General features: G+C 71.2%; 96 protein-coding genes and 1 riboswitch (1 of these 97 running past the window's edge). Of the genes, 51 read left to right on the top strand and 45 right to left on the bottom strand.

Annotated features, from left to right (window positions below):
• A protein-coding gene (locus tag ACZ5C2_RS04630; protein ID WP_468786484.1) for a bifunctional [glutamine synthetase] adenylyltransferase/[glutamine synthetase]-adenylyl-L-tyrosine phosphorylase crosses the window boundary here: on the top strand, window positions 1-2,671 show its 3' portion. The gene continues 329 nt to the left of window position 1, outside the view; 2,671 of the gene's 3,000 nt are visible here — the last part of the coding sequence; its start codon lies off the left edge, out of view; its stop codon occupies window positions 2,669-2,671.
• 61 nt (window positions 2,672-2,732) lie between these two features.
• Here the strand turns inward: ACZ5C2_RS04630 and ACZ5C2_RS04635 are convergent, their stop codons facing one another.
• Window positions 2,733-3,605 carry a phosphatase PAP2 family protein gene (locus ACZ5C2_RS04635; RefSeq protein ID WP_468786486.1) on the bottom strand — a complete coding sequence of 291 codons (873 nt, stop codon included), beginning with the start codon at window positions 3,603-3,605 and terminating at the stop codon, window positions 2,733-2,735.
• Between the two features lie 133 nt (window positions 3,606-3,738).
• On the bottom strand, window positions 3,739-4,773 hold the full coding sequence (locus tag ACZ5C2_RS04640) for a LacI family DNA-binding transcriptional regulator (protein WP_468786488.1): 1,035 nt from the start codon (window positions 4,771-4,773) through the stop codon (window positions 3,739-3,741).
• 421 nt (window positions 4,774-5,194) lie between these two features.
• On the opposite strand from ACZ5C2_RS04640, the gene ACZ5C2_RS04645 reads away from it, so the two are divergent.
• From ACZ5C2_RS04645 to ACZ5C2_RS04675, 7 genes are all read left to right on the top strand, one after another.
• Complete coding sequence (locus ACZ5C2_RS04645) at window positions 5,195-6,466, top strand: extracellular solute-binding protein (protein ID WP_468786490.1); 1,272 nt, start codon at window positions 5,195-5,197, stop codon at window positions 6,464-6,466.
• Window positions 6,467-6,563: 97 nt separating this feature from the next.
• Window positions 6,564-7,568 carry a carbohydrate ABC transporter permease gene (locus ACZ5C2_RS04650; protein WP_468786492.1) on the top strand — a complete coding sequence of 335 codons (1,005 nt, stop codon included), beginning with the start codon at window positions 6,564-6,566 and terminating at the stop codon, window positions 7,566-7,568.
• A gap of 13 nt (window positions 7,569-7,581) precedes the next feature.
• Entirely contained in the window at window positions 7,582-8,493 is a 912-nt protein-coding gene (locus ACZ5C2_RS04655; RefSeq protein ID WP_468786494.1) for a sugar ABC transporter permease, read from the top strand.
• A 144-nt stretch (window positions 8,494-8,637) separates the two neighbouring features.
• A complete protein-coding gene (locus ACZ5C2_RS04660) occupies window positions 8,638-10,332 on the top strand; it encodes a glycoside hydrolase family 13 protein (RefSeq protein ID WP_468786496.1) in 1,695 nt (564 codons plus the stop codon).
• 168 nt (window positions 10,333-10,500) lie between these two features.
• Entirely contained in the window at window positions 10,501-11,874 is a 1,374-nt protein-coding gene (locus ACZ5C2_RS04665) for an alpha-amylase (protein WP_468786498.1), read from the top strand.
• A 208-nt stretch (window positions 11,875-12,082) separates the two neighbouring features.
• Entirely contained in the window at window positions 12,083-17,494 is a 5,412-nt protein-coding gene (gene pulA / locus ACZ5C2_RS04670) for a pullulanase-type alpha-1,6-glucosidase (protein ID WP_468786500.1), read from the top strand.
• 56 nt (window positions 17,495-17,550) lie between these two features.
• The gene (locus ACZ5C2_RS04675) at window positions 17,551-17,910 is read left to right on the top strand and encodes a 5-carboxymethyl-2-hydroxymuconate Delta-isomerase (protein WP_468786502.1); all 360 of its coding nucleotides are present in this window, start codon (window positions 17,551-17,553) and stop codon (window positions 17,908-17,910) included.
• 24 nt (window positions 17,911-17,934) lie between these two features.
• Here ACZ5C2_RS04675 and ACZ5C2_RS04680 read toward each other — a convergent pair whose 3' ends face one another.
• The 4 genes from ACZ5C2_RS04680 to ACZ5C2_RS04695 all read right to left on the bottom strand — a co-directional run bounded on the left by ACZ5C2_RS04680 (window position 17,935) and on the right by ACZ5C2_RS04695 (window position 21,637).
• A complete protein-coding gene (locus ACZ5C2_RS04680; RefSeq protein ID WP_468786504.1) occupies window positions 17,935-18,390 on the bottom strand; it encodes a hypothetical protein in 456 nt (151 codons plus the stop codon).
• On the bottom strand, window positions 18,387-19,082 hold the full coding sequence (locus tag ACZ5C2_RS04685; RefSeq protein ID WP_468786506.1) for a TetR/AcrR family transcriptional regulator: 696 nt from the start codon (window positions 19,080-19,082) through the stop codon (window positions 18,387-18,389). The genes ACZ5C2_RS04680 and ACZ5C2_RS04685 overlap by 4 nt, the downstream gene beginning before the upstream one ends.
• Before the next feature lie 64 nt (window positions 19,083-19,146).
• Complete coding sequence (locus ACZ5C2_RS04690) at window positions 19,147-21,069, bottom strand: hypothetical protein (protein ID WP_468786508.1); 1,923 nt, start codon at window positions 21,067-21,069, stop codon at window positions 19,147-19,149.
• A 55-nt stretch (window positions 21,070-21,124) separates the two neighbouring features.
• The gene (locus ACZ5C2_RS04695; RefSeq protein ID WP_468786510.1) at window positions 21,125-21,637 is read right to left on the bottom strand and encodes a tetratricopeptide repeat protein; all 513 of its coding nucleotides are present in this window, start codon (window positions 21,635-21,637) and stop codon (window positions 21,125-21,127) included.
• Between the two features lie 150 nt (window positions 21,638-21,787).
• On the opposite strand from ACZ5C2_RS04695, the gene ACZ5C2_RS04700 reads away from it, so the two are divergent.
• Window positions 21,788-22,219 carry a hypothetical protein gene (locus ACZ5C2_RS04700; RefSeq protein WP_468786512.1) on the top strand — a complete coding sequence of 144 codons (432 nt, stop codon included), beginning with the start codon at window positions 21,788-21,790 and terminating at the stop codon, window positions 22,217-22,219.
• Between the two features lie 83 nt (window positions 22,220-22,302).
• On the opposite strand, the gene ACZ5C2_RS04705 is transcribed toward ACZ5C2_RS04700, so the two are convergent.
• The 8 genes from ACZ5C2_RS04705 to ACZ5C2_RS04740 all read right to left on the bottom strand — a co-directional run bounded on the left by ACZ5C2_RS04705 (window position 22,303) and on the right by ACZ5C2_RS04740 (window position 30,453).
• Window positions 22,303-23,829 (bottom strand): DUF1996 domain-containing protein, encoded by a 1,527-nt coding sequence (locus ACZ5C2_RS04705; protein ID WP_468786514.1) that lies wholly within the window; start codon window positions 23,827-23,829, stop codon window positions 22,303-22,305.
• Between the two features lie 217 nt (window positions 23,830-24,046).
• On the bottom strand, window positions 24,047-24,700 hold the full coding sequence (locus ACZ5C2_RS04710) for a response regulator transcription factor (protein ID WP_468786516.1): 654 nt from the start codon (window positions 24,698-24,700) through the stop codon (window positions 24,047-24,049).
• The gene (locus tag ACZ5C2_RS04715; protein WP_468786518.1) at window positions 24,685-25,950 is read right to left on the bottom strand and encodes a sensor histidine kinase; all 1,266 of its coding nucleotides are present in this window, start codon (window positions 25,948-25,950) and stop codon (window positions 24,685-24,687) included. Before ACZ5C2_RS04715 ends, ACZ5C2_RS04710 begins: the two co-directional genes overlap by 16 nt.
• A 69-nt stretch (window positions 25,951-26,019) precedes the next feature.
• The gene (locus ACZ5C2_RS04720; protein ID WP_468786520.1) at window positions 26,020-27,030 is read right to left on the bottom strand and encodes an SDR family oxidoreductase; all 1,011 of its coding nucleotides are present in this window, start codon (window positions 27,028-27,030) and stop codon (window positions 26,020-26,022) included.
• 72 nt (window positions 27,031-27,102) lie between these two features.
• Window positions 27,103-27,663 (bottom strand): winged helix-turn-helix domain-containing protein, encoded by a 561-nt coding sequence (locus ACZ5C2_RS04725; RefSeq protein WP_468786522.1) that lies wholly within the window; start codon window positions 27,661-27,663, stop codon window positions 27,103-27,105.
• 282 nt (window positions 27,664-27,945) lie between these two features.
• Window positions 27,946-28,974, bottom strand: a complete 1,029-nt coding sequence (gene glnII / locus ACZ5C2_RS04730) for a glutamine synthetase (RefSeq protein WP_468786524.1) — start codon at window positions 28,972-28,974, stop codon at window positions 27,946-27,948.
• A gap of 343 nt (window positions 28,975-29,317) precedes the next feature.
• Window positions 29,318-29,983: an RlpA-like double-psi beta-barrel domain-containing protein gene (locus tag ACZ5C2_RS04735; protein WP_468786526.1), complete on the bottom strand. Its 666-nt coding sequence runs from the start codon at window positions 29,981-29,983 to the stop codon at window positions 29,318-29,320.
• A 110-nt stretch (window positions 29,984-30,093) separates the two neighbouring features.
• Entirely contained in the window at window positions 30,094-30,453 is a 360-nt protein-coding gene (locus tag ACZ5C2_RS04740) for an ArsC/Spx/MgsR family protein (RefSeq protein ID WP_468786528.1), read from the bottom strand.
• Between the two features lie 231 nt (window positions 30,454-30,684).
• Here ACZ5C2_RS04740 and ACZ5C2_RS04745 point away from each other — a divergent pair, with 231 nt between their 5' ends.
• The 6 genes from ACZ5C2_RS04745 to ACZ5C2_RS04770 all read left to right on the top strand — a co-directional run bounded on the left by ACZ5C2_RS04745 (window position 30,685) and on the right by ACZ5C2_RS04770 (window position 37,037).
• Window positions 30,685-30,999, top strand: a complete 315-nt coding sequence (locus ACZ5C2_RS04745; RefSeq protein ID WP_468786530.1) for a hypothetical protein — start codon at window positions 30,685-30,687, stop codon at window positions 30,997-30,999.
• A 153-nt stretch (window positions 31,000-31,152) separates the two neighbouring features.
• Complete coding sequence (locus tag ACZ5C2_RS04750; protein WP_468786532.1) at window positions 31,153-32,400, top strand: sensor histidine kinase; 1,248 nt, start codon at window positions 31,153-31,155, stop codon at window positions 32,398-32,400.
• Window positions 32,400-33,074: a response regulator gene (locus tag ACZ5C2_RS04755; protein ID WP_468786534.1), complete on the top strand. Its 675-nt coding sequence runs from the start codon at window positions 32,400-32,402 to the stop codon at window positions 33,072-33,074. Before ACZ5C2_RS04750 ends, ACZ5C2_RS04755 begins: the two co-directional genes overlap by 1 nt.
• Before the next feature lie 170 nt (window positions 33,075-33,244).
• Window positions 33,245-33,682, top strand: coding sequence for a hypothetical protein (locus tag ACZ5C2_RS04760; RefSeq protein WP_468786536.1), 438 nt, complete (start codon window positions 33,245-33,247; stop codon window positions 33,680-33,682).
• A 23-nt stretch (window positions 33,683-33,705) separates the two neighbouring features.
• Complete coding sequence (locus tag ACZ5C2_RS04765) at window positions 33,706-34,476, top strand: ABC transporter ATP-binding protein (protein ID WP_468786538.1); 771 nt, start codon at window positions 33,706-33,708, stop codon at window positions 34,474-34,476.
• Complete coding sequence (locus tag ACZ5C2_RS04770; protein WP_468786540.1) at window positions 34,473-37,037, top strand: FtsX-like permease family protein; 2,565 nt, start codon at window positions 34,473-34,475, stop codon at window positions 37,035-37,037. The genes ACZ5C2_RS04765 and ACZ5C2_RS04770 overlap by 4 nt, the downstream gene beginning before the upstream one ends.
• A gap of 33 nt (window positions 37,038-37,070) precedes the next feature.
• On the opposite strand, the gene ACZ5C2_RS04775 is transcribed toward ACZ5C2_RS04770, so the two are convergent.
• A complete protein-coding gene (locus ACZ5C2_RS04775) occupies window positions 37,071-37,328 on the bottom strand; it encodes an SCO2583/SCO2584 N-terminal domain-containing protein (protein WP_468786542.1) in 258 nt (85 codons plus the stop codon).
• Window positions 37,329-37,453: 125 nt separating this feature from the next.
• Here ACZ5C2_RS04775 and ACZ5C2_RS04780 point away from each other — a divergent pair, with 125 nt between their 5' ends.
• Window positions 37,454-37,888, top strand: coding sequence for a VOC family protein (locus ACZ5C2_RS04780; protein ID WP_468786544.1), 435 nt, complete (start codon window positions 37,454-37,456; stop codon window positions 37,886-37,888).
• A gap of 104 nt (window positions 37,889-37,992) precedes the next feature.
• On the opposite strand, the gene glnA is transcribed toward ACZ5C2_RS04780, so the two are convergent.
• Entirely contained in the window at window positions 37,993-39,402 is a 1,410-nt protein-coding gene (gene glnA / locus ACZ5C2_RS04785; protein ID WP_468786546.1) for a type I glutamate--ammonia ligase, read from the bottom strand.
• A 210-nt stretch (window positions 39,403-39,612) separates the two neighbouring features.
• Between glnA and ACZ5C2_RS04790 the strand changes: the two genes are divergently transcribed.
• Window positions 39,613-40,083, top strand: a complete 471-nt coding sequence (locus ACZ5C2_RS04790) for an RDD family protein (RefSeq protein ID WP_468786548.1) — start codon at window positions 39,613-39,615, stop codon at window positions 40,081-40,083.
• A 130-nt stretch (window positions 40,084-40,213) separates the two neighbouring features.
• Here ACZ5C2_RS04790 and ACZ5C2_RS04795 read toward each other — a convergent pair whose 3' ends face one another.
• From ACZ5C2_RS04795 to lipB, 4 genes are all read right to left on the bottom strand, one after another.
• Complete coding sequence (locus ACZ5C2_RS04795) at window positions 40,214-40,918, bottom strand: DUF4191 domain-containing protein (RefSeq protein WP_468786550.1); 705 nt, start codon at window positions 40,916-40,918, stop codon at window positions 40,214-40,216.
• Window positions 40,919-40,988: 70 nt separating this feature from the next.
• Window positions 40,989-41,189: an SCO2195 family GlnR-regulated protein gene (locus ACZ5C2_RS04800; RefSeq protein ID WP_468786710.1), complete on the bottom strand. Its 201-nt coding sequence runs from the start codon at window positions 41,187-41,189 to the stop codon at window positions 40,989-40,991.
• 279 nt (window positions 41,190-41,468) lie between these two features.
• Entirely contained in the window at window positions 41,469-42,434 is a 966-nt protein-coding gene (gene lipA, locus ACZ5C2_RS04805; RefSeq protein ID WP_468786552.1) for a lipoyl synthase, read from the bottom strand.
• Window positions 42,435-42,587: 153 nt separating this feature from the next.
• Window positions 42,588-43,385: a lipoyl(octanoyl) transferase LipB gene (lipB, locus tag ACZ5C2_RS04810; protein ID WP_468786554.1), complete on the bottom strand. Its 798-nt coding sequence runs from the start codon at window positions 43,383-43,385 to the stop codon at window positions 42,588-42,590.
• A gap of 310 nt (window positions 43,386-43,695) precedes the next feature.
• Here lipB and ACZ5C2_RS04815 point away from each other — a divergent pair, with 310 nt between their 5' ends.
• Window positions 43,696-45,162: a regulator gene (locus tag ACZ5C2_RS04815; RefSeq protein ID WP_468786556.1), complete on the top strand. Its 1,467-nt coding sequence runs from the start codon at window positions 43,696-43,698 to the stop codon at window positions 45,160-45,162.
• Window positions 45,163-45,483: 321 nt separating this feature from the next.
• Here the strand turns inward: ACZ5C2_RS04815 and ACZ5C2_RS04820 are convergent, their stop codons facing one another.
• From ACZ5C2_RS04820 to ACZ5C2_RS04830, 3 genes are all read right to left on the bottom strand, one after another.
• Window positions 45,484-46,887 carry an NAD(P)/FAD-dependent oxidoreductase gene (locus ACZ5C2_RS04820; protein WP_468786558.1) on the bottom strand — a complete coding sequence of 468 codons (1,404 nt, stop codon included), beginning with the start codon at window positions 46,885-46,887 and terminating at the stop codon, window positions 45,484-45,486.
• A gap of 225 nt (window positions 46,888-47,112) precedes the next feature.
• Window positions 47,113-48,015 (bottom strand): TIGR01777 family oxidoreductase, encoded by a 903-nt coding sequence (locus ACZ5C2_RS04825; protein ID WP_468786560.1) that lies wholly within the window; start codon window positions 48,013-48,015, stop codon window positions 47,113-47,115.
• 63 nt (window positions 48,016-48,078) lie between these two features.
• Entirely contained in the window at window positions 48,079-49,263 is a 1,185-nt protein-coding gene (locus ACZ5C2_RS04830; RefSeq protein ID WP_468786562.1) for a MarP family serine protease, read from the bottom strand.
• 199 nt (window positions 49,264-49,462) lie between these two features.
• On the opposite strand from ACZ5C2_RS04830, the gene ACZ5C2_RS04835 reads away from it, so the two are divergent.
• Window positions 49,463-50,353: a peptidoglycan recognition protein family protein gene (locus tag ACZ5C2_RS04835; RefSeq protein ID WP_468786564.1), complete on the top strand. Its 891-nt coding sequence runs from the start codon at window positions 49,463-49,465 to the stop codon at window positions 50,351-50,353.
• Window positions 50,354-50,386: 33 nt separating this feature from the next.
• Window positions 50,387-50,581: a hypothetical protein gene (locus tag ACZ5C2_RS04840; RefSeq protein ID WP_468786566.1), complete on the top strand. Its 195-nt coding sequence runs from the start codon at window positions 50,387-50,389 to the stop codon at window positions 50,579-50,581.
• 324 nt (window positions 50,582-50,905) lie between these two features.
• Here the strand turns inward: ACZ5C2_RS04840 and ACZ5C2_RS04845 are convergent, their stop codons facing one another.
• From ACZ5C2_RS04845 to ACZ5C2_RS04875, 7 genes are all read right to left on the bottom strand, one after another.
• Window positions 50,906-51,427, bottom strand: a complete 522-nt coding sequence (locus tag ACZ5C2_RS04845) for a DUF4240 domain-containing protein (protein WP_468786712.1) — start codon at window positions 51,425-51,427, stop codon at window positions 50,906-50,908.
• Window positions 51,428-51,819: 392 nt separating this feature from the next.
• Complete coding sequence (locus ACZ5C2_RS04850; RefSeq protein ID WP_468786568.1) at window positions 51,820-52,806, bottom strand: helix-turn-helix transcriptional regulator; 987 nt, start codon at window positions 52,804-52,806, stop codon at window positions 51,820-51,822.
• Window positions 52,807-52,874: 68 nt separating this feature from the next.
• A complete protein-coding gene (gene aceE, locus ACZ5C2_RS04855; RefSeq protein WP_468786570.1) occupies window positions 52,875-55,580 on the bottom strand; it encodes a pyruvate dehydrogenase (acetyl-transferring), homodimeric type in 2,706 nt (901 codons plus the stop codon).
• Between the two features lie 439 nt (window positions 55,581-56,019).
• Complete coding sequence (locus ACZ5C2_RS04860; RefSeq protein ID WP_468786572.1) at window positions 56,020-56,643, bottom strand: GntR family transcriptional regulator; 624 nt, start codon at window positions 56,641-56,643, stop codon at window positions 56,020-56,022.
• 214 nt (window positions 56,644-56,857) lie between these two features.
• Window positions 56,858-58,723 (bottom strand): 2-oxoglutarate dehydrogenase, E2 component, dihydrolipoamide succinyltransferase, encoded by a 1,866-nt coding sequence (gene sucB / locus ACZ5C2_RS04865; protein WP_468786574.1) that lies wholly within the window; start codon window positions 58,721-58,723, stop codon window positions 56,858-56,860.
• A gap of 62 nt (window positions 58,724-58,785) precedes the next feature.
• Window positions 58,786-60,174: a dihydrolipoyl dehydrogenase gene (gene lpdA / locus ACZ5C2_RS04870; protein WP_468786576.1), complete on the bottom strand. Its 1,389-nt coding sequence runs from the start codon at window positions 60,172-60,174 to the stop codon at window positions 58,786-58,788.
• 227 nt (window positions 60,175-60,401) lie between these two features.
• Window positions 60,402-61,943 carry a leucyl aminopeptidase gene (locus ACZ5C2_RS04875; protein WP_468786578.1) on the bottom strand — a complete coding sequence of 514 codons (1,542 nt, stop codon included), beginning with the start codon at window positions 61,941-61,943 and terminating at the stop codon, window positions 60,402-60,404.
• Window positions 61,944-62,276: 333 nt separating this feature from the next.
• Here ACZ5C2_RS04875 and ACZ5C2_RS04880 point away from each other — a divergent pair, with 333 nt between their 5' ends.
• Window positions 62,277-63,044 carry an endo alpha-1,4 polygalactosaminidase gene (locus ACZ5C2_RS04880; protein ID WP_468786714.1) on the top strand — a complete coding sequence of 256 codons (768 nt, stop codon included), beginning with the start codon at window positions 62,277-62,279 and terminating at the stop codon, window positions 63,042-63,044.
• Here the strand turns inward: ACZ5C2_RS04880 and ACZ5C2_RS04885 are convergent.
• Entirely contained in the window at window positions 63,004-63,609 is a 606-nt protein-coding gene (locus ACZ5C2_RS04885) for an RDD family protein (protein ID WP_468786580.1), read from the bottom strand. The genes ACZ5C2_RS04880 and ACZ5C2_RS04885 overlap by 41 nt on opposite strands.
• A gap of 277 nt (window positions 63,610-63,886) precedes the next feature.
• Between ACZ5C2_RS04885 and ctaD (ACZ5C2_RS04890) the strand changes: the two genes are divergently transcribed.
• On the top strand, window positions 63,887-65,614 hold the full coding sequence (gene ctaD, locus ACZ5C2_RS04890; RefSeq protein ID WP_468786582.1) for an aa3-type cytochrome oxidase subunit I: 1,728 nt from the start codon (window positions 63,887-63,889) through the stop codon (window positions 65,612-65,614).
• On the top strand, window positions 65,611-65,985 hold the full coding sequence (locus ACZ5C2_RS04895) for a hypothetical protein (RefSeq protein ID WP_468786584.1): 375 nt from the start codon (window positions 65,611-65,613) through the stop codon (window positions 65,983-65,985). The genes ctaD (ACZ5C2_RS04890) and ACZ5C2_RS04895 overlap by 4 nt, the downstream gene beginning before the upstream one ends.
• Before the next feature lie 21 nt (window positions 65,986-66,006).
• Here ACZ5C2_RS04895 and ACZ5C2_RS04900 read toward each other — a convergent pair whose 3' ends face one another.
• Window positions 66,007-66,822 carry an adenosylcobinamide-GDP ribazoletransferase gene (locus ACZ5C2_RS04900; protein WP_468786586.1) on the bottom strand — a complete coding sequence of 272 codons (816 nt, stop codon included), beginning with the start codon at window positions 66,820-66,822 and terminating at the stop codon, window positions 66,007-66,009.
• A gap of 68 nt (window positions 66,823-66,890) precedes the next feature.
• On the opposite strand from ACZ5C2_RS04900, the gene ACZ5C2_RS04905 reads away from it, so the two are divergent.
• Window positions 66,891-67,649, top strand: a complete 759-nt coding sequence (locus ACZ5C2_RS04905; protein WP_468786588.1) for a hypothetical protein — start codon at window positions 66,891-66,893, stop codon at window positions 67,647-67,649.
• 217 nt (window positions 67,650-67,866) lie between these two features.
• Here the strand turns inward: ACZ5C2_RS04905 and cobT are convergent, their stop codons facing one another.
• Window positions 67,867-68,964, bottom strand: coding sequence for a nicotinate-nucleotide--dimethylbenzimidazole phosphoribosyltransferase (gene cobT / locus ACZ5C2_RS04910; protein ID WP_468786590.1), 1,098 nt, complete (start codon window positions 68,962-68,964; stop codon window positions 67,867-67,869).
• 221 nt (window positions 68,965-69,185) lie between these two features.
• Between cobT and ACZ5C2_RS04915 the strand changes: the two genes are divergently transcribed.
• Window positions 69,186-70,235: a class I SAM-dependent methyltransferase gene (locus ACZ5C2_RS04915; RefSeq protein WP_468786592.1), complete on the top strand. Its 1,050-nt coding sequence runs from the start codon at window positions 69,186-69,188 to the stop codon at window positions 70,233-70,235.
• Window positions 70,236-70,314: 79 nt separating this feature from the next.
• Here the strand turns inward: ACZ5C2_RS04915 and ACZ5C2_RS04920 are convergent, their stop codons facing one another.
• The gene (locus tag ACZ5C2_RS04920) at window positions 70,315-71,514 is read right to left on the bottom strand and encodes a bifunctional adenosylcobinamide kinase/adenosylcobinamide-phosphate guanylyltransferase (protein ID WP_468786594.1); all 1,200 of its coding nucleotides are present in this window, start codon (window positions 71,512-71,514) and stop codon (window positions 70,315-70,317) included.
• Window positions 71,515-71,629: 115 nt separating this feature from the next.
• On the opposite strand from ACZ5C2_RS04920, the gene ACZ5C2_RS04925 reads away from it, so the two are divergent.
• Window positions 71,630-71,872, top strand: a complete 243-nt coding sequence (locus tag ACZ5C2_RS04925) for a hypothetical protein (RefSeq protein WP_468786596.1) — start codon at window positions 71,630-71,632, stop codon at window positions 71,870-71,872.
• 178 nt (window positions 71,873-72,050) lie between these two features.
• Here ACZ5C2_RS04925 and ACZ5C2_RS04930 read toward each other — a convergent pair whose 3' ends face one another.
• Together ACZ5C2_RS04930 and ACZ5C2_RS04935 are read right to left on the bottom strand one after the other, a co-directional pair.
• Window positions 72,051-72,719, bottom strand: a complete 669-nt coding sequence (locus ACZ5C2_RS04930; RefSeq protein ID WP_468786598.1) for a methyltransferase domain-containing protein — start codon at window positions 72,717-72,719, stop codon at window positions 72,051-72,053.
• A gap of 83 nt (window positions 72,720-72,802) precedes the next feature.
• The gene (locus ACZ5C2_RS04935; protein ID WP_468786600.1) at window positions 72,803-73,480 is read right to left on the bottom strand and encodes a DUF3043 domain-containing protein; all 678 of its coding nucleotides are present in this window, start codon (window positions 73,478-73,480) and stop codon (window positions 72,803-72,805) included.
• Between the two features lie 229 nt (window positions 73,481-73,709).
• Here ACZ5C2_RS04935 and ACZ5C2_RS04940 point away from each other — a divergent pair, with 229 nt between their 5' ends.
• The 5 genes from ACZ5C2_RS04940 (at window position 73,710) to ACZ5C2_RS04960 (ending at window position 80,183) form a co-directional block, all read left to right on the top strand.
• Complete coding sequence (locus tag ACZ5C2_RS04940; RefSeq protein ID WP_468786602.1) at window positions 73,710-74,501, top strand: PspA/IM30 family protein; 792 nt, start codon at window positions 73,710-73,712, stop codon at window positions 74,499-74,501.
• Between the two features lie 20 nt (window positions 74,502-74,521).
• The gene (gene pspAA, locus ACZ5C2_RS04945) at window positions 74,522-74,803 is read left to right on the top strand and encodes a PspA-associated protein PspAA (RefSeq protein WP_468786604.1); all 282 of its coding nucleotides are present in this window, start codon (window positions 74,522-74,524) and stop codon (window positions 74,801-74,803) included.
• Between the two features lie 118 nt (window positions 74,804-74,921).
• Window positions 74,922-76,145, top strand: a complete 1,224-nt coding sequence (locus ACZ5C2_RS04950; RefSeq protein ID WP_468786606.1) for a sensor histidine kinase — start codon at window positions 74,922-74,924, stop codon at window positions 76,143-76,145.
• 42 nt (window positions 76,146-76,187) lie between these two features.
• Window positions 76,188-76,871 (top strand): response regulator, encoded by a 684-nt coding sequence (locus ACZ5C2_RS04955; RefSeq protein WP_468786608.1) that lies wholly within the window; start codon window positions 76,188-76,190, stop codon window positions 76,869-76,871.
• A 192-nt stretch (window positions 76,872-77,063) separates the two neighbouring features.
• The gene (locus ACZ5C2_RS04960; RefSeq protein ID WP_468786716.1) at window positions 77,064-80,183 is read left to right on the top strand and encodes an efflux RND transporter permease subunit; all 3,120 of its coding nucleotides are present in this window, start codon (window positions 77,064-77,066) and stop codon (window positions 80,181-80,183) included.
• 77 nt (window positions 80,184-80,260) lie between these two features.
• Here the strand turns inward: ACZ5C2_RS04960 and nadA are convergent, their stop codons facing one another.
• A complete protein-coding gene (gene nadA, locus ACZ5C2_RS04965) occupies window positions 80,261-81,445 on the bottom strand; it encodes a quinolinate synthase NadA (RefSeq protein WP_468786610.1) in 1,185 nt (394 codons plus the stop codon).
• Between the two features lie 284 nt (window positions 81,446-81,729).
• On the opposite strand from nadA, the gene erpA reads away from it, so the two are divergent.
• Window positions 81,730-82,086, top strand: a complete 357-nt coding sequence (erpA, locus tag ACZ5C2_RS04970) for an iron-sulfur cluster insertion protein ErpA (RefSeq protein ID WP_399985864.1) — start codon at window positions 81,730-81,732, stop codon at window positions 82,084-82,086.
• Window positions 82,087-82,174: 88 nt separating this feature from the next.
• Here the strand turns inward: erpA and ACZ5C2_RS04975 are convergent, their stop codons facing one another.
• Window positions 82,175-84,028 (bottom strand): hypothetical protein, encoded by a 1,854-nt coding sequence (locus tag ACZ5C2_RS04975; RefSeq protein ID WP_468786612.1) that lies wholly within the window; start codon window positions 84,026-84,028, stop codon window positions 82,175-82,177.
• Between the two features lie 143 nt (window positions 84,029-84,171).
• Entirely contained in the window at window positions 84,172-84,381 is a 210-nt protein-coding gene (locus tag ACZ5C2_RS04980) for a hypothetical protein (RefSeq protein WP_468786614.1), read from the bottom strand.
• 129 nt (window positions 84,382-84,510) lie between these two features.
• On the opposite strand from ACZ5C2_RS04980, the gene ACZ5C2_RS04985 reads away from it, so the two are divergent.
• Window positions 84,511-85,485: a carbohydrate kinase family protein gene (locus ACZ5C2_RS04985; protein WP_468786616.1), complete on the top strand. Its 975-nt coding sequence runs from the start codon at window positions 84,511-84,513 to the stop codon at window positions 85,483-85,485.
• Between the two features lie 215 nt (window positions 85,486-85,700).
• Here the strand turns inward: ACZ5C2_RS04985 and ACZ5C2_RS04990 are convergent, their stop codons facing one another.
• Window positions 85,701-87,089 carry an aminotransferase class V-fold PLP-dependent enzyme gene (locus ACZ5C2_RS04990; RefSeq protein WP_468786618.1) on the bottom strand — a complete coding sequence of 463 codons (1,389 nt, stop codon included), beginning with the start codon at window positions 87,087-87,089 and terminating at the stop codon, window positions 85,701-85,703.
• A 272-nt stretch (window positions 87,090-87,361) separates the two neighbouring features.
• Here ACZ5C2_RS04990 and ctaC point away from each other — a divergent pair, with 272 nt between their 5' ends.
• The 4 genes from ctaC to ACZ5C2_RS05010 all read left to right on the top strand — a co-directional run bounded on the left by ctaC (window position 87,362) and on the right by ACZ5C2_RS05010 (window position 91,847).
• Window positions 87,362-88,321 (top strand): aa3-type cytochrome oxidase subunit II, encoded by a 960-nt coding sequence (gene ctaC / locus ACZ5C2_RS04995; RefSeq protein ID WP_468786620.1) that lies wholly within the window; start codon window positions 87,362-87,364, stop codon window positions 88,319-88,321.
• Window positions 88,318-90,054, top strand: coding sequence for an aa3-type cytochrome oxidase subunit I (gene ctaD / locus ACZ5C2_RS05000; protein WP_468786622.1), 1,737 nt, complete (start codon window positions 88,318-88,320; stop codon window positions 90,052-90,054). The genes ctaC and ctaD (ACZ5C2_RS05000) overlap by 4 nt, the downstream gene beginning before the upstream one ends.
• Window positions 90,051-90,449: a cytochrome c oxidase subunit 4 gene (locus ACZ5C2_RS05005; RefSeq protein WP_468786624.1), complete on the top strand. Its 399-nt coding sequence runs from the start codon at window positions 90,051-90,053 to the stop codon at window positions 90,447-90,449. The genes ctaD (ACZ5C2_RS05000) and ACZ5C2_RS05005 overlap by 4 nt, the downstream gene beginning before the upstream one ends.
• A 129-nt stretch (window positions 90,450-90,578) precedes the next feature.
• Window positions 90,579-91,847 carry a L,D-transpeptidase gene (locus tag ACZ5C2_RS05010; protein ID WP_468786626.1) on the top strand — a complete coding sequence of 423 codons (1,269 nt, stop codon included), beginning with the start codon at window positions 90,579-90,581 and terminating at the stop codon, window positions 91,845-91,847.
• Window positions 91,848-91,944: 97 nt separating this feature from the next.
• Here the strand turns inward: ACZ5C2_RS05010 and ACZ5C2_RS05015 are convergent, their stop codons facing one another.
• The gene (locus ACZ5C2_RS05015; RefSeq protein WP_468786628.1) at window positions 91,945-92,346 is read right to left on the bottom strand and encodes a response regulator; all 402 of its coding nucleotides are present in this window, start codon (window positions 92,344-92,346) and stop codon (window positions 91,945-91,947) included.
• Between the two features lie 215 nt (window positions 92,347-92,561).
• Here ACZ5C2_RS05015 and ctaE point away from each other — a divergent pair, with 215 nt between their 5' ends.
• From ctaE to ACZ5C2_RS05045, 6 genes are all read left to right on the top strand, one after another.
• Window positions 92,562-93,173, top strand: a complete 612-nt coding sequence (gene ctaE, locus ACZ5C2_RS05020) for an aa3-type cytochrome oxidase subunit III (RefSeq protein WP_468786630.1) — start codon at window positions 92,562-92,564, stop codon at window positions 93,171-93,173.
• Between the two features lie 82 nt (window positions 93,174-93,255).
• Complete coding sequence (gene qcrC / locus ACZ5C2_RS05025; RefSeq protein ID WP_468786632.1) at window positions 93,256-94,068, top strand: cytochrome bc1 complex diheme cytochrome c subunit; 813 nt, start codon at window positions 93,256-93,258, stop codon at window positions 94,066-94,068.
• Complete coding sequence (gene qcrA / locus ACZ5C2_RS05030) at window positions 94,065-95,123, top strand: cytochrome bc1 complex Rieske iron-sulfur subunit (protein WP_468786634.1); 1,059 nt, start codon at window positions 94,065-94,067, stop codon at window positions 95,121-95,123. Before qcrC ends, qcrA begins: the two co-directional genes overlap by 4 nt.
• The gene (qcrB, locus tag ACZ5C2_RS05035) at window positions 95,120-96,757 is read left to right on the top strand and encodes a cytochrome bc1 complex cytochrome b subunit (protein ID WP_468786636.1); all 1,638 of its coding nucleotides are present in this window, start codon (window positions 95,120-95,122) and stop codon (window positions 96,755-96,757) included. The genes qcrA and qcrB overlap by 4 nt, the downstream gene beginning before the upstream one ends.
• 155 nt (window positions 96,758-96,912) lie before the next feature.
• A complete protein-coding gene (gene trpD / locus ACZ5C2_RS05040; protein ID WP_468786638.1) occupies window positions 96,913-97,977 on the top strand; it encodes an anthranilate phosphoribosyltransferase in 1,065 nt (354 codons plus the stop codon).
• Window positions 97,978-98,051: 74 nt separating this feature from the next.
• A riboswitch (SAM riboswitch) is annotated at window positions 98,052-98,168 on the top strand.
• A 162-nt stretch (window positions 98,169-98,330) separates the two neighbouring features.
• Complete coding sequence (locus ACZ5C2_RS05045) at window positions 98,331-99,698, top strand: aminotransferase class V-fold PLP-dependent enzyme (protein ID WP_468786640.1); 1,368 nt, start codon at window positions 98,331-98,333, stop codon at window positions 99,696-99,698.
• Between the two features lie 113 nt (window positions 99,699-99,811).
• Here ACZ5C2_RS05045 and ACZ5C2_RS05050 read toward each other — a convergent pair whose 3' ends face one another.
• Both ACZ5C2_RS05050 and ACZ5C2_RS05055 read right to left on the bottom strand, forming a co-directional pair.
• The gene (locus tag ACZ5C2_RS05050) at window positions 99,812-100,093 is read right to left on the bottom strand and encodes an Lrp/AsnC family transcriptional regulator (protein WP_468786642.1); all 282 of its coding nucleotides are present in this window, start codon (window positions 100,091-100,093) and stop codon (window positions 99,812-99,814) included.
• Window positions 100,090-100,824 (bottom strand): rhomboid family intramembrane serine protease, encoded by a 735-nt coding sequence (locus ACZ5C2_RS05055; protein WP_468786644.1) that lies wholly within the window; start codon window positions 100,822-100,824, stop codon window positions 100,090-100,092. Before ACZ5C2_RS05055 ends, ACZ5C2_RS05050 begins: the two co-directional genes overlap by 4 nt.
• Window positions 100,825-100,981: 157 nt before the next feature.
• On the opposite strand from ACZ5C2_RS05055, the gene ACZ5C2_RS05060 reads away from it, so the two are divergent.
• The 5 genes from ACZ5C2_RS05060 to ACZ5C2_RS05080 all read left to right on the top strand — a co-directional run bounded on the left by ACZ5C2_RS05060 (window position 100,982) and on the right by ACZ5C2_RS05080 (window position 106,338).
• Window positions 100,982-101,221 carry a hypothetical protein gene (locus ACZ5C2_RS05060; RefSeq protein ID WP_042165845.1) on the top strand — a complete coding sequence of 80 codons (240 nt, stop codon included), beginning with the start codon at window positions 100,982-100,984 and terminating at the stop codon, window positions 101,219-101,221.
• A gap of 67 nt (window positions 101,222-101,288) precedes the next feature.
• Window positions 101,289-102,632 (top strand): NYN domain-containing protein, encoded by a 1,344-nt coding sequence (locus ACZ5C2_RS05065; protein WP_468786647.1) that lies wholly within the window; start codon window positions 101,289-101,291, stop codon window positions 102,630-102,632.
• Between the two features lie 232 nt (window positions 102,633-102,864).
• Window positions 102,865-103,905 (top strand): C40 family peptidase, encoded by a 1,041-nt coding sequence (locus ACZ5C2_RS05070; RefSeq protein ID WP_468786649.1) that lies wholly within the window; start codon window positions 102,865-102,867, stop codon window positions 103,903-103,905.
• A 195-nt stretch (window positions 103,906-104,100) separates the two neighbouring features.
• Entirely contained in the window at window positions 104,101-105,114 is a 1,014-nt protein-coding gene (locus ACZ5C2_RS05075; protein WP_468786651.1) for a C40 family peptidase, read from the top strand.
• Window positions 105,115-105,147: 33 nt separating this feature from the next.
• Window positions 105,148-106,338 carry a hypothetical protein gene (locus ACZ5C2_RS05080; protein ID WP_468786653.1) on the top strand — a complete coding sequence of 397 codons (1,191 nt, stop codon included), beginning with the start codon at window positions 105,148-105,150 and terminating at the stop codon, window positions 106,336-106,338.
• Window positions 106,339-106,536: 198 nt separating this feature from the next.
• Here the strand turns inward: ACZ5C2_RS05080 and ACZ5C2_RS05085 are convergent, their stop codons facing one another.
• Window positions 106,537-107,772, bottom strand: a complete 1,236-nt coding sequence (locus tag ACZ5C2_RS05085) for a glycosyltransferase 87 family protein (RefSeq protein ID WP_468786655.1) — start codon at window positions 107,770-107,772, stop codon at window positions 106,537-106,539.
• A 121-nt stretch (window positions 107,773-107,893) separates the two neighbouring features.
• Here ACZ5C2_RS05085 and ACZ5C2_RS05090 point away from each other — a divergent pair, with 121 nt between their 5' ends.
• A complete protein-coding gene (locus ACZ5C2_RS05090; protein WP_468786657.1) occupies window positions 107,894-109,036 on the top strand; it encodes a glycosyltransferase family 4 protein in 1,143 nt (380 codons plus the stop codon).
• A 185-nt stretch (window positions 109,037-109,221) separates the two neighbouring features.
• Here ACZ5C2_RS05090 and ACZ5C2_RS05095 read toward each other — a convergent pair whose 3' ends face one another.
• Entirely contained in the window at window positions 109,222-111,018 is a 1,797-nt protein-coding gene (locus ACZ5C2_RS05095; RefSeq protein WP_468786659.1) for an AMP-dependent synthetase/ligase, read from the bottom strand.
• 295 nt (window positions 111,019-111,313) lie between these two features.
• Here ACZ5C2_RS05095 and ACZ5C2_RS05100 point away from each other — a divergent pair, with 295 nt between their 5' ends.
• Entirely contained in the window at window positions 111,314-112,111 is a 798-nt protein-coding gene (locus ACZ5C2_RS05100; RefSeq protein ID WP_468786661.1) for a metallophosphoesterase family protein, read from the top strand.
• A gap of 140 nt (window positions 112,112-112,251) precedes the next feature.
• Window positions 112,252-112,695 carry an SRPBCC family protein gene (locus tag ACZ5C2_RS05105; protein WP_468786663.1) on the top strand — a complete coding sequence of 148 codons (444 nt, stop codon included), beginning with the start codon at window positions 112,252-112,254 and terminating at the stop codon, window positions 112,693-112,695.
• The last annotated feature ends 383 nt before the right edge of the window (window positions 112,696-113,078 follow it).

Genomic DNA, 113,078 nt, shown 5'->3' on the forward strand with positions numbered 1-113,078 from the left:
CGACTGGCAGGCCCTGGTCACCTACGAGCCGCGTGATCTCCACCCCGGCGTCCAGGAGTTCGAGCGGGGTCTCGCCGGCGCCGGTGACCCGGTCTCACTCCGCGTCGCCTACCGGCGCTGCCTGCTGTCCATCGCCGCCCGTGACGTCTGCGGCACCATCGAGGTCGCCCAGACCGCCGCCGAGCTCGCCGACCTCGCCACCGCCACCCTGCGCGCCGCCCTCGCCCTCGCGCAGGCCGACGCGCCCCAGGACGCCGCGCTGTGCCGGCTCGCGGTGATCGCGATGGGCAAGTGCGGGGGACACGAGCTCAACTACGTCTCCGATGTCGACGTGATCTTCGTGGGCGAGGCGGTGGGCGGCGCCGACGAGGACAAGGCGCTGCGTGCCGCCACCCGGCTCGCCTCGCACATGATGCGGATCTGTTCCGAGACCACCGTCGAGGGCTCCATCTGGCCCGTCGACGCCAATCTGCGCCCGGAGGGCCGCAACGGGCCGCTGGTCCGCACCCTCGCCTCCCACCTGGCCTACTACCAGCGCTGGGCCAAGACCTGGGAGTTCCAGGCACTGCTCAAGGCCCGCCCGATCGCCGGTGACCTCGCGCTCGGCGAGGAGTACGTCGCCGCGCTCCAGCCGCTGGTGTGGGGGGCCGCCGAGCGGGAGAACTTCGTCGCCGACGTGCAGAAGATGCGCCGCCGGGTGGTGGAGAACATCCCCGCCGCCGAGATCGACCGCCAGCTCAAGCTGGGGCCGGGAGGCCTGCGGGACGTCGAGTTCGCCGTGCAGCTGCTCCAGCTGGTGCACGGCCGTGCCGACGCCTCCCTGCGCAGCGGCACCACCCTCGACGCGCTGAAGGCCCTCGCCGCCGGCGGCTACGTCGGCCGCACGGACGCCGCCCAGCTCGACGACGCCTACCGCTTCCTGCGCTCCATGGAGCACCGCATCCAGCTCCACCGGCTGCGCCGCACCCACCTCGTCCCGGAGGACGAGCGCGATCTGCGCCGTCTGGCCCGCTCCCTCGGCCTGCGCACCGACCCGGTCGCCGCCCTGAACCGTGAGTGGCGGCGGCACGCCTCCGTCGTCCGGCGGCTGCACGAGAAGCTGTTCTACCGGCCGCTGCTCGACGCCGTCGCCGCGCTGGCCCCCGGCGAGGCCCGGCTCAGCGCGGAGGCGGCACGGGAGCGCATGGTGGCCCTCGGGTACGCCGACCCGGCCGCCGCGCTGCGCCACCTGGAGGCGCTGGCGTCCGGCGTCACCCGCAAGGCGGCCATCCAGCGCACCCTGCTGCCCGTGCTGCTCGGCTGGTTCGCCGACTCCGCCGACCCGGACGCCGGTCTGCTGACCTTCCGCAAGGTCTCCGACGCGCTGGGCAAGACCCCCTGGTATCTGCGGCTGCTGCGCGACGAGGGCGCCGCCGCCGAGAACCTCGCCCGCGTGCTCTCCGCCGGACGACTCGCCCCCGACCTGCTGATGCGCGCCCCCGAGGCGGTGGCGCTGCTCGGCGACGGGGACGGCGGCGGACTCACCCCCCGCTCCCGAGCCGCCCTGGAACAGGAGATCCTCGCAGCCGTCCGCCGCGCCGACAACGCCGTCCAGGGCGTCACCGCCGCCCGCGGGGTGCGCCGCCGCGAGCTGTTCCGTACGTCCGCCGCCGACATCGTCGGCTCCTACGGCACCGAGTCCCAGCCCGCCGAGGCCGATCAGGGCGCCCTGGTGGACCTGGTGGGGGGCGCGGTGTCCGACCTGACGGCCGCCACCCTCGCCGGTACGCTCCGCGCGGTGGTCCGGGAGGGCTGGGGCGACATGCTTCCCACCCGCTTCGCGATCATCGGCATGGGCCGCTTCGGCGGACACGAGCTGGGCTACGGCTCCGACGCGGACGTGCTGTTCGTGCACGAACCGCGCGACGGCGTGGACGAGCGGGAGGCGGCCGAGGCCGCGAACAAGGTCGTCTCCGAGATGCGCCGGCTGCTCCAGATCTCCAGCGCCGACCCGCCGCTGCTGATCGACGCCGACCTGCGCCCGGAGGGCAAGTCGGGCCCGCTGGTACGGACCCTGAAGTCGTACGAGGCGTACTACCGGCGCTGGGCGCTGGGGTGGGAGCGGCACGCGCTGCTGCGCGCCGAGCCCGTCGCGGGCGACGAGGAGCTGGGACGGCGCTTCACCGAACTGATCGACCCGCTGCGCTATCCGGCTGCTGGGCTCGAGGAGGAGGCCGTCCGGGAGATCCGGCGGCTGAAGGCCCGTATGGAGTCCGAGCGGCTGCCGCGCGGCGCCGATCCCAAGCTGCACGCCAAGCTCGGCCCGGGCGGGCTGTCCGACGTGGAGTGGACCGTGCAGCTGCTCCAGCTGCTGCACGGCGCGGGGGAGCCGGGCCTGCGCACGACGCGCACGCGCGAGGCGCTGGCCGCGGCCCGCGCGGCCGGGATGATCTCCGAGGAGGACGCGGTCATCCTCGACGAGGCCTGGGTACTGGCCACCCGGGTGCGCAACGCGGTGATGCTGGTCCGGGGCCGCGCGGGGGACACCTTCCCGACGGCGCCCCGGGAACTGGGCGCCGTCGGCCGCTACCTGGGCTACGGTCCCGGCCACGCGGGCGACATGCTCGACGCCTACCGGCGTACGGCGCGGCGGGCGCGGGGCGTGGTGGAGGAGCTGTTCTACGGATCATGAGACGCCGTGGGCCCGGGGACTTCGCGGTGCCCGGGCCCCGTGGGGCCGTGCGACCCCGTGGTCACCCCTGCTTCGGCAGCGGGATCCGGTCCGGCTCCCGTTTCTTCCGTTCGGACACCTGCCTCGGCAGGGCGTACGGCTGACGGCCGTACCAGAGCAGCGCGATCCCGTAGCCGACGGACAGGCAGATCAGGCCGCCCACCGCGTCCAGCCAGAAGTGGTTGGCGGTGGCGACGATCACCACCAGGGTGGCCACCGGGTACACCAGGCCCAGCACCCGCACCCACGGGACGGTGGCCAGCGCGAAGATCGTCAGACCGGCCCAGACCGACCAGCCGATGTGCATCGAGGGCATCGCCGCGTACTGGTTGGACATGTTCTTCAGGTCCCCGGAAGCCATCGACCCCCAGGTCTGGTGGACCAGCACGGTGTCCACGAAGTCCTGGCCGTTCATCAGCCGGGGCGGGGCCAGCGGGTACAGGTAGTAGCCGACCAGGGCGAAGCCCGTCGTGGTGAACAGGACCAGCCGGGTCGCCGCGTACCGGCCGGGATGACTACGGTAGAGCCACACCAGGACACCCAGCGTGACCACGAAGTGCAGGGTGGCGTAGTAGTAGTTCATCCCGACGATGAGCCAAGTCACCGAGTTCACGGTGTGGTTCACGGACTCCTCGAAGGCCGCCCCGAGTTGCTGCTCCATCCGCCAGATCCAGTCGGCGTTGCGCAGCGCCTCGGCCCGCTGTTCGGGCACGGCGTTGCGCACGAGGGAGTACGTCCAGTAACTCACCGCGATCAGCAGGATCTCGAACCACAGCCGGGGCCGGCGGGGCGTGCGCGGGCGCGGCAGCAACCGCCGCCCCGTCGTCTCGTCCGCGACGGGGTGCGCTGCGGCCTCTTCCCGGCCTTCCAGCGTGGTCACGGTCAGGTCACCCATGGGCACAGAGTCTGCCAGAAAAGACGTCCCCCTCGGATCATCCCTCGGTCGGGCCGGACCCGCAATGTTCTCCCCCGCGGACGGACGGGCATCCTCCTACCCCGGTAGTGCGCGAAAGCCCGCGTTCTCCGACCTAGGGACGATGCCGGTCCCCGGGGGCCGAAGCGGTCGAACCGCGCACCACCAGTTCCGGCATGAACACGAACTCGCTGTGGGGTGCGGGCGTTCCGCCGATCTCCTCGAGGAGCGTGCGCACCGCGGCCTGGCCCATCGCCGGGACCGGCTTGCGGACCGTGGTCAGCGGCGGATCGGTGAAGGCGATCAGCGGCGAATCGTCGAAGCCGACCACCGAGATGTCCTTCGGCACGTCCAGACCGCGCTGCCGGGCCGCCCGTATCGCGCCCAGCGCCATCATGTCGCTCGCGCACACCACCGCCGTGCAGCCGCGGTCCATGAGCGCGGTGGCGGCGGCCTGGCCGCCCTCCAGCGTGTACAGCGAGTGCTGGACCAGCTCCGTCTCGACCGTCTCGGCACTCAGACCCAGTTGCTCCTGCACGGCGCGGACGAAGCCCTCGATCTTGCGCTGCACCGGCACGAACCGCTTCGGCCCGAGTGCCAGCCCGATCCGGGTGTGGCCGAGGGAGGCGAGGTGGGTCACGGCGAGCGCCATCGCGGCCCGGTCGTCGGGGGAGATGAACGGCGCCTGCACCTTGGGCGAGAAACCGTCCACCAGCACGAACGGCACGCCCTGCGCCCGCAGCCGCTCATAGCGCTGCGTGTCGGCGGTGGTGTCCGCGTGCAGCCCGGAGACGTAGATGATGCCGGCCACCCCGCGGTCCACGAGCATCTCGGTGAGCTCGTCCTCCGTCGACCCGCCCGGGGTCTGGGTGGCGAGCACCGGGGTGTAACCCTGGCGGGTCAGCGCCTGCCCGATCACCTGGGCCAGCGCCGGGAAGATCGGGTTCTCCAGTTCGGGGGTGATCAGACCGACCAGGCCCGCGCTGCGCTGCCGCAGCCGCACCGGACGCTCGTAGCCCAGCACGTCGAGGGCGGCGAGCACGGACTGACGGGTGGTGGCGGCGACGCCCGGCTTGCCGTTCAGGACCCGGCTGACGGTCGCCTCGCTCACCCCCGCCTGAGCAGCGATATCAGCAAGCCGAGTGGTCACAGGACCGGACTGTATCTGCCGGTTCTCACCTTGCACACCGATCGGACGCCTGGTGCGCGCCGTCGGACGGCCCGCTGCGGGCTGCTGGGTCATCGCGATCCCTCACGTCGTGGTCGGCGTCCGGTCCGCAACGGATGATTCCCCCGGCGGCAACGGATGGCAAGTGCTTGCAGAGTCTTGCACAACTGCCCGAACCCCTGTCGTACGGGCGGAAACCCGGGTTGCGCGAGGGTCGAGAACAGGTCACGACGCCATAACTGCCGACCTGGCTTGCAAAACTTTTCTGCAAAGTCTTTCGAAACGGTTCCATCGCTGTTACGTTCACGTCGCCCGGCCGCCGCATCGGCGCAGTCGGCACCTCGCAGGACGGCGGACGGGGCCGACCCTGCACCACACGGGCTTAACCCTCAAGGAGAACCTCATGCGGCGTGGCATAGCGGCCACCGCGCTGGTGGCGTCCCTCGCCCTCGCGGCGACGGCCTGCGGCGGAGACAGCGACAGCGGCGACAAGGCCGACGGACCGGTCACCATCACCTGGTGGGACACCTCCAACGCGACCAACGAGGCGCCGACCTACCAGGCCCTGGTCAAGGAGTTCGAGGCCGCGAACAAGGACATCAAGGTCAAGTTCGTCAACGTCCCCTTCGACCAGGCGCAGAACAAGTTCGACACCGCCGCCGGTTCCAAGGGCGCGCCCGACGTGCTGCGCTCCGAGGTCGGCTGGACCCCCGCCTTCGCCAAGAAGGGCTTCTTCCTGCCGCTGGACGGCACCGAGGCCCTCGCCGAGCAGGACAAGTTCAAGTCCAACCTGCTCGAGCAGGCCAAGTACGAGGGCAAGACGTACGGCGTCCCGCTGGTCACCGACACCCTCGCCCTTGTGTACAACAAGGAACTGTTCGAGAAGGCCGGCGTCGAGGCCCCCAAGACCTGGGACGACCTGAAGAAGGCCGCCGCCACCATCAAGGACAAGACCGGCGTCGACGGCTACTGGGGCTCCACCCAGGCCTACTACGCCCAGTCCTTCCTCTACGGCGAGGGCACCGACACCGTCGACGCCGATGCCCAGAAGATCACCGTGAAGTCGCCCGAGGCCAAGAAGGCCTACGGCACCTGGCTGGACCTCTTCGACGGCAAGGGCCTGCACAAGGCCGACACCACCGCCGACGCCTACGCCCACATCCAGGACGCGTTCGTCAACGGCAAGGTCGCCTCGATCATCCAGGGCCCGTGGGAGATCACCAACTTCTACAAGGGCTCCGCGTTCAAGGACAAGAACAACCTCGGCATCGCCACCGTCCCGGCCGGCTCCACCGGCAAGGCGGGCGCCCCGACCGGTGGCCACAACCTCTCGGTCTACGCCGGCTCCACCAAGGACAAGCAGGAGGCCGCGCTGAAGTTCGTGAACTTCATGACCTCGGCCAAGGCGCAGGAGACCATCGCGCTGAAGAACTCCACGCTGCCCACGCGTGACGACGCCTACACCGACCAGGTCAAGGCCGACCCGGGCATCGCCGGCTACCAGACGGTCCTCTCCGCCGCGCAGCCGCGCCCGGCCCTGCCCGAGTACAGCTCGCTGTGGGGTCCGCTGGACGACGAACTGCCGCAGATCGCGGGCGGCAAGGAGTCCCTGGACAAGGGCCTCGGCGACGCGGAGACCGCGATCGCCAAGCTGGTGCCGGACTTCAGCAAGTAATGCCCGTGTGGCCGCCGGATCCGCTTCCAGGAGGGGAGGATCCGGCGGCCACCGGCCTGTGTGCCGTCCCCCTTGACCATCCAGAAGGTGCCGAACCATGACAGTCGCCATCGACCGCGCGACCGGCAAGCGCCGCGGTGACCGCGCGCCCCGCCCCGGGCCGGTCAGCCGCCTGAAGCGCGGATACCAGAAGTACTGGTACGCCTACGCCATGATCGCGCCGGTGGCGCTCGTGCTCGGCGTCATCGTGCTGTATCCCCTGGGATACGGCTTCTACCTCACGCTCACCGACGCCGACAGCCTCAACTCGGCCCGCACCATCGGTGTCAACGAGATCGAGGCCACCTACAAGTTCATCGGCATCGACAACTACGCCGACATCCTGTGGGGCGAGACGGCCTACGACCGCTTCTGGTCCAAGTTCATCTGGACGATCGTGTGGACGGCGGTCTGTGTCGCCCTGCACTACGGCATCGGCCTGGGCCTGGCCCTGCTGCTCAACCAGAAGCTGCGCGGCCGCACCTTCTACCGGCTGGTCCTGATCCTGCCGTGGGCCGTGCCGACGTTCGTCACCGTCTTCGGCTGGCGTTTCATGCTCGCCGACGCCGGCATCATCAACTCCGGCCTGGAATTCCTCGGCCTGCCGACACCGGCGTGGCTGGAGGACACCTTCTGGCAGCGGTTCGCCGCCATCATGGTCAACACCTGGTGCGGTGTGCCGTTCATGATGATCTCCCTGCTCGGCGGACTCCAGTCCATCGACGCCACGCTGTACGAGGCGGCCGAGATGGACGGCGCGAGCGCCTGGCAGCGCTTCCGCCACGTCACCCTGCCGGGCCTGCGCTCGGTCAGCTCCACCGTGGTCCTGCTCGGCGTCATCTGGACCTTCAACCAGTTCGCGGTGATCTTCCTGTTGTTCGGCAACACCGCCCCGGAGGCGCAGATCCTCGTGACCTGGGCCTACCAGCTCGGCTTCGGACAGCAGCCGCGCGAGTTCGCCGAGTCCGCGGCCTACGGCATGCTGCTGCTGGCCATCCTGGTCGTCTTCACCTCCTTCTACCGACGCTGGCTGAACCGCAATGACCAGCAGCTCGCGATCTGAGGCAGGAGTCCCCATGAGTACATCCACCGTCACCACCACCGCTCCGGCGGACCGGCCTGCCGACGACAGGACCCCGGCCCGGCCGTCCCGCCGGCGCGGTGAGAGCGGCCCCCTGGCGCGCCTCACCTCGCACGGCGTCCTGACCGTGGCCGGTCTGATCGCGCTGTTCCCGGTCGCCTGGCTGGTCTTCCTGTCCCTCGGCCCCGACAAGGACGACTATCTGCGTCCCGGCGGCATCTGGGGCAAGATGACGCTGGACAACTACGCGTACGTCCTGCAGAACACGAACTTCTTCGACTGGCTGAAGAGCTCGCTGATCGTTTCGCTCGGTACGACGCTCATCGGTGTCTTCGTCGCCGCCACCACCGGCTACGCGGTGTCCCGGATGCGCTTCCCGGGCTACAAGAAGTTCATGTGGGTGCTGCTGCTCACGCAGATGTTCCCGGTGGCCGTCCTGATGGTCCCGATGTACCAGATCCTCTCGGACCTGCGGCTCATCGACACCTACCTCGGCCTGATCCTCGTCTACTGCTCCACGGCGGTGCCGTACTGCGCCTGGCTGATGAAGGGCTACTTCGACACCATCCCCTTCGAGATCGACGAGGCGGGCCGTGTCGACGGGCTGAGCCCCATCGGCACGTTCGTGCGGCTGATCCTGCCGCTCGCCAGGCCAGGTCTCGCGGTCGCCGCGTTCTACAGTTTCATCACCGCGTTCGGCGAGGTCGCCTTCGCCACGACGTTCATGCTCGACGACGAGAAGTACACCCTCGCCGTCGGTCTGCAGAGCTTCGTCAGCGAGCACGACGCGCAGCGCAACCTGATGGCCGCCACCGCGGTCCTGATCGCGATACCGGTCTCCGCGTTCTTCTACCTCGTGCAGAAGAACCTGGTCACCGGCCTCACCGCCGGCGGCACGAAGGGCTGATCCCCTTCACGGCACGACTCCCGCGCGCCTGACTCGCGCGGGTAGGCGGCCGCGGTGCCCATCCGACCCCGCTGTCACCGCGGCCGCCTTGTTCAGCCGGCCACCCCACTCGCTTTCCCCGACCGCACTCGTATCAAGGACGACATGAGCCAGCAGCACTCCGCCGCCCCGGCCCCGACCCCCACGACCGACGCGGCCGTCGCCACCGTCTCCCGGCGCCGCGACTGGTGGCGGGACGCGGTGATCTACCAGGTGTATCCGCGCAGCTTCGCCGACAGCAACGGCGACGGCATGGGCGACCTGGAAGGCATCCGCTCCCGCCTGCCGTACCTGCGCGACCTCGGGGTGGACGCCGTATGGCTCAGCCCCTTCTACGCCTCGCCGCAGGCCGACGCCGGCTACGACGTCGCCGACTACCGCGCCGTCGACCCCATGTTCGGCACCCTGCTCGACGCGGACGCGCTGATCCGCGACGCCCACGGACTGGGCCTCAGGATCATCGTCGACCTCGTGCCCAACCACTCCTCCGACCAGCACGAGTGGTTCAAGCGCGCGCTCGCCGAGGGCCCCGGATCGCCCTCGCGCGACCGCTACCACTTCCGCCCCGGCAAGGGCGCGAACGGCGAACTGCCGCCCAACGACTGGGAGTCGATCTTCGGCGGCCCGGCCTGGACCCGCGTCACCGAGCCCGACGGCACCCCGGGCGAGTGGTACCTGCACCTCTTCGCGCCCGAGCAGCCCGACTTCAACTGGGAGCACCCGGCGGTCGGCGACGAGTTCCGCTCCATTCTCCGCTTCTGGCTCGACATGGGCGTGGACGGCTTCCGTATCGACGTCGCGCACGGCATGGTGAAGGCCGAAGGACTGCCCGACCTCGGAAACCACGAGCAGCTGAAGCTGCTGGGCAACGATGTCATGCCGTTCTTCGACCAGGACGGTGTGCACGACATCTACCGGCAGTGGCGGCTGATCCTCGACGAGTACTCGGGCGAGCGGATCTTCGTCGCGGAAGCCTGGACCCCGACCGTGGAGCGCACCGCGAACTACGTGCGCCCCGACGAGCTGCACCAGGCGTTCAACTTCCAGTACCTGGGCACCCACTGGGACGCCGAGGAGCTGCGTACGGTCATCGACCGCACCCTGGACGCCATGCGCCCGGTCGGCGCCCCCGCCACCTGGGTGCTGTCCAACCACGACGTCACCCGGCACGCCACCCGCTTCGCCAACCCGGCCGGCCTCGGCACCCAGATCCGCCTGGCCGGCGACCGTGGACTGGGCCTGCGCCGGGCGCGCGCCGCCACCCTGCTGATGCTGGCGCTGCCCGGTTCGGCCTATGTCTACCAGGGTGAGGAACTGGGCCTTCCCGACGTCGTGGACCTCCCCGACGAGGTGCGCCAGGACCCGGCGTACTTCCGGGGCGCGGGCCAGGACGGCTACCGCGACGGCTGCCGGGTGCCGATCCCGTGGACGCGCGCGGGCTCGTCGTACGGCTTCGGCGACGGCGGAAGCTGGCTGCCGCAGCCGGACGTCTGGGGTGAGCTGAGCATCGAGGCGCAGACCGGTGACCCCGGCTCCACCCTGGAGCTGTACCGGTCCGCGCTCGCCGTGCGCCGCGACCAGGCCGACCTGGGCGCGGGCGACGCGGTGGAGTGGCTGCGGGCGCCGGAGGGTGTGCTCGCCTTCCGCCGCGGTGACTTCGTGTGTGTCGCGAACACCACGGGGGAGTCGGTGACCGTGCCGTCGTACGGCCGGGTGCTGATGTCCAACGGTGAGGTCGCCGAATCCGGCGGCGAGGCGAAGGTGCCGGCGGACACGACCGTGTGGTGGACCAGGGGCTGACGTTCGTCCGTCCCGCAACTTTTTCATTCACGTTGGTACGGCCCGCTGCCCTTTCGGGTGGCGGGCCTCTACCATCTGCGTTGCCGCAAGGTTGCTGAACCTTTCTGCAAGAAGCTTCAGCCGACTCCGGCGGTTTCCCCACACCCTTCGACGAAGAAGGAACCCCACATGGCACGCAGAACCCTCGCCGTGGCCACCGCGCTCGCGGCCGCCACGGTTGTCATGACCCCGACCGGGGCGCAGGCCTCCCCGCCGGGCAGCAAGGACGTCACCGCCGTCCTCTTCGAATGGAACTTCAACTCGATCGCCCGCGAGTGCACCCGCACCCTCGGCCCCGCGGGATACGGATACGTCCAGGTGTCCCCGCCCGCCGAGCACATACAGGGCGCGCAGTGGTGGACGTCGTACCAGCCGGTGAGCTACAAGATCGCCGGCCGGCTCGGTGACCGTACGGCCTTCCGGAACATGGTGAACACCTGTCACGCGGCCGGCGTGAAGGTCGTCGCCGACACGGTCATCAACCACATGTCCGCCGGTAACGGCACCGGCACCGGCGGCTCGTCGTACACGAAGTACGGCTATCCCGGCCTGTACTCCTCGTACGACTTCGACAACTGCACCTCGCAGATCAACAACTACGGCGACCGCTGGAACGTCCAGAACTGCGAACTGGTCGGCCTCGCCGACCTCGACACCGGCGAGGAATACGTCCGCAAGACCATCGCCGGGTACATGAACGACCTGCTGTCGCTGGGTGTGGACGGCTTCCGCATCGACGCCGCCAAGCACATGCCGGCCGCCGACCTGGCCAACATCAAGTCCCGGCTGAGCAACCCGAACGCGTACTGGAAGCAGGAGGTCATCCACGGTGCGGGCGAGGCCGTCCAGCCCGCCGAGTACACGGGCAACGGCGACGTGCAGGAGTTCCGGTACGCCTACGACCTCAAGCGGGTCTTCAACAGCGAGAACCTCGCCTACCTGAAGAACTACGGCGAGGGCTGGGGCTACCTGAACAGCTCCGTCTCCGGCGTCTTCGTCGACAACCACGACACCGAGCGCAACGGCAGCACCCTGTCCTACAAGGACAACGCCACCTACACGCTGGCCAACGTCTTCATGCTGGCCTGGCCCTACGGCGCCCCGGACATCAACTCGGGCTACGAGTTCTCCGACCACGACGCCGGGCCGCCGAACGGCGGACAGGTGAACGCCTGCTGGCAGAACGGCTGGAAGTGCCAGCACGCCTGGCCGGAGATCAAGTCCATGGTCGCCTTCCGCAACGCGACCCGGGGCCAGTCGGTGACCAACTGGTGGGACAACGGCGGTGACGCGATCGCCTTCGGGCGGGGCAGCAAGGGCTTCGTGGCCCTCAACCACGAGTCCGGCTCCCTGACCCGCACCTACCAGACCTCACTCCCGGCGGGCACGTACTGCAACGTCCAGAACAACACCGCGGTGACGGTGAACGGTTCGGGACAGCTGACCGCCACGCTGGGCGGCAACACGGCCCTCGCGGTGTACGCGGGCAAGTCGAGCTGCTGAAACCCCGCCGGCCGCGCCGCGGTTCACGGGCGGCGGCGCGGCCGGCGTCGGCGATGCAATTCCTTACCGTTACTTTCAGGACCCTTGCTGTAAAGCTTGCAACGGCGATAGCGTCACGCCCGGCGCCCGGTGACGTGGCCGAAACAGGCCGTGCCGCGGCGTACGGGGTCGGACCCGAATCGAGCCGTAAGCGCAAGGAGTTCACGCCTTGATATCCAGATGGCCCGCGCCCCCGGGGCGCCGCACCGCGCGGGGCCGACGCGTCGCCGCCGTCGCCGTGGCCGCGCTCGCCGCCGCCCTGGTGCAGCCGCTCGCCGCCCGTGCCGACACCCCACCCGCGCCTCCCTCGGACGCGAAGCTCGCCACGTCGCCCGCGCGACACGACCTGACCCGCGAGCAGTTCTACTTCGTCCTGCCGGACCGTTTCGCGAACGGCGACACCAAGAACGACCGCGGTGGACTGACCGGTTCACGTCTCACCACCGGGTACGACCCCACCGACAAGGGCTTCTACCAGGGCGGTGACCTCAAGGGGCTGACGAAGAAGCTCGACTACATCAAGGGGCTCGGCACCACCGCCATCTGGATGGCGCCCCTCTTCAAGAACCAGCCCGTGCAGGGCACCGGCAAGGACGCCTCCGCCGGCTACCACGGGTACTGGATCACCGACTTCACCCAGGTCGATCCGCACTTCGGCACCAACGACGACCTCGAGAAGCTCATCGACAAGGCCCACGCCAAGGGCATGAAGGTCTTCTTCGACGTCATCACCAACCACACCGCCGATGTCGTCGACTACGAGGAGAAGTCCTACGGCTACCTCTCCAAGGGCGCCTTTCCGTACCTGACGAAGGACGGCCGGCCCTTCGACGACGCCGACTACGCCGACGGCTCCCGCCGGTTCCCGCGCGCGGACGGCGGGTCCTTCCCGCGCACCCCGGTCGTGTCCGACGCGAAGAAGCGCCTCAAGGTCCCGTCCTGGCTCAACGACCCGGACATGTACCACAACCGGGGCGACTCCACCTTCGCCGGTGAGTCCGCCGAGTACGGCGACTTCTCCGGCCTCGACGACCTGTGGACCGAGCGTCCCGAGGTCGTCGACGGCATGGAGAAGATCTACCAGCGGTGGGTCAGGGACTTCGACATCGACGGCTTCCGGATCGACACCGTGAAGCACGTCAACATGGAGTTCTGGACCCAGTGGGCCACCGCCCTGGACGCCTACGCGGCCAAGAAGGGCCGGGACGACTTCTTCATGTTCGGCGAGGTCTACTCCGCCGACACGGACGTCACCGCCCCGTACGTCACCGAGGGCCGCCTCGACGCCACCCTCGACTTCCCGTTCCAGGAGGCGGCCCGCCAGTACGCCTCCCAGGGCGGCAGCGCGCGGAAGCTGGCCTCCGTCTTCGGCGACGACCACAAGTACGCCACCGACAGGGCCAACGCCTACGAGCAGGTCACCTTCCTCGGCAACCACGACATGGGCCGCATCGGGACGTTCCTCAAGCAGGACAACCCGGAGGCGTCCGACGCGGAGCTGCTGAAAAAGGACATGCTCGCCAACGAGCTGATGTTCCTCAGCCGCGGCAACCCGGTCGTCTACTACGGCGACGAGCAGGGCTTCACCGGCGCCGGCGGCGACAAGGACGCCCGCCAGACCCTGTTCGCCTCCCGTACCGCCGACTACCTCGACGACGACCTGATCGGCTCCGACCGCACCCACGCCGAGGACACCTACGACACGAGAGCACCGCTCTACCAGCAGATCAGTGCTCTCGCCAAGCTCCGCAAGGCCCACCCGGCCCTGACCGACGGCATCCAGCAGGAGCGGTACGCCGCCGAGGGCGCGGGCGTCTACGCCTTCTCCCGCACCGCCACGGGCAAGGACACCACCGAGTACGTCGTCGCCTTCAACAACGCCGCCGAGGCGAAGAAGGCCACCTTCGCGACCGGCTCCGCGCGGATGACGTTCCAGGGCCTCCACGGCACCGACGCCACCGTCACCAGCGACGCCGACAGAAAGATCACCGTCACCGTCCCGGCGGGCTCCGCGATCGTCCTGAAGGCGTCCGGCCCGCTCGCCGAGCCCGCCGCCAAGCCCACGATCACGCTCAAGGCCCCTGACGCCGGCGCCACCGGTACCGTCGAACTCACCGCCGAGGCCGAGGGCGGACAGCTCAACCGGGTGGTCTTCGCCGCCCAGACCGGCAACGGGACGTGGCAGACCCTCGGCTCCGCCGACCACGCCCCCCACAAGGTCACCCACACCATCGGCGAGGACGTCCCCGCCGGCACCGCCCTGCGCTACAAGGCCGTCGTGATCGACTCGGCAGGCCGCACCGCGAGCGCCCTGGCCGCCTCCACCACCGGCACCCCACCCGTGGAGGAGCAGCCGTCCGCCGCCTCCCGCGACTACGCGATCGTCCACTACCAGCGCCCCGACGGTGACTACGACGACTGGGGCCTGTACGCCTGGGGCGACCTCGCGGACGGCGAGGCCACCGAATGGCCGGACAGCCACCCCTTCACCGGCCGGGACGCCTACGGTGCCTTCGCCCACGTCAAGCTCAAGCCCGGCGCGTCCGACCTAGGCTTGCTCGTCATCGACAAGGAAGGCGACAAGGACGTCTCCACCGACCGCACGATCGACCTCACCAGGACCGGAGCGGTCTGGATCGAACAGGGCAAGGAACCCGTCGCCACCGAACGGCCCGAGTACCCGGCCCAGGACACCACCAAGGCGGTCCTGCACTACCACCGCGCGGACGGGAACTACGACGGCTGGGGTCTGCACACCTGGACCGGTGCCGCGGACCCCACCGACTGGTCGAACCCCCTGAAGCCGGTGAAGACTGATACGTATGGCGCTGTCTTCGAGGTGCCGCTCACCGAGGGTGCGACCAGCCTCGGCTACATCATCCACAAGGGTGACGAGAAGGACCTCCCCTCCGACCAGTCGCTCGACCTCAGGGCCAACGGGCACGAGGTGTGGCTGTTGAACGGCCAGGAGAAGTACCTCCTGCCGCAGCCCTCCGGCTCCGCGGCCGCCCTCGACCTGACCACCTCCAAGGCCGTCTGGGCCGACCGGGACACCCTCGTCTGGGACGGCTCCGAGGCCGCCGCCTCCACCCAGCTCCTCGCCTCCCGCACCGGCTCCGTCACGGTGCAGGACGGAACGCTGAAGAGCGGTGACGCACGCTGGCTGCGCCTGACGAAGGCGACCCTCACCGACGCCCAGAAGGCGAGGTTCCCGCACCTGAGGAACGGCACCGCCTGGTCCGTCGACCCGCGCGACCGGGACCGGGTGCGTGAGGCCCTGCGCGGCCAGGTCGTCGCCACCCAGCGCGCCGCGAACGGCGCCGTGCTCGCCGCCACCGGTGTGCAGACCGCGGGCGTCCTCGACGACCTCTACGCCTCCGGTGCCACGAAGGCCGCCCTCGGCCCGGTCTTCCGCCACGGCCGGCCCACGCTCTCCTTGTGGGCGCCGACCGCGCAGAACGTGTCCCTCGAGATCGGCGACCGCACCGTGCGCATGCGCCGCGACGACGACACGGGCGTCTGGTCCGTCACCGGCCCGCGCTCCTGGGAGGGCAAGGAGTACCGGTACAAGGTCAGGGTGTGGGCGCCCAGCACTCAGCGGATCGCCACTAACACGGTCACCGACCCCTACTCGGTCGCGCTGACCACCGACTCCGAGCGCAGCCTCCTCGTCGACCTCGGCGACCGGCGCCTCGCCCCCAGGGGCTGGACGTCCCTCGCCAAGCCGAAGGCCGTGCCGCTCAAGGACGCCCAGATCCAGGAACTGCACATCCGCGACTTCTCCGTCGAGGACCGCACGGCGAAGGACCCGGGCACCTACCTGGCCTTCACCGACAAGGACAGCGACGGCAGCAGGCACCTGCGCGAGCTGGCGAAGTCCGGCACCTCGTACGTGCACCTGCTGCCCGCGTTCGACATCGCCACCATCCCCGAGAAGAAGTCCGACCAGGCGCGAGTCGACTGCGACCTCGCCTCCTACCCGGCCGACTCCGACAAGCAGCAGGAGTGCGTGGCGAAGGCCGCCGCCAAGGACGCCTACAACTGGGGCTACGACCCGTACCACTACACGGTCCCCGAGGGCTCCTACGCCACCGACCCGGACGGCACCGCCCGTACGGTCGAGTTCCGCGAGATGGTCAAGGCGCTCAACGAGGACGGCCTCAGGGTCGTGATGGACGTGGTCTACAACCACACGGCCGCGAGCGGCCAGGCCAGGACCTCCGTCCTGGACCGGATCGTGCCCGGCTACTACCAGCGGCTTCTGGCCGACGGCTCGGTCGCCAACAGCACCTGCTGTGCCAACACGGCCACCGAGAACGCCATGATGGGCAAACTCGTCGTCGACTCGGTCGTCACATGGGCCAAGGAATACAAGGTCGACGGCTTCCGCTTCGACCTCATGGGCCACCACCCGAAGGCCAACATCCTCGCCGTGCGCGAGGCCCTGGACGAACTGACCCTGCAGCGGGACGGCGTCGACGGCAAGAAGATCATCCTGTACGGCGAGGGCTGGAACTTCGGCGAGATCGCCGACGACGCCCGCTTCGAGCAGGCCACGCAGAAGAACATGGCCGGCACCGGCATCGCCACCTTCTCCGACCGGGCCCGTGACGCCGTGCGCGGCGGCGGCCCCTTCGACGAGGACCCGGGCGTGCAGGGCTTCGCCTCCGGCCTGTACACCGACCCCAACTCCTCCGAGAACAACGGCACCGAGGCCGAGCAGAAGGCCCGCCTCCTGCACTACCAGGACCTGATCAAGGTGGGGCTGAGCGGCAACCTCGCCGACTACACGTTCACCGACACCAGCGGCAAGGAGGTCAAGGGCTCCCAGGTCGACTACAACGGCGCCCCCGCCGGCTACGCCGACGCCCCCGGCGACGCCCTCGCCTACGCCGACGCGCACGACAACGAGTCGCTGTTCGACGCGCTCGCCTTCAAGCTGCCGAAGGACACGCCGGCGGACGACCGGGCCCGTATGCAGGTCCTCGCCATGGCGACGGCCACCCTCTCGCAGGGCCCGGCCCTCTCCCAGGCGGGCACCGACCTGCTGCGCTCGAAGTCCCTGGACCGCAACTCCTACGACAGCGGCGACTGGTTCAACGCCATCCACTGGAACTGCGCGGCCGGCAACGGCTTCGGGCGGGGTCTGCCACCGGCCGCCGACAACGCGGACAAGTGGCCCTACGCGGCGCCCCTGCTGGGCGCGGTACAGGTCGGCTGCCCCCAGATCCAGGGCACCTCGGCCGCGTACCAGGACCTGCTGCGGATCCGTACGACGGAGCGGGTCTTCTCCCTCGACACCGCGGATCAGGTGCAGTCCCGGCTCTCCTTCCCGCTGTCCGGGAAGGACGAGACGCCGGGTGTCATCACCATGCGGCTCGGCGACCTGGTCGTGGTCTTCAACGCCACGCCCGAGCGGCAGGAACAGCGTGTCGGCGCGCTCGCCGGGACGGCCCACCGGCTGCACCCGGTACAGGCGGCGGGCGGGGACGCGGTCGTGAAGACCTCGTCCTACGCCGGCGGCACCGGCACGTTCACCGTCCCGGCGCGCACGGTCGCCGTGTTCACCACGGCCGGCTGATCCCCGTACGGCACTGCGGCTAGTGTGAGCCCTCCTGACCTGGAACAGGAGGGCTCATGCCGCAGATCACCGTCGACTACTCGGAACACCTGGCGGACGGCTTCGACCGGCCCGCGTTCGCGCGGGACCTGCACACCGCCGTCGTGGAGATCGCGGCCGCCAAGCCACCGGCGTGCAAGACGCGGTTCCGGCGGACCGAGGACGTCGTGGTCGGCCCCGACCTCGACGGGCACGCCCTGGTGCATGTCCACATCGCTCTGCTGGCCGGCCGCAGTGACGAGACCAAGGCCCGGCTCACCGAGGCCGTGCTGGAACTGCTGCGGCAGTACGCGAAGCCGGCCGAGGGAGCGACGCTGCACGCGTCGGCCGAAGTGCGGGACCTGGACGCGTCGTACCGGAAGTTCGAGGGCGAGTAGGGCCACACCGGCCGGTGGAAGGGTTCACCGCAGGTCGCGGCGGCCCAGCCAGCCCGGCCGCACCGGAACTCCGTCCTCGTCCAGCCCGTCCGGACCAGTGGCCGGTTCGGCCCGTTCGGCCGGAGGCCCGTCCGGGCCGGCGGCCGGGGCGGGTGGCGGAGCGGGTTCCCCGGCCACCGGTGCCGGGACGGGGGGTGCGTCGGAGTCCGCCAGCAGTTCTCCCACGGTGAACCGGCTGGCGAACGTCTGCCACGACCCCTCGACGACGAGCAGGAACCCGTCAGCGGTCCGCAGCAGCCGGCGGCGTCGAGGGCTCGCCGGGTGCTCCGGTACGTAGCCGCGCGCCTGCCGTTCCAGCTCCGCGAGCGCCGCCTCCCGGGCCCCGCCGACATGCGCCAGCACCTGGGCCACCGTGTGCTTGCGCTGCCCGATCCCCTGGGTCGTCTCGACGACCAGGGCCCACGTCGTCGTGGCGCTCACGGACTCGCCAGCGCGATCAGCCGGGTGGCCAGGTCGGTGAACGGCCCGTCGCCCGGCTCGTTCCCGAGCAGTCCGCGCAGCAGCGCGGCCAGCTCCTCGTCGCGGGAGGCGGCGACGGCGGCGAGCGCGGCGAAGTCCTGCACCAGCTGCACCTCCAGCTCCTCGCGCGGCACCCGCCGCCCGTCCAGCCAGATCAGCGCCGTCGACTCGACAAGCGAGATCCAGGACCGTACGACGAGTTCCAGCCGGGCCGGTGCCGTGCCCTCCACGCCCATGTGCGACAGCATCTGGTCATACGCGGCCTGCCGTACGGAATCGATCAGCGCGTTCGTGGCCGACGAGCCGACCGCCGGGCCGCCGCGCATCAGGGCGGCGAATCCGGGCCCGTGCTCGTCGACGAAGTCGAAGAAACGGGCCATCACCCGCCGCAGACGCGACCCCAGAGGGCCCTCGTGCGGTTCGGCGAACCGGGACGCCAGGTCCTCCGAGGCGCGCCTCAACGCCGCCTCGTACAGGCTGAGTTTGCCGGGGAAGTAGTGATAGACCAGCGGACGCGAGATGCCCGCCCGCGACGCTATCTCGTCGATGGAGACCTCGTCGGGGGAACGCCGGCTGAACAGTTCGAGGGCCACGCCGATCAACTGCTGCCGCCGCTCCTCGACTCCCATTCTGCGCCGCAACCCGGTAGTCATGCGAACACCTTACCGATCGATTCCGGCCTCGAACGGTCCGGGCCAGCCGGAGGTGTTCGGTCGGTCATCGCAACCCGCTGACCGACCGCCCGTTCCTCAGTCTGCCCTCCAGGTCCGCACGGGCACCCTTCTCGGCGCGGACGGTCAGCAGGTTGCCCCGCGCCGTCCCCTCGACCCCGCCCGTCGCCCTGACCGACGCGGTGTCGCGGCTGCCGGCGGCCAGCAGGTACCAGCTGCCCGCCCCGGACTTCCACAACACCCCGGCGAGTACCCGCGGCTCCCGCTCCCCGCACGCCGGCACGTCCTCGGCCCTCGCCGCCACGGCCCCGGACCGCGCGCCGGGCGTGTGGAACTGCGCCAGCACCCTCGCCCCGCCGCCCCGCCAGGTCTCGGCCCGCGTGCACACCCACTGCGCGGCACCGTTCGCCCCCGGCAGCGGCTGCGCGGCGAACGCCCAGGCGTTCACGCTCCGGACGCCCGCCGAGCGCACCGCGCTCAGCGAGCAGGCGTACGGCGCCCACGTGCGCAGCGCCTTCGCTCCGGAAACGTCCTTCGGCGACCCGGGGGGCCCGGCGGTCAGCCGGGCCGGGACCAGCTCGCCCAGGTCGGTGAGCAGCCGGGTGCCGGTGCCGTCGGTCAGCCGCAGTACGTTCCAGGAGGTGCACGGGCCCTCCTTCGACGCGGGACTCGCCAGGGGCGAGGTCACCCCGTCGACGAGGGCCAGGGACATCGCGCCGGAGCCGGGTTCGCGCAGATCCCGCTCGCCGGCCTCGCGCACCCAGGGGGCGGTCAGATAGCGCACGTTGCCGTCGGCCCGGCTCAGCACCACCGCACCCGACCCGGCCCGGCCCGCACCGTCGACCCGGGCGAAGTCCAGGGCGGCGCCCCCGGTGCCCTCCTCCGGCTCGGCGTACCGGACGACGCGCAGACCGTCGTAGAGGATCACCACCCGGGAGGTGTCGACCTCCCCCGCGTACAGCAGCTGGGGCGGTCCCGCGGGGCCGCCGGAAGGGGTGCCCGGGGTCGCGGACACCAGCACGCTCCTCCCGGGCCGCGCCCAGACGGCGAGCGCACGCCGCAGCAGCGCCCGGTCGCGGGTGCGGTCACCGCGCGCCGGCCACACGGAGAAGTCGGTACGCGCGGAGGTCTTCCACGCGGCGGGGGAGACCCGGGTCAGCTGCCCCGGGTCCAGCGCGGCCTGAGCGGCCGGGTTGCGCGCATACGGCGGAGCGGCGGCGCCGTCCGCGCCCCAGCCGTCGCCCGGCAGCCCGAGCAGCGTCCCGCACACCACCAGCGCGGCCCCGCCGACCAGCGCGGCCTTCAGATGCCGGCGGCGGCGCAGCAGATCGGTCGGCCGGGCCGTGAGTGAGCAGGGGTCGAACTCGGGGGAGCCGAGCAGCCGGTACGGGTCGGGCATCCGGTCGGCCTCCGTCAGCGCGCTCTCCACGTCGGTGACTCCCGCGGCCGTCAGCACCCTGCGTACGTCCCCGTCCGGGAGCCGCTCCAGGCCGCGCAGCGCGTGGGCGGCGCGGGCCGGGCCGGACAGGGCGGACAGCCGCTGGTCCAGCGCGAGTTCGTCCGCTCCGCCCGGGCGCGGGAACAGCTTCAGACCCCACACCTGCGGCAGCGGCGGCGGCAGCTGCGCCCGCTTCGGCCAGGCCCCGCGCCGCGGCGGCCGGCCCGCCTCCAGCGCCGCACGCACCACCCGGAGCCGGACCAGCGCGTACCCCGGATCGCCGTCACGGCCGGCCGACTGGGCGGGGATCAGCGGCGCGGGGGTGCGGCCGCGGGGCAGTGCCCGCTGGACCAGACCGTGCGCGGTGAGCACCCGCCTGCCCCGGCCCTTCCGGGAGGGCAGCACCAGGTACGCGAGCCGGACGAGCCGTGGATAGTGCTCGACGAGCGCGGCCTCGGCCTGCTCGACGGCGACGACCGGACCGGCCGGGGAGGAGGGCGCGGCGGGCTGGGCGGCATCCTGTGACTGCACGTTCAGCAGAACGAGCGAACCGGTGGATGGTCACCTGACCCGCCCGGCCGGGGCGTCACCCGTCGTCGGGCTCCACGAGCAGACGCGCGTAGTTCGCCATCGAACGCTGGTACCGGGGCAGATGTGCGGCGAGCGCGCCGAGCACCAGCGACAGCCCTTCGCGGTCCCGCCCGAGGCTCGACAGACACAGGGCGAGACAGGCCCGTACGGCGTCGTCCAGCTCGTCGGTCGCGGCCACGAGTTCGGGTGCCAGCAGGCGCACGCCCTCCTCCGCCCGGCCGGTGTTCCGCAGCGAACTGGCCAGCTGGATCTTCGCCCGCCGCGCCTTGTAGCCGCTGAGGGCCGTGAGCCCGCCGTCCAGTGCCTGCCGGTAGAGCGGCACCGCCCGGTCCGGATGCCCTGTCGAGTCCCAGGCGCAGGCCTGCTCGAAGGCGCCCAGCGGGCTGCCCTCGGGCAGCTCGGCGACGAGCGCGTCGATCACGGCCCGGAAGGCCGGCGCGTCCTCCTCGGCGTAGTCGTCGAAGCCGGCCCAGGCGGCGGTCACGCGGTCTTCCCAGTCGGTGTTCACCGCGCCACCGTCGCACGCGCGTCCCCGCGATCGCACCGGAGTTTTGAGCGCTGCGGGTGTCACAGCCGTATCGAAGGCGGAGAGCCCCCCGCCGGGGCTCCGTGCGGCGTGTCGCCGTCACGATGTCGCCGTCAAGGACCGGAGGAACACATGAGGGTGACCCGACCGATGCTCGCGCTGACCGGCGCGGTGGCGGCCCTGGCGTTGGCGGGCTGCGGATCCGGCGGTGACGGCGAGGACCAGGTGCCGCCGACCGCGACCGGCAGTCTGGAGCATCTGGCCGCCGAGGCGAAGTGCGAGCCGAACATGCAGACCGATGCCGACACCATCCGGCAGGCCCTGTGCGAGAAGGGCGACGAGAAGTACGTCCTCGCCACCTTCGCCACCGACCGCGGCCAGCGCGAGTGGCTCAACACGGCGAAGGACTACGGCGGTTACTACCTCGTGGGCCGCAAGTGGGTGGCCGTCGGCGAGGAGGGGACCGTGACGGCCCTGCGGAGCACCCTCGGCGGGACCATGGAGGAGGGCTCCGAGCACATGAACCCCGGTGGCAGTCACAACCAGGGCGGCCACCACGGCTGACCCGCCGCGGCCCGAGGGCCGAAACGGACGGACGAAGGGGCCGGCGGTGGGAGATCCCACCGCCGGCCCCTTCCGCTACCGGACTACTGGCAGTCCTGGCCGCTGTTGATGCAGTTGACCATCTCGTTCATCAGGTCCTCGTCGAAGAAGTTGATGAAGTCGTTGTGGTCCGTGATCGGCTTGTGCAACTGCTCCGGGAAGGAGTCCAGCGCGAACGGGTTCACGACCTGCCCGTTGTCGATCTGCGGGGCCGGGATGTTGTCGTACACCAGGCGGACCTGGAGCTGGGGGATGGCCTGGAAGCCGTTCGAGCAGGTGCCGTCCGCCTCGACGAAGTCCATGTGCGTGCGGTGGTTGGCACTGTCGGTGTTCTGGCCGTCCCAGCAGCTCTGGAAGGCGGTCGTCCGGACCACGCCGCTGCCCTCGGGGCAGATCGGGTACTTGTCCGTCACCTGCCGGTCCTCGAAGCCGGTGCAGCTCCAGGAGGTGTTGGCGTTGTTCAGCCCGTTGGTGAAGGACTTGGCGTCACCGGTGATGATGCGCAGGGCCCTCGGCATCGCGACGACGTCGCTCGTCCGGTTGCCGACGAACTTCAGCTCCGCCTCGGTGGGTGCGACGATCTTGCCGACGTTGCCGTCCTGACCACCACCCGGCTGGTCCTGGTCGATGTCCGGCGTACCGTCCTGGATCCGCAGGACCGGCCAGAAGTACGTCGACCTGTCGCCCTGGTTCTGACAGGTGGTCTCACCGTTGGCCAGGTCCTCGTCGCTGGCGAAGGCGGTGTTGGCCTGGTTGCCGACGTAGTCGTGCTGGTGCTGCGCGCCGTTGCTGACGCCGGGAGCGGCGATCACGTTGTCCGAGTTGCGCAGCGCGTTCTCGTTGGTGCCGCAGTCGGTGGTGAAGGTGCCCGTCGAACCGCCGTCGCCGTTCGCGGCCAGACCGTTGGGCAGGTTGCGGGAGTTCGGCTGGACGTCCTCGATGTTGATGAAGTCGTCCGCCACGGGACCGTTCTCGGCCTGGCCGCCGTTGCCCTGGTCCTGACCGTTGTCCTGACCGCCGTTGTCCTGACCGCCGTCACCCTGGTCCTGGCCGCCGTCGCCCTGGTCCTGACCGTTGCCGCCGTCGTTCCCCGGCTGTTCGACGGGAACACCCTGGCACGGGGCGAACCGGCCGAAGTCGCGCGGTGCCTTGCCGCCCGCCCTGTTGATGTCGGTACCGATGCGGTCCAGGGTGGCCGTCCGCTTGGACTTCAGCGGTCCGAGGATGGCGTTGTCGACGTAGCCCTCGTCGCCGGCCTGGGCCTGCCGGGTCTCCGCGAGACGCGTGTAGGCCTCCGTGATCTGCCGGTCGAGCCGCGCCAGCTCCCTCGCGACACCCCTGCGGGCGCTGCGCGGCACGTTCGTCAGCTTCTGGCCGACGTCCGGGCAGTTGATCGTCGCGACCTGCGCGTTCCTCGACTTCGTCCGGTTGTGGTGACCTCCGTCGTCCTCGTGCGCCGAGGCGTAGAAGTTGGCCCAGACCAGCCCGCCCCCACCGAGCGCCAGGGTCGCCGCCCCGGCTATCACCTTGGTGGCCAGTGGCGTGCGGCGTTTCCTTGTGTTGCGTCCCATGGAACTCCTCTTGACCTTCCTTGCGGGGGCACCGTTGCGGGGCATTGAGCGGCCCGACAGGAGTGAAGCGGCTCCCTTGAGTACGGGAGGCGCCCCACGGGTGTTCACCCGCCTCGGAAATCGATGAGAAGTCAGTACGGACGCACGGGTTTCAACAGCACCTGCAATACCGGCAGTTGCTGATCGCCACCCGGAGTGAAGGAGCGGGTGGACGGTTTCACCGGCCGTGGTCGAGATACGCGAGGACCGCCAGCACACGCCGGTTGTCGTCGTCCGAGACCTCGAGTCCCAGTTTGGCGAAGATGTTCGCGGTGTGCTTCGCGATCGCCCGTTCCGTCACCACCAGCCTGGCCGCGATCGCCGCGTTGGTCCGCCCCTGCGCCATCAGCTCCATGACCTCCAGCTCCCGGGGCGTCAGCCGTGCCAGCGGCCGGTCGCCGCCCGACTGCCGCGCCAGCAACTGCTGGATCACCTGCGGATCCATCGCCGTACCGCCGGCCGCCACCCGCCGGACGGCGTCCACGAACTGCTCCGCGTCGAACACCCGGTCCTTCAGCAGGTAGCCCACCCCGCCACTGCCGTCCGCCAGCAACTCCCGCGCGTACAGCTGCTCCACATGCTGGGAGAGCACCAGCACCGGCAGCCCCGGCCGCCTGCGTCGCGCCTCCAGCGCGCACTGCAGTCCCTCGTCGGTGTGCGTCGGCGGCAGACGTACGTCGACCACGGCGACGTCGGGCTCCCGCTCGGCCAGCGCCCGGGACAGCTCGGGCCCGGACTCCACTGCCGCCACGATCTCGAAGTCGTGTGCTTCGAGCAGCCGGACGAGTCCGTCGCGCAGCAGGAACAGGTCTTCGGCTAGGACAACGCGCAAGGGATCTCCATGGTGACCATGGTGGGGCCGCCCGCGGGGCTGCCGACGGCGAGGACGCCGTCGAATGTACCCAGCCGCCGCTCGACTCCGGGCAGGCCCGAACCGGCGCCGATGACCGCGCCGCCCCGGCCGTTGTCGGTGACCGTCACCCGCAGGTGGCCCTCGGCATGGTGCACGTCGACCCAGATCCGGTCCGCGCCGGAGTGCTTCACGGCGTTGGTGAGCACCTCGCTCACCGCGAAGTACGCGGCCGACTCCACGGGCGCCTCCGCCCGCCCGGGCAGCTCCACGTTCACCTCCGTGGTCACCGGCAGCCGCAGCGCCAGTGCCCGCACCGCGTCACCGAGTCCGCGCTCGGCCAGCACCGGAGGATGGATGCCGCGCACCAGCTCCCGCAGCTCGGTCAGCGCCTCGGCCGAGGACTGCCGGGCGTGCGCCAGCAGCTCACGCGCCTTCGCCGGGTCCTTCTCGATCAGCGCCTCGATCGTCCCCAGGTCCAGGCCCATGGCGACCAGCCGCGCCTGCGCCCCGTCGTGCAGGTCCCGCTCGATGCGGCGCAGTTCGGCGGCGGAGGTGTCCACGGCGTCCCTGCGGGTCTCGGTCAGCACCCGCACCCGCTCGGCCAGTTCCGTCCGGTGGGACCCGAGGACGGCCCGGGTGAGCAGGAAGTGGACCCGTAGCAGGCGCACGGCGAAGAAGTGCGCGAAGAACAGCAGTACGAGGGCGAGGACGCCGGCGCCGAGCGCGGACGCCTGGCCGGAGACCGGCACGAAGCCGTACCAGTACCCGTCGGGCATGGCCCGCCACAGCCCCATCGCCAGCGCGAACCCCTCCAGCGGGTAGACCAGCAGCACGAACGGCAGCAGCGCGGTGACGAAACCCGCAGTCATGTCGACCGGCAGCCACCGCAGGTCCCGCCAGGTCGCCGGGTCGCCCAGCATCCCGAACGTCCGCCCCCACGGATTCTCCTCCTTCGGCAGGGGCCTGTACGACGCCGGGATCCACACCCCACCCCACTCACCCGCCAGTACTCGCCGCCAGTTCGCGAACATCCGTACGCCCTTGAGCACGTACGGGGTGGTGACGATGCCGATTCCGGCCGGGACCAACGCGAGGGACACGATGGACAGGACGAAGCACAGCACCGCTCCCGGCAACGACACCAGCGACAGCACCAGCCCCCGTACCGCGGTGAGCGCCAGGCCCTGCACCCCGTTCCACCCGTTCCCGCTCTTCGTGTTGATGGCCATGGGCCTCAGTCTGGCCGAGCCGGACGGCCGGGACACTGGGCCGGACCCCCTGTCCGGCGGTGGTGCTGCCTACACCCCTCCGGCGATCCCCAGCACTTTCGCCTCCACCTCCGGATCGAGCCCCTTGGCGGTCCGGTCCGGGCGCTGGGGCGCGGTGCCGCCGATGTCCCGCAGCCAGGCCCAGGTGTCGGCCACGGTCTCGGCGACGGGACGGCAGCTCAGCCCGGCCGCGACCGCCCGCGAGACGTCCGCCGAGTGCAGCGCGTCGTGCAGATCGCTGCCGGGCGGCACCCACACCGGCAGGTGCGTCCACGGCTCGACGCCCGCTTCGAGGATCACCTCCGGCGCGGTCCACCGCAGTTCGGCCGTGCTCCCGGTCACGGCCGCACACGCCTCCAACAGCTCACCCGTCGTGGTGTGCCCCTGCGGGGACACGAGGTTGTACGGCCCGCTCAGCCCCTGCTCGGCCGCACCGAGGATCCACTGTGCGAGGTCGCGCACATCGACGTACTGCAGCGGCAGCTCACGCGGACCCGGTGCGAGGACCGGACCGCCGCGTGCCATCCGGTCCAGCCACCAGGGCAGCCGCCCCACGTTCTCGTACGGCCCGAGGATCAGCCCGGACCGCACCAGCACCGACCGGCCCGGACCGAAGGCGTCCACGGCGGCCAGTTCGCCGCCCCGCTTGTCCCGCGCGTAGTCCGCGTGGTCCGCGTCGGCGGAGGCGCCCTCCACCACGGGAGCCGCCTCGGTGTACCCGGCGGGCGGGGCCCACTCGTACACCGAGCAGCTCGACACATACACGTACCGCCCGGCGCGGCCCCGCAGCAGCCGCGCCGAGTCCCGCACCGCGCGCGGCCCGGCCGACCACGTGTCGACGACGACGTCCCACTGGCCGGGGTCCCCGTCGAGCGTTGCCAGACCGTCGAGCGCGGTGCGGTCGCCCAGCAGCGTCCGTACCCCCGGGGGTGCCTCGTGCCGTCCGCGGTGGAAGACGGTCACCTCCCAGCCCCGTCCCACGGCCGCCTCGGCGACGGCCCGGCCCACGAACTCCGTACCACCCAGCAACAGAAGTCTCATACGGGCGACTCTGCCCGGCCGGGCGGCGTGAGGGAACGGGAATCTGCTGTCGGCAGACCGGGCCGTGGGCGCTCAGCGTCCGGCGGGCGGAACGTACGTGTAGCCGACCCGGCGCACCGTGCGGATCGTGTCCCGGTGCCCGGGGCCCAGCTTGCGGCGCAGCCGGGCGATGTGGACGTCGACGGTGCGGCCGTCGCCGACATGGCCGTGGCCCCACACCGTGCCGACCAGCCGGTCCCGGGTGTGCACCCGGTGCGGGTGGGCCACGAGATGGGCCAGCAGTTCGAACTCGAGGTAGGTCAGGGCGAGCGGGCGCCCGTCCACCTCGGCGGTGCGCCGGACGGGATCGACCCGTATCAGCGGGTCGTCGTCGGGGGTCCCGGCCGGCCGCGGTACCGCCACCGGGATCGGCGGCTGCCGGTCGGCGGGGACCAGCACCAGGTAGCCGATCATCGGGGGCTGCCCGGGCAGTACGGGCACGGCGTTCGGCGGCGCGGGCAGCCAGGTGGCACCGGGCGGCAGCAGATCCGCAACCGTCACCGTCTCGTCCCGGTCGACGGCACGCAGGCGGGGAGGGGCGGAAGCGGCAGGGGTGGCAGGAGCGGTGGAGGGCAGGGAACGGGTGGTCGCCATGAGACGTCAGCTCTTTCGCGCGAGGGGTTCGTCGAGGACGTACGCGGTGCGCGGCGGCCGAAGGCCGGGAAGGGTTCCGGGCGTTACAGGGCCGGCGCGTTCGTCGCGCGACAACAGACCCGGTCGAAATCGTGGTGCTGACGGGAAGGCCAGAACGGCTCGAGGTCACCGCGACCCGTCGCGTCGCACTTCCGGTAGCCGACCATGCCCCCATTGAAGCAGACGACGCAAGGGACGCCCACCTTCCTTGGCGGGCGCCCCTCGCGTCGTGTGCGGTGCGGATCAGATCTGGCCGGCCTTCTCCAGCGCGGTGCAGCACGTGTCGACCATCAGCCGGGTCACCACGTACGGGTCCACGTTGGCGTTCGGGCGGCGGTCCTCGATGTAGCCCTTGCCGTCCTTCTCGACCTGCCACGGGATGCGCACCGAGGCGCCGCGGTCGGAGACGCCGTAGGAGTACTCGTTCCACGGGGCGGTCTCGTGCAGACCGGTGAGGCGGTCGTCGATGCCGGCGCCGTAGTTCTTGACGTGGTCGAGCGGCTTGGAGCCCTCACCGAGCGACTCGCACGCGGTGATGATCGCGGCATAGTCCTCGCGCATCGCCCTGGTGGAGAAGTTGGTGTGCGCGCCGGCGCCGTTCCAGTCCCCCTTGACCGGCTTCGGGTCCAGGGTCGCGGAGACCTCGAAGTCCTCGGCGGTGCGGTAGAGCAGCCAGCGGGCCACCCACAGCTGGTCGGAGACCGCCAGGGGGGCCAGCGGACCGACCTGGAACTCCCACTGGCCCGGCATGACCTCGGCGTTGATGCCGGAGATGCCGAGACCCGCCTTCAGGCAGTTCTCGAGGTGCTTCTCGACGATGTCCCGGCCGAAGATCTCGTCCGAGCCGACACCGCAGTAGTAGCCGCCCTGCGCGGCCGGGAAGCCGCCCTCGGGGAATCCGAGCGGGCGGGCGCCCTTGAAGAAGGTGTACTCCTGCTCGATGCCGAAGACGGGCTCCTGGGCGGCGAACTTCTCGGCGACCTCGGACAGCGCGGCACGGGTGTTGGACTCGTGCGGCGTCATGTCCGTGTTCAGGACCTCGCACAGCACCAGCACGTCGTCACCGCCGCGGATGGGGTCCGGGCAGACGAAGACCGGGCTGAGCACGCAGTCGGAGGCGTGGCCCTTGGCCTGGTTGGTGGAGGACCCGTCGAAGCCCCAGATCGGCAGGTCCGCGCCCTTGGCGTCGTCGTCCAGGATCTTCGTCTTGGAACGCAGCTTGGCGGTCGGTTCGGTGCCGTCGATCCAGATGTACTCGGCCTTGAAGCTCACGGTCCACATCCTTCGGGGGTGGGTCTGGCGCTTGTGCGGGTGCTGCGGCGCTGCGGCACTGGGGCGCCGCCGTCGATGTCACGCAGCCTGTCAACAGGCGATTTCCCGGCCATTGCCCGCATGTGAACCCCGTGTTACCGGACACCGGTGTGCCCCTGCCCGCTCTGTGAGCCTGCGCGGGAAGGGCACGGTGAGGTGAGGGGACGCGAAGAAGACCCACCGTATGCGAGTGGACGTGACGAGGCCCGCCGCTCCTTGGGCTCTGACGGTCCTCGCGACACCCGCGATCCGTGGGAGTTGCGAGGACCGTGAGCAGCGGGCCCCTCCGGAGGGAATCCGGACCTCACCCCACCTTCTCGATCACCGCGCGGCGGATCAGGAATTTGCCGGCCTCACGGACCTGCTCGAAGGCCGCGTTGTTGAGCAGCACACAGCTGCCGGACACCGAGGTGACCTCCACCGTCGTGGACTTGTTGTTGTCCAGGTTGGTGACCTTCAGCTTCGTCCCGGCCGGGAACCGGTCGCTGGACGCCGCCGGGGCGCCGTCCTCACCGGAGAGGGTGACGGTCGACCCGTTGCACACCTGCTCACCGGAGGCCGCCGCGCCCTCGCCGGCGGCCTGTTCGCCCTGGTCGTTCCGGGCGGGCTGCGAGGGGGCGGGCTGCTCCGGCTGCGCGGTCCGGGAGTCCTGAGCCGACTCCCCAACCGTGCACCCGGACGCCTCCTGCTGGCGCTGGATCTGGGCGATGACCGCCTCGCGGTTGGCGATCCGCGCCTCCGACTGCGCGTCGGGCGCCGCCCGCTGGCCCTCGATGAACTTCTCGTTGTTGCCGAGCGCGGTGGCCAGCCCCTGACAGACGGTCGAGTCCGCCGCCGACTTGGTGGTGGCCGAGGGCGGGCTGGCATTCGACGTGGTCGCCATGACGAAGGCGCCGCCTCCCGCCACCGTGGCGGCGCTCAGCAGCAGCGCGAGCTTCTTCTTCGGACCGAGGGTTCTCCTGCGCGACATGCGCGCCTCCTGAAGCGGTAGGGGGGCGTACGCCGCTATGTACGAGATACCGAACGGAGTTGCTCAGCCGCCCGGCCAAGTCGCCGAAGTGGCCTGCGTCACAGGATTGTTCAGCGGGAGAGGGCGTCCCGAACGGCGTCCTCGGTGCGTGCCACGACCGCCGTTCCGTCGTCGGCCGTGATGATCGGCCGCTGGATCAGCCGGGGACGGGCGGCGAGCGCCGCGATCCAGCGGTCCCGCGCGCCGGCGTCCCGCGCCCACTCCCCGAGCCCCAGTTCCTTCGCCTCGGCCTCCTGGGTCCGCGTGATGTCCCACGGCTCCAGCCCGAGCCGCTCCAGCACCGCACGGATCTCGTCCTCGCTCGGCACCTCCTCCAGATACCGGCGGACGGTGTACTCGGCCCCCTCGGCATCCAGCAGGCTGATGGCGCTACGGCACTTGGAACAGGCCGGGTTGATCCAGATCTCCATGCCGGACACCGTACGCCGTCACCTCGATGTTCGAATTAAACGCATGTCGCGCGAGTCGTGCGGGAGTGCTGTGACGCAACGACAAAACCCTTGCCCACCAGCGCATTTATTGGCCTGGGAAGGTCTGCTGAATGTCAGTGGCGGGCAGTAGACTGGAAGCAGTGTTCGAGGGAATCGCCGGGGTCGTCGTGGACCTCGGCGGGCCGCCCCGACCGCGACAGGAGGATGCCCGTGCCCGCTGCCGCACTGAAGTCGAAGCCCCTGCCCACCCAGTCCACCGCGAAGCGTCCCGTACGACTCGAAACGCCGTGCGCCCCGATGGAGAAGCGCCCGCTGCCCCCGGGCCGCCCGCGGGACTGGTACGTCACGCACAACCGCCGGCTCAAGGCGATGCGGCTCGCCATCGCCCTGCTCGACTCCGGCGTCTACCTGCCGGGCCAGGCCCGCAACGAGAAGATCCGCACCACGGCGGCGCTGATCGGCGTCCACCCGCCGTCGGACACCACGTGCCACATGGTGCGCGCCTTCATGCGCTACAACCGCTGAGAGCGGGACCGGTGCCGCACGCCTGCCGCGCGCTGAGGCACTATGGGCGGGTGCGGGCACACCACCCCCACCCCCGAAGTCGCCGTGCGCCGCCCCTACTTGTACTGGTGGGCCGCGCGGCCGCGCCCCTGCCGGAGACGAAAGGCACGACGGTTGGCTGAGCAGAGGACGGTCCAGTTCCCGTCGTCCTGGATGACGTTGTCCGGCCGGTACGGACGCGCCGTCGCCCGGACCTGCGACATCGGTATCGCCCTGGTGGTCCTGGCGGCGGCGGAGTACTACAGCGCCGACTACGACCTGCTCCTGGGCGGACTGATGGCACTGAGCCTGCTGGCCCGCAGGCGGTTCCCCGGCACGGTGATGGCGGTCGTGCTGGCGCTGAGCGCCGTCCAGTTCGCCCTGTCCGATCTGCCCGACTTCGAGCTGGCCTCGGCGCCCGCCTCGTACAACGTGGCCGTGCTGTTCGCCATGATGTCGGTCGTCCACCACTCCCGGACCACCTGGATGCCGTATCTCGCGGGCGCCGCGGTGCTGCTGGCCACGGCGGCCGGGACGGTGGGGATGCCCGCTCTGGGCATCGAGCCGTTCGTCGATCCCGACATGCTCCTGATCTTCTGGGGACTGACGCTGACGGTCTGGCTGACGGCCTTCGCCCTGCACACACGGCGCCTCTACGCCGAGAGCCAGGCGGCCCGTGCCTGGCACGCCGAGCGGGAACAGGAACAGCGGGTCCGGCTGGCCGCGACCCGGGAGCGGGCCGAGATCGCCCGTGAACTGCACGACGTGGTGGCGCACAGCCTGGCCGTGATGATCCTGCAGGCCGACGGCGCCGGGTCCGTGCTGCGCAAGTCGCCGGACATGGCGGAGTCCGCGCTGAAGACGATCGCCGCCACGGGGCGGGACGCCATCGACGACATGCACCGCATCGTCCGGGTGCTGCGCGAGGGAAACCCGGACTCCGGCACCCCGGATTCCACTGACGGCGGCCCGCCACGGCGCCTGGTCACCCTCGACGAGGTCGAGGTCGTCGCCGACCGCGCACGGGCCGCCGGACTGACGGTGGACGTGTCGGTCGAGGTCGGTGAGGGACGGCTGTCGCCGGCGGAGGAGATGACGGCCTTCCGCATCGTCCAGGAGTGCCTCACCAACGTGCTCCGCCACGCCGGAGCCGGGGCCGGGGTCGACATCCGGCTCCACGAGGAGCAGGGCACACTGCTGATCGACGTGACCGACGACGGAGCGGGCACCCTCGCGGGCAGCGGCGTCGGCGGTCGCTCCGGAGGGAACGGACTCGTGGGGATGCGGGAGCGGGCGGAGCTCGCCGGCGGCACCTTCGAGGCCGGCCCCCGGCTCGGCAGCGGATGGCACGTACGTGCCTCGATTCCGACAAGGACGAAGTGATGACACAGGCAGGCGGACCGATCCGGGTGGTCGTGGTGGACGACCAGCCCCTGATCCGGGCCGGTTTCTCCATGGTGCTGGCCGGTCAGGACGACATCGACGTCGTCGGTGAGGCGGAGAACGGGGCGGACGCCCTCGACCTGCTGCGCAAGGTCGAGGCGGACGTCGTCATCATGGACATCCGCATGCCCGTCATGGACGGCATCCAGGCCACGGAGCAGCTGATGCGGTGGGATGATCCGCCCGGCGTGCTGGTGCTGACCACCTTCGACAACGACGACGACGCCTTCGCCGCCCTGCGCGCCGGAGCCGGCGGCTTCCTGCTGAAGAACGCCCCGGCCACGGAGGTCGTGAACGCCATCCGGGTCCTGGCCGCGGGGGAGTCGGTGGTGGCGCCGCGCATCACCCGGCTGCTCCTCGACCGGGTCTCGGACCGGCTGGCGCCGGCGAACGGACAGGCCGAACGGCTGGACGTCCTCACCGCGCGCGAGCGGGACGTGCTCGCCCTGGTCGCCCGGGGGCTGTCCAATGCCGAGATCGCGGCGGACCTGTACGTCGCGGAGGCCACGGTGAAGACACACCTGGGCAACCTCATGGCCAAACTGCACCTGCGGGACCGTGCCCAGGCCGTCGTGTTCGCCTATGAGTCCGGGCTGGTCCGTCCCTCCCCCTGAGGGGGCACAAGCGCCCCCGGGTTCTGCCCCCGGGAGTGCAGGAACCACCCCGTCCGGTGTGCCAGATCAGCCGCGGCCGATCTCGGATCCGTGGCCGATGTCCGGCGGGCCGCCGGAATCCAGACTTCTCACTGTCGCCGAACGCGGCCGAGAAGACACTGGAGGACCCGATGAACACCACCCCCACCACCACCGCGCCGAACCGTAAGCGGAACCGTCTCGTCGTCGGCGCGGCCACGGCCGTGATCGCCGGGGCCCTGGTCGCCGGGGCGGGCTACTGGTGGCTGGACCGCGACGAGCTCAGCCAGGCGTCCGCCGACGACTGCCGGCTGGCGCAGCGCATCATCACCGAGGCCGAGGAGATCTCCACCGGCCCCGCGCCGGACGCGGAGAAGTGGTGGAAGAAGACCGGCGACGAGCGCCGCGCGCAGATGAAGGACGGTTACCTCGGAGCGAAGATCTCCCAGTACGAGGGCTGGGCGCTCGCGACGGCTCAGAAGTCCCCCGAAGCGCCGTCCCCGAAGGACGTGAAGAACCTCCAGGAAGAGGCGCGGGGACACTGCTCGGACTCCGGCGTCACCCTGTCCATGCCGCCGCTCGGCGCCTGACCCGGATCGGGAGAACCGCCCCCATGGCCGTCCACACCGCCGCCCGCGGCCACACACCGGACGACGACGTCATCACCGCCACCGCCCTGGTGAAGACCTACCGTCAGGGCACCGCCGAGGTGCGGGCCCTCGACGGGGTGTCCGTCGGCGTCCGGCGCGCCCGCTTCACCGCCGTCGTCGGCCCCTCCGGGTCGGGCAAGTCGACCCTGATGCACTGCGTCGCCGGACTCGACACCGTCACCTCCGGCAGCATCGTCCTGGACGGAACGGAGATCACCGGGCTGTCCGACCGGCAGTTGACCCGGGTGCGCCGGAAGCGGATCGGGTTCGTCTTCCAATCCTTCAACCTGCTGCCGCAGCTGACGGCCTACGAGAACATCGTGCTGCCCGTCACCATGTCCGGCGGCCGCCCGGACCGCGACCTGGTGGACCACCTCTGCGAGGTCCTCGGCATCGCCCACCGGATGTCGCACCGCCCCGCGGAGCTGTCCGGGGGCCAGCAGCAACGGGTCGCCGTGGCCCGGGCACTGGTGGCCCGGCCGGCCGTGGTCTTCGCCGACGAACCCACCGGCAACCTCGACTCCCGGGCCGGCACGGAAGTCCTCACCATGCTGCGCCGGTCCGTCGACGAGCTCGGCCAGACGGTCGTGATGGTCACCCACGACCCCGCGGCCGCGCGCTACGCGGACCGGGTGCTGACCCTCGCGGACGGACGCGTCGTCCAGGACGAGGACACCGCCCCCTTCGGGCGGGCCGCCGCACTCGTCACCGGCATCGGGGCGAGGCGGCGATGAGGAACCCCTGGCGCGCGACCGTCCTGGGCTCCCAGGTGGCGGAACTCCTGCGGCGTCCCGGACGGTTCGCGGCGACCGGACTGTCGCTGCTGATCGCCGCGTTCGTCGTCTTCGGGACCGTCATGGCCCAGCAGATCATCACCGCGACCGTCGTCGAGAAGTTCCGCGGAACACCCGAAGCGGTGTCGCTGGTGGTCGAGCCCGGTGGCGGGGAGGACATCGGCGAGGACCGCCTCCGCGAGATCCGCGGGACGCCCGGAGTCACCGAGGCCGTCGGCCGGCTCGACGGAGGCACCCCGCTGGACGGCAGCGCCGTCGAACGCTACCTCGCCCTGTCCGCGGACCCCGGCACCGGGCCCCTGACGGAAGTCCGCCTGATCAAAGGCACGTACCCCTCCGGGCCGGGCCGGCTCGCCGTCAACACGCGGGCCGCGCGCGAATACGATCTCGCCCCGGGCTCGTCGCTCATCCTGCTGCAGCCCGAACCGGACGGCGACACCACCCGACGCGTCACGGTCGAGGTCAGCGGCATCGTCCGCAGCACCGCCACGAATGACGCGGAGCCCACGGGGTACGCCCCCGGCCCCCGCATCGGGGACCTGCTCGGCGCGTCGGGCTACTCCCGCGTCGACATCCGCACCGACACCGCGTCCTCCGCGTCGGTGGACCCGGCGCAGCCGGCGGAGCGGATCCGGCAGGCGGTGCCCGGAGCACAGGTGCGGTCCGGGGACGAGGTGCGGGAGGAGGAGGCGCGCCAGGCGGTGACGGAGGCGAAGGACACCCTTGAACTGGTCACCGTGTTCCTCGCCGTCGCCGTCGGTGCGGCCGTGCTCGTCGCGACCTCCACCTTCCGCATCGTCTTCGCACGGCGCGTACGCCAGCTGGCGCTGCTGCGCGCCATCGGGGCGACCCCGCGCCGGCTCGCCGCCGCGCTCGTCGCCGAAGGAGCGGTGGTCGGACTGCTGGCCGGCGCGACCGGGGTGCTGGCGGCCTGGGGCTGCGGGCTGCTCGTCCCCGCGGTCGCCGGACGGTTCGGGCACGACCTGTCCGTCCCGTCCCACCTCCCGCCGGCGGAGGCCGTGCTCACCGTGCTCGGCACCGGCCTCCTGGCGGTCCTCGCGGTCCTGGCCCCGTCCCTGACCGCCTCCCGGGTCTCCCCGCTGCAGGCCCTGCGCAGCGCGGCGTCCGGGGAGGGCACGGCGCACGGCATCGGCCGGACCCTGCTGGGCCTGCTGTGTGCGGCGGGAGCCGCGCTCCTCGCCCGGCAGCAGTACGCCGGACTGCCCCAGCCGGGCGACACGGAGTACGACCGGTTCGCGGCGCTGACCGTCGTGGTGCTCTCGGGCGGGCTGGCGTTCCTGGCCCTGATCGCCCTCGGCCCCCTTCTGGTCCGGCCGGTGCTGTCGGCCGTCGCCGTGCCCCTGCGCCGCACAGGTGCGGCCGGCCGCCTCGCGGTCGCGGGAGTCGGGGGTGCGCCGGGCCGGGCGGCGTCAGTCTCGGTCGTCGTCGCCCTCGGTGTCTGCCTGGTCGGCTCGACCCTGACCTGCCTCGCCTCCCTGAACGCCTACGAGCGGTACCGGCAGGCGGTGGAGGCCCCCGCCGACTTCCGCCTGTACGCGAGAGACAGCGGGACCCTGGACCGGTCGCTGGCCGCCGATCTGACCTCCCACCCCGAACTCGCCGGCGTGACCGCGTTCCGCACGGCGGAGGTCGTCGAGAGCACCCACAGCGCGACGGTCTCCGACCTCGACCTCGGCACCGTCCGCTCCGGCGTGAGCCTGACCGCCCGCACCGGCTCCCTCGACCACCTCGCACCCGCCCACGTCGTCGTGGACGCCGACCACGCCCACCGGCTGGGCGTCCGGGCCGGCGACCGTGTGACGCTGACGTTCGAAGGACGCCCCGTCCAGCTCACCGTGGCGGCGACACTGCCCGGAGCCGGTCCCTACGGCGGCGACTTCTTCGTCCCCGCCGCGGACCTCACCCGTATGGGAGCGGACGCCGCGCCCACCGCGGTCACCGCCAACGCCTCCGGGGACGGCGCCCAGGGGCGGATACGCGCGCAGCGGGCCATCACCGACACGCTGACCGGTCCGCGGCGCGGCGACGGCCGGATCGTCGCCGAGGACTCGGCGGGACAGGCCGGTGAGTCGGACGACCTGCGGACGATGGCCACGACAGTGATCATGGTGCTGGGGCTGACGGTCCTGGTGGCGGTCGCCGGAGTCGCGACCACGGCGAGCCTCACCGTCGTCGAACGCAAGCGCGAGTTCGGGCTGCTGCGGGCCCTGGGCCTCGGTGGAGCGGCCGTGCACCGCATGGTCACGGTGGAGTGCGCGCTCTACGGCGTACTGGGCGGAGTTCTCGGTCTGGCCCTCGCCCTGCCGTACTCCTGGCTGGTGGTCCGTGTCGCCGAGACGAGCGCCCCGTTCAGCGTGCCGGCCGGGGAACTCGCGGCGGTCTTCACCGCTCTCGTCCTGGTGACCGCCGCCGCGGGCATGGTGCCCGCCCTCCGGGCCTCCCGGACCTCGCCGACGGTCGCCGTCGCCCGGGCCGAGTAGCCGGAGAGGGGCCCGGGGCCGGCGCCGCGTGCGTCAGTACGGGCGGAAGTTGACGTAGCCGAGCAGCACGATCACCGCGGCGACGCAGCCGAGGACCACGGCCGTCGACACCCACGACGACCGGCCGGACGATCCCCGGTGCTCCGGGTCGGCGCGGAAGGGGACCGGTCCGGGCGGGTTGTCCTTCCAGCGGGCAGCGAGCATCCGGGCCCGCGCCGACGGCTCCTTGTGCACGGCGCCGTCCGCCCACTTGATGTCGAACTCCCGCTCCTCTTCGTGTCTTTCGGACATCCCCGTGACCTTCTCTCGAACAGCAGTGTCGGATCAAGGATCCCTCCCCGCCCGAGCGGAGGGAAGTTTTCCGGACAGCCGAAAAGCATCGGAGCCTTCCGGGGTCCCGCTGTTATGGTGCGCCGATGTCATCGATCAGGGAGTTCCAGGTCACCTTCGACTGTGCGGAACCCGAGCGCCTCGCCCGCTTCTGGTGCGAGGTGCTCGGGTACGTCGTGCCGCCGCCGCCGCAGGGTTTCGCCACGTGGGACGAGTACGACCGGTCGCTGCTGCCCGAGCACCAGGGGCAGGGCTTCGCCTGCGTCGATCCGTCGGGAGCGGGTCCGCGGCTGTTCTTCCAGCGTGTGCCGGAGGGGAAGGCCGTCAAGAACCGGGTGCACCTCGATGTGCGGGTCGGTACCGGACTCGAGGGGGAGGAGCGGCTTGCCGCGCTCCGGGCCGAGTGCGCACGGCTGGTCGGGCTCGGCGCGGTGTGCGAGCGGGTGATGGTCGCCGACGCCGACTACGAGTCGTGCATCGTGATGCGGGACATCGAGGGCAACGAGTTCTGTCTCGACTGAGGATCGTCCCGGGGGAGAAGTCGGCGGCCGGCTCCTCCCGGGGGAGAAGCCGGCCGCCGACAACGGACCGGGAGAGCGCTCACCCGCTCCGACCCGGGGCGGGATCACACGTCGAAGTACATCTCGAACTCGTGCGGGTGCGGGCGGAGCTGGAGCGGGGCGATCTCGTTCTGGCGCTTGAAGTCGATCCACGTCTCGATCAGGTCCGGCGTGAAGACGTCGCCCTGGAGGAGGAACTCGTGGTCGGCCTCGAGGCGGTCGAGGACGGCGCCGAGGGAGGTCGGGACCTGGGCCACGTTCGCGTGCTCCTCGGGAGCCAGCTCGTAGAGGTCCTTGTCGATCGGCTCAGCCGGCTCGATCTTGTTCTTGATGCCGTCCAGGCCCGCGAGGAGCAGGGCCGAGAAGGCCAGGTAGGGGTTGCCGGAGGCGTCCGGGGCGCGGAACTCGACGCGCTTGGCCTTCGGGTTGGAGCCGGTGATCGGGATACGCATCGCGGCGGAGCGGTTGCGCTGCGAGTACACCAGGTTCACCGGGGCCTCGAAGCCCGGCACCAGACGGTGGTAGGAGTTCACCGTCGGGTTGGTGAAGGCCAGCAGCGACGGGGCGTGCTTGAGGATGCCGCCGATGTAGTAGCGGGCCATGTCCGACAGGCCGGCGTAGCCCTGCTCGTCGTAGAAGAGCGGCTCGCCGCCCGCCCACAGCGACTGGTGGACGTGCATGCCCGAACCGTTGTCACCGAAGATCGGCTTCGGCATGAAGGTCGCGGTCTTGCCGTTGCGCCAGGCGACGTTCTTCACGATGTACTTGAAGAGCTGCAGGTCGTCCGCGGCGGCGAGGAGGGTGTTGAACTTGTAGTTGATCTCCGCCTGGCCGGCGGTGCCCACCTCGTGGTGCTGGCGCTCGACCTTCAGGCCGGACCGGGCCAGCTCCAGGGAGATCTCGGCACGCAGGTCGGCGAAGTGGTCGACCGGCGGGACCGGGAAGTAGCCGCCCTTGTAGCGGACCTTGTAGCCGCGGTTGTCCTCCAGCGCACCGGTGTTCCAGGCGCCCGCCTCGGAGTCGATGTGGTAGAAGGACTCGTTCTCGGACGTCTTGAAGCGCACGCTGTCGAAGACGTAGAACTCGGCCTCCGGGCCGAAGTACGCGGTGTCGGCGATACCGGTGGAGGCCAGGTAGGCCTCGGCCTTCTTGGCCACGTTGCGCGGGTCGCGGGAGTACTGCTCGCCCGTGATCGGGTCGTGGATGAAGAAGTTGATGTTCAGCGTCTTGTCGCGGCGGAACGGGTCCACCCGGGCGGTCGACAGGTCCGCGCGCAGCGACATGTCGGACTCGTGGATGGCCTGGAAACCACGGATCGACGAGCCGTCGAACGCCAGCTCCTCGTCCGGGTCGAACGCCTCCGCCGGCACGGTGACGTGCTGCATCACACCCGGGAGGTCGCAGAACCGGACGTCGATGAACTTGACGTCCTCGTCCCCGATGAACTTCTTGGCCTCGTCGGCGTTCTGGAACATCCAGCTCCTCCTACTCCCGACCGTCCCGCCGGGGTGGTAGATCGTTCGTGCGGCCAGTGCGGGTGGCACACGCTGCACTCGACCCTAGGGACGGGTCATTTCTCGTGCGTGACCCATTTGTTTCGCACAAGTTAACCGGCCCCTCTCCCACGGTAGCCCTGACGCACCCCGCCGTCCTGTGGTCATATCCGTGCGCAGTACCGTGGACGGGTGGACAACAGGCAAGTAATCGGATCATGGCTCTCCGGGCCGCGCGCGGCCATGGAGGACGCCGGGGCCGACTTCGGGTACCGGGGCGAGCAACTGGGGCTGCCGGAGGACGGACCGGGCTCGATCGCACGTCCCGGCCGCAGGCTCGGCGCCCTCGCCGTGGACTGGGGTCTGTGCATGCTGATCGCATACGGTCTGATCACCGACGGCTACGACGCGCGGACGACCGGCAACTGGGCGTTGCTGGTGTTCCTCGTGCTGGGCGTCCTCACCGTCGGCACGGTGGGCTTCACCCCGGGAAAGCGTCTGTTCGGGCTGCGGGTCGTCGGCCTCGACTCCGGCCGGGTCCAGCCGCTGCGCGGGCTGGTGCGCTCGGCCCTGCTGTGCCTCGCCGTGCCCGCCCTCATCTGGGACCGCGACGGGCGCGGTCTGCACGACCGGCTGGCCCGCACGGTCGAGGTGCGGATCTGAGCCGGTCGGTCGGGGTGCGGTCCGGCCCGCACGGCCCGGCTGACATCCGCTGCTGACGGGATACGACGACGGGGGCGCCGGAAGTGATTCCGGCGCCCCCGTCGTCGTATCCGCGAAGAGGTGGGAGTGTTCAGCGGCCGCGCGGGCCGCTGCCCTTGGGGAGCTTCATGCCCTTGGGCATCGGGCCCTTGGGGAGCGGCATGTTGCTCATCAGGTCACCCAGGGCGCGCAGCCGGTCGTTGGTCGCGGTGACCTGCGGTCCGGAGAGCACGCGGGGGAGCTTGAGCATGGTCGTGCGCAGCTTCTTCAGCTCGACCTGGCCCTCGCCCCTGCCCACGATCAGATCGTGCACCGGGACGTCCGCGACGATGCGGTTCATCTTCTTCTTCTCGGCGGCCAGCAGGCTCTTCACCCGGTTCGGGTTGCCCTCGGCGATCAGCACGATGCCGGCCTTGCCGACCGCGCGGTGCACCACGTCCTGGCTGCGGTTCATCGCCACCGCGGGGGTCGTCGTCCAGCCCCGGCCGATGTTGTCGAGCACGGCCGCGGCGGCGCCCGGCTGGCCCTCCATCTGCCCGAAGGCGGCTCGCTCGGCCCGGCGCCCGAACACGATCGCCGTCGCGAGGAAGGCGAGCAGGAAGCCCAGGATGCCGAGATAGATGGGGTGCCCGATCAAGAAACCGATCGCGAGGAAGACACCGAAGGTGACGATTCCGACAGCCGCGAGTACAAGACCGATCTTCTTGTCGGCCCTGCGGGTCATCTTGTAGGTCAGGGCGATCTGCTTCAGTCGCCCGGGGTTCGCAGCGTCCGCTGCGGTTTCCTTCCTCGCCATGCCATGAAGTCTACGTGCCCCCCGGAGCGCCTTCGACGGCAGTGCCGGGGTGGACGGGTCCGGACGGGGTTCAGGGGCGGGTGGTCACGGTCCGGTCGAGGACGAGTTGGGTCTCGACCCGGTCCTTGGCGCGACGGCGGTCCTCCAGGACGGAGGTCCAGGCGTTGCGGCGGGCGGTGCGCTGACCACCGCTCATCAGCAGCGACTCCACGGCGCGCAGTGCGGTGGAGAAGGACGGGATGGCGGTGGCGCGGACGGGCGCGGCCTGCATGGTGGAGGTCTCCCTCAGTGCGGGCGGGTAGGGGTGTACGTGCTGTGATTCCAGGCTCACTGACTGGTGTTACCAGGACGTGACCGGCCGGTCAAACAGGCGTGAAGCCCGGAGGCCCGCCCTGGAAAGCCGACGCGGTCCCGACCTGTGCCCTCATCTGCGAGGACGGTCGGGACCGCGTTCTCTGAGCCATTACTGACTGGTAGGGCCTTGTGCGTGAATTCACACGTTGTCGGCGCCGCTCCGGACGATGCCCTGCCGGGCCGCTTGGGGTCCGCCTCAGACGGCCTGGGAGGCCACGTAGGCGCCACGCTTCTCGATGGCCATCCGGTAAAGCCGGCCGGCCCGGTACGAGGAGCGGACCAGCGGCCCGGACATCACACCGGAGAAGCCGATCTGCTCGGCCTCCTCCTTCAGCTCCACGAACTCGTGCGGCTTCACCCAGCGCTCCACGGGGTGGTGGCGCACGGAGGGCCGCAGGTACTGGGTGATGGTGACCAGTTCGCACCCGGCGTCGTGCAGTTGCTTCAGCGCCTCGCCGACCTCCTCGCGGGTCTCGCCCATGCCGAGGATCAGGTTGGACTTGGTGATCAGGCCGTGGTCGCGGGCCTCGGTGATGACCTTCAGGGAGCGGTCGTAGCGGAAGCCGGGGCGGATCCGCTTGAAGATCCGGGGGACCGTCTCGACGTTGTGCGCGAAGACCTCGGGCCGGGAGGAGAAGACCTCCGCCAGCTGCTCCGGTACCGCGTTGAAGTCGGGGGCGAGCAGCTCGACCTTGGTGCGGCCGTCCGCGCGGTCCGCCGTCTGCGCGTGGATCTGGCGCACGGTCTCGGCGTACAGCCAGGCGCCGCCGTCCTCCAGGTCGTCGCGGGCGACGCCGGTGATGGTGGCGTAGTTCAGGTCCATGGTGACCACGGACTCACCCACACGGCGCGGCTCGTCACGGTCGAGCGCCTCGGGCCTGCCGGTGTCGATCTGGCAGAAGTCGCAGCGCCGGGTGCACTGGTCGCCACCGATGAGGAAGGTGGCCTCGCGGTCCTCCCAGCACTCGTAGATGTTGGGACAGCCGGCTTCCTGGCAGACCGTGTGCAGTCCCTCGCTCTTGACCAGGTTCTGCATCTTGGAGTACTCGGGGCCCATTTTCGCCCGGGTCTTGATCCACTCGGGCTTGCGCTCGATGGGGGTCTGGCTGTTGCGGACCTCCAGGCGCAGCATCTTGCGTCCGTCGGGTGCGACTGCGGACACGACCGGCTCCCTAGCGATTGATTCTTCGGCGTCCTCAAGCGTACGCCCGTGGTTTTGAATGCCCGGCGAGGGTGTCGGCCTTCCGACGGCGGCCGCCTCCGGTCCTCGCCACGGCCTGCCCGCCCGTGACGTCCAACGCCCGGCAGGTGGCCTTTATGCCGGCGTTCTCTCGATCTCCCGCGGTTTGAGATCGGCGTTCTGGAGGATGTCCCGGAGGTGGCGCTCCACGACCGGCAGCACCTCGTCGATCGTCACGTCGCGGCCCAGCTCGTTCGCCAGGGAAGCGACGCCCGCGTCGCGGATCCCGCACGGGATGATCTTGTCGAACCACTTGTTGTCGGGGTTCACGTTGAGCGCGAAGCCGTGCATCGTGACGCCCTTGGCCACGCGGATGCCGATCGCGGCGATCTTGCGGTCCTCACGGCGCTGGCCGGCGTTGGAGGGCGCGTACTCCGGGCCGTTGAGGCGGGGGTCGAACTCCTCGTCGTGCAGCCGGGGGTCGAAGTCCAGGGAGAGCCCGCCGAGCGCCGGGCGCCGCTCCACCGGGTCGCCCAGCACCCACACCCCGCTGCGGCCCTCGATCCGGGTGGTCTCCAGGCCGAATTCCGCGCAGGTGCGGATCAGGGCCTCCTCCAGGCGCCGGACGTGGGCGACCACGTCCACCGGGCGGGGCAGCTTCTGGATGGGGTAGCCGACCAGCTGGCCGGGGCCGTGCCAGGTGATCTTGCCGCCGCGGTCCACGTCGACGACCGGGGTGCCGTCGAGGGGGCGCTCACTCGCCTCGGTGCGGCGGCCGGCCGTGTAGACCGGAGGGTGCTCCAGGAGGAGGACGGTGTCGGGCACCTCGTCGGCGAACCGGGCCGCGTGCACCCGGCGCTGCTCGTCCCAGGCCTGCTGATAGTCGACGGCCCCGGCCCCGAAGCCCATCCGGACGAACCGCAACTCACTCACGGCGAAGCGCCTCCCTAGAAGGTCGTCAGGCGCGAAACGCGCCCACGCCACTGTACGACCGTTCGGCGGACCCTCGACCGGCAGTCGGTCCGGCAGTCGGTCTGGCAGTCGGTCCGGTCGGTGAAGCAGCTGTCGCGTGGCGCTTGCGTCAGCTTCCGGGTCAATCCTCACACGATCGGATGAATGCCGGTCGAAGTCCGCTATCGGGTGCTCACTCTCCGCTACATTCACGCCGTTCATGAGGCCATAAGGGCAGCTCACAGGCAATCCGGGCACATCCGTAGCCGGAAGGCAGGAGACCGCACCGCAGATGACGGAACGACCCGCGCAGCGCACCCCCAACCGACAGCTCGCCGCGCTCATCGCAGAAGCGGGGTTCTCCAACGCGGGACTCGCCCGTCGCGTGGACCAGCTCGGTCTCGAACACGGGCTCGACCTGAGATACGACAAGACCTCCGTCACGCGCTGGCTGCGCGGGCAGCAGCCGCGCGGTACGACGCCGGCGCTGATCGCCGAGGTCTTCACCCGGCGCCTGGGGCGTCGCCTGAGCGCCCAGGACCTGGGCCTGGACGCCTGTGCGCCCGTCTACGCGGGGCTGGAGTTCGCCGCCACCCCCGAGGAAGCGGTCGACATCGTCAGCGGGCTGTGGCGCAAGGACTCCGGCAGCCATGCCGAGCTGCGCAAGATCGCCTTCACCTCGGCGGGTCTGGTGGTGCCCAGCCGGGACTGGCTCATCGGGCGGGCCGACGACAAGGTGGCACGGGCGGAGCCGCCGGTGCGGGTGCCCGCCCAGAACCGCCTCCCGGCCCGGGCCGTGACGCCGGCCGAACTCCTCGCCCGCAGGCGCGGCGGTACGGCAGAACGCGGGCCCGGGCAGCGGGTGACCGGCGGCGACATCGCCGCGCTGCGGTCGGTCGGCGAGCTGTTCCGGACCCTGGACGACGCGTACGGGGGCGGGCACGCCCGCCAGGCGCTCGTGCGCTACCTGGAGCACGAGTGCGAGCCGATGCTGCGCGGCACCTACGGTGAGCAGACCGGGCGCCGGCTGTTCGCGGCCGCTGCGGATCTGACCCGGCTGGCCGGGTGGACGTCGTACGACATCGCCGCGCACGGGCTCGCCCAGCGCTACTTCGTGCAGGCGCTGCGGCTCGCGCAGGCGGCGGGGGACCGGCCGTACGGCGCTTACGTCCTGGTCACCATGAGCCGGCAGGCCGTCTACCTCGGCCACGGGCGGGAGGCGGTGCAGCTCGCACGGGTGGCCCAGCAGGGCGCGGGGGGCTCCGCGCCGCCCGCCGTGCAGTCGCTGCTGCACGCGGCAGAGGCGCGCGGGCACGGGGTGCTGGGGGAGGTGCGGGCCTGCACGGCCGCGCTGGTGCGCGCCGAGCGCGCGCTGGAGGGCGTCCGGCCCGGTGACGAGGTGCCGCACTGGGCGCGCCTCTTCGACGAGGCCCAGCTCGCAGACGAGTTCGGGCACTGTCACCGGGACCTTCAGCAGTTCCGCGCGGCCGCCCAGCACGCGGAGCGCTCGCTGCACCTGCGGGCGCCGGGGTACGCCCGAAGCCGGCTGTTCTGCCGGATGGTCCTGGCCACGGCGCGTCTGGGCCTCGGCGAACTCGACCAGGCGTGTCAGCTGGCCGCGGAGGCCGCCGGGCAGGCAGCCGAGATGCGCTCGGTCCGCGCGCTGGAGTACGTCCGCGACTTTGAACGCAAACTGGAGCCCTACCGCGACGCGGCACCCGTACGCACCTACCGCAACAGGGTCGCGGCCCACGGCTGACACCTGCCGGTGGGGTGGGGCGCGGGTTTGAGGCCTGCGACGCGGCTGCGGGCGGGACGAGGGCCTGGGTGCGCCCCATGCCGGTGGGTGGGGCCGGGGCCGCGTCGGGGGTGACCGTCCTCGGACCGGCGCGATGGTGTCGCCCGGAGGGGCCAAGGGCGCGGACGCGCCAGCCGCTGCGGGCGGCCACAGCCGCCCCGTCCCCTCCCCGCCGCACGCGGGGCACCCCATGCGGTGCCGGGGGTGCGTGACCCGTCTCCAATCAGCAACGCACCCCCGAGCGCGGGGGCCGAGCAAGGCCACCACCGCCACCCGGCAGGGTCATGCCGCGTGAGCCGTCGGCACCGGATCCGCCGTATGCAGCGAACGGTTCATGCCCAGGTCCGCGACCAGCGCGGCCGCGGCCCGGCGCGCCGAGTGCAGCGCCCCCTGTACCGACCCGGTGTCCCGGTGGTCACCGCAGACGTACAGACCCGCCAGCAACCGCACCGGCCGCCGCAGGTCGTGCGGCGGCCGCATCGCCGGCACCGCGTCCGCGGTATGGCGCACCGCCAGCGTCTCCCACCGTGCCGTGGACACCCCGTACAGCCGCGCCAGGTGCATGCGTACGGCGGTGTCGACCCCCGGCGTCGCCGGCCCCAGGACCGTCGAGGTCACCAGGGTGCGGCCGGCCGGCGCACGGGAGGGGTCGACCCGGCTGACGACCGCCGTGTGGGCGACCGGCCCGCCCCGGTCCGCGTCCAGCAGCAGCGAGGCGCCGGTGGCAGGCGGCTCGTCGGTCGTGTGGTGCACCACCGTCACCGGGTGGAAGCCCGGCACCCGCAACCCCGGCAGCAGCTCGGCGGCGGCCCGCGCGCCGGTCGCGACCAGCACCGCGCCGCAACGGAACTCGCCGTGCTCCGCGGTGGTCACCGAGGTCGTCGACACGGACGTGACCCGCACGCCCGTGCGCACCGTGCCCGGCGGCAGCGTCCGCGCCAACTGCTGAGGCAGCGCCTCCGCGCCGCCCTCCGGCAGACACAGCCGCCCGCTCGCGAACGCGTGCAGCGCGAGGTCCGCGCACCGGCTGGAGGTGGTCAGGTCCGGGTCGCACAACAGGGCGGCGAGCAGGGGACGCAGGAATCCGTCGATGGTGCGGGCGGGCAGGCCCCGGGCCACCAGCGCCTCGGCGGCGGGCAGTTCGGGCCGGGCCAGCAGCCGTTCGACGGGCGTGCCCGCGAGCCTGGTCAGCGCGGCCCCCAGCCGGGCCTGGTCCACCGCCGTGCCCAGCGGAGCGCCGCTGCGGCTGCGGGGCACGGACACCTGCCGTCCGGGCACGGCCACCGGCCTTCTGGGGCCCGACCCCGGCCGGGGGGCGCTCGCGAGGACACGGACCGCATGGAGCGCGCCCCGTGCGCCGCGCGCCCCCCGTGCGCCGGGCTGTACGCCCGCGCGATGGTGCCGTCCGTCGCTGTGCAGCAGGACGCCGGGGTCGAAGGACCGCAGGGCCAGCCCGTCGAGACCCGGCGTCAGCCGTAGTTCGGGATACGCCGTGGACAGCAACCGTCCGATCCTGTCGAGCCGGAAGCCGTCGACCTTCTCCGTCGCCATGCGACCGCCCACCTCATGGGCTGCCTCCAGGACGACGGTGCTGACTCCTGCGCTGGTCAGTCGTCGCGCCGCGGAGAGCCCGGCGATCCCGGCTCCCACGACGACGACGTCCGCCTGGTACGTGGGCTCAAGCACGTGCCCCTCCTCGAGGTTGCGCGGGCGCTGGAGACGTCATGCCCCCAACAGGCGCCAGGAATACCCGAGTTCTGGACGAGGTTAGGGCGGCGATCGGTCACCGGGTCAGTCGCGCACGGGCAGTGCACGGGCGCACGGCGGTCGCATACGTACGTCGTACGGGCACAATGTGGTCGTAGGGAGGTCAGTGCCGGAACGGTTCGGTCTGGATGCGGTCGCGTACGTTCACAGCGCCGCCCTCACCGCCCCCTCGATCCGGGGGAACGCGAACCGGAAGCCCGACTCCAGCAGTCGCGCCGGCACCACCCGGGCGCTGCCCAGCACATCCCCGGCCATCTCGCCCAGTACCTTCCGCAGCACCGGCGCCGGAACCGCGAACACCGCCGGCCGGTGCAGCACATGGGCCATCGCCTCGGTGATCTCACGGTTGGTCACCGGATGGGGAGCGGTCAGATTGAACGGGCCGGACAGCCCGTCGGTGTCCAGGAGATGGCGCAGCGCCGACACCTCGTCGTGCAGCGCGATGAACGACCAGTACTGGCGCCCGTCGCCCATCCGTCCGCCCAGACCGGCCCGGAAGAGAGGGAACAGCCTGCCCCATGCCCCGCCCCCGCGCGCCACCACCAGACCGGTGCGTGCGAACACCGTCCGCACGCCCGCGTCCCGCGCGGGCGCCGCCGACGCCTCCCATTCCACGCACAGGCGCGGCAGGAAGCCCTCGCCCGGGGGCGCGCTCTCGTCCACCGTCCGGTCACCGGTCTCGCCGTAGTAGCCGATCGCGCTGCCGTTCAGGAACACCCGGGGCCGTACGTCCTCGGGCAGCCCGGCGACGGCCTCGGCGAGCGCGGTCGTGCCCCGCACCCGGCTGGCCCGGATCCGCGCCTTGTAGGCGTCCGTCCAGCGCCGGCTGCCGACCCCCGCCCCCGCCAGATTCACCACCGCGTCGCACCCGGCGAGCCCGGCCGCGTCCACGGTCCCCCGCTCCGCGTCCCACCCGACCTCGTCCGCCGCCCGGGGCGCACCCCGTACCATCCGGACCACCGTGTGCCCGTCCGCCGTCAGGGACCGCACCAGGGCACTACCGATCAGTCCGGACGCCCCGGCCACCGCGATGCGTGAACGCTCCATGGCGTCCATCCTGCCCTCCCGGCACCGACATCACGGCTGGGCCGCGTCCGATCCGGTGGTGTCCTACGAGGTCACCGGATCACCCGTGTCCACCGGTGCCGTCGCGTCCGCCGCGCGCTCGGCGTCGTCCGCGACTTCGCCCGCCGTCAGGACGTAGCCGGTCTCCGCGTCCGTGGTGGAGCGCGCGAACACCACGCCGAACACCCGCCCGTCGGTGGTCAGCAGCGGGCCGCCGGAGTTGCCGGGACGGACGGTGGAGCGGACCGAGTAGATCTCGCGGGTGACCGTCGCGTCGTTGTAGATGTTCTGGCCCCTGGCCTGGAGCCGGCCCGCCACCGTCGCCGCCTGCAGGTTCAGGGCGCCGTCCTGCGGATATCCGGCGACGACCGCCGAATCGCCGCGCCCGGCGTCGTCGTCGAACCGCAGCACCGGCGCCCGAAGATCCGGCACGTACAGGACGGCCACGTCCGTCTGCGGGTCGAAGAGCACCACGCGTGCCTCGTACGTCCGTCCGACCCCGCCCACGCGCACGGTCGGCTCGTCGATGCCCGCCACCACATGGGCGTTGGTCATCACATGCTCCCGCGCGTACACGAACCCGCTGCCCTCGCGGCCCTGCGTGCCCGTGACGCCCTCGACCTTCACCGTGCTGCGCTGCGCGGCGCGGGTCGCGGCCGCGGTGACGCTGTCGCCGGAGGGCTCGGCGACCTCGGCGGTCGACTCGTTCTCGAACGGGTTGAACACCTGCGGGAAACCCGCCTCGGTCAGCGCGGAGGTGGCTCCGGAGAACCAGCCCGGCGTGGTGTCCGGCATGACGTCCTGCACCGTGCCCAGCAGCCGGGAATCCCGGATCGCCGACGTCACCAGCGGGGAGGAGGACGCGCCCAGCACGCTCGCCACCACCCACGCCACGATCAGCACGGCCACCGAGTTGGCCATGGCGCCGCCGATCCCGTCCGCCACCCGCAGCGGACCGCGGTCCAGCTCCCGCCGCAGCCTGAGCGCCAGCCGCCCCGCCAGCTCATGGCCCACCACGGCGGGCAGCAGCACCGTGAACACGGCCGTCACCGTCGCCCGTGTCGTCCCCGCCGTCACCAGGTCCATGACCCACGGCAGGATCCACACGCCGATCACCGCACCGCCCACGAAACCGGCCAGCGAGACACAGCCGGCCAGCAGCCCGCGCCGGTATCCGGACGCCGCGTAGCCCAGGACGACCAGCAACAGCAGGATGTCGAGCAGGTCCACGCGCACCGCCTTCTTCTCGGAGCCACCGACCCATCAATACGGGGCGGAGGGGCCCGGTGATCAGCCTCGCGCCGGGACGGCCGCCGGAATGCGGCCACACGCGCGTGTACCGGGGAAAACGTCACGGACCGAGGCGATGGTTCCACCGGGTGGCACACCACATATCGCGGACCCCGCCGAACGGACCCACAGTGAGACCATGCGTGTCCCGAGACGTTCGCGCGGAGCGCGGAAGCCCCGCTCCCCCCGGATACCCGGCGGGCCCGGCTCCCCCCGGCTGCCCGGAGCCGCCAGGGTGGCCCTCGGCTGTCTGCCCGGCCTGGCCGCCGCTGTCGCCCTGGTGCTGAGCGCCTACGGCGTCGAGCGGGCCGCAGGGTCCGCGGACGCCGCCTCCGCCGCCGCCGCCGCACGGACCGTGCCCGCCTTCCAGGCGCCCCGGCCGCCCATCGTGCCGCGCTCGGTCTGGCTGGGCGACGGCGCCCGCGAACAGCCGCCACCGCGCTACGACGACGAGGTCGTCGCCGTCTTCGTCCATCACACCGACTCGCCCAACGGCTACGACTGCGCGGACGCTCCCGGCATCATCAAGGGCCTGTACGAGGGCCAGACCCTCGGCCGTGACTGGGACGACCTCGGCTACAACTTCGTCGTCGACCGCTGCGGCACCATCTACGAGGGCCGCGCGGGCGGCACCGACCGTCCCGTCACCGGCGCCCACACCCAGGGCTTCAACCACCGCACCACCGGTATCGCGGCCCTCGGCACCTTCACGGACGGCGCGGACGTACCGACCGGGATGCTGGACGCGATCGCCGCACTGTCCGCCTGGAAGCTCGGCACGTCCGGCACCGACCCGCGCGCCGAGGTGCGGCTGGTCTCCAGCAACGGCGGCAGCCGCTACGAGGCCGGCACCACCGCCACGCTGCACGCGGTCGCGGGGCACAGCGACGGTTACATGACCAGCTGCCCGGGCGCGGCCCTGCAGGCCCGCCTCCCCGACATCAGGACCCTCGCGGCCCGCATCCAGGGCCGCGACACCGCACGGCAGGCCACCTGGAAGGACACCCCGACGACCTACGCGACGCCCTGAAGCAGAACGTCACACAGAACGAAGAGCAGACCCATGAGCGACACCCCTGACCGAAGTACCACCTGGGCCCGAAGTACCACCTGGGCGGACACCCTGCGCCGCCCCTGGACGGCACTGTGCGCCGCGGCGGCCGTCGTGCTGGGCCCGGCGGCCCACACCGCGTCCGCCCTCATGCAGGCCAACGCCGCACCCCTGCGCCACACGCCGAGCCCGCGCCGGCGTCTGTGACCGCCCGGGGACGCGTGCCGTGCGCGGCCGGGGATCCGTCCGGCGGATCACGTGCATCACGGGGGCCACGGGTCACATGAGTGAGGGACACCATGCGGATCACACCGGAGAAGCGGTGCTGCCCAGATCCTCCTCCACGGTGCGGAAGGCGGGGGCGGCACCCCGGCCCCGGCTGCTGCCTCCTGGCTCGGCCTCGGCGGCCACCCTGCAGCATGCCTCAAGGGCCCGCCGGCTGCCCCGCCCGGCTCGATCCGCAGGAGATGCGTCCGGAGATGCGTCCGGAGAGGCCGCCGGAGAGGCCGCGGAGGGACGGCCCGGAACGCGCTAGTCCCGGAACCGCTCCCAGAGGCGTGGATAGCGTTCGGCGAGCAGCGTCTCGTTCTCGAAGTCGAGCGGGGTTCCCTCCGGCTCCGTGGGGGCCGGGGGCAGCTCGAGGTCGGGTGCCACCGTCCCGGTGAGCTGCTCGTACGCCTCGTCCGCCGCGTAGCCGAGGTCCTCGCCGTCACCGTCGATCTCCTCGTCGAAGTCGTCGCCGAGGAGATCGGCCAGCGCGTCCGGGTCGTGCAGCGCGCCCTCGAAGACCTCGCGGCCCTGGCCGATCAGCCAGCACCGGAAGTAGTCGAAGACGTCGTCGCTCGCGCCGTCGAGGAGCACCCACGCGGCGCCCCACAGGTCCCAGTGGTAGGCGCGGTGGTAGCGGGACTCGAAGTGACGGGCGAAGTCCAGGACCGCTTCCGGGTCCAGCCGCAGGAGTCGTTCCACCAGCAGATCGGCCTGCTCCTCCGGGTCGCCCTCGGCGTCCTCCCGGGCCGCGTCCACCAGCTCCCAGAACTCCGTCTCGTCCATCACGCGTCAAGCATCGTCCCTGCGGACCGCAGACGCACCCGCAGCGCGCCATACCGTCGCCTCCGGCCGGCTCCGTCGCCCCTGGGCTTCTTCGGTCCCCGCCGCCCCCTTCGGGTCCCGTCCCGGAGGGCTCCGCCTCCCGACCCCTGTTCGCGCTGGCCCCGCGCCCCCGTCCCCCCGGGCGTTCCGCCCTCGGGACCCTCGCTCGCGGCGTCGCGCGAAGCGCGGGGCAGGGGCCGGGGCCTCGCGGCCGGTCGTGTCACCGGCGTACCGCCCGCGTCGGGTGACGACGGTGTCCGGCGGCCGATGGTCCGGCGGCGGTGAACGGGGCCCGGTGCCGGTGAGGGCGGACGGGACGCAGCCCGCGTGCCTCCCGGGGCGGGCGTCCCGCACTAGCGTGGCCGGTACAGCTCCGTCAGCCGCGCTGCCTGCGCCGCGAACCGGTCCCGCAGGCCCGCCGGTGCCAGGACCTCGACCTCCGCCCCGAGCGCCGTCAGCTGCGTATGGGCGACGTCCTCGGACTCCACCGGCAGGGTCACCGTCACCCGTCCGTCCTCGTCCGGCTCGCCCGCCCGGGCCAGCGCCTCCCGCGCGGACAGCGGATCCACGGCATGCGGGAGCCGGCGCGTGCCCTCCGCCGAGAGCCGCACCACCACCTCCGCCCGCAGGATCGAGCGGGCGAACTGCTCCGCCCGCTCCTCCCAGAACGCCGGCAGGTCGAACTCCTCCGCGCGTTCGAACCGCTCCCCGCCCGCGTCCGCCGCGGTGAAGCGGTCGATCCGGTAGACCCGGTACACCGGCAAGGACTCCCGCCCCGCCACCCGCGCGCACAGGTACCAGACGCCGGCCTTGAGTACGAGCCCGTACGGCTCCAGCTCCCGCTCCACTTCGTCCGTGCCGCGCCGGTAGCGGGCGGTGATGCGCCGGTCGTCCCACACGGCGTCCGCCACGGCCGGGAGCAGCTCGGGTGTCGTCGGCTCGCTGAACCAGTTGGGGGCATCCAGGTGGAAGCGCTGCGCCGCCGTGCGGGAGGCGTCCCGGAGGGACGGCAGCAGGGCGGCCGACACCTTCAGGCGGGCCGCCGAGGCCGCGTCCTCCAGCCCCATCTCGCGCAGCGCCCCCGGCACCCCGGACAGGAACAGCGCCTCAGCCTCACCGCGTGCCAGCCCGGTCAGCCGCGTCCGGTACCCGCCGACCAGCCGGTAGCCGCCGATCCGCCCCCGGTCCGCGTACACCGGCACCCCGGCCTCCGACAACGCCTGTGCGTCCCGGGTGACCGTCCGCTCCGACACCTCCAGCTCCCGCGCCAGCTCGGCGGCGGTCATGGAGGGGCGGGACTGGAGCAGCAGCACCATCTTGATCAATCGGGCAGCGCGCATGGGGCACATCATGCAGGAGGTCCCCGCCGTGACGGGTCACGGCGGGGACCTCCTGCACGGCCAAGCCCCTACAGGCCGTACTTCCCGCGCGCTTCCTTCACGGCCGTCGCCTTGACCTCGCCGCGCCGGGCCAGCTGGGCCAGGGCCGCGACGACGATGGACTCGGCGTCGACACCGAAGTGGCGGCGGGCCGCGTCACGGGTGTCCGACAGGCCGAAGCCGTCGGCGCCCAGCGACGAGTAGTCCTGCTCCACCCACTGCGCGATCTGGTCCGGGACCTGGCGCATGTAGTCGGACACCGCCAGCACCGGGCCCTCGGCCCCCTGAAGCGCCTGCCGGACGAACGGCAGCCGTTCCTCGCCGCGGAGCAGCGCCTCGTCGGCCTCCATGGCGTCGCGGCGCAGCTCGGTCCAGGAGGTGGCGGACCACACGTCGGCGGCCACACCCCACTCCTCGGCGAGCAGCTGCTGCGCCTTCAGCGCCCAGTGGATCGCCGTACCCGAGCCGAGCAACTGGACGCGCGGCGCGTTCGCGGCCGGGGACAGTCCCGCGGACTCCGCCGTGTTGAAGCGGTACAGACCCTTGACGATGCCCTCGTCGACACCGGCGGCCGACGGCTTGGCGGGCTGCTGAAGCGGCTCGTTGTAGACCGTCAGGTAGTAGAAGACGTCCTGGTCCTCGCCGGGCCTGCCCTCGCCGAACATCCGGCGCAGACCCTCCTTGACGATGACACCGATCTCGTACGCGAACGCCGGGTCGTAGGTCAGCGCCGCCGGGTTGGTCGCCGCGATGACCGGGGAGTGGCCGTCGGCGTGCTGGAGGCCCTCGCCCGTCAGCGTCGTACGGCCCGCCGTGGCGCCGACCAGGAAACCGCGGCCCATCTGGTCGCCGAGCTGCCACATCTGGTCGCCGGTGCGCTGCCAGCCGAACATCGAGTAGTAGATGTAGAACGGAATCATCGTCTCGCCGTGCGTCGAGTACGACGTCGAGGCGGCGACGAACTCGGCCATGGCGCCGGCCTCGGTGATCCCCTCGTTGAAGATCTGGCCGTTCTTCGCTTCCTTGTAGTACATCAGCTGGTCGCGGTCGACCGGCTCGTACGTCTGGCCCATCGGCGAGTAGATGCCGAGGGACGGGAAGAGGCTCTCCATGCCGAAGGTGCGCGCCTCGTCGGGGACGATCGGCACCCAGCGCCTTCCGGTCTCCTTGTCGCGGACCAGGTCCTTGACCAGGCGGACGAACGCCATGGTGGTGGCCACGTTCTGCGAGCCGGAGCCCTTGTCGAAGGCGGCGAACGCCTTGTCGGCCGGCTGGGGCAGCGGCGCGACCGGGTGCACGCGGCGGGCCGGGGCCGGACCGCCGAGGGCGGCGCGGCGCTCCTGGAGGTAACGGACCTCGGGGGAGTCGGTGCCCGGGTGGATGTAGGGCACCACGCCGTCGACGAACTGCGCGTCGGAGACCGGAAGTTCCAGCCGGTCCCGCATCTCCTTGAACTGCTCCACCGTAAGCTTTTTCATCTGGTGGTTGGCGTTCTTCGACGCGAAGCCGTCGCCGAGGGTGTGGCCCTTGACCGTCTGCGCCAGGATCACGGTCGGCGCGCCCTTGTGGGCGAGCGCGGCCCTGTACGCGGCGTAGACCTTGCGGGACTCGTGGCCGCCGCGCGAGAGGTGGAAGCACTCGAGGATCTTGTCGTCGCTCAGCAGCTTCGCCATCTCGGCGAGCGCCGGGTCCTTGCCGAAGAAGTCCTCGCGGATGTAGGCGGCGCCACGTGTCTGGTACGTCTGCACCTGCGCGTCCGGTACCTCGCGCAGCCGGCGTACGAGGGCGCCGGTGGTGTCGAGCCGGAACAGCTCGTCCCACGCCGTGCCCCACAGCGTCTTGATGACGTTCCAGCCGGCGCCGCGGAACTGGGCCTCCAGCTCCTGCACGATCTTGAAGTTGGCGCGGACCGGCCCGTCGAGGCGCTGCAGGTTGCAGTTGATGACGAAGGTCAGGTTGTCCAGCTGCTCGCGGGAGGCGAGGGTGAGCGCGGTCGTTGACTCCGGCTCGTCCATCTCGCCGTCGCCGAGGAACGCCCACACGTGGGAGTCGGAGACGTCCTTGATGCCGCGGCTGGTCAGGTAGCGGTTGAAGCGCGCCTGGTAGATCGCGGAGATCGGGCCGAGACCCATGGAGACCGTCGGGAACTCCCACAGCCAGGGCAGACGGCGCGGGTGCGGGTACGAGGGCAGGCCGTTGCCGCCCGCCTCACGGCGGAAGTTGTCGAGCTGCTCCTCGCCGATCCGGCCGTCGAGGAAGGCACGGGCGTAGATGCCCGGGGAGGCGTGGCCCTGGATGTAGAGCTGGTCGCCCGAGCCGTCGCCCTCCTTGCCGTGGAAGAAGTGGTTGAAGCCGGTCTCGTACAGCCAGGCGGCGGAGGCGAAGGTGGCGATGTGGCCGCCGACGCCGTACTTGCTGCCCCGGGTCACCATGGCCGCCGCGTTCCAGCGGTTCCAGGCGGTGATCCGCTGTTCCATCGCCTCGTCGCCGTCCACGGCGGGCTCGGCGGAGGTGGGGATGGTGTTGACGTAATCGGTCTCGAGGAGCTTTGGCAGCGCGATGCCGGCGCCCTCGGCGCGCTCCAGAGTGCGGCGCATCAGGTACGCGGCACGGTGCGGCCCGGCCGCCTCGGTGACGGCGTCCAGAGAGGCCTGCCACTCGGCGGTCTCCTCGGGGTCACGGTCCGGGAGCTGGTCCAGCTCGCTCGGCTGGATGGCGTTGGGGTCGGTCGTCATGTCGCCGCCTTCCTCAGTCGAAGGGGGTTCCCTCATCGGTAAGGGTTCAGGTGGTGCCCTTGGTCTTTGGCAGGACAGGGCGGAGGGCTCGGGTGAGAGCCCAACGGCGACCATAACTCCCTGATCGATGATCGATCAAAGGGGTGAGGGGGAAAATCTCTCGATCTCGAGAAAGTCGGCACGGGGTGCCTCCGGCGGTGGCACGCGGTGACTGTCCAGTCGGGGTGTTTGCGCAGGTGACGGGGCGTGTGCGCGGAAGAGCACGGGTGGTTTCGGCTGATGGTGACTGCGGGCCGCCGTGGGCCGATCGCGCAGTGCCCCGCGCCCTGTAGGGACGCGGGGCACTGCCGACGCGCGGCTCCGCCGCGTGCGCGAACGGGTATGGGGCGGAGAGGCCCCAGGGGCGGGAAGGGGCGGGAAGGGGCGGCGGGGCGAAACCCTACGCCCGCGGTGCGCACCCCAGTACATGCGACTTGACCAGGTCGGCGATCAACGGATCCCGCCTCCGGAACGCCGCCACCAGTTCCTCGTGCTCCTCCGCGTACGACTGCTGCACCGTCCCCAGCCACCGTATCGACAGCGCGGTGAACACCTCGATCCCCAGCCCTTCCCACGTGTGCAGCAGCACCGAGTTCCCGGCGGCCCGCACCAGCTCCCGGTGGAACGCCACCGTGTGCCGCACCTGCCCCGTCCCGTCCGACAGCCGGTCCGCCTCGTACAGCGCGGCGACATGCGGCTCCAGCGCCGAGCAGTCCTCCGCCAGCCGCTCCGCCGCCAGCTCCGCCGCGATCGCCTCCAGACCGGCCCGGACGGGGTAACTCTCCTCCAGATCGGCGGCCGTCAGATTCCGTACCCGTACGCCCTTGTTCGGCGCCGACTCGATCAGCCGCAGCGACTCCAGCTCCCGCAGGGCTTCGCGTACGGGCGTCTGGCTGACCTCCAGCTCCGTCGCGATCCGCCGCTCCACGATCCGCTCGCCCGGCTTCCAGCGTCCGCTGATGATCCCTTCCAGGATGTGCTCGCGGATCTGTTCGCGCAGCGAGTGGACGACGGGCGCGGTCATGAGGGGCTCCTTAGCGGGGCCCAGGGGCCCCCGGGGGGCTTTGACGATTAGACAATACGGCCGTGCGCCCGCCCCGCAGGGGTGCACGGGGGCGCTTTCGCCCAGGTGAGACGAGACTTACACACCCCATACGCCGGTGCCCCCGCCCGGGAGCCACCAGGGGCTTCCGGACGGGGGCACCGTACGACCGTGTCAGCGGCCGGAGATCACGGGATCACAGGCCGAGCTCGACCTCGAACTCGCCGGCCTCCAGGATCGCCTTCACCGCCGTCAGGTAACGGGCCGCGTCGGCCCCGTCCACCAGACGGTGGTCGTAGGAGAGGGTCAGGTAGGTCATGTCGCGGACGCCGATGACCGTGCCCTCCTCGGTCTCGATGACGGCCGGACGCTTGACCGTGGCACCGATGCCGAGGATCGCGACCTGGCCCGGGGGCACGATGATCGTGTCGAACAGCGCGCCGCGCGAACCGGTGTTGCTGATGGTGAAGGTCGCGCCGGACAGCTCGTCCGGGGTGATCTTGTTGCCGCGGACCTTGCCCGCCAGCTCCGCCGTGGCCTTGGCGATACCGGCGATGTTGAGGTCACCGGCGTTCTTGATGACCGGGGTCATCAGGCCCTTCTCGGAGTCCACCGCGATACCGATGTTCTCGGTGTCGAAGTAGGTGATGGTCCCGTCGGCCTCGTTGATCTTGGCGTTGACCGGTGCGTGGGCCTTCAGCGCCTGGGCCGCCGCCTTGACGAAGAACGGCATCGGGGAGAGCTTGACGCCCTCGCGCGCCGCGAACGCGTCCTTGGCACGGGCGCGCAGCTTCATCAGACGGGTGACGTCGACCTCGACCACCGAGGACAGCTGGGCCTGCTCGTGCAGGGCCTTGACCATGTTGTCGCCGATGACCTTGCGGATCCGCGGCATCTTCACGGTCTGGCCGCGCAGCGGGGAGGCCTCCAGGGCGGGGGCCTTCCTCGCGGCGGGCGCGGCGGCAGCGGCGGCCGGAGCCGGAGCGGCGGCCTTGGCCGCCTCGGCGGCGGCGACCACGTCCTGCTTACGGATACGGCCGCCGACGCCGGTGCCCTTGACGGTGGACAGGTCGACGCCGTTCTCGGCGGCGAGCTTGCGCACCAGCGGGGTCACGTAGGCGCCCTCGTCCGTGGCCTGGGCGGCGGCCGCGGGCGCCTGCGGGGCCGGAGCCGGGGCGGCGGGAGCCGGGGCCGGGGCGGCCTGCTGCGGAGCCGGAGCCGGGGCGGCCGGAGCCGGAGCGGCCTGCTGCGGAGCCGGAGCCGGAGCCGGGGCCGGGGCCGGAGCGGCGGGGGCGGGAGCCGGAGCGGCCGGGGCCGGGGCCGGGGCCGGAGCGGCGGGGGCGGGAGCCGGAGCGGCCGGGGCCGGGGCGGGCTGCGCCGGGGCCTCGGGAGCGGCCGGGGCGGGGGCGGCGGCCGGCGCGGCACCGGCCTCGCCGATGACGGCGAGCTTGGCGCCGACCTCGGCCGTCTCGTCCTCGCCGACCACGATCTCCAGCAGCGTGCCGGAGGCGGGCGCGGGAATCTCGGTGTCGACCTTGTCCGTCGACACCTCCAGCAGCGGCTCGTCGGCCTCGACGGTGTCACCGACCGACTTCAGCCAGCGGGTGACGGTGCCCTCGGTGACGGACTCGCCGAGCGCGGGCAGGACCACGTCCGTGCCCTCGGCGGAACCGCCGCCGGCCGCGGCCTCGGCGCTGGGCGCCGGAGCCGGGGCGGGCTGCTCGGTGGACGGCTGGGCCTGCGGCTGCGGCTCGGGAGCCGGCGGTGCGGCCTGCTCGGCGGCCGGGGCCTGCTCGGCTGCCGGAGCGGCCGCGGGGGCGCCGCTGCCGTCGTCGATCAGGGCAAGTTCGGCGCCGACCTCGACCGTCTCGTCCTCGGCGACCTTGATGGAGGACAGCACGCCGGAAGCGGGAGAGGGGATCTCGGTGTCGACCTTGTCGGTGGAGACCTCGAGCAGCGGCTCGTCGGCCTCGACGCGCTCACCCTCGGCCTTCAGCCACCGGGTGACAGTGCCCTCGGTGACGCTCTCGCCGAGCGCCGGAAGGGTTACGGAAACCGCCATGGTTTCGGTTGCTCCTTTAAAAGTGCGGAAGTCTGTGTCGTAGCGCCCGATGACCGAGAGCGTCAGTCGTGGGAGTGAAGGGGCTTTCCGGCCAGCGCCAGGTGAGCCTCGCCCATCGCCTCGTTCTGCGTCGGGTGGGCGTGGATGAGCTGGGCCACCTCGGCCGGCAGCGCCTCCCAGTTGTAGATCAGCTGCGCTTCGCCGACCTGCTCGCCCATGCGGTCACCGACCATGTGGACGCCGACCACCGCACCGTCCTTGACCTGGACGAGCTTGATCTCGCCCGCGGTCTTGAGGATCTTGCTCTTGCCGTTGCCCGCCAGGTTGTACTTCAGGGCGACGACCTTGTCCGCTCCGTAGATCTCCTTGGCCTTGGCCTCGGTGATGCCGACGGAGGCGACCTCCGGGTGGCAGTACGTCACCCGCGGGACACCGTCGTAGTCGATCGGGACGGTCTTGAGACCGGCCAGCCGCTCCGCCACCAGGATGCCCTCGGCGAAGCCGACGTGCGCGAGCTGGAGCGTCGGGACGAGGTCACCGACGGCGGAGACGGTCGGGACGTTGGTGCGCATGTACTCGTCGACCAGGACGTAGCCGCGGTCCATGGCGACCCCGGACTCCTCGTAGCCCAGCCCCTGCGAGACCGGGCCGCGGCCGATGGCGACGAGCAGGACCTCGGCCTCGAACTCCTTGCCGTCCGCCAGGGTGACCTTGACGCCGTCCTGGGTGTACTCGGCCTTCTGGAAGAAGGTGCCCAGGTTGAACTTGATGCCGCGCTTGCGGAAGGCGCGCTCCAACAGCTTGGAGCTGTTCTCGTCCTCGACCGGGACGAGGTGCTTGAGGCCCTCGACGATCGTGACCTCGGTGCCGAACGACTTCCACGCGGACGCGAACTCGACGCCGATGACGCCGCCGCCCAGGACGATCGCGGACTTCGGCACGCGGTCCAGGACCAGGGCGTGGTCGGAGGAGATGATGCGGTTGCCGTCGATCTCCAGGCCCGGCAGCGACTTCGGCACGGAGCCGGTCGCCAGCAGCACGTGGCGGCCCTGGACCCGCTGACCGTTCACGTCGACGGAAGTGGGCGAGGACAGCCGGCCCTCGCCCTCGATGTAGGTGACCTTGCGGGAGGCGATCAGCCCCTGCAGGCCCTTGTACAGGCCGGCGATCACGTCGTCCTTGTACTTGTGGACGGCCGCCATGTCGATGCCCTCGAAGGTGGCCTTCACACCGAACTGCTCGCTCTCGCGCGCCTGGTCGGCGATCTCGCCCGCGTGCAGCAGGGCCTTCGTGGGGATGCAGCCGTTGTGCAGGCAGGTACCGCCGACCTTGCCCTTCTCGATCAGGGCGACGTCCAGGCCCAGCTGCGCCCCGCGCAGCGCCGCGGCGTAACCACCGCTGCCACCGCCGAGGATCACTAGGTCGAAAACGGTGCTGGCGTCGTTCGCCACGTCACGTCCTCCATGCATGTGCGCCACGCCGGTCTCCAGTGACCGGTCGGCGGCTGGTGTCCGGCCGCTCATTGTTCTCGGCCCTTGGGTGGGGCCCTGTCCTGCCGAGCCCTATCCTCGCACTTGTCGGGGCGGTACGAGACGCGGGGCCGTGGTGTGAGACGTCCCACTCCCGCTGCCGGGGCCTCGCCCTACCCGCGTGCGAGGCCCCGTCACCGGACGAAGGGTCAGCTCAGGTCGCCGGAGGCGGCCCGCTCCGCCAGGCGGACCAGCGTGCGCACCGCCGAGCCCGTACCGCCCTTCGGCGTGTACCCGAACGGGCCGCCCTCATTGAAGGCCGGGCCGGCGATGTCGAGGTGGGCCCAGGTGATGCCCTCGCCGACGAACTCGCGAAGGAACAGACCCGCGACCAGACCGCCGCCCATCCGCTCACCCATGTTGGCGATGTCGGCGGTGGCCGAGTCCATGCCCTTGCGCAGGTGCTCCGGCAGCGGCATCGGCCAGGACGGCTCGCCGGCCTCCTCGGCGGCCTCGTGCACCGCGGAGCGGAACGCGTCGTCGTTCGCCATGATGCCGAACGTGCGGTTGCCGAGCGCCAGCATCATCGCGCCGGTGAGGGTCGCGACGTCCACGATGGCGTCCGGCTTCTCCTGGGAGGCTGCCCACAGCGCGTCCGCGAGGACGAGCCGGCCCTCGGCGTCGGTGTTGAGCACCTCCACGGTCTTGCCGCTGAACATGCGCAGCACGTCGCCCGGGCGCGTCGCCGAGCCGGACGGCATGTTCTCGGCCAGCGCCAGCCAGCCGGTGACGTTGACCTCCAGGCCGAGGCGGGCGGCGGCGACGACCGCGGCGAACACCGCGGCGGCTCCGCTCATGTCGCACTTCATCGTCTCGTTGTGACCGGCCGGCTTCAGCGAGATGCCGCCCGAGTCGTAGGTGATGCCCTTGCCGACCAGGGCGAGGTGCTTCTTCGCCTTGGACGAGGTGTACGACAGCTTCACCAGGCGCGGACCGGACGCCGAACCGGCGCCGACGCCGAGGATGCCGCCGTAGCCGCCCTTGGTGAGGGCCTTCTCGTCGAGCACCTGCACCTTGATGCCGTGCTCCTTGGCCGCCACCTGGGCGACGGCGGCGAACGCCTCGGGGTCGAGGTCGTTCGGCGGGGTGTTGATGAGGTCGCGGGCACGGTTGAGCTCCTCGGCGACGGCGGTGGCGCGCTCGACGGCGGCCTTGTACGCCTTGTCGCGGGGCTTGCCGCCGAGCAGCGCGGCCTCGGCGAGCGGGCCCTTGCCCTTCTTGCCGTTCTTCGCGGAGTCGCCGTTGTCCTTGTAGGCGTCGAAGGAGTACGCGCCGAGCAGGACCCCCTCGGCGACCGCGCCGGCGTCGGCGGCGTCCGTCAGGGGCAGGGCGAACGCGGCCTTCTTGGTACCGGCGAGAGCGCGGGCGGCCACACCGGCCGCCTTGCGCAGCGCCTCGGTGCCGTAGCCGGAATCCTTCCCGGGCTGGGCGCCGAGGCCCACCGCCACCACGAGCGGCGCCTTGAAGCCGGCCGGCGCGGGGAGCTTCGTCACCTCGCCCTCGGCACCGGATGCGCCGAGGGTCTCCAGGACGCCGGCGAGCCGGCCGTCGTACGCCTGGTCCACCGCCTCGGCGCCCGGTGCGACGACGGGGCCCTGGGGCTTCGCGGCGGAGCCCTTGGCGACGCCGATCACGATCGCGTCGGCCCGCAGGCCCGGGACCGAGGCGGTGCTGAGAGTGAGAGCAGTCACGGTGGTGAAATCTCGCTTCCGATGTGAAGGTGCAGTGGCCGAAAGGTGTGGGTCGACCGGGCCCGGCAGCCGACCCTAGTTGTGCTGTTCGGGTGCGGTCCCGTCGGGGCCTTCCCCGGTGCGGCAGACACTCGGACGAGCCTACGCGCGTCTGTGCGTGTGCTCATTCCCGCGGCTGTTCACCTTTTGGTGACGTCGTGGCCATGTCCGGGGCCTCGCCGCGGGAACCGCCGGACGGCGACGATCATCCTTGTCAGTCCCTGCGTGCCCCCGTACCGCTGCCCGCCCGACCTTCCTGGAGACCCCCCGGTGAGACGACTGTTCCCGCTTGTCATGCTGCTCGCCCTGTTGTCGGCGGCCTGCACCACCGCGCCCGGGCCCGATCCGAAGTCGCCGTCCGGCGACCGCTGGCGGCCCCGGCCGGGCATCGCCTGGCAGTGGCAGCTCAGCGGGCGGCTCGACACCTCCGTCGACGTCCCCGTGTACGACATCGACGGCTTCGACCACTCCCGCGCCACGGTCGCGAAGCTGCACCGTGACGGCCGCAGGGTCATCTGCTACCTGTCCACCGGCGCCTGGGAGGACTTCCGGCCGGACGCCGACGACTTCCCCGGGTCGGTGATCGGCCGGGGCAACGGCTGGGAGGGTGAGCGCTGGCTGGACATCCGCCGCACCGACGTCCTGGAGCCGCTCATGGCCGAGCGCCTCGACATGTGCCGCGACAAGGGATTCGACGCGGTGGAGCCGGACAACATGGACGGCTACCGCAACCGCACCGGCTTCCCGCTCACCGCTGCCGACCAGCTCCGTTACAACCGCCTGATCGCCCGGCTCGCCCACGAGCGCGGACTGGCCGTGGGCCTGAAGAACGACCTGGACCAGATCCCCCGGCTGGTCGACGACTTCGACTTCGCGGTCAACGAACAGTGCGCCCAGTACGACGAGTGCGACGAGCTGACGCCGTTCGTCGAGGCGGGCAAGGCCGTCTTCCACGTCGAGTACGAGGTGCCCACCAGCCGCTTCTGCGCCGACTCCCGGCGCCTGAAGCTGAGTTCCCTGCTCAAGAAATACGCACTGGACGCGTGGCGCCGACCCTGCTGAGGCCCAGACCCGTCACCGAGGTGCCCGCCACCCGGTCGGCGAGGGAACGGCGGCCGGGGCCGAACACCGGCAGGGCGTTGAACAGGAACAGCGCCACCGCGACCAGCCACACCAGCACCGACAGCGCGACCTCACCCTCGATCAGCAGCACACAGGCCACCGCGTACACGGCGACGTCGGTGGCCGTGGTCACCGCTGCCCTGAGCGCCGCCCGGCCGGGCCTTCGCGGGGTGACGTTCAGGCCGGTCAGTCCCTTGCCGATCGTGCGTCCGGTCAGGGCGAGAGACCCCCACTGATAGAGGAACGTCGTGACGACCAGCAGTCCGAAGGCCTGCTCCACGTAGAGCACCGACTTGTCCCACAGGGACACGCCGAGGTCCCCGGAGGCGTCGATCACGTCACCGCGCGAGGTCAGCAGGTCGAAGCCGCTGCGGGCGGTGAGTTCGGGAACGTCGGTGACCAGGGCGGATATGCGGTTGAAGGTGAGTACCGCGAGCAGTGAGGCCAGCGTCACCACCAGTGCGAAGTCGATGACCCAGGCCAGTGCGCGACGGAATGCCGGCATCAACGTCCCCCGTTGTCTCGTCAGTTCGGCCGACCACGGTAGCGGGCGGGAGCCGCGTGGCCACAGGGGGCCGGGGAGATCGTTTCCGCCCGGTGACATGACGGCCGTGGTGGCCGCCGCACCGTCTCCGTGATCACACATACGTGCGAGAAAAGTCGAACGTCACCCGAATGCCGGGTGGGAAAGCGCGCCACGCGCAGGGCTTCGGACGCAGCCGGTCGTCGTCCCGCCATGCTGCCTGGGGGATTCTGCCCACGCCTGTAGGAGGACTTGCACAGTGGCGGACAAGAGCACAGTGGACTCACTCGACGAGGAGACCTACGAGGACGAGCTGCCGGTCCGGCGCCAGAGGCCCGGCAACGTCGTGGTCAAATGGCTGACGACCACCGATCACAAGACGATCGGCACGCTCTATCTCACCACCTCGTTCGGATTCTTCGTGCTGGGCGGGATCCTGGCGCTGGTGATGCGTGCCGAGCTGGCCCGGCCGGGTCTGCAGATCGTGTCGACCGAGCAGTTCAACCAGTCGTTCACGATGCACGGCACGATCATGCTGCTGCTGTTCGCGACGCCGCTCTTCGTGGGCTTCGCGAACTGGATCATGCCGCTGCAGATCGGCGCGCCCGATGTCGCCTTCCCCCGGCTGAACATGTTCTCCTACTGGCTGTTCCTGCTCGGTTCCCTGATCGCGCTCTCCGGCTTCCTCACCCCCAACGGGGCGGCCGACTTCGGCTGGTTCGCCTACACCCCGCTGTCGGACGCGACCCGCTCACCGGGTGTCGGCGGTGACCTGTGGATCATGGGTCTGGGGCTCTCCGGTTTCGGAACCATCCTCGGTTCGGTCAACTTCATCACCACCATCATCTGCATGCGCGCACCCGGCATGACGATGTTCCGCATGCCGATCTTCACCTGGAACGTGCTGCTCACGGCGCTGCTGGCACTGCTGGTGTTCCCGGTGCTGGCGGCGGCGCTGTTCGCGCTGGAGGCGGACCGCACGTTCGGGGCGCACATCTACGACGCGGCCAACGGCGGGCCGATCCTGTGGCAGCACCTGTTCTGGTTCTTCGGCCACCCCGAGGTGTACATCATCGCGCTGCCGTTCTTCGGCATCGTCTCCGAGATCGTCCCGGTCTTCTCCCGCAAGCCGATCTTCGGGTACCTGGGCCTGATCGGCGCGACCATCGCCATCGCGGGCCTGTCGATGACGGTGTGGGCGCACCACATGTTCGCCACCGGCGCGGTGCTGCTGCCGTTCTTCTCCTTCATGACCTTCCTGATCGCCATTCCCACCGGGGTGAAGTTCTTCAACTGGATCGGCACCATGTGGAAGGGGTCCCTGAGCTTCGAGACACCGATGCTGTGGTCCCTGGGCTTCCTGGTCACGTTCCTGTTCGGTGGTCTGACCGGCGTGATCCTGGCCTCGCCGCCGCTGGACTTCCACGTCACGGACTCGTACTTCGTGGTGGCGCACTTCCACTACGTGGTGTTCGGCACGGTCGTGTTCGCGATGTTCGCCGGCTTCCACTTCTGGTGGCCGAAGTTCACCGGCAAGATGCTGGACGAGCGTCTGGGCAAGATCACCTTCTGGACGCTGTTCTTCGGCTTCCACGGCACGTTCCTCGTCCAGCACTGGCTGGGCGTCGAGGGCATGCCGCGCCGGTATCCGGACTACCTCGCGGCCGACGGGTTCACCGCTTTGAACACGGTCTCCACGATCGCCTCGTTCCTGCTCGGCTTGTCGCTGCTGCCGTTCTTCTACAACATCTGGAAGACGGCCAAGTACGGCAAGCCGGTCGGCGTGGACGACCCGTGGGGCTACGGACGTTCCCTGGAGTGGGCGACCTCCTGCCCGCCGCCGCGGCACAACTTCCTCACCCTGCCGAAGGTCCGCAGCGAGTCCCCGGCGTTCGACCTGCACCACCCGGACATCGCCGCCATCGACGACCTCGAGAACCATCCCCAGGAGTCCGTGACCGTGGCTCCCGGTGACAAGCAGCGATGAGGTCAGGGCCCGGAACGCGGAGGGAGCGTGTGAACCACCGTGAGGACAGCGATCTCGGTCTGACCCGGCTCGAGGGCCACCTCCTGTGGGCCGCCGAGGTCGAGGCGGCCCGACGCGAGGCCGACCGGTTCACCGGAGAACTGCCGTGGTTGACGACCGCGCAGCGCGAAGAGGTGGAACGCGTGTACCGGGCCGACCGGATCGCCGCCTCCCGGGCCACCCTGGAGCGGATCTGCGACCGTGCGGCCGAGCTGCGCACCGAGTACGAGGCACGCTACCGGCGGCTCCGGGCGCGCTGTGTCGCCCTCACCGTCCTGGCGGTGGCGGGCGGTGCGGGCACGGCGATCGCCACGATCCTCGTCCGGCCGTGACAGCCTGGTTCCGAGGTGGTCTCAGCCCAGTGCGGAGACGACGAGCGCGGTGGTCGCCGCCGTCTCCGCGAGCCCGCCGAACACATCGCCCGTGACCCCGCCGAAACGGCGGACACAGTGCCTCAGCAGCAGTTCGGCGACGGCGACGGCCAGCACCACCGCGAGCACGGCACGCAGGACGCCGTACGCTCCCAGGAACGAGCTCCCGGCCGCCACGAGCCCGGTGACGGCGAGCGCGGCGCCCACCGCGCCCGGCACCGGCACCACCCCGGCGACCGCCGCGCCCAGTCCCTCCGGCCGGGCGGGCGGAACACCCTCACGGGCGGCCAGCGTGAGCGTGAGCCGCGCCGCGACCGCCGAGACGACGGCAGCGGACGCACCCCGTGCCCAGTCGTGGCCGTATGCCTGCGCCAGCGCGGCCACCTGCGCCAGCAGGACGAGGACCAGGGTGAGCACACCGAACGGGCCGATGTCCGACTGCTTCATGATCCGTAGCGCGTCCTCGGCGGGCCTGGCGCTGCCGAGCCCGTCCGCGGTGTCGGCGAGCCCGTCGAGATGCAGTCCCCGGGTCAGGGCGGCCGGTACGGAGACGGTGGCCACGGCGGCGAGGAGTGCGCCCGCGCCGAGGAACAGCAGGAGGAGGCCCATCGCGGCGGCCAGGACGCCGACCACCAGGCCGACCAACGGGACGCACAGCATTCCGGCGCGCGCGGCCGGCCGGTCCCACCGGGTGACCGCGACCGGGAGCACGCTGAGCGTGCCGAAGGCGAAGCGGAGGCCGTCGGCGGGTGATGCCGGGGAGGGTGCGGGAGGGGGTATGGCGGGGGGCGTGGACACCGACGCAGATTACCCGCCTGCCCCAACGGTTGCCGAGGCGTTGTGACAATGATGGATAAAGTACGCGCATGGGACATTGGCTGGATCGGAACATCATCGAGCCGGGCAAACTGCCGCTGCTCCTGGCGTTGGCCGCTTTTGTCCTTACCTTTGTCATCACCCGGGCCATCACACGGCTGATCCGGGCCGGCAAGGGGCCCTTCGGCAACGTGACGGCGGGCTCGGTGCACATCCACCACGTGGTGCCCGGCGTCGTCCTCACCGTGATCGGCGGGTTCGGCGCGGTGGCGGGCGGCCGGCACGGCTTCGGTTCGGCGCTCAGTGCGGTGATCTTCGGAATGGGCGCGGGGCTGGTCCTGGACGAGTTCGCGCTCATCCTGCACCTCGACGACGTGTACTGGAGCGAGGCCGGGCGCAAGAGCGTGGAGATGGTCGTCCTCACCGCCGCGTTGGTCGGACTGCTGCTGGCCGGCTTCGCGCCGTTCGGCGTCAACGACCTCTCCGAGGACGAGCTCCAGAACCGTGCGGGGGTCGCCGGGACCGTCGGCGTGAACTTCCTCTTCGCGCTGATCGCGCTGAGCAAGGGCAAGGCGCGGGTAGCCGTGTTCGGGGTGGTCATTCCGGCGGTGGCGCTGCTCGGCTCGCTGCGGCTGGCCCGGCCGGGGTCCTTGTGGGCGAGGCGCTTCTACCGGCGGCGGCCGCGGGCGCGGGCGCGGGCGGTACTGCGCGCCTACCACCACGACCGCAGGTGGTCCGGGCCCCGCCGGGCGTTCCAGGACTGGCTCGGCGGCAAACCGGATCCGCCCCGTCCCCTGGAGCGCGGCTGACCTCTCGCGCCCCCAGACCCTCCTCGCAGCCACGCGGTGGAGCCCCGCGCCGCTGGAGGGGCGCGGGGAACCGTGCGAGCGACCACCCGACCACCCAGCCGCACTTCGGGTTCGACGGAGCAGCGCCCCTTGAGGACGGGAAGGGAAGGGACGGGAAGGGAAGGGAAGGGAAGGGAAGGCGTGGTGGCGGGGGCGAGAAAAGGCACCCGCCGCGGTATCACTCCGCCTTCGCCGACTCCTCCGCCTCCGCCTCCGGCTGCTCCGACTCCTCCCGCAGTTCCGGCAACTCCGCGGCCAACGCCGCCGCCGCCTGGACCAGGGGAAGGGCGAGCAGTGCCCCCGCACCCTCCCCGACGGTCACCCCCTGCGACAGCAGCGGCTCCAGCGCCATCCGGTCCAGCGCCTTCGCCTGCCCCGGTTCACCGCTCGCATGGGCCGCCAGCCACCAGTCCGGCGCCCGGAACGCCACCCGCTGCGCCACCAGCGCGCACGCCGCCGTCACCACCCCGTCCAGCACGACGGGCAGCTTGCGCACGGCCGCCTGCAACAGGAAGCCCGTCATCGCGGTCAGGTCGGCCCCGCCCACCGTCGCCAGCAACCGCAACTGATCGCCCAGCACCGGCCGCGCCCGCCGCAGCGCGTCACGGATCGCCGCACACTTGCGCATCCACGCCAGGTCGTCGATCGCCAGCCCTCCGCGCCCGGTCACCACCGACGCGTCCGTCCCGCACAGCGCGGCCACCAGTACGCCCGCCGCGGTGGTCCCGCCCACGCTCACATCGCCCAGCACCACGAGATCCGTACCGGAGTCGGCCTCCTCGTCGGCCACGGCCATCCCCGCGCGGAACGCCGCCTCGGCCTCCTCAGGGCTCAGGGCGTCCTCGATGTCGATGCGCCCGCTGCCCCGCCGCACACGGTGCCGCACGACGTCCCCGGGCAGTCCCGCGGGATCGCAGTCCAGGGCCATGTCGACCACCCGTACCGGCACTCCCAGCCGCCGCGCCAGCACCGACACCGGACGGCCGCCGTCCAGCACGTCCCGCACCAGTTGCACGGCGCTGCCCGCGGCCCGGGCGGAGACATCCAGCGCGGCGATCCCGTGATCACCGGCGAACAGCACCACGCGCGGCCGTTCGATCGGCCGCACCGGCACCGCGGACTGGGCCGCCGCCAGCCACTCACCGAGGTCGTCGAGCCGGCCCAGCGATCCGGGCGGCACGATCCGGCGTTCCCGCCGGGCCTCCGCGTCGCGGCGCACCCCGCTGTCCGGACGCTCGATCAGATCGGTGAAGTCGTCGAGATTAAGCGAGCTCATTCGCCGAACAGTACCGGCCCCGGTCGAACGTCATGCGGCGCCGGTGGGGCCGCCGTGCACGGCCTCACCCCCACCACGCCACCCCGGCGCCGTTGCACCCCGGAAGGCCCTCCCGTCCGTAACGTTTTGCCATGTATTGCCGGACATTCATCCGTCCGTCCCACCCGCCCTCGTACGTCCCCTCACTTCCGCGCCGTACGCCCTCACGCAGGGAGCCGCCCATGTCCGCACCCACCCCAGACACCGCGATCCCCGCTCCCCACGGCTCCGCCCGGGTGCACGAGCCGCGCCGCGAGGACTGCCCCTGGTGCGGCTCCGCGCGGCTGCGCAACCGATTGAGAACCGGCGACCTGCGGCGGCACCGGCCCGGCCTGTTCACCGTCGACGAGTGCCGGGACTGCGGCCACACCTTCCAGAACCCGCGCCTCACCGCCGAGGGCCTCGCCTTCTACCGGCGGGCCGTACGCGGCGCCCCCCGGGACCCGGCCACCGAACGCGTCCTCGCCCTGCACGCCGTACGGCACCGCCGACGCGCCGCCGCCCGCGCGATGCTCCCGTTCGGGGAACCGGAGAGCTGGCTGGACGTCGGGACCGGACTCGCCCGCTTCCCGGACACCGCGCGGGAGTTCTTCCCGTACACCGCCTTCGACGGCACCGACCTCACCGTGCGCGTCGACAGGGCCCGTGCGCTCGGCCGCGTCGAGGAGGCCCACATCGGGCCCCTGACCGATCCGAGGGTCATGGCCCGGCTGGCCGGCCGCTACGACGTGGTCAGCCTGCTGCACCACCTGGAACACACCACGGATCCCCGCGCGGAGCTCCACGCGGCCCTCGACGCCCTGCGCCCCGGCGGTCACCTGCTCATCGAGACCCTCGACCCCCGCTGTGCCTTCGCCGCCCTGTTCGGCCGCTGGTGGCTGCCCTACGACCAGCCCCGCCGACTGCACATGATGCCCCGGAGCAACCTCCGTACGGAGCTCGAGACACGCGGCTGCACACTCGTCTCCGCCGGGCACCGCGCCGCGCACGTACCGCACGACCTGGCGGGCCTGACCGCCCTCGCCCTCTCCCACACCCTGCCCGCCCCGGACACCCCCTGGCGTGCCATCCCGCCGACGCCGTTCCAGCGGCATCTGCGGACGGTGCTGCTCCGCGCGGGCACGCCGCTGGTCGTCGCCGCCGCGGTGACCGACCTGGCTCTCGCGCCCCTGGTGCGCCACACCCCGTTCGCCAACGCCTACCGGATCATCGCCCGCAAGCCGAAGCCCTGACCCGGTCCCGGTTCGCGCCCGCCGTGCCGTTGCGCGGGCGCCATCCCGGTGGTCGCGGTGACGGCCCGGCCGGGCCGGGTCACCCCCGCAGGACGAGTGCCTGCCCCGCAACCACCAGCAGCACCTGCTCGCACTCCTGCGCGAAAGCCGCGTTCAGCCGCCCCAGTTCGTCCCGGTACCGGCGGCCGGACGCGGTGGCGGGCACGATGCCCGAGCCCACCTCGTTGGACACGGCGACCACCGTCCGAGAGGTTTCGCGCACCGCGTTCGTCAGTGCCCGCACCCGCTTCCGCAGCGCCCGCTCCCCGCCGTCCGCCCACTCGGCGTCGTCCCACGCCCCCACGGCATCCATCGCGTCCGTCAGCCACAGCGACAGACAGTCCACCAGCAGGGGTGGCCCGTCGTCCGTCAGCAGCGGCACCAGATCACAGGTCTCGACGGTCCGCCACGATCCCGGCCGCCGCTCCTGATGCGCCGACACCCGCGCCACCCACTCGGTGTCCCCGCCCCGCGACCCGCCGGTCGCCGCGTACAGCACCTCCGGGAACGACTCCAGCCGGCGCTCGGCCTCCACCGACTTGCCCGAGCGCGCTCCGCCCAGCACCAGCGTCCTGCGCGGTACGTCGGGCACGTCCTCGTAGGCTCCGACCTCCAGCGCGGTCCCGTCCGGCACGGCGCGGGCTCCGGCCGCCGCGAGCCGGCGCCGCAACTCCGGCCCCGGTGGCACGTCGTGGTCCAGATGGACGCAGACGACATCCGTGGTCGGGCCGACCGCACCCACGTCCCGCAGCCGTGCCAGCGCGTCCGGGCGCCCCACCACGTCCAGCAGCACCATCGCGTACGACTCGGCCGGCTCCTCCAGCCCGGCGGGCGCCCCGCCCGGCGGCAGGTACAGCAGCCGCTGTCCGTCCGGACCGGTCACCGCGTACCCGGTGCCGGGTGCGTCCAGCGCCACCGCCCGGACCCGATGGCCCGTCAGCAGGGTCAACTCACGCCCGTCCGGCACCCGCCCCGGATGCGGCAGCCCGGCCGGCACCTCCACCGCCGGGCCGTCGTGCGGGTGCGACAGCAGCACCTGGCGCACGCCGCCCAGTGAACGGCCCGCGCGCGCGGCCGCGAACGCCGCGCCCGGCGTGAGGTCGAGCAGCAGCGTCCCGTCCACGAGCAGCGAGGTGGCCGCCCGCGCGTCCGCGCCGAGCGCGGACGCGCACGCGGCGCAGGGACAGAAGGGGCGGGGCAGTCCCGCGGGGGCACCGGTGCCGAGCAGAGTCAGTTCCACGGACCCGATTTTCTCCTGTCCCCACGACCGCTGCCCGTCCGACTAGGCTTCCGGGCAGGAGCCGGACCGAGATCCGGCTTCTGTCGTGCAGTGTGTTCACACCATGGAGGCGTACATGGCGGCATGGACGTGGCGGTTCGAGAAGGCCGACGGGACGCAGGTCGAGCCCGCGGTGCCGCCGGAGGAGTTCCCCACACAGGGGGACGCCGAGTCCTGGGTCGGGGAGAACTGGAAGGCCCTCGCGGAGGGCGGCGCCGACCAGGTACGACTGCTGGAGGACACCACGGAGATCTACGGCCCGATGAGCCTCCACGCGGAAGCGGACGCGGAAGCGGAAGCGGACGCCGAAGAGGCGTGAACCCCGGGGGCGGGACCGAACAATGGTCTTCGCCCCGCGGCCCAGCCGCATTCCGGTACAGCCCCGCGCCCCTTTCGAGGGCGCGGGGCTGTACCGGAATGCGGGGCGCGAAGGGGGTCGGGGGGCGCAGCACCCAGGGACGGGAGGGGGTGGCGCGGGCGAAAGCCCGGCTCCCGTCTCAGCCCCGGACCCCGCACAGATGCAGCAGTGAGGCGACCCCCCGGTACGGGTCCGTCCGCCCGGCCCGGTCCTCGACCGCGAGCAAGGTGTCCAGATCGGCCGGAAGGCACGCGTCGTCCGCCAGGGTCTCCGTGAAGACCCGCACCCCGTACCAGGCGTGCAGCGGTGCCCCGATCCCCGCGAGGGTCGACGTCAGCCTCTTCAGCCCGTAGCGCGTCGTGCAGAAGCCCGCCAGCGCCCCGGCCCAGTCCCCGGACAGACCCGCCCGCATCGCCGGCGCGTCGCCGTTGCGCACCAGCAGGGACAGCATTCCGCCGGGCGCCAGCATCCGCGCCACGCCCGCCAGCAGTGCGTCCGGCTCCTCGACGTACATGAGCACGCCATGACACAACACCACGTCGAAGCTGCCCGGCAGGAAGTGCACGCCGGTGTCTCCGGCCTGGCCCTCGATGATCCGCATCCGCTCCCGGATGCCCTCGGGCTGCCCGGCGAGGGACTCCCGCGCGGCGGAGATCATCGTCGCGTCCTGTTCGACACCGGTCACCTGATGACCGGCCCGGGCCAGCCGGAGCGCCTGCGCGCCCCGGCCCATGCCCACGTCGAGCACCCGCAGCCGCCGTCCGACCGGGAAACGCCCGACTATCTGCTCCTCCAGCTGGCGGGCCACCAGCTCCTGCCGCACGACGTCCCGGAGACCGCCGAGCCCGCTCAGCCGGTCGGTTGCCGCACCGTCGGCGAACGGCGTGGTGCTCAGGGCCGCTCCCCGCGCTTGACCTGCGGCTTGGGCAGCCGCAGCCGACGCATCTGGAGCGAGCGCATCAGGGCGTACGCCACCGCACCGCGCCGGTTGTCACCGGGGAAACGCTCCGCGAGCCGCTTCTTCAGCCGGAACCCGGTCACGAACGAGTCGAGCACGATCATCACGATGACCAACAGCCACAGCAACAGCGCCGCGTTCTGCAGTTGGGGCACCTGGACCAGGCTCAGCACCAGGATGATCACGGCCATCGGCAGGAAGTACTCCGCGATGTTGAACCGTGAATCGACGAAATCGCGCGCGAACCGGCGCACCGGCCCCTTGTCACGGGCGGGCAGATAGCGCTCGTCACCGCTGGCCAGTGCCTGGCGCTGACGCTCCATCGCGCTGCGGCGCTCCTCCCGCTGCCGCTTGGCGGCCTCCTTGCGCGTCATCGACGTGTTGGCCACGCTGCGGCGCTGCGACTGGGCCACGCTGCGCTTGGGTGTGGGGCGGCCCTTCGGGGCCTCCGGGTGACGGGTCTGCTTGGAGTCGGTCACCGTCGCCTTGTCGGCGACCGATGCCTTCTCTTCCTTTGAACGGCTACGGAACACAAAACCCAAGGGTACGGGGTGCCCAGGGTTGGACCGCAGCCCTCCGGGGAACGATCCGGCAACACCGGACGTCTCCAAAAGGACAGGAGGGGACGTAGTGCGGCTCTCCGGGGCATCCGGCGAGCCGTCCCCGGGAACCACCTACTCCCTACGCCGGAGCGGAAGAGCACTCAGTCGTCCTTGGGGATGAGCGCATCCGTCCCCGAACAGTGCGGTAATGGATGCAGGGCCCGTACTGTGGGTTCTGTTGCAGTCGCTGGAGCTGGAGTCCGTCAGAAGGGGGCGCGCGAAGCCCATGAGCGGTGTCATGAAGCGTATGGGGATGATCTTCCGCGCGAAGGCGAACAAGGCCCTTGACCGGGCCGAGGACCCGCGCGAAACCCTCGATTACTCGTACCAGAAACAGCTGGAGCTGCTCCAGAAGGTCCGCCGCGGCGTCGCCGACGTGGCGACCTCGCGCAAGCGGCTGGAGCTCCAGCTCAACCAGCTCCAGTCTCAGTCGGGCAAGCTGGAGGACCAGGGCCGCAAGGCACTCGCGCTCGGTCGTGAGGACCTGGCGCGCGAGGCGCTCTCCCGCCGTGCCGCGTTGCAGCAGCAGGTGACGGACCTGGAGACCCAGCACGCCACGCTCCAGGGCGAGGAGGAGAAGCTCACCCTCGCGGCCCAGCGCCTCCAGGCCAAGGTGGACGCCTTCCGGACGAAGAAGGAGACCATCAAGGCCACCTACACGGCGGCCCAGGCGCAGACCCGGATCGGCGAGGCCTTCTCCGGCATCTCCGAGGAGATGGGCGACGTCGGCCTGGCGATCCAGCGGGCCGAGGACAAGACCGCCCAGCTCCAGGCGCGGGCCGGCGCGATCGACGAGCTGCTCGCCTCCGGTGCCCTGGACGACCAGTCCGGGATGCACAAGGACGACATTCAGGCCGAGCTGGACCGGCTCTCCGGTGGTACGGATGTGGAGCTGGAACTGCAGCGCATGAAGGCGGAGCTGGCCGGAGGCGGCAGTGACGACCGACAGGCCATCGAAGGCGGCCAGGACCAGGACCGCACGCAGTCCCAGCAGCAGCCGCAGGACACTCCGCGCTTCGACAAGCAGTAGCCCACGCCGAGGAGGGCGACATGATCGTACGGATCATGGGGGAGGGGCAGGTGACGCTGGCCGAGAGCCGGCTCGTCGAACTGGACAAACTGGACGAGGAACTGCTCGCCGAGATGGAGAACGGCGACGGGCCCGGCTTCCGCGCCACCTTGAAGGCGCTGCTGGCCAAAGTCCACGAACTGGGCGAGCCGGTGCCGGACGACTCCCTGGAGCCCTCCGACCTGATCCTCCCGTCCCCGGACGCGACCTTGGAGGAGGTCAGGGAGCTGCTGAGCGACGACGGCCTCATCCCGGGTACCTGACCAGCCCCGCGGGACAACACGTCTCGCCCGTCCGGCGACCGAGGACGAGGCCCTTCGGGACGAAGAGGGGTCCAGGGGAACGGCCCAGGGACCGTAACTCGGGCTACCGTACACAGCCGTGAGCACCCTGACACGCGCCCGGTGCCGGGCGAGGGCACACCCCTTCGCACTGGACGCGGCCCTGGCGGCAGGCGTCCTCGTGTGCATGGTCGTCGGCTCCTTCGCCGCCCCGTACGACCCCGAGGGCGTCACCTGGGGACTGCGCACCCCCGACCCGCTCAGCCTCGTCCTGATGGCGCTCGGCGCCGCCGCACTCGTCTTCCGCCGCCGCGCCCCCCGTACGGTGCTCGCCCTGGCCGGCGGCTTGTCCGTCGCGGAGTCCGTCACCGGCGACCCCCGCGCCCCCGTCGCCATGTGCGCCGTCGTCGCGCTCTACACCGTCGCCTCCACCACCGACCGCCCCACCACCTGGCGCATCGGCCTGCTCACCATGACCGTCCTCACCGGCACGGCGATGGCCGTCGGCCCTCTGCCCTGGTACGCCCAGGAGAACCTGGCGATCTTCGCCTGGACCGGGATCGGCGCCACCGCCGGGGACGCCGTCCGCAGCCGCCGCGCCTTCATCCGGGCGATCCGGGAGCGCGCCGAACGGGCCGAGCGCACCCGCGAGGAGGAGGCCCGCCGCCGGGTCGCCGAGGAGCGCCTGCGCATCGCCCGTGATCTGCACGACGTGGTCGCCCACCACATCGCCCTGGTCAACGTGCAGGCCGGAGTCGCCGCTCATGTCATGGACAAACGGCCCGACCAGGCCAAGGAGGCCCTCGCCCACGTCCGTGAGGCCAGCCGCTCCGCACTGGGCGAACTGCGCGCCACCGTCGGCCTGCTGCGCCAGTCCGGCGATCCCGAGGCGCCCACCGAGCCCGCTCCCGGCCTGGACCGCCTCGACGAGCTCGCGGGTACGTTCCGCAGCGCCGGACTGCGTGTCGAGGTCGCCCGCACCGACGAGGGCACCGACCTTCCCGCCGCCGTCGGCCTGGCCGCCTACCGGATCGTCCAGGAGGCCCTGACCAACGTGCAGAAGCACGCCGGCACCGAGGCGCGCGCCGAGGTCAGCGTCGTCCGCGTGGGACCGCACATCGAGGTCACCGTCCTCGACGACGGCAGCACCGGGGAGCACGAGCGGGCTCCCGGCGGCGGGCACGGACTGCTCGGCATGCGCGAGCGGGTCACCGCCCTGCGCGGCACCCTCACCACCGGTCCCCGCTACGGCGGCGGTTTCCGCGTCCATGCGATCCTTCCCGTCAAGACCCGCACGTCCGCAGCCGGGGACGGCCGCCCGTGACCACCCCGGCCCGCCCGTGACCACCGCGCCGCTGGAGTCCGTATGACGATCCGTGTCCTGCTCGCCGACGACCAGGCACTGCTGCGCAGCGCCTTCCGCGTGCTCGTCGACTCCGAGCCGGACATGGAGGTGGTGGGGGAGGCGTCCGACGGTGCGGAGGCGGTCCGGCTGGCCCGCGAGCAGCGCGCCGACGTCGTCCTCATGGACATCCGGATGCCCGGCACCGACGGGCTCGCCGCGACCCGCATGATCAGCGCGGATCCCGAACTCGCCGGGGTCCGGGTGGTGATACTGACGACCTTCGAGGTCGACGACTACGTGGTGCAGTCGCTGCGGGCCGGCGCCTCCGGCTTCCTCGGCAAGGGCTCCGAACCCGACGAGATGCTGAACGCCATCCGGATCGCCGCCGAGGGGGAGGCGCTGCTGTCCCCGGTGGCCACCAAAGGCCTGATCGCCCGCTTCCTCGCCCAGGAGGGCCCGGCCGGCCCCGACCGCGACCCGGACCGGGCCGGGAATCTGGACTCGCTCACCGTGCGCGAACGCGAGGTGCTCGGCCAGGTGGCCGGCGGCCACTCCAACGACGAGATCGCCGAACGCCTCGAGGTCAGTCCGCTGACCGTGAAGACCCACGTCAACCGGGCCATGGCCAAGCTGGGCGCCCGCGACCGGGCCCAGCTGGTGGTCATCGCCTACGAGTCGGGCCTGGTCCGTCCGAGGGTGGAGTAGCCCGGCGGGGCGTGTACTGCGGCCGGAGTATGCGCCAGATAAGGGATGGGACTTCGGGTCTACGGATCGGCCCCCGTCCATGGCCCAGGGTGGAGAGCGGGCGCTCACTCGGCCCAGGGTGGAGCGGGCCCTCACGTGCGCACGCGCCCGCTCTCCGGACTTCTGCCGCTCCACGGAAAAGAGACACTGACCATGTCCTGGCTGTCCAGATTCAGCCTCGCGCAACGGGCGCTGATCGGACTGATGTCGATCATCGCGCTCGTCTTCGGGGCGATCGCGATACCCCAGCTCAAGCAGCAGCTGCTGCCCACCATCGAACTGCCCATGGTGTCCGTGATCGCCCCGTACCAGGGCGCGTCCCCGGACGTGGTGGAGAAGCAGGTCGTCGACCCCATCGAGGACAGCCTGGAGGCCGTCGACGGCATCTCCGGTGTCACCTCGACGGCGAGCGAGGGCAACGCCGTGATCATGGCGTCCTTCGACTACGGCAACAACACCCAGCAGCTCGTCGCCGACGTCCAGCAGGCCGTCAACCGGGCCGGTGCCCGCCTCCCGGACGACGTCGACCCGCAGGTCGTCGCCGGTTCCACGGACGACATCCCGGCCGTGGTGCTCGCCGTCACCTCCGGCAAGGACCAGCAGGCGCTCGCCGACGAACTGGACCGGACCGTGGTGCCCGCGCTGGAGGGCATCGACGGCGTCGGCCAGGTCACGGTGGACGGCGTGCGCGACCTCCAGGTCACCGTCACCCCGGACACCGCGAAGCTGGCGAGGGCGGGTCTCACCCCGCAGTCGCTGGCGGCGGCCCTCCAGGCGGGCGGCGCGACCGTGCCGGCCGGCTCCTTCGACGAGGACGGCGCCAACCGCACCGTCCAGGTGGGCGGCGGCTTCACCTCGCTGCGGCAGATCGAGGACCTGAGGGTCACCGGCGAGCCCGGCAAGGGGAAGCCGGCCCGCCTCGGCGATGTCGCCACGGTCACGGAGGAGGAGGCCAGGGCCGACTCCCTCACCCGCACCAACGGCCGGCCCAGCCTCGCCGTGATGGTCACCATGGACCACGACGGCAGCGCGGTCGCCATCTCCGAGGCCGTCCAGGACAGGCTTCCGGAGCTGCGGAAGGACCTGGGCGAGGGCGCCACCCTCACGGTCGTCAGCGACCAGGGCCCGGCGGTGTCCAAGGCGATCGAGGGCCTGACCACCGAAGGTGCGCTCGGTCTGCTCTTCGCCGTTCTGGTGATCCTCGTCTTCCTGGCATCGGTCCGCTCCACCCTGGTCACGGCGGTGTCCATCCCGCTGTCCGTGGTCCTCGCCCTGATCGTGCTGTGGACGCGCGACCTGTCGCTGAACATGCTGACACTGGGCGCCCTGACCATCGCCATCGGCCGGGTCGTGGACGACTCCATCGTCGTCCTGGAGAACATCAAGCGGCACCTCGGCTACGGCGAGGAGCGCCACGAGGCGATCATGAGGGCGGTGCGCGAGGTGGCCGGCGCGGTCACGTCCGCGACCCTCACCACCGTCGCCGTCTTCCTGCCGATCGGTCTGGTGGGTGGCATGGTGGGCGAGCTGTTCGGCTCCTTCAGCCTCACCGTCACCGCCGCGCTGCTGGCGTCCCTGCTGGTGTCGCTGACGGTCGTCCCGGTGCTGTCGTACTGGTTCCTGCGCCCCCCGAAGGGCATGCCGGAGGACGCCGAGGAGGCCCGCCGACTGGCGGAGGAGAAGGAGGCCAAGAGCCGCCTTCAGGCCCTGTACCTCTCCGTCCTGCGCTTCGCCACCCGGCGCAGGATGGCCAGCCTGGCCATCGCGGTCGTCGTGCTGATCGGCACCTTCGCCATGGCGCCGCTGCTGAAGACCAACTTCTTCGACCCGGGCCAGCAGCAGGTCCTCACCGTCCGGCAGGAGCTGGAGCCCGGTACCAGCCTCGCCGCGACCGACGCCCAGGCGGGGAAGGTCGAGAAGCTGCTCGGCGACACCGAGGGCGTCAAGGACCACCAGGTGACGGTCGGCTCGTCCGGCTTCATGGCGGCCTTCGGCGGTGGTACGGACACCAACCAGGCCACGTACCAGGTGATGCTGGAGGACGACGCGTCCTCCGAGGACGTGACGGACAGCATCGAGAAGGGCCTCGCAGAGCTCGACGGCATCGGCACCACCACCGTCGCCGCCGGTGACGGCTTCGGCAGCCAGGACCTGAGCGTGGTCGTCAAGGCGGCCGACGCACAGGTGCTGCGCAAGGCGGCGGACCAGGTCCGGGACGCGGTCGCCTCCCTTGACGACGTGACGGACGTCACCAGCGACCTGTCGCAGAGCGTGCCCCGCATCTCCGTGAAGGCCAACGACAAGGCCGCCGAGGCAGGGTTCACCAATCAGACCCTCGGTGCGGCCGTGGCCCAGGCGGTGCGCGGCACCCCGGCCGCCAGGGCCGTCCTCGACGACACCGAGCGCGATGTCGTCATCCGCTCGGCGAAGCCGGCCACCACCGTGGACGAGCTGAAGAACCTGCGCCTGGGCCCGGTGAAGCTGAGTGACGTCGCCACCGTCGAGGCGGTGGACGGTCCCGTCTCCATGACCCGGATCGACGGCCAGCGCGCGGCCACCGTCACCGCGAAGCCGACCGGCGACAACACGGGCGCGGTGGGCACGGAGCTCCAGCAGAAGATCGACGCGCTGACGCTGCCCGCGGGCGCCACGGCGGAGATCGGCGGCGTGACCGAGGACCAGGACGAGGCGTTCCTCAACCTGGGCCTGGCGATGCTGGCCGCGATCGCGATCGTCTTCATGCTGCTGGTGGGCACCTTCCGGTCGCTCGTCCAGCCGCTGATCCTGCTGGTGTCCATCCCGTTCGCGGCGACCGGCGCGATCGGCCTGCTGCTGGTCACCGGCACCCCGCTGGGCGTCCCGGCGATGATCGGCATGCTGATGCTGATCGGCATCGTGGTCACCAACGCGATCGTGCTGATCGACCTGATCAACCAGTACCGCAAGCAGGGCCACGGCGTCGTCGAGGCCGTGCTGGAGGGTGGCCGCCACCGTCTGCGGCCGATCCTGATGACGGCACTGGCGACGATCTTCGCCCTGCTCCCGATGGCGCTGGGTGTCACCGGCGAGGGCGGCTTCATCGCCCAGCCGCTGGCCGTGGTGGTGATCGGCGGTCTGATCACGTCGACGCTGCTGACCCTGCTGCTGGTGCCGACGCTCTACGCGATGCTGGAGCTCCGCAAGGAGCGGCGCGCGAAGAAGAAGGCGCTGAAGAAGGGCAGCGTGTCCGCACCGGCGGAGGCTTCGCAGGAGCCGAAGCCGGCCCAGGTCTGACACGCCCGGAACGGCCAAGGCCCTGCTCGGCACCTTCGGTGTCGGGCAGGGCCTTGGCCGTGAGGTCCCGGGCCGTGCTACGGCAGCGCCAGCATCCGCTCCAGCGCCAGCTTGGCGAACGCCTCCGTCTCCTTGTCCACCTCGATGCGGTTGACCAGGTTGCCCTCGGCGAGGGATTCCAGGGCCCACACCAGGTGGGGGAGGTCGATGCGGTTCATCGTGGAGCAGAAGCAGACCGTCTTGTCGAGGAACACGACCTGCTTGTCCTCGGCTGCGAACCGGTTCGCCAGGCGGCGGACCAGGTTCAGCTCCGTGCCGATGGCCCACTTGGAGCCGGCCGGGGCCGCCTCCAGCGTCTTGATGATGTACTCGGTCGAGCCGACGTAGTCCGCGGCGGACACGACCTCGTGCGTGCACTCGGGGTGCACCAGGACGTTCACGCCCGGGACGCGCTCGCGCACGTCGTGGACCGAGTCGAGGTTGAACCGGCCGTGCACCGAGCAGTGGCCGCGCCACAGGATCATCTTCGCGGCGCGCAGCTCGTCCACCGTCAGCCCGCCGTTCGGCCGGTGCGGGTTGTAGACGACGCAGTCCTCCAGGGACATCCCCATGTCCCGCACCGCCGTGTTGCGGCCCAGGTGCTGGTCGGGCAGGAAGAGCACCTTCTCGCCCTGCTCGAAGGCCCAGTCGAGGGCCCGCTTGGCGTTGGAGGAGGTGCAGATGGTGCCGCCATGCTTGCCCGTGAAGGCCTTGATGTCGGCGGAGGAGTTCATGTACGAGACGGGGACGACCTGCTCGGCCACGCCGGCCTCGGTCAGGACGTCCCAGCACTCGGCGACCTGCTCGGCGGTGGCCATGTCGGCCATGGAGCAGCCGGCCGCGAGGTCGGGCAGGACGACCTTCTGCCCGTCGCCGGTGAGGATGTCCGCGGCCTCGGCCATGAAGTGCACCCCGCAGAAGACGATGTACTCGGCCTGCGGACGTGCGGCGGCTTCACGGGCCAGCTTGAAGGAGTCGCCCGTGACGTCGGCGAACTGGATGACCTCGTCGCGCTGGTAGTGGTGGCCGAGCACGAAGACCTTGTCCCCGAGCTTCTCCTTGGCGGCGCGGGCGCGCTCCACCAGGTCCGGGTCGGACGGCGACGGGAGGTCGCCGGGACACTCCACGCCGCGCTCGCTCTTCGGATCGGCCTCACGGCCGAGGAGCAGCAGGGCGAGGGGCGTCGGCTGTACGTCGAGCTCCTGGGTCTGGGCGGTGGTCACGGCACGCACCCTTTCTGTTTCTGGCGACTTCTCGTCGAAATGACGCTATCTATCATAACCGGTTCACGTCAGTTTGACGACGGCCATAGCGTCCATGTGACGTGAATCCCGGCGGGTGCCGATCCATTCCCGGAAGGGCCCACAAGGGCCGGTTTCCGCTCCGCACGGCGTGTGCGAGCATGAGGAGGGAGGCGGGAAACTCGCGCCCGGCCCGGAATGAATCCGCGGTCCTGACGGTTGCAACCGTCGGCAAGCAGTCTCCGTACAACCCGGGAGAGATGTAGATGTCCGTATCGGACGAGACCACCACCGTCACCGACGGCATCGTCCTGACCGACGCCGCCGCGTCCAAGGTCAAGGCCCTGCTCGACCAGGAAGGCCGTGACGACCTCGCCCTGCGCGTCGCCGTCCAGCCCGGCGGCTGCTCCGGCCTGCGCTACCAGCTCTTCTTCGACGAGCGTTCGCTCGACGGTGACGTGCTGAAGGACTTCGACGGTGTGAAGGTCGTCACCGACCGCATGAGCGCCCCGTACCTGGGCGGCGCCACCATCGACTTCGTCGACACCATCGAGAAGCAGGGCTTCACGATCGACAACCCCAACGCCTCCGGCTCCTGCGCCTGCGGCGACTCCTTCAGCTGAGCCGGGTCCGCGTCCCGCGCGGCACCCCACATGAACGAAGGCGGCGGCCCCTCCGACAGGGCCGCCGCCTTCGTCATGTGGGGTGCCGCTACCGGGTGGGCGGCGCCGGCAGCCGGGCGCCGTCCTTGCGCAGCGGTACCGGCTCGCCGTCGGTGCCCACGACCTCGCGGTCACCGAGCGGCGCGTCCAGCCGTACCGTCTCCTGGTACTGCTTGGCGATCAGGATGCACACCTTGTCCGGCCAGGGTGTCTCGGTCACACGCACCGTCACCCGGTCGTCGCTCTCGCTCGTGGTCACCGCGTAGTCGGCGCACACGCCGCCGGTGAAAGTCACGGTCAGTTCCTCACCCTCCGCGAGGTAGCCCTCGACCTCGGCCTCTCCGGCGGACGGCGCCGAGGTCGGCCCGTCACCGGGCTTCGAAGGTGCCGGACCGGTCTCCGACCGCGGGGCGAGGAACTCCGGGTCGACCGCCGGATACGTCACCGTGAACGCGTCCCGGGCGCCCGCCGGCCGCACCTCGAACAGCCACGACGGTACGAGGGCGGGCCGCCCGTCCACGGAGTGCGAGGCCAGCCCGAACACCGCGTCGTCGACCGTGACGGTCTCCCCGGCCGGCTTCGTCTCCGGGGCGCACCGCTCCTGCTGCCGGTCCTCCTCCAGAGGTACGGAAGTGGCGCAGCCGCCGATACCCGCCCGGGGGTCCGTGTCCGGTGCCGCGTTCATCAGGTCCAGCGCCTTCTGCGCGCTCACCGTGGGGTACACGTCCCCCTTCACCGGCTCCACGAGCCGGCCGCTGCCGCCGACCACCTCGCCCTCGGCGCCGACGACCACGCCGGTCGTCCAGCCGTACGTCGGCAGCCCGCCCACCTCGGGGTCGGCGTTCACCACGCGCTTGCCGCCCGTGATCCGGCTCGCGTCGAGCTTCGCGTCGTCCTGTCCCACCGCCTTCAGGACGGGCGCGGCGGCCTTCTTCGCGGCGGCCTCGCCCACCACGGTGCCGTCACCGGAGGAGGGCGCCTTGCACGTGCTGCCCTTGCAGTTGTCGGTGCCCGGGGTGTTCCGGCTGAACGTCCATGAGCCGGGAGCCTCCCGGTCCACCCGCAGCGTCGGCCCGGAGCCGTCCTGGCCGCCGATCCGCCAGGACCCGCCCTGCGCGACCGGCTTCCCGTCCAGCCCCAGCGCCTTCGCCAGGGTGGCCACCTGCTGCGGGGACACCTCCCCGCGGACGCGGTACACCGGCGCCGGACCGGGACCGTCCGGGAGTGTCCCGTCGGCGCGGTAGGTGGCGCCGTAGGGGTTGGGCTCGCCGGGCGCGATGCCGTTCTCCGGGGCCTCGGAGTCGCCGTCGAGGGCGAGCGGCGGGGGAGTGGCGTCACCGTTCACCCCCGGAGTCGTACCGCCCCCGGAATCCCCGGTGGTGCTTGCGGCCAGATAGGCACCGCCACCTCCGACCAGCAGCACGGCGGCGGCGACGGAGGCGACGAGAACGGGTGAACGCCGTCGCGCCGGGCCTTCGGCGGGCCCGCCGTCGAAGCGCCCGCCACCGACCCGGTGTGCCCCCACGACCGTCTCGTCCGGGTCGGGCTCCGGTCGGCTCTTCGCGGCTCCGCCTGTGCCGGCGGCGGTTTCGTCCGGGCCGGCCCCCGGCTCGCCCTCCGTCGCTCCGGCGTCCTCGGCGGTGGTCGCCTCCGTCTCCGTGATGCCCGCCCCGGGCTCCGCGGAGACGGTTGCGGAGGCGTCCCTGTCCGCCGTGCCGGGCCCGGCGTCCGCGGCGCCGGTGGCAGGCTGATCCGTACCCGGCTCGGGGGCGGCAGCCGAGCGGTCACGCGGCTCCGCGGCATCCGCCGCCCCGTCGTCGCCCGAAGCGCCCCCGGTGCCGCCGGTGCTGCCGGCGGCGCCGCGCGCCTCGGCGTCGTCGTTGTCGGGTCGCTCGGTGTTCACCGCATCGCTCCTTCGGCTGCACAACTGTCCCTGTGGACCCTGCCCGGTCGGACCGGGGTTGCTGAGGGGTCGTATCCCGCATCCCCTTTACGGGGGACAGCGATGGGACGCAGCGGGGGAGCGCGCGGTTCCCCGGCGTCGGCTCAGTCGCCGTACTCCGACATCGCGTCCAGCAGCCGGGCGGACGCGGGAGGCACGCTCACCCCGTGGATCAGGGACGGGGGCACCGGCCGGGCTGCCACCCGGTCCGGCACCGTCCAGTGTGGAGCCATCCGGGCGCAGTCGCCGCGCAGCGACGCCAGGTCGCCCTCGAGGTCGACCGGGGTGGACGTGTGGACCTTGATGTTCGTCATGTCGGCACCGTAAGCACGGCGAAGGTCATGAAGAAAGGTCTACTATCGGGTAGTTTTGGCTGCTTCTACAGGCCGCTCCCAGCCGGTAGCGTGGAGTGTCAATCCGCCTCCCCCAGGAGAATCCACGCCGTGCGCATCGCAGTCACCGGCTCCATCGCCACCGACCACCTCATGACCTTCCCCGGCCGCTTCGCCGACCAGTTCGTCGCGGACCAGTTGCATACGGTCTCGCTGTCCTTCCTGGTCGACAACCTCGACGTGCGCCGGGGCGGCGTGGCCGCGAACATCGCCTTCGGGATGGGCCAGCTCGGCACCCGCCCGATCCTCGTCGGGGCCGCCGGCTTCGACTTCGACGAGTACCGGGCCTGGCTGGACCGGCACGGCGTCGACACCGACTCCGTCCGCATCTCCGACACGCTGCACACCGCGCGCTTCGTGTGCACCACGGACTCCGACCACAACCAGATCGGCTCCTTCTACACGGGCGCGATGAGCGAGGCCCGCCTGATCGAGCTGAAGACCGTCGCCGACCGTGTGGGCGGCCTGGACCTGGTCTCCATCGGCGCCGACGACCCGGAGGGCATGCTCCGGCACACCGAGGAGTGCCGCTCGCGCGGCATCCCGTTCGCCGCCGACTTCTCCCAGCAGATCGCCCGGATGAACGGCGAGGAGATCCGGATACTGCTGGAGGGGGCGACCTACCTCTTCTCCAACGAGTACGAGAAGGGGCTCATCGAGACGAAGACCGGCTGGAGCGACGCGGAGATCCTCGACCGGGTCGGGCACCGCGTCACCACCCTCGGGGCGCGCGGTGTCCGCATCGAGCGGGCCGGCGAGGCGACGATCGAGGTCGGCTGCCCGGACGAGGAGCGCAAGGCCGACCCGACGGGTGTCGGTGACGCGTTCCGGGCGGGGTTCCTGTCGGGACTCGCGTGGGGGGTGTCGCTGGAGCGGGCGGCGCAGGTCGGATGCATGCTCGCCACGTTGGTCATCGAGACGGTGGGTACACAGGAGTACCAGCTGCGGCGGGGCCACTTCATGGAGCGGTTCGTGAAGGCGTACGGGGATGATGCGGCGGAGGAGGTTCGGGCGCATCTCGCCTGAGCCGCCGGGAGGGGTGCGTGGGGGCTGGTCGCGCAGTTCCCCGCGCCCCTGAAAGAACGAGCTGTCCGCGGCGGCCCTGGTGAGGGGCCGGCCCTCCTTGCGTCTGAGGTGCGCGCTTCCTCGCGCCCTTGAGGGGTGCGGTGCTCGCCGCGTTCCTGGTGAGGGGCCGGCCCCCTTGACGTTTGGGGTGCGCGGTTCCTCGCGCACCTGGGGGGTCAGTTGAGCCGGCGGATCATGTAGGCCGTTCCTTCGGCTGCCGGTTCTTCGCCGAGGTACTGCTGGCCACGCATCTCGCACCATGCCGGGATGTCCAGGCGGGCCGCCTCGTCGTCGGCGAGGACACGGACCGTGCCGCCCACCGGGACGTCCCCGATCACCTTGGCCAGCTCGATCACCGGGACCGGGCAGCGCCGGCCCAGCGCGTCCACGACCAGGGCGTCCTCTCCCTGCCGGGTCACGACGTCCCCGGCGGACACCGGCGCCCCCAGCTTCTCCCGGACCTCCGCCACCACCTCCGGCAGGACCGTCAGGAAGCGCTCGACGTCCTCCTCCCGTGTCCCCGGCGGCAGCGAGACGCGGATGTTGCCCTCGCTGAGCACACCCATCGCCCTGAGCACATGGCTGGGCGTCAGCGTGCTGCTCGTACAGGAGGAACCGGAGGACACGGAGAACCCGGCGCGGTCCAGGTCGTGCAGCAGTGTCTCCCCGTCGACATAGAGACAGGAGAAGGTGACGATCCCCGGCAGCCGCCGTTCCGGGTCGCCGACCACCTCCACGTCCGGCACCAGCCCCGGCACCCGCGTCCGGATCCGCTCCGTCAGTTCCCGCAGCCGTACCGCCTCCTCGGCCGCCTCCGCCCGCACGGCCCGCAGGGACGCCGCCGCGGCCACGATCGCCGGAAGGTTCTCGAACCCAGCCGCCCGGCCCGACTCCCGTTCGTCGCGCGGTCCCTGGGGCGCGAACCGCACCCCCTTGCGTACGACGAGCAGCCCCACCCCCGGAGGGCCGCCCCACTTGTGGGCGCTCGCCGCGAGCAGCGACCAGTCGCCCTCCACCGGACCCCAGCCCAGCGACTGGGCCGCGTCCACCAGCAGCGGCACGCCCGCCGCCCGGCACGCCGCGGCCACCTCGCCCACCGGCTGAACGGTCCCCACCTCATGGTTGGCCGACTGCAGACACGCGAGCGCGGTGTCCGGCCGCAGTGCCTCGGCGTACCCGGACGGGCTCACGGCTCCCGTGCGTTCCACCGCGACCTCGGTGACCGACCCACCGCCGGCCAGGTGAACCTCCGCCGCATGGAGTACGGAAGAGTGCTCGACGGCAGACACGATCAGGTGATGCCCCGCGCGCCGCCGCCCGGCCAGCGCCCCCGCGATCCCCGAGTGCACCGCCGAGGTGCCTGACGAGGTGAACACCAGTTCGTCCGCCCGGCACCCCACGGCCTCCGCGGCAGCGCCCCGCGCCGCGTCCAACAGCATCCGCGCCCGCCGCCCCTCCCGGTACAACCGCGCGGGATCCGCCCACCCCTCGTCGAGGGAGGCCATCAGCGCCTGACGGGCAACAGGATGAAGAGGGGCACCGGAAGCGGCATCGAAGTAGGGCACACGGCAACGCTAACCCCCCAGGGGAGGGGAACCCTGCGATCAGCCGCGCCGCCGCCGCAGCCGCCGCACGAACCCGTACCCCCGAGTGATGAAGCGCTCGGTGTAACCCGCGGCGCGTATGGCACCCCTCCTCACGACCCCCTGGAGGGCGTCGGCTAGGGTTTGGTCCGCATAAACATCCAAACCCCTGCCCGACGCAGGGCGGCGACCGACCCGCGACAAGGCCAGGGCGCAGCCGTACAGCGCGGGCGAGACTCTCGGGAAGGCGCTACGTGAGTCCCAACGGCTCCGACCGCTCGCCGCGGCGCCCCATGCGGCGGAAGCTGCTGCAGGCACTGACCGCGGGCCTGGTCCTGGCGACCGCCACCGGTTGCACATGGGAGGACTTCCCCCGCCTTGGTATGCCCACGCCCACCACGGAAGAGGCTCCGCTGATCCTCTCCCTGTGGCAGGGATCGTGGGCCGCCGCGCTCGTCGTCGGCCTGCTGGTGTGGGGCCTGATTCTGTGGAGTGTTTTCTTCCACCGGCGCAGCCGCACCAAGGTGGAGGTTCCTCCGCAGACCCGGTACAACATGCCCATCGAGGCGCTGTACACGGTGGTTCCGCTCATCATCGTGTCGGTGTTCTTCTATTTCACCGCGCGTGACGAATCCGAGCTGTTGCGGCTCGAGAAGAGTCCCGACGTCACGGTCAACGTGGTCGGCTTCCAGTGGAGCTGGTGCTTCAACTACGTCGAGAACGTCGACGGTTCCACCGGGGACGCCAAGAAGTCCAAGGAACTGGACGCGATTCCGCAGCGTTACAAGGACGCCTTCCCGGCCGACGCCGGTGGCGCCTACGACTGCGGCACGCCCAACACCCGTAACCCGCAGACCAACAACCCCGGCCCCACCCTGTGGCTGCCCGAGGGCAAGCGGGTCCGCTTCGTACTGACCTCGCGGGACGTCATCCACTCCTTCTGGGTGGTTCCGTTCCTGATGAAGCAGGACGTCATCCCGGGCCACACCAACGCCTTCGAGGTGACCCCCAGCCGTGAGGGCACCTTCCTCGGCAAGTGCGCCGAGCTCTGCGGCGTCGACCACTCCCGGATGCTGTTCAACGTGAAGGTGGTCTCCCCTGAGCGTTACGAGCAGCACCTGAAGGACCTCGTGAAGAAGGGCCAGACCGGTTACGTGCCCGCCGGCATCGGACAGACGGGCCCTGAGAAGAACCGGGAGACGAACATCCTGTGAGCATCCTCAATCAACCTCAGGGTGCCGAGGCAGCCGGGTCCCACTACGAGGACGAGCTGCCGGTACGGCGCCAGAACCGTGGCGGCGTGGTCGTCAAGTGGATGACGACCACCGACCACAAGACGATCGGCACCATGTACCTGGTGACGTCGTTCGCGTTCTTCGTCATCGGCGGCATCATGGCCCTGGTCATGCGTGCCGAGCTGGCCCGGCCGGGTCTGCAGATCGTGTCGAACGAGCAGTTCAACCAGGCGTTCACGATGCACGGCACGATCATGCTGCTGATGTTCGCGACGCCGCTCTTCGTGGGCTTCGCGAACTGGATCATGCCGCTGCAGATCGGCGCGCCCGACGTGGCGTTCCCGCGGCTGAACATGTTCTCCTACTGGCTGTACCTGTTCGGCTCGCTGATCGCCGTGGGGGGCTTCCTCACCCCGGACGGCGCGGCCAGCTTCGGCTGGTTCGCGTACTCCCCGCTGTCGGACGTGGTCCGCTCGCCGGGCGTCGGCGCCGACATGTGGATCATGGGTCTGGGGCTCTCCGGCTTCGGAACCATCCTCGGTTCGGTCAACTTCATCACCACGATCATCTGCATGCGTGGTCCCGGTATGACGATGTTCCGCATGCCGATCTTCACCTGGAACGTGCTGCTGACGGCACTGCTGGCCATCATCGTGTTCCCGGTGCTGGCGGCGGCGCTGTTCGCACTGGAGGCGGACCGTCAGTTCGGTGCGCACATCTTCGACTCGGCCAACGGCGGGGCGTTGTTGTGGCAGCACCTGTTCTGGTTCTTCGGCCACCCCGAGGTGTACATCATCGCGCTGCCGTTCTTCGGCATCGTCTCCGAGATCATCCCGGTCTTCGCCCGCAAGCCGATGTTCGGCTACATGGGTCTGATCGGCGCGACCATCGCGATCGCGGGTCTGTCGGTCACGGTGTGGGCGCACCACATGTACGCCACCGGCGGTGTGCTGCTGCCGTTCTTCTCCTTCATGACCTTCCTGATCGCGGTCCCGACCGGCGTGAAGTTCTTCAACTGGATCGGCACCATGTGGAAGGGCAGCCTGTCCTTCGAGACACCGATGCTCTGGACGCTGGGCTTCCTGATCACCTTCGTCTTCGGTGGTCTGACCGGCGTGATCCTGGCCTCGCCGCCGCTGGACTTCCACGTCACGGACTCGTACTTCGTGGTGGCGCACTTCCACTACGTGGTGTTCGGCACGGTCGTGTTCGCGATGTTCGCCGGCTTCCACTTCTGGTGGCCGAAGTTCACCGGCAAGATGCTGGACGAGCGTCTGGGCAAGATCACCTTCTGGACGCTGTTCATCGGCTTCCACGGCACGTTCCTCATCCAGCACTGGCTGGGCGTCGAGGGCATGCCGCGCCGGTACGCGGACTACCTCGCGGCCGACGGCTTCACCGCTTTGAACACGATCTCCACGATCGCCTCGTTCCTGCTCGGCATGTCGCTGCTGCCGTTCTTCTACAACATCTGGAAGACGGCCAAGTACGGCAAGCCGGTCGGCGTGGACGACCCGTGGGGCTACGGACGTTCCCTGGAGTGGGCGACCTCCTGCCCGCCCCCGCGGCACAACTTCCTCACCCTGCCGCGGATCCGCAGTGAATCCCCGGCGTTCGACCTGCATCACCCGGAGATCGCCGCGCTCGACCAGCTCGAGAACGCCGGTCACGGGGAGAAGGCCCTCGCTGGCGACAAGGAGGCCGGCAAGTGAAGATCCAGGGCAACCTGTTCATGTGGCTGAGCGTCTTCTTCCTCCTGGTCGCCGGTGTCTACGGCGTGTGGTCGAAGGAGCCGGTCGGTACCACCGCACTCTTCCTGGCGTTCGGCCTGTGCATCATGGTCGGCTTCTACCTGGGCTTCACGGCCCGGCGGGTCGACGTGGGCGCGCAGGACAACAAGGAAGCTGACGTCGCCGACGACGCCGGAGAGATCGGGTTCTTCAGCCCGCACAGCTGGCAGCCGCTGCTCCTCGCCGCGGGTGCCGCCCTGGCCTTCCTGGGCGTCGCGGTCGGCTGGTGGCTGCTGTACTTCTCGGCGCCGCTGCTCCTGATCGGCATCTGGGGCTGGGTCTTCGAGTACTACCGCGGTGAGAACCGCACCCAGTAACACGAGCCACGGCACATCGGGGCCCGGACACTCCGTCAGGAGCGTCCGGGCCCTTGTTTGCGCCGCCCACCGTCACCCGTTCGGCCCGTCCAGTGAGCCCGGCCCGGCACGGCTGCCTAGCGTGACGCCATGAGGCACACAGAGATCCTTCGTGGCGCGGGCGGCCGGAGCCGTGCCGTCGGCTGCACGCTGCTGGTGATCGCCCTCGGAGCGGGAGTCACCGGTTGCTCATCCGACGACCCCCTGTCCGCCGAGCCCTACGACGCGGCGGACCAGATCTCCTTCGGCGGGTCCGTGGACGGGGACAAGCCGGCCGACCCCGACAAGCCCCTGGAAGTCGTCGCCGAGGACTCCGGCCGCCTCACGGACGTCACCGCCGTGGACGCCTCAGGGCGCTACGTGGCGGGCGAACTGGCCGCGGACGGCAGCCGCTGGCACAGCACCTCCCCGCTGGCCGCCAACGCCCGGTACACGGTCCGGGTGAGCACCGAGGACGAGGACGGTGCCCCCGGCCGCAAGGTCCTCACCTTCACCACCGGCAAGCCGGCCACCACCAAGCGCCTGGCCGTCACCTTCGGGCCCGAGGCGGGCACGTACGGCGTCGGCCAGCCCCTCACCGCCGAGCTGAACACTCCGGTCAGGGACCGGGCCCAGCGGGCCGTCGTGGAACGTGCCCTCAAGGTCGACTCCACGCCTGCCGTGCGCGGTGCCTGGCACTGGGTCGACGACAAGAAGCTGCACTACCGCCCGAAGGAGTACTGGCCGGCCCACGCCACCGTCCGGGCGCGCAGCACCCTGGAGGGCATCAAGATCGGTGACCGGCTGCGGGGCGCCCCGTCCAAGCCGCTGACGATCCGCACCGGCGACCGGGTGATAGCCCTCACCGACGCCGCCTCGCACCGCCTGACGGTCTTCAAGAACGGTGAGGAGATCAAGCAGATCCCCGTCACCACCGGCAAGCCCGGCTTCGAGACCCGCAACGGCGTCAAGGTGGTCCTCGCCAAGGAACCCTTCGTACGCATGCGCAGCACCACCGTGGGCATCGCCGAGGGCTCGTCGGAGTCGTACGACCTGGACGTCCGCTACGCCACCCGGGTGACCTGGAGCGGCGAATACGTGCACGCCGCCCCGTGGTCCGTCGGATCCCAGGGCTACGCCAACGTCAGCCACGGCTGCGTGGGCATGAACACCGGCAACGCCGAGTGGTTCTTCGACACCGTCCGCCAGGGCGACATCGTGGAGGTCGTCAACTCGGCCGGCGACATGATGGAACCCTTCGGCAACGGTTACGGCGACTGGAACCTCGACTGGACCAAGTGGCGCGCGGGCAGCGCCCTGACCGTCGGCAAGTCCCCGAACACCCAGGACACCTCACGCCTGCGCCCCACGGCCGTGTAACCCCCTCAGGGGCGCGGGGAACGGCGCGCCCAGCCACCGCCGGACCCGCAGCCGCCCCACGACAGAACCGACGGAGTCACTGGAACCGACGGAGTCACTACGCGCTCTGCAGCCGCTTCTGCCGCAGCAGCGCCGCCAGCGCGGACGCGAACTCCACCGGCTCGACCGGCAGGGTCACCGCCGACTCCGCCCGACTCCACGTCGCCAGCCACGCGTCCTGCGGCCGCCCGATCAGCAGCAGCACCGGCGGGCAGTTGAACACCTCGTCCTTGATCTGGCGGCACAGTCCCATGCCGCCCATCGGCACGGCCTCGCCGTCGAACACGCACACATCGATGCCACCCCGGTCCAGCTCCGTGAGCACGGCTGCCTGGGTCGCACACTCCACGAACTCCACTACGGGCACGTCCGGAGCCGGCCGCCGCCCGGTCGCGAGGCGCACCTGCTCCCGGGTGTTGGCGTCGTCGCTGTAGACCAGCACCGTGGCGGTCGCCTGCATTGTTCCTCCACGCGTAAGAGAGAGGGCACGGCTCTGTCGGGACCCTCGGGTACCGATGGCGCGGATGCTACCCCCTCGGACCGCTTGTCAGCACGGGTTCGGACACGGCTTCGAAGGGGCCTCGGGTGGGCCATCCGGGCAGTCCAGGAGGGGGGAACACACCGAACGGCACCCCCGGGAGTGAGGGCGGGATAAGCGACCGACATAATGTCGGCGTGGCGACAGCAACGACAGTAGATACCGGGCACGCGCCCCCGTCGGTCAACCGACCGAACCTCACCAGCGTCGGAACCATCATCTGGCTGAGTTCCGAGCTGATGTTCTTCGCGGCCCTCTTCGCGATGTACTTCACCCTGCGATCGGTGACCGGACCCGACTTCTGGTCGGAGAAGGCCGACGCCCTGAACTTCCCGTTCTCGGCGGCGAACACCACGATCCTGGTGCTCTCCTCTCTCACCTGCCAGCTCGGCGTGTTCGCCGCCGAGCGCGGTGACGTGAAGAAGCTCCGGATGTGGTTCATCGTCACCTTCATCATGGGCGCGGTCTTCATCGGCGGTCAGGTCCTCGAATACACCGAGCTGGTCAAGCACGAGGGCCTGTCCCTCTCCTCCGACGCATACGGCTCGGCCTTCTACCTGACCACCGGCTTCCACGGCCTGCATGTGACGGGCGGTCTCATCGCCTTCCTGCTGGTCCTGGGCCGCACCTATGCGGCACGGAGGTTCACCCACGAGCAGGCGACGGCAGCCATCGTCGTGTCCTATTACTGGCACTTCGTCGACGTCGTCTGGATCGGCCTCTTCGCCACGATCTACATGATCAAGTAGCACGGGCCCACAGCCTCGCGCGCTCGAAGCAGCGCACCAACCAGAAGCATCGACGCAGAAGATCCTGACACCGGGGTAATCCGTGAAAAAGCTCTCCGCACGACGACGCCACCCTCTGGCGGCGCTCGTCGTCCTACTCCTCGCGCTGGCATGCACCGGGGGGCTCTACGCCGTGTTCGCACCCGCGGACAAGGCGCAGGCCGACGAAACCGCCCAGTCCCTCACCATCGAGGAGGGCAAGAAGCTCTACGCGGTCGGCTGCGCCAGCTGCCACGGCACCGGCGGTCAGGGCTCCTCCGACGGCCCGAGCCTGGTGGGCGTGGGTGCCGCCGCGGTCGACTTCCAGGTGAGCACCGGCCGTATGCCGGCCGCCACCTCGCAGGGCGCACAGCTGCCCAACAAGCCGGCCGTCTACTCGCAGGCCGAGATCGACCAGCTGGCGGCGTACATCGCCTCCCTGGGCGCCGGCCCGGCCGTCCCGACCGAGGAGCAGTACGGCCCCGAGGGTGCCGACATCGCCAAGGGCGGTGAACTGTTCCGCAACAACTGCGCGCAGTGCCACAACTTCACCGGCAAGGGCGGTGCGCTCACCAACGGCAAGTACGCCCCCGACCTCGAGGACGTCGCGCCCAAGCACATCTACGAGGCCATGCTCACCGGCCCGCAGAACATGCCCTCCTTCCCCGACAGCACGCTGTCCGAGCAGAACAAGAAGGACATCATCGCGTACCTGGACGCGGTCAACAGCGATGAGTCCGAGAGCCCCGGCGGCCTCGCGCTCGGCGGACTCGGCCCGGTCTCGGAGGGTCTGTTCGCGTGGGTCTTCGGACTGGGCGCGCTGATCGCGGTCGCCGTCTGGGTCGCCGCTCGGACCGCAAAGGCCAAGAAGTCATGAGTAGCCAAGACATCCCAGAAGAGAACCTGCCCGCAGCGCAGGACACCGCCCACGGCTCGGTGAAGCTCGCGGACGAGAAGAACCCGTTCGCCGACCCGGGCCTGCCGCCCCACGAGCACCGGATCCAGGACCTCGACGAGCGGGCCGCCAAGCGGTCCGAGCGCACGGTCGCCCTGCTGTTCACGCTGTCGATGCTGGCCACCGTCGGCTTCATCGCCTCGTACGTGACGATCCCGGTCGACGAGACGGTCTACATCTTCCCGCTCGGTCACATCAGCGCACTGAACTTCGCGCTGGGCATGACCCTCGGTGTCGCCCTGTTCGCCATCGGCGCCGGCGCGGTCCACTGGGCCCGCACGCTGATGTCGGACCACGAGATCGCCGACGAGCGTCACCCGGTCGAGGCCTCCCCGGAGGTCAAGGCGCAGGTGATGGACGACTTCCGCCAGGGTGCCAAGGAGTCGGCGCTCGGCCGCCGCAAGCTGATCCGCAACACGATGTTCGGCGCGCTGGCCCTGTTCCCGCTCTCCGGCGTGGTGCTGCTGCGCGACCTCGGTCCGCTGCCCGGGACCAAGCTGCGCGAGACCATGTGGTCCAAGGGCAAGCTGCTGGTCAACATGAACACGAACGAGCCTCTGCGGCCGTCCGACATCATCGTGGGCTCGCTGGCCTTCGCCAAGCCCGAGGGCCTGGAGGAGCACGACCACGGCTTCATGACCGAGATCGCCAAGGCCGCCCTGATGCTGGTCCGCATCCAGCCGGAGGACATCAAGGACAAGCAGGCGCTGGAGTGGTCGCACGAGGGGATCCTTGCCTACTCGAAGATCTGCACCCACGTCGGTTGCCCGATCTCCCTGTACGAGCAGCAGACGCATCACGCGCTGTGCCCCTGTCACCAGTCCACCTTCGACCTCTCCGACGGTGCCAAGGTCATCTTCGGTCCTGCCGGTCACGCCCTGCCGCAGCTGCGCATCGGCGTGAACGACGAGGGCTACCTCGAAGCGCTCGGCGACTTCGACGAGCCCGTCGGTCCTGCCTTCTGGGAGCGCGGATGAGTACTGCAACGACCCCCGAGTCCCGCTCGCGCGGGAAGGCACCGGCCGGCGAGAAGGTTGCCGACTGGGCCGACGGCCGGCTGGGGATCTACTCCCTGGCCAAGGCCAACATGCGCAAGATCTTCCCCGACCACTGGTCGTTCATGCTGGGTGAGATCTGCCTCTACAGCTTCATCATCATCATCCTCACGGGTGTGTACCTGACGCTGTTCTTCCACCCGTCGATGAACGAGGTGGAGTACCACGGCTCGTACGTGCCCATGCAGGGCCAGCTGATGAGTGAGGCCTACAAGTCGACGCTGGACATCAGCTTCGACGTCCGTGGCGGTCTGCTGATCCGGCAGATCCACCACTGGGCCGCGCTGGTCTTCCTGGCCGGCATGTTCGTGCACATGATGCGCGTGTTCTTCACCGGCGCGTTCCGCAAGCCGCGTGAGATCAACTGGCTGTTCGGCTTCCTGCTGTTCGTCCTGGGCATGTTCACCGGTTTCACCGGTTACTCGCTCCCGGACGACCTGCTCTCCGGCACCGGTATCCGCTTCATGGAGGGCGCGGTCCTGTCCGTGCCGATCGTCGGCACGTACCTGTCGTTCTTCCTCTTCGGCGGCGAGTTCCCGGGGGACGACTTCATCGCCCGGTTCTTCTCGGTCCACGTCCTGCTGCTGCCGGGCATCATGCTCGGGCTCGTGGTGGCACACCTGATCCTGGTCTTCTACCACAAGCACACGCAGTTCGCGGGCCCCGGCAAGACCAACAAGAACGTCGTGGGCATGCCGCTGCTGCCGGTGTACATGGCCAAGGCCGGAGGGTTCTTCTTCCTGGTCTTCGGTGTGCTCGCCGTCGTCTCGGCGGTCGCCACGATCAACCCGATCTGGAACATCGGTCCCTACCGGCCGGACATGGTCTCCACCGGCGCCCAGCCGGACTGGTACATGGGCTTCTCCGAGGGCCTGATCCGTGTCATGCCGGGCTGGGAGATCAACTTCTGGGGTCACACGCTCGTCCTGGGTGTGTTCATCCCGCTGATGATCTTCCCGCTGGTCCTGGTCTCGATCGCGGTCTACCCGTTCATCGAGTCCTGGGTCACCGGCGACAAGCGCGAGCACCACATCCTGGACCGCCCGCGCAACGCCCCGACGCGCACCGCCTTCGGCGTCGCCTGGATCACGCTGTACTTCGTGCTCCTCGTCGGTGGCGGCAACGACCTGTGGGCCACCCACTTCCACCTGTCGATCAACGCCATCACCTGGTTCGTACGGGTCGCGTTCTTCGTCGCGCCGGTCGTGGCGTTCATCGTCACCAAGCGGATCTGCCTCGGCCTCCAGCGCCGGGACAAGGACAAGGTGCTGCACGGCCGTGAGTCGGGCATCATCAAGCGTCTGCCGCACGGCGAGTTCATCGAGGTCCACGAGCCGCTCAGCCAGGAGCAGCTGCACACCCTCACCGCGCACGAGCAGTACAAGCCGGTCGAGATCGGCCCCACGGTCGACGAGAACGGTGTCCGGCGCAAGGTGAAGATGAGCGAGAAGCTGCGCGCCAAGCTGAGCAAGGGGTACTACGGCGAGGAGTCGCAGGTCGCGAAGCCCACCGTCGAGGAGTACAAGGAGATCTCGAGCGGCCACGGCCACCACTGATCGCCTGACGCGCCTCACCCCAGTCGCCACACGACGGCGAAGGGCCCCCGTCCGTTCTGCGGACGGGGGCCCTTCGGCGTCCCCGAAGCTGGATAGGGTGGAGCCCGGAACCTCGTCCGGTTCCCGGGACTCTTCCACGACCATCAGGAGCGGCCATGAGCGCTGTGACCCCCGCTGGAGGCGACACCGCGGCGGGCCGTTCCTGGCCCGCCCTGCTGAACGGACTGCTGGACGGCCGGAACCTGTCCGCCGACGACACGGCGTGGGCGATGGACCTGATCATGCGCGGCGAGGCGACCGACGCGCAGATCGCCGGGTTCGCGGTCTCCCTGCGGGCCAAGGGTGAGACCGTCGAGGAGATCACCGGCTGTGTACGCGCCCTGTACGACCACGCCCATGTGATCGAGGTGCCGGGCGCCACGGTCGACATCGTCGGCACCGGCGGCGACGGCGCCAAGACGGTGAACATCTCCACGATGTCCTCGATCGTCGTGGCCGGCACCGGCGCGAAGGTCGTCAAGCACGGCAACCGGGCCGCCTCCTCCGCGTCCGGCGCCTCCGACGTCCTGGAGAAGCTCGGCGTCAATCTGCAGCTGACCCCGCGACGGGTGGCCGAGGTGGCCGAGGAGGCCGGGATCACCTTCTGCTTCGCGGTGAAGTTCCACCCGGCGCTGCGCCACGTGGCCGCCGCGCGCGGTCAGCTGGGCATCCGCACGGTGTTCAACTTCCTCGGCCCGCTGGCCAATCCGGCGAAGGTCAAGGCCCAGGCGGTCGGGGTCGCCGACCTCCGGATGGCCCCCATCATGGCCGGGGTCTTCGCCGGACGCGGTCACTCCTCGCTGGTGTTCCGCGGCGACGACGGCCTGGACGAGCTGACGACCACCGCCACCTCCAGGGTGTGGGTGGTCCGGGACGGCCACGTCAAGGAGGAGACCTTCGACCCGCGCGAGGTCGGCATCGACCTGGTGCCCGTGGAGGCCCTGCGCGGCGCCGACGCCTCCTACAACGCGGAGGTCGCCCGCAGGCTGCTGGACGGTGAGACCGGCCCGGTACGGGACGCGGTGCTGCTGAACTCGGCGGCGGCGCTGGTGGCCCTGGAGCCCAGCTCCGGCACCCTGACCGAACAGATCCGCGCCGGGATGGCCAAGGCGGCCGAGGCGATCGACTCGGGGGCCGCCCAGCGGATCCTGGAGCGCTGGGTCGCCGTCAGCAACGCGTAGGACCCACCGTCGGGATGTCCCGCGATCCGGACACGGGTTGCGGGACGCCGATCACTTCAGTACCTTCCTGTCCAGGTCACGAGTGACAGCCATCAGGCCCCGGCCGGCTGTCCGGCAACCCTCCGTCCGTGGCGGGGTGCCCCGGGTGAGGACCAGGCCGTGGGCAGCAGGGCTCACGGCAAGCGCGGACCCCTCGCACGCCAGGGGTCCTGGTCGTCGAGGAGCCTTCCGTGAGCCAGCGAATGCGCTAGGGCTGCCGAGCCCCGCCTCCGCAAACCCCTCTTCTCTTCCCTTCCGCGCTTGAGCGTCGTCCGCTCGCGCGGGGATTCCGTCTGCCTCACGGGAGTTGTGCCATGTCCGTCTCCACCGTTGCCGCCGACCGCTCCGTCTGTGCCCCGCTGCCCGTCCTGGGCCGGGACGTCACCGTCCCCCTCGTCACCGGTGGCGAGGCCGTCTACGCCGCCCTCGACTACGCCGCCAGCGCCCCCGCCCTCCAGCGGGTGTGGGACGACGTGGCCGCGTACGCGCCGTACTACGGCAGCGTCCACCGGGGCGCCGGGTACCTGTCCCAGCTCTCCACCGACCTGTTCGAGGACGCCCGCCGGACCGTCGCCGAGTTCCTCGACTGCCGCAGCGGGGACCAGGTGGTCTTCACCCGGTCCACCACCGACTCCCTCAACCTGCTCGCCGCCGCGCTCCCCGACGGCTGCGAGGTCTTCGTCTTCGAGACCGAGCACCACGCCTCCCTGCTGCCCTGGCGGGAGGCGCGCGTCACCTACCTCGACGCCCCCGGGGGCCCCCGCGAGGCCGTGACGACCCTGGAACGCGCCCTCGCCGGCCGTGACCCGCACGGTCCGGCCCTGGTCTGCGTCACCGGCGCCTCCAACGTGACCGGCGAGCTGTGGCCCGTCCGGGAGCTCGCCGCCGCCGCCCACGCGCACGGCGCGCGGATCGTGCTGGACGCCGCCCAGCTCGCCCCTCACCGCGCGGTGAGCGTGCGGGACCTGGACGTCGACTGGGTGGCCTTCTCCGGGCACAAGCTGTACGCCCCGTTCGGCTCCGGTGTGCTGGCCGGCCGCTCCGACTGGCTGCGGGCGGCCGAGCCGTACCTCGCCGGCGGTGGCGCGAGCCGAAAGGTCACCCGGCGCGCGGACGGGGGAGTGGACGTGGAGTGGCACGACAGCGCGGCCCGCCACGAGGCCGGCTCGCCCAACGTCATCGGTGTCCACGCCGTCGCCTCCGCCTGCAAGACGCTCATCGAGGCCGGCTTCGAGGCACTGGCCGTGCGTGAGGAGGAGCTGATCCGCACGGTGCGCGCGGGGCTCGCGGACGTTCCCCAGGTGCGGTTCCTGTCCCTGTTCGGGGACGACGCCCCGCGCGTCGGTGTGCTCTCCTTCGTCGTCGAGGGCTGGAACAGTTCCCACTTCGCCGCCGCGTTGTCCGCCGAGTACGGCATCGGCGTACGCGACGGGCTGTTCTGCGCGCACCCGCTGGTGCGCAGGCTGCTCGGCAGCGCCCCGCAGACGCAGGGCGAGTGCCGCGCTCCCGAGGCGGCGCCCGGGGAGAAGTCGCTCAACGCCATCCGGGTCAGCTTCGGGGCGGGCACGCCCGACGAGCACGTCGAGCGGTTCGTACGGGCGGTGCGCGAACTCGTCCGCGACGGCGCCCGCTGGACCTACCGCACGGTGGACGGCCGCTGCGTCCCGGACACCTCCGCCTGAGGGATGCTCGCCCTCCGTCCCTGCATCCCGGAGCCCCGGGTTCGGGACGGGAAGGGGCGGCGGGGGCGCAGCCATCACCGGCCGGACGCCACGCACTGCACGCGGAACCGGTGTCAGCTGTCCAGGCCGATGGCGAACGCCGCCTCCAGGTCGTGCTGCGAGTACGTACGGAACGCCACGTGGGTGTCGGTGCCCTCCACGCCCGGGATCTTGCTGATCCGGCCGGGGATGACCTCCGCCAGGTCCTCGTGCCCGCGGACCCGGACCATGGCGATCAGGTCGTAGGTGCCGGTGACGGAGAAGACCTCGCTGACATTGTCCAGCGCGGCGATCTGCTCCGCGATCTCGGGGATCCGGTCCACGCTGGTCTTGATGAGGACGATCGCGGTGATCACGGCTGGTTCTCTCCCTCGGGGGCCGGAGCAGGGGCGGACCTCACTGTAGTCGCCCCGCCGAAACACACCCACGCGTAGCCGAAGCCCAGCCCGAACCCCAGCAGGTGCGCCAGATGGGCCACCACCGGCCCGTCGGCCGTCCGCCCGGCGGCCGCCCACTGCAGTGCCGCCCAGAACGGCAGCACCACCCATGCCGGCAGACGCACCGGCAGGAAGAACAGGAACGGCAGAAGACTGGTCACCCGGGCCCGGGGGAACAGGAAGAGGAACGCCCCGAGCACCGCCGAGATCGCTCCGGACGCGCCGACCAGGGCACGCTCGGAGTCCGCGTCGGCCGCGGCGTACCCCAGCAGCGCCAGGTAGCCGCAGCCGGCGTAGCACAGGGTGAACCGCACCCGGCCCATCCGTGCCTCGGCCATCGCTCCGAAGACGTGGAGGAAGAGCATGTTGCCGAGCAGATGCACCCAGCTTCCGTGTACGAACAACGCCGTGGCCGGGGTGAGGACGGCCCCGGGGGATCCATCGAACAGGTCTGCGGGGACCACGCCCCAGTGCCGGAAGTAGGCCCTCCGCGCGGCGAGCAGTTCCTCCCCCGAACCGTGGGCCGGGTTGAGGCCCGAGGCCGGCCCGATCAGGAAGACCAGGCAGCACAGCACGAGGAGGGTGTGGGTCACCGGCGCGGAAGCGCCCCGGATCGCCGTGGCGGCCGACGCGCTCCAGTTGCGGGTCATGGACACAGAGCATGACGCAACCGGACGCAACCGCACATACCGCCTCGCCGCCATGGACGGGCGGGCGGTGGGGACCCGCCAGGCCGTAGGGTTACGTGCCACACGCACCGGGCAGCCCGGTGCGTCACGGACACTGGAAGGAAGGCGAACAGCCACGATGACGGTTCCTCTGCCGACGGCCTCGACGCGGTGGCGTTGCACCCTCTGCGGCAACCTCACCCGCTTCGACGTGACCCGCTCGTCGAAGGTCGTCGAGTACGTCCACCTCGACCTGGCCGGAGAGCCCAAGGTCGAGGAGCGCGAGGTGCTCGGTGAGACGATCGAGTCGGTACGGTGCCGCTGGTGCAACGCCGTGGACCAGGTGGAACTCGTGGACAGGCCGGGCGCCGGCTCCTGAAGCGGAGCAGGCCCCGCTGATGGTGACCCCGCACGCGGGGTCGCACACAGGCATGGGGGTGTGACGGATGGTGGAGACCACGGGCGGGGGGCCGCAGGACGGCGCCGCCGAGGTGCTCGACCGTCCGCTGCCCGACGGAGTGCGCCGCCGGGTCGTCCAGATCGTCGCCGACGGCTTCGGCGGACTCACGGTCGCCGAGCTGCCCGCTCAGCTCAGACAGTACGCCCGGTTCGCCCCGAACCGCCGCGCCAAGTTCGCCGGCAACGCCATGGCGGCGGCCCTGGAGAGCGATGCGACGTTCCGGCAGCGCATCGGGGAGAAGCTCAGGGAGGCCCAGGCGGAACTGACCGGAGCCCTCGACTCCGGCTCACCGCCCCCGGCCGCGGACCCGCTCGACGTGGCGGCCGCGGCCTATGTGCTCCGCCCGGCCGGCTGGGTCAAGCTGGTGACCGCCGCCGGCGAGGAGGCCCAGCGCGCCGAGGCCGAGCGCGCCGACGAGGAGGCCCGGGCCGAGCTGGACCGGCTGCGCGCCGAGCTCGCCCGGGCCCGCGAGCACACCAAGTCCGAGACCGAGCGGCTGCGCACCGAGCTGGAGTCGGCGAAGAAGGAGACCGAGTCGCTCCACCGCAAGCTGCGCTCCGCCCTCAGCGACGTCAAGCGCGGCGAGGCCGCCGTGCGCAAGCTGCGGGGCGAGATGGAGTCCGTGCGCGCCGAGGGCCAGGCCCAGGTGTCGGCCGCCGAGAGCGAGAGCCGGCGCCTCAAGGCCCGCCTGGAGGAGAGCGAGGCAGCCCTGGAGGCCGCCCGCCGGGCCGCCCGGGAGGGCCGCAGCGTCGAGGACATGCGGGTACGGCTGCTGCTGGACACCGTCCTGGAAGCCACCCAGGGGCTCCGGCGCGAGCTGGCACTGCCTCCCGTGTCCGTCCGGCCCGCCGAGACCGTGGACGCCGTGGAACCGGGGCGCATGACCCCGAAGGACATCGCCGCCCGCGCCCTCTCCGAGAACGATCCGGCCATCGTCGACCAGCTGCTGGCGCTGCCACAGGCCCATCTCGTCGTGGACGGATACAACGTGACCAAGACCGGCTATCCCCAGATGCCCCTGGAGAAGCAGCGCCTGCGCCTGCTGGGCCAGCTCGCCCAGCTCGCCGCGCAGACCGGCGCCGAGGTCACCTGCGTCTTCGACGGCGCCGAACTCGCCGCGCCGGTGCTGCTGGCGCCGCCGCGCGGAGTGCGTGTGCTGTTCTCCAAGCCGGGCGTCACCGCCGACGAACTCATCCGCCAGCTGGTGCGCGCCGAGCCGCCGGGCCGGCCCGTCATCGTCGCCTCCACCGACCGCGAGGTCGCCGACGGGGTCGCCCGCGCGGGCGCACGCCCCGTCGCGTCGGCGGTCCTCCTCAAGAGGCTTTCCTAGTATCTGATGTACATCCGTCCCTCGTGCAACGTACAAGGTTGATTGCCCGAATTGACGGAACCGTCACGCAACGTAGCGTCAATCAGTCATCACCGCAGGTGAGTTGAGGGCCAATAAACCCGCTGTAACGGAGATTTTATGTCCGGGGATTTGAACTGATCACAAGAACATCACTAGGGTCTCCCTTCGAACCCTCGCTCGCGCGATCACTCTCGAGAAGGAGCTCGTCTCCGTGGCGTCCCACCGTCGTCCCAAGCAGCCGAGCCGCGCACGCGTGACCGTGCTCACCACCGCTGCCGCAGCTGCCGTCGTCATGAGCTCGCAGGCGGCCAACGCCGCGCCGAGCGAGAAGCCGAGCAAGGACGAGGTCAAGGCCAAGGTCGACAAGCTCTACGAGCAGGCCGAGCAGGCCACCGAGAAGTACAACGGGGCCAAGGAGAAGCAGGAGAAGCTCCAGAAGGAGATCTCCACGATCCAGGACAACGTCGCCAAGGGCCAGCAGGAGCTCAACGAGCTGCGCGACGGCCTCGGTTCGATGGCCAGCGCCCAGTACCGCAGCGGCGGCATAGACCCCTCCCTGCAGCTCTTCCTCTCCGCGGACCCGGACGACTACCTCGACAAGGCGTCCACCCTCGACCAGTTGAGCACCCAGCAGGTCGACGCGCTGAAGAAGATCCAGGACAAGCAGCGCGAGCTCGCCCAGCAGCGTTCCGAGGCGTCCGAGAAGCTCAAGGACCTCTCCTCCACCCGCACCGAACTGGGCAAGAAGAAGAAGGAAGTCCAGGGCAAGCTCTCCTCCGCGCAGAAGCTGCTCAACACCCTCACCGCCGAGCAGAAGGCCCAGCTCAACGAGGAGCAGAACCGCGCCACCCGCACCAGCGAGCGCGACGCCCTCTCGACCAACGTCCCGGCCGGTTCCGGCCGCGCCGCCGCCGCCTTCGCCGCCGCCCAGAGCAAGCTCGGCACGCCCTACGTCTACGGTGCCACCGGCCCCTCCTCCTTCGACTGCTCGGGCCTGACCTCCTGGGCGTACGCGCAGGCCGGCGTCGGCATCCCGCGCACCTCCGAGTCGCAGACCGGAGCGGGCACCAAGATCTACTCGACCAGCCAGCTCAAGGTCGGCGACCTGGTGTTCTTCTTCAACGACCTGCACCACGTGGGCCTCTACGCGGGCAACGGCCAGATCATCCACGCCCCGCGCACCGGCACCGTCGTGCGCTACGAGTCGATGAACACCATCGGCGGCCCGTTCATGTTCGGCGTCCGCGTCTAGCGCTTCGCCCGGCGTCCGGTGCGCCCGTTAGAGGGAATCGCACCGGCGCCGATCCGTCCCACGCCCCGCCTCCGACGCAGGTCACAGGCGGGGCGTCACCGTGTGTGCCCGCCCGGGCCGTTGGTCCGCCCGCCACCGCCGGCGCTACTGTCTGCCGCGTTTCCCTGTCCGCCAGCGGAAGGAGCGCGGCTTCCCGTGGGGTCCCATCGCCGTACCGCACCATCCTCAGGATCCGACCGGAGCGCCGTCGTCGCCCTCGGCCTGCTGTCAGCTGCCGCCACCGCTCTCGGTGCGGCACCGGCCGCGGCGGCTCCGTACGACGACACCCGCGCCGACGTGGACCGTCTCTACCAGGAGGCGGAGAAGGCGACCGAGGCCTACAACGCGGCCGACGAGCGTGCCGACGGCCTGCGCCGGCAGATTGCCGCCGCGCAGGACGGGATCGCCCGCAAGCAGCAACGCGTCAACACCATGCGCGAGTCGCTGGGGTCGCTCGCCGGCGCCCAGTACCGCTCCGGCGGCCTGGAGCCGGCCCTCGCCCTGCTGCTCTCCTCCGACCCGGAGGACTACCTCGAGAAGGCCTCCGTCCTCGACCGGATCACCGCCCACCAGGCCGGTGAGCTGAGGAGGCTCCGGGGCGCCCTGCGCTCCCTCGCTCAGGACCGCGCGGAGGCGGCCGGCCGGCTCAGCGCGCTGGAGAAGAGCCGCAAGGCGGTCGCCGCCCACAAGCGGACCGTCGAGAGCAAGCTCGCCGAGGCGCGCCGGCTGCTGGGCTCCCTCCCGGCCGGCGAACGCGCCGCCTGGGACCGCGCCACCCGTTCCGCCCGCACGGACCTGCTGGGCCCCGGCGGCGTCCCCGCCTCGGGCCGGGCGGCCGCCGCCGTCGCCGCCGCCCGCTCCGCCCTCGGCAGGCCCTACGTCTGGGGCGCCAACGGCCCCTCCGGCTTCGACTGCTCCGGACTCACCCAGTGGTCGTACGCCCAGGCAGGGGTCGCGCTGCCGCGCACCTCGCAGGCCCAGCGGTACGCCGGCCGGCAGGTACCGCTCTCCGAGGCACGCCCCGGTGACCTGGTCGTCTACCGCTCCGACGCCTCCCACGTCGGGATGTACATGGGCAACGGCCAGGTGATCCACGCGCCCTACCCCGGCGCCCCCGTGCGCTACGACCCGGTCGGGATGATGCCGGTCTCGTCGGTCACCAGGGTCTGACCGGGACGGCCCGGCGCCCGTACCCTCGGAAGGGTGGCTGGTCGAAGGCGGGTGTCGGGGGCGTCGGTGGTGGCGCTGTGTCTGCTGCTCATCTCCCTGGTGGCGTGCGGGGGCGGACCGGCTGTCGACGCCGCCCGCGCGGAGGTGCAGTCACTCCTCGACCGGCGCGCGGAGGCCGTCCTCGACCGCGACGCCGCCGCGTACGCCGGTACCGGCACCCGGGCCGGCTTCGACAACCTGCGCGCGATACCGCTCGCGGACTGGGCCTACCGCGTCACCGCCCTGGACCGCACCGGCGACTCCGCCACCGCATCCGCCGACCTGCGCTACCGCGTCGAGGGCCACGACCGCTCCCCGGTGGTCACCACCCGCTCCCTGAGCCTGAGCCGGGACCGGGACGGTGACTGGTCCGTCGACTCCGACCGCCCCGCGGAGAAGTCCGGCCAGCAGCTGTGGGACCAGGGCGCGGCGCGGGCCGTCCGGGGGGAGCGGAGCCTGGTGCTGGGCGTCGGGCAGCCCGCCGGAAAGCTGCGCGAATACGCCGAGCTGGCGGACCGCGCGGTGCCCGCGGTGTCCGACGCCTGGGGCCGGGGATGGACCCGGCGGGTCGTCGTCCTGGTCCCGGAGTCCCTGGAGGGCATGGCGGGCCTGCTGGGCTCACCGGCCTCCTCCTACCGGGGGATCGCGGCGGTCACCACCGGCGCCACCGGCACGGACGGTCCGGTGCCGGCGGACCGCGTCATCGTCAACCCGGACGCCTTCGGACTGCTCGGCGACTCGGGCCGGCAGGTCGTCCTCACCCACGAGACCACCCACGTCGCCACCCGCGCCCACACCTCCGCGTCGACCCCGCTGTGGCTGTCCGAGGGGTTCGCCGACTGGGTCGGCTACCGCGGCGGCGACCGCGCCCCCGCCGAGGCCGCACCGGAGCTCGCGTACGCGGTGAGCCAGGGGGAGGCGCCGGGCGCCCTGCCGGAGGACGAGGAGTTCGGCTTCTCCGGTGACGCGGACCGCCTGGCCCGGGCGTACGAGGGCGGCTGGCTGGCTTGCCGCCTGATCGCCGACCGCTGGGGCGAGGAACGCCTCCGCGCGTTCTACCGCACGGTGGGCGCCCACGAGTCCCGCGACGGCGCGGTCGAACACGCCCTCGACAAGGTCCTCGACACCACCCCGGAGGCCTTCACCCTGCAGTGGCACGACTACGTGCAACGCGTCCTGGCCTGACCACCCCACAGCCACCCGCGAGCCACCCCACGGCCACGCACGCCCCACTCTCCGTGCCACGCTCTCCGTGCCCCGCTCTCCGCGGGCAGTCGTGCCGCACGGGTGGGCGCTGGGGATACCCCCTCCGGGGGAGGCACCCCGTAAGCGCCGGGCCGCACACACACCCCGCCCAGCGCCCACCCCACGAGTCCCGCGGGATCAGCGCGGGACCGGCGTCTCCGTGGCGCGGGCCGGGCCCGGAACAGTGGGGACCGCCCGCCGACGGGGAACGGTCGCGCACCACAGCGTGCGGCCCGCCACCACAGTCGCCGCCACCAGCAACCCGTTACGAACCACCAGCAACGAGATCCCCAGCGCATCACTCGCCACCACATGGGCGAACCACACGGGGAACTCCAGCACCGTCACCAGACAAGCCACCAGCACCAACCCCACCGGCACCCCCATCCGGCTCCCCCGGAAACAGAGACAGACCGCCGCGACCCCCACCAGCCACACCATGTACTGCGGACTGATCACCCGACTCGTGGCCGTGAACATCAGCACCCCCACGAACGCGGCGTCAGCCACCGTGTGCGGCTCGAAACGCCGCGCCAGCACCCGCCACAGCACCAGCCACGCCAAAGCCGCCCCCGTCAGGAACAGCGCCCCCGTGCTCACCCAGCTCACATACGGCCCGAGGAACTCCACCGACCCGTAGTTGAGCAGTACCTCGCCCTCCCAGCCGTGATGCCGGGCCACGTGAAAGACCAGTGCCCCCAGTGACTCCACCTCCGTGCCCCGGTCCCGCTGGAACCCGAGGAACGCGAACGCCCCCGGCATCAGCACGGCGAACAGCCCCGCCACACCGACTCCGGTCACCACCGCCGACACCCACGCCCCACGCCGCCGCACCGCGAGCAGCAGCAGCGCCGGCCACACCTTCAGCAACGCCCCGAACCCCACCAGCGCCCCCATCAGCCGCGGGTGCCGGACGCCGGCCAGCAGCGCGCCCACCGCCACCGCGGTCACCATCACGTCGTAGCGCGCGTACACCGTCGGCCCGAGCAGCGGCACCCCCACCACCCACACCCAGGCACCGCGCCGCGCCCGGCCCGGACCGCGGCCCGCGTACAGCAGCAGCGCCAGCGTGACCAGGTCGGCGACGAGGGCCAGCACGAAGAACGCGGTGGCGTACTCCAGGAACGGCAGCAGAGCGGGGGAGAGGATCGCCAGCGCGGCGGCGGGCGGGTACTGCCAGGTCACGTCGTCCAGCGGGAACGTTCCGGTGCTCAGGACGTCGTACCAGCCCCGGTAGATCACCGACACGTCACTCGTGACGTCCGGCCCCGGAAAGACGAGCACCTTGAGGACGCACAGCAGCAGTGCCGTCCTCGTCAGCCCCCAGATGACCAGAAGCCCTCCGAGGGACCCTCGTGCGGCCGTCGTCTTCACGTGATTCCTGTCCGTCCGGTGTGCTGTCGCGAAGGGCCATGATGTCCCGGACGCCGGTGTACGTGCCACACACCGCCGCCGCGACGGATGGCGGAACCGCCGTTCGATAGGGTCTGCGGCGATGCACAAGACCCTGATCGTGACCAACGACTTCCCGCCCCGGCCCGGCGGCATCCAGGCGTTCCTGCACAACATGGCGCTACGGCTCGACCCCGAGCGCCTCGTCGTCTACGCCTCCACCTGGAAGCGCACCCGGGACGGCGTCGAGGCGACCGCCGCCTTCGACGCCGAACAGCCCTTCACCGTCGTACGCGACCGTACGACGATGCTGCTGCCGACCCCGGCCGCCACCCGGCGGGCCGTCGGCCTGCTGCGCGAACACGGGTGCACCTCGGTGTGGTTCGGGGCGGCGGCGCCTCTCGGCCTGATGGCTCCGGCACTGCGCCGCGCGGGCGCGGAGCGGATCGTGGCCACCACCCACGGCCACGAGGCGGGCTGGGCCCAGCTGCCCGCCGCACGGCAGCTGCTGCGCCGGATCGGGGAGTCCACGGACACGATCACCTACCTCGGCGAGTACACGCGCTCCCGGATCGCCTCCGCGCTCACCCCCGAGGCCGCCGCGCGGATGGTGCAGCTGCCGCCGGGCGTCGACGAGAAGACATTCCACCCCGGCTCGGGCGGTGACGAGGTGCGGGCGCGCCTCGGGCTGACCGACCGCCCGGTGGTCGTGTGCGTCTCGCGGCTGGTGCCGCGCAAGGGGCAGGACACGCTGATCCGGGCGATGCCCGCGATCCTGGCCGCCGAACCGGACGCCGTGCTGCTGATCGTCGGCGGCGGCCCCTACGAGAAAGACCTGCGCCGCCTCGCGCACGACAGCGGCGTGTCCGGGTCCGTCCGCTTCACCGGCTCCGTTCCCTGGTCCGAGCTGCCCGCGCACTACGGCGCCGGCGACGTCTTCGCGATGCCCTGCCGCACCCGGCGCGGGGGACTGGACGTCGAAGGGCTCGGCATCGTCTACCTGGAAGCCTCCGCGACCGGCCTGCCGGTGGTCGCCGGCGACTCCGGCGGTGCCCCCGACGCGGTCCTCGACGGCGAAACCGGCTGGGTCGTCTCCGGCACCTCCCCGACCGGGACGGCCGAACGCATCACCACCCTCCTCGCCGACGAGGATCTCCGCCGCAGCATGGGGCGGCGGGGCCGCGAATGGGTCGAGGAGAAGTGGCGCTGGGACCTCCTGGCCGAACACCTGAAAACGCTGCTCTGACGAGGTTGCCGGGGCTTTCTCGGCGGAGCACCTGAACGCCACACCGGCGAGGCTGTGCTGAGCGACGTCATCGGCGGCAGCCCACCCAGGGGCGGGGGGAACTGCGCGACAAGCCACACTCCACCCGCACCCGCCGACGACGCCCACGAGGCACCCCCGACAGCGCCCCGCCCGCCCCGTCCCGCCTACTTCGCGTAAATCGCCTCGATCTCGTGGGCGTAATCCTTCGCGACGACATTCCGCTTCAGCTTCAACGACGGAGTCAAATGCCCCGACTCCTCAGTGAACTGAGCCGGCAGCACCCGGAACTTCCGCACCGACTCCGCCTTGGACACCGCGGCATTCCCGTCATCGATCGCCGTCTGAACGGCGGCCAGCAGATCCGGATCCTCGCTCAGCGACGCCGCCGTCGACCCCGCCGGCTTCCCGTGCTCCGCACACCACCGGCCCAGGAACTCCTCGTCGATGGTGACCAGCGCACCCACGAACGGCCGCCCGTCGCCCACCACCATGCACTCCGCGACCAGCGCGTGCGCCCGGATCCGGTCCTCGATGACCGCCGGGGCGACGTTCTTGCCGCCCGCCGTCACCAGTATTTCCTTCTTCCGGCCGGTGATCCGCAGATAACCGTCCTCGTCCAGCGTGCCGATGTCCCCGGTGTGGAACCAGCCGTCGGCCAGCGCCTCGGCGGTCGCGGCCGGGTTGTTCCAGTACTCCTTGAACAGGTGCTCGCCGTGCAGCAGCACCTCGCCGTCATCCGCTATCCGGACGACCGACCCGGGCAGCGGCTGGCCGACCGTGCCGATCTTCTGCCGGTCCCACGGGTTGAACGCGGTGGCCGCGCAGGACTCGGTCAGCCCGTAGCCCTCCAGCACGCTGAAGCCGATCCCGCGGAAGAAGTGGCCCAGGCGCTCGCCCAGCGGGGCGCCGCCCGAGATGGCGTACTCGCCGCGCCCGCCCAGCACCGCGCGCAGCTTGCCGTAGACCAGCTTGTCGAACACCTTGTGCTTGACCTTCAGGCCGACCGACGGCCCGGACGGCGTGTCCAGCGCCTGGCTGTAGGCGATCGCCGTGTCCGCCGCCCTGTCGAAGATCCTGCCCTTGCCGTCGGCCTGCGCCTTGGCCCGCGCCGAGTTGTAGACCTTCTCGAAGACGCGCGGCACACCGAGGATCAGCGTCGGCCGGAACGAGGCCAGCTCGTCGGTGAGGTTCTTGATGTCGGGCACGCAGCCCAGCTTGATCGGCGCCATCATGGGCGCGATCTGCACCAGCCGCCCGAAGACGTGCGCGAGCGGCAGGAACAGCAGCACCGAGCACTCACCGGTGCGGAACAGCGGGCGCAGCCGCTCCACGATGTTGCCGCACTCGGCGAAGAAGCTGCGGTGGGTGAGCACGCAGCCCTTGGGACGGCCGGTGGTGCCGGAGGTGTAGACGATCGTCGCCGGGTCGTCCGCCTTCGCGACCGAGCTGCGCTCCTCGACCGTCTCGTCGGTGACGCCCTGGCCCAGCCCGGCCAGCTCGTCCAGGCCGCCGGTCTCGATCTGCCACAGGTTCTTGAGCGCGGGCAGCCGGTCGCGTACCGACTCGACGGTCGCCGCGTGTGCGTCCAGCTCCACGAAACAGGCGGTGGCGCCGGAGTCGCCGAGGATCCACGCCACCTGCTCCGCCGAGCTGGTCTCGTACACCGGCACGGTGACCGCGCCGGCGCTCCAGATCGCGAAGTCCAGCAGCGTCCACTCGTAGCGGGTACGGGACATCAGGGCGACCCGGTCGCCGGGCTGCACACCGGCGGCGATCATGCCCTTGGCGGCCGCCCGCACCTCCGCGAGGAAGGTGGTGGCCGTCACGTCATGCCACGTACCGCCGACCTTGCGGGCCATGACGGCGACATCGGGATGCTGCGCGGCGTTTCTGCGGACGATGTCGGTCAGATTTCCGTCCGCGGGGACCTCGTACAAAGCCGGAAGGCTGAACTCGCGCAAGACTGCTGCTCCTCTTAGGGCGCCGGCGCCACGACATTGTGCGATGCGACGGTGCGGTCCAAGGCTCGGGCGGGTGCTCGCGAATTCACTAGTTGAAATCCCGAGCAGACTGGACTGCTCGGACGTTACCCGTCGGTATGCCTTCTGGGACAGGGGGCCCCGGCCAGATGTTCGCTGCGTCACACAGGTTGGTGTTCCATTGCGCACAGTAGTCCACCCTCTGAGCGCGGAGCCAGTAACCGCAGGTAGGCCCACCATTGTTCAGGCGTGCCGCGCACGATTACTCTTGATCGCCATGGCATCCACACCAGGCGGAGACCGGCGCACACGCGTCCACGTGGTCAGCGATGTGCACGGCAACGCCCGCGACCTCGCACGCGCCGGTGACGGCGCCGACGCCCTGATCTGTCTGGGCGATCTGGTGCTCTTCCTCGACTACGCCGACCACTCGCGCGGCATCTTCCCCGACCTGTTCGGCTCCGAGAACGCCGACCGCATCGTGGAGCTGCGCACCGCCCGCCGCTTCGAGGAGGCGCGCGAGTTCCAGCGGGGGCTGTGGGCCGGCATCGACATGGACAAGCCCGCGGCGATCGAGAAGGCGGTGCGCAGGCAGTACGCCGAGCTCTTCTCCGCCTTCCCCACCCCTACGTACGCCACCTACGGCAATGTCGACATGCCGCCCCTGTGGCGGGAGTACGCGGGCCCCGGCACGACCGTGCTGGACGGGCAGCGGGTGGAGATCGGCGGCTGGACCTTCGGCTTCGTCGGCGGCGGACTCCGCACGCCCATGCGCACGCCGTACGAGATCGGCGACGAGGAGTACGCGGCGAAGATCGAGGCCGTCGGCGAGGTCGACGTGCTGTGCACCCACATCCCGCCGGAGGCGCCGGAGCTGGTCTACGACACCGTCGCCCGCCGTTTCGAACGCGGCAGCCGGGCGCTGCTGGACGCCATCCGTCGCACCCGGCCCCGGTACTCACTGTTCGGTCATGTGCACCAGCCGCTGGTGCGGCGGATGCGGATCGGCGCCACCGAATGCGTCAACGTGGGCCATTTCGCGAGCACCGGCCGGCCCTGGGCGCTGGAGTGGTGAGGCCGCAAGGGCGGGGATGCCCCAGGTCGGGTGAGTTCCGCCGGTCCGGCGCACGATAGCCTTCCGCTGCACGCGCGTGCGCTGCGCGGCTGACGCACGGCGATGACGCATACCGGCCCGCACCTGGAGGAGCCACGGCGATGGCGGAACACACCAGCTCGAGCATCACGATCGAGGCGGCACCGGCCGACGTCATGGGGGTGATCGCCGACTTCGACCGCTATCCCGACTGGACGGGCGAGGTGAAGGAGGCGGAGGTCCTCAAGACCGACGAACAGGGCCGCGCCGAGCAGGTGCGCCTCGTCATGGACGCGGGCGCGATCAAGGACGACCAGACCCTGGCGTATACCTGGACCGGTGGGCACGAGGTCTCGTGGACCCTGGTGAAGTCCCAGATGCTCCGCTCCCTCGACGGCTCCTACCTCCTCACGCCGGCCGGCCCGGACACGACCGAGGTCACCTACCGGCTGACCGTCGACGTCAAGATCCCCATGCTCGGCATGATCAAGCGCAAGGCGGAAAAGGTCATCATCGACCGAGCCCTGGCGGGCCTGAAGAAGCGCGTGGAGTCGTCCCCGAAGTAGCCCCCGCCCCCGGACCCAACTGCGGGCAGTCGTGCCGCTGGGGCGGCACGGGTGGGCGGTGGGGGTACCTCCCGCTCGAGCGAAGCCGAGAGTGGGGGAGGCACCCCGCGGACGCGGGCAAGTGCGACCCACCCCCGCCCGCCTCCCGAGCGGCACCCCTCAGACGCGCAAGTGAAGCCCACCCCCGCCCGGCTGCCCGACCGGCACCCCTCCGGCCCGGCCCAGCGCAGCGCACCCCACCCCGCCCTCCGCTACGGTTCACCCCCATGCGCACCCTCCTGATCACGGGCCCCGGGGGGGGGGGGGGGGGGGGGGGGGGGGGGGGGGGGGGGGGGGGGGGGGGGGGGGGGGGGGGGGGGGGGGGGGCGGGGAGAGGGAGGCGT

Source organism: Streptomyces sp. NPDC031365, from assembly GCF_055569765.1.

What these genes read in the sequence shown, in the direction of transcription:
- ACZ5C2_RS04635 (WP_468786486.1), bottom strand. Translation starts at nt 3,605, where the DNA reads ATGGGTGACCTGACCGTGACCACGCTGGAAGGCCGGGAAGAGGCCGCA.
- ACZ5C2_RS04645 (WP_468786490.1), top strand. Translation starts at nt 5,195, where the DNA reads ATGCGGCGTGGCATAGCGGCCACCGCGCTGGTGGCGTCCCTCGCCCTC.
- ACZ5C2_RS04650 (WP_468786492.1), top strand. Translation starts at nt 6,564, where the DNA reads ATGACAGTCGCCATCGACCGCGCGACCGGCAAGCGCCGCGGTGACCGC.
- ACZ5C2_RS04655 (WP_468786494.1), top strand. Translation starts at nt 7,582, where the DNA reads ATGAGTACATCCACCGTCACCACCACCGCTCCGGCGGACCGGCCTGCC.
- ACZ5C2_RS04660 (WP_468786496.1), top strand. Translation starts at nt 8,638, where the DNA reads ATGAGCCAGCAGCACTCCGCCGCCCCGGCCCCGACCCCCACGACCGAC.
- ACZ5C2_RS04665 (WP_468786498.1), top strand. Translation starts at nt 10,501, where the DNA reads ATGGCACGCAGAACCCTCGCCGTGGCCACCGCGCTCGCGGCCGCCACG.
- ACZ5C2_RS04675 (WP_468786502.1), top strand. Translation starts at nt 17,551, where the DNA reads ATGCCGCAGATCACCGTCGACTACTCGGAACACCTGGCGGACGGCTTC.
- ACZ5C2_RS04685 (WP_468786506.1), bottom strand. Translation starts at nt 19,082, where the DNA reads ATGACTACCGGGTTGCGGCGCAGAATGGGAGTCGAGGAGCGGCGGCAG.
- ACZ5C2_RS04700 (WP_468786512.1), top strand. Translation starts at nt 21,788, where the DNA reads ATGAGGGTGACCCGACCGATGCTCGCGCTGACCGGCGCGGTGGCGGCC.
- ACZ5C2_RS04705 (WP_468786514.1), bottom strand. Translation starts at nt 23,829, where the DNA reads ATGGGACGCAACACAAGGAAACGCCGCACGCCACTGGCCACCAAGGTG.
- ACZ5C2_RS04715 (WP_468786518.1), bottom strand. Translation starts at nt 25,950, where the DNA reads ATGGCCATCAACACGAAGAGCGGGAACGGGTGGAACGGGGTGCAGGGC.
- ACZ5C2_RS04720 (WP_468786520.1), bottom strand. Translation starts at nt 27,030, where the DNA reads ATGAGACTTCTGTTGCTGGGTGGTACGGAGTTCGTGGGCCGGGCCGTC.
- ACZ5C2_RS04725 (WP_468786522.1), bottom strand. Translation starts at nt 27,663, where the DNA reads ATGGCGACCACCCGTTCCCTGCCCTCCACCGCTCCTGCCACCCCTGCC.
- ACZ5C2_RS04735 (WP_468786526.1), bottom strand. Translation starts at nt 29,983, where the DNA reads ATGTCGCGCAGGAGAACCCTCGGTCCGAAGAAGAAGCTCGCGCTGCTG.
- ACZ5C2_RS04740 (WP_468786528.1), bottom strand. Translation starts at nt 30,453, where the DNA reads ATGGAGATCTGGATCAACCCGGCCTGTTCCAAGTGCCGTAGCGCCATC.
- ACZ5C2_RS04755 (WP_468786534.1), top strand. Translation starts at nt 32,400, where the DNA reads ATGACACAGGCAGGCGGACCGATCCGGGTGGTCGTGGTGGACGACCAG.
- ACZ5C2_RS04760 (WP_468786536.1), top strand. Translation starts at nt 33,245, where the DNA reads ATGAACACCACCCCCACCACCACCGCGCCGAACCGTAAGCGGAACCGT.
- ACZ5C2_RS04765 (WP_468786538.1), top strand. Translation starts at nt 33,706, where the DNA reads ATGGCCGTCCACACCGCCGCCCGCGGCCACACACCGGACGACGACGTC.
- ACZ5C2_RS04770 (WP_468786540.1), top strand. Translation starts at nt 34,473, where the DNA reads ATGAGGAACCCCTGGCGCGCGACCGTCCTGGGCTCCCAGGTGGCGGAA.
- ACZ5C2_RS04775 (WP_468786542.1), bottom strand. Translation starts at nt 37,328, where the DNA reads ATGTCCGAAAGACACGAAGAGGAGCGGGAGTTCGACATCAAGTGGGCG.
- ACZ5C2_RS04780 (WP_468786544.1), top strand. Translation starts at nt 37,454, where the DNA reads ATGTCATCGATCAGGGAGTTCCAGGTCACCTTCGACTGTGCGGAACCC.
- glnA (WP_468786546.1), bottom strand. Translation starts at nt 39,402, where the DNA reads ATGTTCCAGAACGCCGACGAGGCCAAGAAGTTCATCGGGGACGAGGAC.
- ACZ5C2_RS04795 (WP_468786550.1), bottom strand. Translation starts at nt 40,918, where the DNA reads ATGGCGAGGAAGGAAACCGCAGCGGACGCTGCGAACCCCGGGCGACTG.
- ACZ5C2_RS04800 (WP_468786710.1), bottom strand. Translation starts at nt 41,189, where the DNA reads ATGCAGGCCGCGCCCGTCCGCGCCACCGCCATCCCGTCCTTCTCCACC.
- ACZ5C2_RS04815 (WP_468786556.1), top strand. Translation starts at nt 43,696, where the DNA reads ATGACGGAACGACCCGCGCAGCGCACCCCCAACCGACAGCTCGCCGCG.
- ACZ5C2_RS04825 (WP_468786560.1), bottom strand. Translation starts at nt 48,015, where the DNA reads ATGGAGCGTTCACGCATCGCGGTGGCCGGGGCGTCCGGACTGATCGGT.
- ACZ5C2_RS04835 (WP_468786564.1), top strand. Translation starts at nt 49,463, where the DNA reads ATGCGTGTCCCGAGACGTTCGCGCGGAGCGCGGAAGCCCCGCTCCCCC.
- ACZ5C2_RS04840 (WP_468786566.1), top strand. Translation starts at nt 50,387, where the DNA reads ATGAGCGACACCCCTGACCGAAGTACCACCTGGGCCCGAAGTACCACC.
- ACZ5C2_RS04845 (WP_468786712.1), bottom strand. Translation starts at nt 51,427, where the DNA reads ATGGACGAGACGGAGTTCTGGGAGCTGGTGGACGCGGCCCGGGAGGAC.
- ACZ5C2_RS04850 (WP_468786568.1), bottom strand. Translation starts at nt 52,806, where the DNA reads ATGCGCGCTGCCCGATTGATCAAGATGGTGCTGCTGCTCCAGTCCCGC.
- aceE (WP_468786570.1), bottom strand. Translation starts at nt 55,580, where the DNA reads ATGACGACCGACCCCAACGCCATCCAGCCGAGCGAGCTGGACCAGCTC.
- ACZ5C2_RS04860 (WP_468786572.1), bottom strand. Translation starts at nt 56,643, where the DNA reads ATGACCGCGCCCGTCGTCCACTCGCTGCGCGAACAGATCCGCGAGCAC.
- sucB (WP_468786574.1), bottom strand. Translation starts at nt 58,723, where the DNA reads ATGGCGGTTTCCGTAACCCTTCCGGCGCTCGGCGAGAGCGTCACCGAG.
- ACZ5C2_RS04880 (WP_468786714.1), top strand. Translation starts at nt 62,277, where the DNA reads ATGCTGCTCGCCCTGTTGTCGGCGGCCTGCACCACCGCGCCCGGGCCC.
- ACZ5C2_RS04885 (WP_468786580.1), bottom strand. Translation starts at nt 63,609, where the DNA reads ATGCCGGCATTCCGTCGCGCACTGGCCTGGGTCATCGACTTCGCACTG.
- ACZ5C2_RS04895 (WP_468786584.1), top strand. Translation starts at nt 65,611, where the DNA reads ATGAGGTCAGGGCCCGGAACGCGGAGGGAGCGTGTGAACCACCGTGAG.
- ACZ5C2_RS04905 (WP_468786588.1), top strand. Translation starts at nt 66,891, where the DNA reads ATGGGACATTGGCTGGATCGGAACATCATCGAGCCGGGCAAACTGCCG.
- cobT (WP_468786590.1), bottom strand. Translation starts at nt 68,964, where the DNA reads ATGAGCTCGCTTAATCTCGACGACTTCACCGATCTGATCGAGCGTCCG.
- ACZ5C2_RS04915 (WP_468786592.1), top strand. Translation starts at nt 69,186, where the DNA reads ATGTCCGCACCCACCCCAGACACCGCGATCCCCGCTCCCCACGGCTCC.
- ACZ5C2_RS04925 (WP_468786596.1), top strand. Translation starts at nt 71,630, where the DNA reads ATGGCGGCATGGACGTGGCGGTTCGAGAAGGCCGACGGGACGCAGGTC.
- ACZ5C2_RS04940 (WP_468786602.1), top strand. Translation starts at nt 73,710, where the DNA reads ATGAAGCGTATGGGGATGATCTTCCGCGCGAAGGCGAACAAGGCCCTT.
- pspAA (WP_468786604.1), top strand. Translation starts at nt 74,522, where the DNA reads ATGATCGTACGGATCATGGGGGAGGGGCAGGTGACGCTGGCCGAGAGC.
- ACZ5C2_RS04955 (WP_468786608.1), top strand. Translation starts at nt 76,188, where the DNA reads ATGACGATCCGTGTCCTGCTCGCCGACGACCAGGCACTGCTGCGCAGC.
- ACZ5C2_RS04960 (WP_468786716.1), top strand. Translation starts at nt 77,064, where the DNA reads ATGTCCTGGCTGTCCAGATTCAGCCTCGCGCAACGGGCGCTGATCGGA.
- erpA (WP_399985864.1), top strand. Translation starts at nt 81,730, where the DNA reads ATGTCCGTATCGGACGAGACCACCACCGTCACCGACGGCATCGTCCTG.
- ACZ5C2_RS04980 (WP_468786614.1), bottom strand. Translation starts at nt 84,381, where the DNA reads ATGACGAACATCAAGGTCCACACGTCCACCCCGGTCGACCTCGAGGGC.
- ACZ5C2_RS05010 (WP_468786626.1), top strand. Translation starts at nt 90,579, where the DNA reads ATGAGGCACACAGAGATCCTTCGTGGCGCGGGCGGCCGGAGCCGTGCC.
- ACZ5C2_RS05015 (WP_468786628.1), bottom strand. Translation starts at nt 92,346, where the DNA reads ATGCAGGCGACCGCCACGGTGCTGGTCTACAGCGACGACGCCAACACC.
- qcrA (WP_468786634.1), top strand. Translation starts at nt 94,065, where the DNA reads ATGAGTAGCCAAGACATCCCAGAAGAGAACCTGCCCGCAGCGCAGGAC.
- qcrB (WP_468786636.1), top strand. Translation starts at nt 95,120, where the DNA reads ATGAGTACTGCAACGACCCCCGAGTCCCGCTCGCGCGGGAAGGCACCG.
- trpD (WP_468786638.1), top strand. Translation starts at nt 96,913, where the DNA reads ATGAGCGCTGTGACCCCCGCTGGAGGCGACACCGCGGCGGGCCGTTCC.
- ACZ5C2_RS05045 (WP_468786640.1), top strand. Translation starts at nt 98,331, where the DNA reads ATGTCCGTCTCCACCGTTGCCGCCGACCGCTCCGTCTGTGCCCCGCTG.
- ACZ5C2_RS05055 (WP_468786644.1), bottom strand. Translation starts at nt 100,824, where the DNA reads ATGACCCGCAACTGGAGCGCGTCGGCCGCCACGGCGATCCGGGGCGCT.
- ACZ5C2_RS05060 (WP_042165845.1), top strand. Translation starts at nt 100,982, where the DNA reads ATGACGGTTCCTCTGCCGACGGCCTCGACGCGGTGGCGTTGCACCCTC.
- ACZ5C2_RS05065 (WP_468786647.1), top strand. Translation starts at nt 101,289, where the DNA reads ATGGTGGAGACCACGGGCGGGGGGCCGCAGGACGGCGCCGCCGAGGTG.
- ACZ5C2_RS05090 (WP_468786657.1), top strand. Translation starts at nt 107,894, where the DNA reads ATGCACAAGACCCTGATCGTGACCAACGACTTCCCGCCCCGGCCCGGC.
- ACZ5C2_RS05100 (WP_468786661.1), top strand. Translation starts at nt 111,314, where the DNA reads ATGGCATCCACACCAGGCGGAGACCGGCGCACACGCGTCCACGTGGTC.
- ACZ5C2_RS05105 (WP_468786663.1), top strand. Translation starts at nt 112,252, where the DNA reads ATGGCGGAACACACCAGCTCGAGCATCACGATCGAGGCGGCACCGGCC.